General features: G+C 44.6%; 106 protein-coding genes, 2 pseudogenes and 2 riboswitches (2 of these 110 cut by a window edge). Of the genes and pseudogenes, 21 read left to right on the top strand and 87 right to left on the bottom strand.

What is annotated here, in order from left to right; all coding sequences use genetic code 11:
* The 13 genes from MHH49_RS20205 to mscL form a co-directional block, all read right to left on the bottom strand.
* On the bottom strand, nt 1-296 hold the 5' portion of the coding sequence (locus tag MHH49_RS20205) for an N-acetylmuramoyl-L-alanine amidase (RefSeq protein WP_036676164.1). Its footprint begins 49 nt before the window's first position; the window shows 296 of its 345 coding nt (coding positions 1-296); the start codon lies at nt 294-296; its stop codon lies off the left edge, out of view.
* A 60-nt stretch (nt 297-356) separates the two neighbouring features.
* Nucleotides 357-890 (bottom strand): spore maturation protein, encoded by a 534-nt coding sequence (locus MHH49_RS20200; protein ID WP_036676158.1) that lies wholly within the window; start codon nt 888-890, stop codon nt 357-359.
* Between the two features lie 7 nt (nt 891-897).
* A complete protein-coding gene (locus tag MHH49_RS20195; RefSeq protein ID WP_036676157.1) occupies nt 898-1,563 on the bottom strand; it encodes a nucleoside recognition domain-containing protein in 666 nt (221 codons plus the stop codon).
* 36 nt (nt 1,564-1,599) lie between these two features.
* Nucleotides 1,600-2,799, bottom strand: a complete 1,200-nt coding sequence (locus tag MHH49_RS20190; protein ID WP_178420405.1) for a D-alanyl-D-alanine carboxypeptidase family protein — start codon at nt 2,797-2,799, stop codon at nt 1,600-1,602.
* 250 nt (nt 2,800-3,049) lie between these two features.
* Complete coding sequence (ytfJ, locus tag MHH49_RS20185) at nt 3,050-3,538, bottom strand: GerW family sporulation protein (RefSeq protein WP_036676154.1); 489 nt, start codon at nt 3,536-3,538, stop codon at nt 3,050-3,052.
* A gap of 89 nt (nt 3,539-3,627) precedes the next feature.
* A complete protein-coding gene (locus MHH49_RS20180; protein WP_076101497.1) occupies nt 3,628-4,335 on the bottom strand; it encodes a DUF2953 domain-containing protein in 708 nt (235 codons plus the stop codon).
* A gap of 181 nt (nt 4,336-4,516) precedes the next feature.
* Entirely contained in the window at nt 4,517-5,119 is a 603-nt protein-coding gene (gene scpB / locus MHH49_RS20175) for an SMC-Scp complex subunit ScpB (protein WP_036676149.1), read from the bottom strand.
* A complete protein-coding gene (locus MHH49_RS20170; RefSeq protein ID WP_036676147.1) occupies nt 5,088-5,879 on the bottom strand; it encodes a segregation and condensation protein A in 792 nt (263 codons plus the stop codon). Before MHH49_RS20170 ends, scpB begins: the two co-directional genes overlap by 32 nt.
* A 136-nt stretch (nt 5,880-6,015) precedes the next feature.
* Nucleotides 6,016-6,483, bottom strand: coding sequence for a 6,7-dimethyl-8-ribityllumazine synthase (ribH, locus tag MHH49_RS20165; RefSeq protein ID WP_036676377.1), 468 nt, complete (start codon nt 6,481-6,483; stop codon nt 6,016-6,018).
* 36 nt (nt 6,484-6,519) lie between these two features.
* Nucleotides 6,520-7,773 carry a bifunctional 3,4-dihydroxy-2-butanone-4-phosphate synthase/GTP cyclohydrolase II gene (locus MHH49_RS20160; RefSeq protein WP_051490904.1) on the bottom strand — a complete coding sequence of 418 codons (1,254 nt, stop codon included), beginning with the start codon at nt 7,771-7,773 and terminating at the stop codon, nt 6,520-6,522.
* A 62-nt stretch (nt 7,774-7,835) separates the two neighbouring features.
* Nucleotides 7,836-8,504 (bottom strand): riboflavin synthase, encoded by a 669-nt coding sequence (locus tag MHH49_RS20155; RefSeq protein ID WP_076104433.1) that lies wholly within the window; start codon nt 8,502-8,504, stop codon nt 7,836-7,838.
* Nucleotides 8,505-8,559: 55 nt separating this feature from the next.
* On the bottom strand, nt 8,560-9,660 hold the full coding sequence (gene ribD, locus MHH49_RS20150; RefSeq protein WP_326047940.1) for a bifunctional diaminohydroxyphosphoribosylaminopyrimidine deaminase/5-amino-6-(5-phosphoribosylamino)uracil reductase RibD: 1,101 nt from the start codon (nt 9,658-9,660) through the stop codon (nt 8,560-8,562).
* Nucleotides 9,661-9,878: 218 nt separating this feature from the next.
* Nucleotides 9,879-10,052, bottom strand: a riboswitch (FMN riboswitch).
* 188 nt (nt 10,053-10,240) lie between these two features.
* On the bottom strand, nt 10,241-10,636 hold the full coding sequence (gene mscL / locus MHH49_RS20145) for a large-conductance mechanosensitive channel protein MscL (protein ID WP_036676141.1): 396 nt from the start codon (nt 10,634-10,636) through the stop codon (nt 10,241-10,243).
* 458 nt (nt 10,637-11,094) lie between these two features.
* Between mscL and MHH49_RS20140 the strand changes: the two genes are divergently transcribed.
* The 3 genes and pseudogenes from MHH49_RS20140 to MHH49_RS31245 all read left to right on the top strand — a co-directional run.
* The gene (locus tag MHH49_RS20140) at nt 11,095-11,805 is read left to right on the top strand and encodes a response regulator transcription factor (protein WP_076223038.1); all 711 of its coding nucleotides are present in this window, start codon (nt 11,095-11,097) and stop codon (nt 11,803-11,805) included.
* Nucleotides 11,802-12,905, top strand: a complete 1,104-nt coding sequence (locus tag MHH49_RS20135; protein WP_076274152.1) for a sensor histidine kinase — start codon at nt 11,802-11,804, stop codon at nt 12,903-12,905. The genes MHH49_RS20140 and MHH49_RS20135 overlap by 4 nt, the downstream gene beginning before the upstream one ends.
* Nucleotides 12,906-13,137: 232 nt before the next feature.
* Nucleotides 13,138-13,332 (top strand): annotated as a pseudogene (locus MHH49_RS31245) (stalk domain-containing protein); the annotation flags it as partial.
* A 16-nt stretch (nt 13,333-13,348) separates the two neighbouring features.
* On the opposite strand, the gene MHH49_RS20130 reads toward MHH49_RS31245, so the two are convergent.
* Nucleotides 13,349-16,816 carry a collagen binding domain-containing protein gene (locus MHH49_RS20130; RefSeq protein ID WP_076274153.1) on the bottom strand — a complete coding sequence of 1,156 codons (3,468 nt, stop codon included), beginning with the start codon at nt 16,814-16,816 and terminating at the stop codon, nt 13,349-13,351.
* Between the two features lie 243 nt (nt 16,817-17,059).
* Here MHH49_RS20130 and MHH49_RS20125 point away from each other — a divergent pair, with 243 nt between their 5' ends.
* Nucleotides 17,060-17,815, top strand: a complete 756-nt coding sequence (locus tag MHH49_RS20125) for a YwaF family protein (protein WP_036676136.1) — start codon at nt 17,060-17,062, stop codon at nt 17,813-17,815.
* Between the two features lie 55 nt (nt 17,816-17,870).
* Here MHH49_RS20125 and MHH49_RS20120 read toward each other — a convergent pair whose 3' ends face one another.
* The 12 genes from MHH49_RS20120 to MHH49_RS20065 form a co-directional block, all read right to left on the bottom strand.
* On the bottom strand, nt 17,871-18,302 hold the full coding sequence (locus MHH49_RS20120) for a peptidylprolyl isomerase (protein WP_076274154.1): 432 nt from the start codon (nt 18,300-18,302) through the stop codon (nt 17,871-17,873).
* Nucleotides 18,303-18,447: 145 nt separating this feature from the next.
* Nucleotides 18,448-19,782: a diaminopimelate decarboxylase gene (gene lysA, locus MHH49_RS20115; protein ID WP_036676133.1), complete on the bottom strand. Its 1,335-nt coding sequence runs from the start codon at nt 19,780-19,782 to the stop codon at nt 18,448-18,450.
* A gap of 126 nt (nt 19,783-19,908) precedes the next feature.
* Nucleotides 19,909-21,609: a spore germination protein gene (locus MHH49_RS20110; protein ID WP_036676370.1), complete on the bottom strand. Its 1,701-nt coding sequence runs from the start codon at nt 21,607-21,609 to the stop codon at nt 19,909-19,911.
* A 495-nt stretch (nt 21,610-22,104) separates the two neighbouring features.
* Nucleotides 22,105-22,530, bottom strand: a complete 426-nt coding sequence (locus MHH49_RS20105; protein ID WP_036676132.1) for a stage V sporulation protein AB — start codon at nt 22,528-22,530, stop codon at nt 22,105-22,107.
* A gap of 2 nt (nt 22,531-22,532) precedes the next feature.
* A complete protein-coding gene (locus tag MHH49_RS20100) occupies nt 22,533-23,189 on the bottom strand; it encodes a stage V sporulation protein AA (protein ID WP_036676129.1) in 657 nt (218 codons plus the stop codon).
* Between the two features lie 318 nt (nt 23,190-23,507).
* A complete protein-coding gene (locus tag MHH49_RS20095; protein ID WP_036676128.1) occupies nt 23,508-24,386 on the bottom strand; it encodes a carbohydrate ABC transporter permease in 879 nt (292 codons plus the stop codon).
* A 27-nt stretch (nt 24,387-24,413) separates the two neighbouring features.
* Nucleotides 24,414-25,304 carry an ABC transporter permease gene (locus tag MHH49_RS20090; protein ID WP_036676126.1) on the bottom strand — a complete coding sequence of 297 codons (891 nt, stop codon included), beginning with the start codon at nt 25,302-25,304 and terminating at the stop codon, nt 24,414-24,416.
* 234 nt (nt 25,305-25,538) lie between these two features.
* Entirely contained in the window at nt 25,539-27,257 is a 1,719-nt protein-coding gene (locus MHH49_RS20085) for an extracellular solute-binding protein (RefSeq protein WP_036676124.1), read from the bottom strand.
* A gap of 107 nt (nt 27,258-27,364) precedes the next feature.
* Complete coding sequence (locus MHH49_RS20080) at nt 27,365-29,005, bottom strand: response regulator (RefSeq protein WP_076179714.1); 1,641 nt, start codon at nt 29,003-29,005, stop codon at nt 27,365-27,367.
* Nucleotides 29,006-29,023: 18 nt separating this feature from the next.
* Nucleotides 29,024-30,769, bottom strand: coding sequence for a sensor histidine kinase (locus tag MHH49_RS20075; protein ID WP_036676119.1), 1,746 nt, complete (start codon nt 30,767-30,769; stop codon nt 29,024-29,026).
* A gap of 139 nt (nt 30,770-30,908) precedes the next feature.
* Nucleotides 30,909-34,361: a glycosyl hydrolase 53 family protein gene (locus tag MHH49_RS20070; RefSeq protein ID WP_341138452.1), complete on the bottom strand. Its 3,453-nt coding sequence runs from the start codon at nt 34,359-34,361 to the stop codon at nt 30,909-30,911.
* A 244-nt stretch (nt 34,362-34,605) separates the two neighbouring features.
* The gene (locus MHH49_RS20065) at nt 34,606-35,562 is read right to left on the bottom strand and encodes a DMT family transporter (protein WP_076101508.1); all 957 of its coding nucleotides are present in this window, start codon (nt 35,560-35,562) and stop codon (nt 34,606-34,608) included.
* Between the two features lie 126 nt (nt 35,563-35,688).
* Nucleotides 35,689-35,837, bottom strand: a riboswitch (FMN riboswitch).
* A gap of 209 nt (nt 35,838-36,046) precedes the next feature.
* Between MHH49_RS20065 and MHH49_RS20060 the strand changes: the two genes are divergently transcribed.
* A complete protein-coding gene (locus MHH49_RS20060; RefSeq protein ID WP_076101509.1) occupies nt 36,047-37,219 on the top strand; it encodes a PstS family phosphate ABC transporter substrate-binding protein in 1,173 nt (390 codons plus the stop codon).
* A 207-nt stretch (nt 37,220-37,426) separates the two neighbouring features.
* A complete protein-coding gene (locus tag MHH49_RS20055) occupies nt 37,427-38,929 on the top strand; it encodes an N-acetylmuramoyl-L-alanine amidase family protein (RefSeq protein WP_076101550.1) in 1,503 nt (500 codons plus the stop codon).
* Between the two features lie 48 nt (nt 38,930-38,977).
* Here the strand turns inward: MHH49_RS20055 and MHH49_RS20050 are convergent, their stop codons facing one another.
* From MHH49_RS20050 to MHH49_RS20035, 4 genes are all read right to left on the bottom strand, one after another.
* Nucleotides 38,978-39,382 (bottom strand): VOC family protein, encoded by a 405-nt coding sequence (locus MHH49_RS20050; protein WP_038572459.1) that lies wholly within the window; start codon nt 39,380-39,382, stop codon nt 38,978-38,980.
* A gap of 23 nt (nt 39,383-39,405) precedes the next feature.
* Complete coding sequence (locus MHH49_RS20045; RefSeq protein WP_076101511.1) at nt 39,406-40,878, bottom strand: carboxylesterase/lipase family protein; 1,473 nt, start codon at nt 40,876-40,878, stop codon at nt 39,406-39,408.
* Between the two features lie 19 nt (nt 40,879-40,897).
* On the bottom strand, nt 40,898-42,052 hold the full coding sequence (locus tag MHH49_RS20040; RefSeq protein WP_341138451.1) for an AI-2E family transporter: 1,155 nt from the start codon (nt 42,050-42,052) through the stop codon (nt 40,898-40,900).
* A gap of 243 nt (nt 42,053-42,295) precedes the next feature.
* A complete protein-coding gene (locus MHH49_RS20035; protein ID WP_036676102.1) occupies nt 42,296-42,655 on the bottom strand; it encodes a (2Fe-2S) ferredoxin domain-containing protein in 360 nt (119 codons plus the stop codon).
* Between the two features lie 149 nt (nt 42,656-42,804).
* Here MHH49_RS20035 and MHH49_RS20030 point away from each other — a divergent pair, with 149 nt between their 5' ends.
* From MHH49_RS20030 to MHH49_RS20020, 3 genes are all read left to right on the top strand, one after another.
* On the top strand, nt 42,805-44,391 hold the full coding sequence (locus tag MHH49_RS20030) for an AraC family transcriptional regulator (protein WP_051490902.1): 1,587 nt from the start codon (nt 42,805-42,807) through the stop codon (nt 44,389-44,391).
* A gap of 160 nt (nt 44,392-44,551) precedes the next feature.
* Complete coding sequence (locus MHH49_RS20025) at nt 44,552-45,511, top strand: ABC transporter substrate-binding protein (RefSeq protein ID WP_051490916.1); 960 nt, start codon at nt 44,552-44,554, stop codon at nt 45,509-45,511.
* A 143-nt stretch (nt 45,512-45,654) separates the two neighbouring features.
* A complete protein-coding gene (locus tag MHH49_RS20020) occupies nt 45,655-45,885 on the top strand; it encodes a hypothetical protein (RefSeq protein ID WP_036676096.1) in 231 nt (76 codons plus the stop codon).
* A gap of 6 nt (nt 45,886-45,891) precedes the next feature.
* Here the strand turns inward: MHH49_RS20020 and MHH49_RS20015 are convergent, their stop codons facing one another.
* From MHH49_RS20015 to MHH49_RS19975, 9 genes are all read right to left on the bottom strand, one after another.
* Nucleotides 45,892-46,989: a GerAB/ArcD/ProY family transporter gene (locus MHH49_RS20015; RefSeq protein WP_036676094.1), complete on the bottom strand. Its 1,098-nt coding sequence runs from the start codon at nt 46,987-46,989 to the stop codon at nt 45,892-45,894.
* 36 nt (nt 46,990-47,025) lie between these two features.
* Nucleotides 47,026-48,231: a Ger(x)C family spore germination protein gene (locus tag MHH49_RS20010; RefSeq protein WP_038572463.1), complete on the bottom strand. Its 1,206-nt coding sequence runs from the start codon at nt 48,229-48,231 to the stop codon at nt 47,026-47,028.
* Entirely contained in the window at nt 48,228-49,742 is a 1,515-nt protein-coding gene (locus tag MHH49_RS20005; protein ID WP_341138450.1) for a spore germination protein, read from the bottom strand. The genes MHH49_RS20010 and MHH49_RS20005 overlap by 4 nt, the downstream gene beginning before the upstream one ends.
* A 156-nt stretch (nt 49,743-49,898) precedes the next feature.
* The gene (locus MHH49_RS20000) at nt 49,899-50,924 is read right to left on the bottom strand and encodes an iron-hydroxamate ABC transporter substrate-binding protein (RefSeq protein WP_235219375.1); all 1,026 of its coding nucleotides are present in this window, start codon (nt 50,922-50,924) and stop codon (nt 49,899-49,901) included.
* A 132-nt stretch (nt 50,925-51,056) separates the two neighbouring features.
* The gene (locus tag MHH49_RS19995) at nt 51,057-52,682 is read right to left on the bottom strand and encodes a helix-turn-helix domain-containing protein (RefSeq protein WP_076101514.1); all 1,626 of its coding nucleotides are present in this window, start codon (nt 52,680-52,682) and stop codon (nt 51,057-51,059) included.
* A 144-nt stretch (nt 52,683-52,826) separates the two neighbouring features.
* On the bottom strand, nt 52,827-53,867 hold the full coding sequence (locus MHH49_RS19990; protein WP_036676089.1) for an NAD(P)/FAD-dependent oxidoreductase: 1,041 nt from the start codon (nt 53,865-53,867) through the stop codon (nt 52,827-52,829).
* 42 nt (nt 53,868-53,909) lie between these two features.
* On the bottom strand, nt 53,910-55,625 hold the full coding sequence (locus MHH49_RS19985; RefSeq protein ID WP_076101516.1) for an ABC transporter ATP-binding protein: 1,716 nt from the start codon (nt 55,623-55,625) through the stop codon (nt 53,910-53,912).
* Nucleotides 55,626-55,667: 42 nt separating this feature from the next.
* A complete protein-coding gene (locus MHH49_RS19980; protein WP_370510596.1) occupies nt 55,668-56,642 on the bottom strand; it encodes a FecCD family ABC transporter permease in 975 nt (324 codons plus the stop codon).
* Between the two features lie 62 nt (nt 56,643-56,704).
* On the bottom strand, nt 56,705-57,763 hold the full coding sequence (locus tag MHH49_RS19975; protein ID WP_036676077.1) for a FecCD family ABC transporter permease: 1,059 nt from the start codon (nt 57,761-57,763) through the stop codon (nt 56,705-56,707).
* A gap of 213 nt (nt 57,764-57,976) precedes the next feature.
* Here MHH49_RS19975 and MHH49_RS19970 point away from each other — a divergent pair, with 213 nt between their 5' ends.
* Nucleotides 57,977-58,984 carry an ABC transporter substrate-binding protein gene (locus MHH49_RS19970; RefSeq protein ID WP_036676075.1) on the top strand — a complete coding sequence of 336 codons (1,008 nt, stop codon included), beginning with the start codon at nt 57,977-57,979 and terminating at the stop codon, nt 58,982-58,984.
* An 88-nt stretch (nt 58,985-59,072) separates the two neighbouring features.
* Here the strand turns inward: MHH49_RS19970 and MHH49_RS19965 are convergent, their stop codons facing one another.
* The 13 genes from MHH49_RS19965 to MHH49_RS19905 all read right to left on the bottom strand — a co-directional run bounded on the left by MHH49_RS19965 (nt 59,073) and on the right by MHH49_RS19905 (nt 74,557).
* Nucleotides 59,073-59,294 (bottom strand): hypothetical protein, encoded by a 222-nt coding sequence (locus tag MHH49_RS19965; protein ID WP_042190339.1) that lies wholly within the window; start codon nt 59,292-59,294, stop codon nt 59,073-59,075.
* Between the two features lie 46 nt (nt 59,295-59,340).
* Complete coding sequence (locus tag MHH49_RS19960; RefSeq protein WP_076101518.1) at nt 59,341-61,317, bottom strand: FtsX-like permease family protein; 1,977 nt, start codon at nt 61,315-61,317, stop codon at nt 59,341-59,343.
* Nucleotides 61,307-62,074 (bottom strand): ABC transporter ATP-binding protein, encoded by a 768-nt coding sequence (locus MHH49_RS19955; protein ID WP_076101520.1) that lies wholly within the window; start codon nt 62,072-62,074, stop codon nt 61,307-61,309. The genes MHH49_RS19960 and MHH49_RS19955 overlap by 11 nt, the downstream gene beginning before the upstream one ends.
* 134 nt (nt 62,075-62,208) lie before the next feature.
* The gene (locus MHH49_RS19950; protein WP_076101522.1) at nt 62,209-63,624 is read right to left on the bottom strand and encodes an MFS transporter; all 1,416 of its coding nucleotides are present in this window, start codon (nt 63,622-63,624) and stop codon (nt 62,209-62,211) included.
* Between the two features lie 199 nt (nt 63,625-63,823).
* Nucleotides 63,824-64,828: an AraC family transcriptional regulator gene (locus tag MHH49_RS19945; protein WP_076101523.1), complete on the bottom strand. Its 1,005-nt coding sequence runs from the start codon at nt 64,826-64,828 to the stop codon at nt 63,824-63,826.
* A 165-nt stretch (nt 64,829-64,993) separates the two neighbouring features.
* Complete coding sequence (cheB, locus tag MHH49_RS19940; RefSeq protein ID WP_076101525.1) at nt 64,994-66,097, bottom strand: chemotaxis-specific protein-glutamate methyltransferase CheB; 1,104 nt, start codon at nt 66,095-66,097, stop codon at nt 64,994-64,996.
* A 41-nt stretch (nt 66,098-66,138) separates the two neighbouring features.
* Nucleotides 66,139-67,737 carry a methyl-accepting chemotaxis protein gene (locus MHH49_RS19935; protein ID WP_076101527.1) on the bottom strand — a complete coding sequence of 533 codons (1,599 nt, stop codon included), beginning with the start codon at nt 67,735-67,737 and terminating at the stop codon, nt 66,139-66,141.
* Nucleotides 67,738-67,945: 208 nt separating this feature from the next.
* On the bottom strand, nt 67,946-68,608 hold the full coding sequence (locus MHH49_RS19930; RefSeq protein ID WP_036676060.1) for a response regulator transcription factor: 663 nt from the start codon (nt 68,606-68,608) through the stop codon (nt 67,946-67,948).
* Nucleotides 68,609-68,645: 37 nt separating this feature from the next.
* The gene (locus tag MHH49_RS19925) at nt 68,646-71,576 is read right to left on the bottom strand and encodes a sensor histidine kinase (protein WP_339809705.1); all 2,931 of its coding nucleotides are present in this window, start codon (nt 71,574-71,576) and stop codon (nt 68,646-68,648) included.
* A 96-nt stretch (nt 71,577-71,672) separates the two neighbouring features.
* Nucleotides 71,673-72,428 carry an RNA polymerase sporulation sigma factor SigF gene (gene sigF, locus MHH49_RS19920; RefSeq protein ID WP_036676059.1) on the bottom strand — a complete coding sequence of 252 codons (756 nt, stop codon included), beginning with the start codon at nt 72,426-72,428 and terminating at the stop codon, nt 71,673-71,675.
* An 11-nt stretch (nt 72,429-72,439) separates the two neighbouring features.
* A complete protein-coding gene (gene spoIIAB / locus MHH49_RS19915; protein WP_036676058.1) occupies nt 72,440-72,895 on the bottom strand; it encodes an anti-sigma F factor in 456 nt (151 codons plus the stop codon).
* Nucleotides 72,892-73,245, bottom strand: coding sequence for an anti-sigma F factor antagonist (gene spoIIAA / locus MHH49_RS19910; protein WP_036676057.1), 354 nt, complete (start codon nt 73,243-73,245; stop codon nt 72,892-72,894). The genes spoIIAB and spoIIAA overlap by 4 nt, the downstream gene beginning before the upstream one ends.
* A gap of 175 nt (nt 73,246-73,420) precedes the next feature.
* Nucleotides 73,421-74,557 carry a D-alanyl-D-alanine carboxypeptidase family protein gene (locus MHH49_RS19905; RefSeq protein WP_235219379.1) on the bottom strand — a complete coding sequence of 379 codons (1,137 nt, stop codon included), beginning with the start codon at nt 74,555-74,557 and terminating at the stop codon, nt 73,421-73,423.
* Nucleotides 74,558-74,921: 364 nt separating this feature from the next.
* Between MHH49_RS19905 and MHH49_RS19900 the strand changes: the two genes are divergently transcribed.
* Nucleotides 74,922-75,935 (top strand): serine hydrolase domain-containing protein, encoded by a 1,014-nt coding sequence (locus MHH49_RS19900; protein WP_339809702.1) that lies wholly within the window; start codon nt 74,922-74,924, stop codon nt 75,933-75,935.
* A gap of 110 nt (nt 75,936-76,045) precedes the next feature.
* Here the strand turns inward: MHH49_RS19900 and MHH49_RS19895 are convergent, their stop codons facing one another.
* The 9 genes from MHH49_RS19895 to MHH49_RS19855 form a co-directional block, all read right to left on the bottom strand.
* Complete coding sequence (locus tag MHH49_RS19895; protein ID WP_036676056.1) at nt 76,046-77,377, bottom strand: pyrimidine-nucleoside phosphorylase; 1,332 nt, start codon at nt 77,375-77,377, stop codon at nt 76,046-76,048.
* A gap of 161 nt (nt 77,378-77,538) precedes the next feature.
* Nucleotides 77,539-78,357 carry a purine-nucleoside phosphorylase gene (locus tag MHH49_RS19890; RefSeq protein WP_036676055.1) on the bottom strand — a complete coding sequence of 273 codons (819 nt, stop codon included), beginning with the start codon at nt 78,355-78,357 and terminating at the stop codon, nt 77,539-77,541.
* Between the two features lie 49 nt (nt 78,358-78,406).
* Nucleotides 78,407-79,585 (bottom strand): phosphopentomutase, encoded by a 1,179-nt coding sequence (gene deoB, locus MHH49_RS19885; protein WP_036676054.1) that lies wholly within the window; start codon nt 79,583-79,585, stop codon nt 78,407-78,409.
* 242 nt (nt 79,586-79,827) lie between these two features.
* Nucleotides 79,828-80,721: a site-specific tyrosine recombinase XerD gene (gene xerD, locus MHH49_RS19880; RefSeq protein WP_036676053.1), complete on the bottom strand. Its 894-nt coding sequence runs from the start codon at nt 80,719-80,721 to the stop codon at nt 79,828-79,830.
* Nucleotides 80,722-80,880: 159 nt separating this feature from the next.
* Nucleotides 80,881-81,114, bottom strand: a complete 234-nt coding sequence (locus MHH49_RS19875) for a DUF4227 family protein (RefSeq protein WP_036676052.1) — start codon at nt 81,112-81,114, stop codon at nt 80,881-80,883.
* Between the two features lie 162 nt (nt 81,115-81,276).
* Nucleotides 81,277-81,741, bottom strand: a complete 465-nt coding sequence (fur, locus tag MHH49_RS19870; RefSeq protein WP_036676051.1) for a ferric iron uptake transcriptional regulator — start codon at nt 81,739-81,741, stop codon at nt 81,277-81,279.
* A gap of 90 nt (nt 81,742-81,831) precedes the next feature.
* Entirely contained in the window at nt 81,832-82,482 is a 651-nt protein-coding gene (gene spoIIM / locus MHH49_RS19865; protein WP_036676050.1) for a stage II sporulation protein M, read from the bottom strand.
* Between the two features lie 82 nt (nt 82,483-82,564).
* Nucleotides 82,565-83,764 (bottom strand): endonuclease Q family protein, encoded by a 1,200-nt coding sequence (locus MHH49_RS19860; RefSeq protein WP_339809698.1) that lies wholly within the window; start codon nt 83,762-83,764, stop codon nt 82,565-82,567.
* Nucleotides 83,755-84,327 carry an NUDIX hydrolase gene (locus tag MHH49_RS19855; protein WP_036676048.1) on the bottom strand — a complete coding sequence of 191 codons (573 nt, stop codon included), beginning with the start codon at nt 84,325-84,327 and terminating at the stop codon, nt 83,755-83,757. The genes MHH49_RS19860 and MHH49_RS19855 overlap by 10 nt, the downstream gene beginning before the upstream one ends.
* A gap of 77 nt (nt 84,328-84,404) precedes the next feature.
* On the opposite strand from MHH49_RS19855, the gene MHH49_RS19850 reads away from it, so the two are divergent.
* Complete coding sequence (locus tag MHH49_RS19850; protein ID WP_155288161.1) at nt 84,405-84,578, top strand: hypothetical protein; 174 nt, start codon at nt 84,405-84,407, stop codon at nt 84,576-84,578.
* 1,049 nt (nt 84,579-85,627) lie between these two features.
* Here the strand turns inward: MHH49_RS19850 and MHH49_RS19845 are convergent.
* On the bottom strand, nt 85,628-86,755 hold the full coding sequence (locus tag MHH49_RS19845) for a tripeptidase T (protein ID WP_036676047.1): 1,128 nt from the start codon (nt 86,753-86,755) through the stop codon (nt 85,628-85,630).
* A gap of 94 nt (nt 86,756-86,849) precedes the next feature.
* Between MHH49_RS19845 and prli42 the strand changes: the two genes are divergently transcribed.
* Nucleotides 86,850-86,951 carry a stressosome-associated protein Prli42 gene (gene prli42 / locus MHH49_RS19840; RefSeq protein WP_094872112.1) on the top strand — a complete coding sequence of 34 codons (102 nt, stop codon included), beginning with the start codon at nt 86,850-86,852 and terminating at the stop codon, nt 86,949-86,951.
* 70 nt (nt 86,952-87,021) lie between these two features.
* Here prli42 and lipB read toward each other — a convergent pair whose 3' ends face one another.
* The 5 genes from lipB to lpdA form a co-directional block, all read right to left on the bottom strand.
* Nucleotides 87,022-87,741: a lipoyl(octanoyl) transferase LipB gene (gene lipB, locus MHH49_RS19835; RefSeq protein ID WP_036676046.1), complete on the bottom strand. Its 720-nt coding sequence runs from the start codon at nt 87,739-87,741 to the stop codon at nt 87,022-87,024.
* A gap of 54 nt (nt 87,742-87,795) precedes the next feature.
* A complete protein-coding gene (locus tag MHH49_RS19830) occupies nt 87,796-89,166 on the bottom strand; it encodes a dihydrolipoamide acetyltransferase family protein (RefSeq protein WP_076104402.1) in 1,371 nt (456 codons plus the stop codon).
* Nucleotides 89,167-89,310: 144 nt separating this feature from the next.
* Complete coding sequence (locus MHH49_RS19825) at nt 89,311-90,297, bottom strand: alpha-ketoacid dehydrogenase subunit beta (RefSeq protein WP_036676034.1); 987 nt, start codon at nt 90,295-90,297, stop codon at nt 89,311-89,313.
* A 3-nt stretch (nt 90,298-90,300) separates the two neighbouring features.
* A complete protein-coding gene (locus tag MHH49_RS19820) occupies nt 90,301-91,332 on the bottom strand; it encodes a thiamine pyrophosphate-dependent dehydrogenase E1 component subunit alpha (RefSeq protein ID WP_036676031.1) in 1,032 nt (343 codons plus the stop codon).
* Between the two features lie 141 nt (nt 91,333-91,473).
* Nucleotides 91,474-92,895, bottom strand: coding sequence for a dihydrolipoyl dehydrogenase (gene lpdA / locus MHH49_RS19815; protein WP_038572484.1), 1,422 nt, complete (start codon nt 92,893-92,895; stop codon nt 91,474-91,476).
* A 167-nt stretch (nt 92,896-93,062) separates the two neighbouring features.
* On the opposite strand from lpdA, the gene MHH49_RS19810 reads away from it, so the two are divergent.
* Nucleotides 93,063-93,368, top strand: coding sequence for a DUF2627 domain-containing protein (locus MHH49_RS19810; RefSeq protein ID WP_036676028.1), 306 nt, complete (start codon nt 93,063-93,065; stop codon nt 93,366-93,368).
* Nucleotides 93,369-93,610: 242 nt separating this feature from the next.
* On the opposite strand, the gene MHH49_RS19805 is transcribed toward MHH49_RS19810, so the two are convergent.
* Genes MHH49_RS19805 through MHH49_RS19795 form a run of 3 tightly spaced genes read right to left on the bottom strand, consistent with a single transcriptional unit; the run spans nt 93,611 to nt 97,432 of the window.
* Nucleotides 93,611-95,470 carry an ABC transporter ATP-binding protein gene (locus tag MHH49_RS19805; RefSeq protein ID WP_339809693.1) on the bottom strand — a complete coding sequence of 620 codons (1,860 nt, stop codon included), beginning with the start codon at nt 95,468-95,470 and terminating at the stop codon, nt 93,611-93,613.
* Nucleotides 95,451-97,184, bottom strand: a complete 1,734-nt coding sequence (locus tag MHH49_RS19800; RefSeq protein ID WP_339809691.1) for an ABC transporter ATP-binding protein — start codon at nt 97,182-97,184, stop codon at nt 95,451-95,453. Before MHH49_RS19800 ends, MHH49_RS19805 begins: the two co-directional genes overlap by 20 nt.
* Nucleotides 97,185-97,201: 17 nt before the next feature.
* Nucleotides 97,202-97,432: a hypothetical protein gene (locus tag MHH49_RS19795; protein WP_036676022.1), complete on the bottom strand. Its 231-nt coding sequence runs from the start codon at nt 97,430-97,432 to the stop codon at nt 97,202-97,204.
* Between the two features lie 136 nt (nt 97,433-97,568).
* Between MHH49_RS19795 and MHH49_RS19790 the strand changes: the two genes are divergently transcribed.
* The gene (locus MHH49_RS19790) at nt 97,569-98,138 is read left to right on the top strand and encodes a thymidine kinase (RefSeq protein WP_036676019.1); all 570 of its coding nucleotides are present in this window, start codon (nt 97,569-97,571) and stop codon (nt 98,136-98,138) included.
* A 64-nt stretch (nt 98,139-98,202) separates the two neighbouring features.
* On the opposite strand, the gene MHH49_RS19785 is transcribed toward MHH49_RS19790, so the two are convergent.
* A complete protein-coding gene (locus tag MHH49_RS19785; protein ID WP_076213649.1) occupies nt 98,203-98,721 on the bottom strand; it encodes a DinB family protein in 519 nt (172 codons plus the stop codon).
* A gap of 137 nt (nt 98,722-98,858) precedes the next feature.
* Between MHH49_RS19785 and MHH49_RS19780 the strand changes: the two genes are divergently transcribed.
* Genes MHH49_RS19780 through MHH49_RS19770 form a run of 4 tightly spaced genes read left to right on the top strand, consistent with a single transcriptional unit; the run spans nt 98,859 to nt 100,505 of the window.
* Nucleotides 98,859-99,524 (top strand): hypothetical protein, encoded by a 666-nt coding sequence (locus MHH49_RS19780; RefSeq protein ID WP_139332061.1) that lies wholly within the window; start codon nt 98,859-98,861, stop codon nt 99,522-99,524.
* Entirely contained in the window at nt 99,448-100,032 is a 585-nt protein-coding gene (locus MHH49_RS31240; RefSeq protein WP_081382626.1) for an accessory gene regulator ArgB-like protein, read from the top strand. The genes MHH49_RS19780 and MHH49_RS31240 overlap by 77 nt, the downstream gene beginning before the upstream one ends.
* Nucleotides 100,029-100,148 (top strand): cyclic lactone autoinducer peptide, encoded by a 120-nt coding sequence (locus MHH49_RS19775; RefSeq protein WP_139329854.1) that lies wholly within the window; start codon nt 100,029-100,031, stop codon nt 100,146-100,148. Before MHH49_RS31240 ends, MHH49_RS19775 begins: the two co-directional genes overlap by 4 nt.
* Nucleotides 100,149-100,169: 21 nt before the next feature.
* Nucleotides 100,170-100,505: a LytTR family DNA-binding domain-containing protein gene (locus MHH49_RS19770; RefSeq protein ID WP_036676016.1), complete on the top strand. Its 336-nt coding sequence runs from the start codon at nt 100,170-100,172 to the stop codon at nt 100,503-100,505.
* 574 nt (nt 100,506-101,079) lie between these two features.
* Here MHH49_RS19770 and MHH49_RS19765 read toward each other — a convergent pair.
* The 5 genes from MHH49_RS19765 to MHH49_RS19745 form a co-directional block, all read right to left on the bottom strand.
* A complete protein-coding gene (locus tag MHH49_RS19765) occupies nt 101,080-101,388 on the bottom strand; it encodes a hypothetical protein (RefSeq protein ID WP_036676014.1) in 309 nt (102 codons plus the stop codon).
* Nucleotides 101,389-101,510: 122 nt separating this feature from the next.
* Complete coding sequence (locus MHH49_RS19760) at nt 101,511-102,170, bottom strand: helix-turn-helix domain-containing protein (protein ID WP_036676012.1); 660 nt, start codon at nt 102,168-102,170, stop codon at nt 101,511-101,513.
* Nucleotides 102,171-103,088: 918 nt separating this feature from the next.
* Nucleotides 103,089-103,247, bottom strand: coding sequence for an S-layer homology domain-containing protein (locus tag MHH49_RS19755; protein ID WP_256715461.1), 159 nt, complete (start codon nt 103,245-103,247; stop codon nt 103,089-103,091).
* Between the two features lie 57 nt (nt 103,248-103,304).
* A complete protein-coding gene (locus MHH49_RS19750; RefSeq protein WP_038572498.1) occupies nt 103,305-103,718 on the bottom strand; it encodes a hypothetical protein in 414 nt (137 codons plus the stop codon).
* 117 nt (nt 103,719-103,835) lie between these two features.
* Entirely contained in the window at nt 103,836-104,753 is a 918-nt protein-coding gene (locus MHH49_RS19745; protein WP_341138449.1) for a LysR family transcriptional regulator, read from the bottom strand.
* 164 nt (nt 104,754-104,917) lie between these two features.
* On the opposite strand from MHH49_RS19745, the gene MHH49_RS19740 reads away from it, so the two are divergent.
* Nucleotides 104,918-105,667: an SDR family NAD(P)-dependent oxidoreductase gene (locus MHH49_RS19740; protein ID WP_036676006.1), complete on the top strand. Its 750-nt coding sequence runs from the start codon at nt 104,918-104,920 to the stop codon at nt 105,665-105,667.
* 78 nt (nt 105,668-105,745) lie between these two features.
* Here the strand turns inward: MHH49_RS19740 and MHH49_RS19735 are convergent, their stop codons facing one another.
* The 4 genes and pseudogenes from MHH49_RS19735 to mobB all read right to left on the bottom strand — a co-directional run bounded on the left by MHH49_RS19735 (nt 105,746) and on the right by mobB (nt 107,901).
* Nucleotides 105,746-106,036: a MazG nucleotide pyrophosphohydrolase domain-containing protein gene (locus MHH49_RS19735; protein WP_036676004.1), complete on the bottom strand. Its 291-nt coding sequence runs from the start codon at nt 106,034-106,036 to the stop codon at nt 105,746-105,748.
* A gap of 154 nt (nt 106,037-106,190) precedes the next feature.
* Nucleotides 106,191-106,676, bottom strand: coding sequence for a molybdenum cofactor biosynthesis protein MoaE (locus MHH49_RS19730; protein ID WP_036676344.1), 486 nt, complete (start codon nt 106,674-106,676; stop codon nt 106,191-106,193).
* A 249-nt stretch (nt 106,677-106,925) separates the two neighbouring features.
* Nucleotides 106,926-107,246: pseudogene (gene mobA / locus MHH49_RS19725) on the bottom strand (molybdenum cofactor guanylyltransferase); the annotation flags it as partial.
* Nucleotides 107,230-107,901 (bottom strand): molybdopterin-guanine dinucleotide biosynthesis protein B, encoded by a 672-nt coding sequence (mobB, locus tag MHH49_RS19720; protein ID WP_339813580.1) that lies wholly within the window; start codon nt 107,899-107,901, stop codon nt 107,230-107,232. The gene mobB and the pseudogene mobA, both read right to left, overlap by 17 nt.
* A 134-nt stretch (nt 107,902-108,035) precedes the next feature.
* Here mobB and MHH49_RS19715 point away from each other — a divergent pair, with 134 nt between their 5' ends.
* Nucleotides 108,036-108,749 carry a YwiC-like family protein gene (locus MHH49_RS19715; RefSeq protein WP_169744792.1) on the top strand — a complete coding sequence of 238 codons (714 nt, stop codon included), beginning with the start codon at nt 108,036-108,038 and terminating at the stop codon, nt 108,747-108,749.
* Nucleotides 108,750-108,940: 191 nt separating this feature from the next.
* Here the strand turns inward: MHH49_RS19715 and moaA are convergent, their stop codons facing one another.
* The 7 genes from moaA to MHH49_RS19680 form a co-directional block, all read right to left on the bottom strand.
* Entirely contained in the window at nt 108,941-109,957 is a 1,017-nt protein-coding gene (gene moaA, locus MHH49_RS19710) for a GTP 3',8-cyclase MoaA (protein ID WP_339809683.1), read from the bottom strand.
* A 25-nt stretch (nt 109,958-109,982) separates the two neighbouring features.
* Nucleotides 109,983-111,233, bottom strand: a complete 1,251-nt coding sequence (locus MHH49_RS19705; RefSeq protein WP_076141338.1) for a molybdopterin molybdotransferase MoeA — start codon at nt 111,231-111,233, stop codon at nt 109,983-109,985.
* 42 nt (nt 111,234-111,275) lie between these two features.
* A complete protein-coding gene (locus tag MHH49_RS19700) occupies nt 111,276-112,766 on the bottom strand; it encodes a nitrate/nitrite transporter (protein WP_036675998.1) in 1,491 nt (496 codons plus the stop codon).
* A 261-nt stretch (nt 112,767-113,027) separates the two neighbouring features.
* Nucleotides 113,028-113,555, bottom strand: coding sequence for a hemerythrin domain-containing protein (locus MHH49_RS19695; RefSeq protein ID WP_339809680.1), 528 nt, complete (start codon nt 113,553-113,555; stop codon nt 113,028-113,030).
* Nucleotides 113,556-113,578: 23 nt separating this feature from the next.
* Nucleotides 113,579-114,226 carry a response regulator transcription factor gene (locus tag MHH49_RS19690; protein ID WP_038572504.1) on the bottom strand — a complete coding sequence of 216 codons (648 nt, stop codon included), beginning with the start codon at nt 114,224-114,226 and terminating at the stop codon, nt 113,579-113,581.
* Between the two features lie 7 nt (nt 114,227-114,233).
* Nucleotides 114,234-115,298 carry a sensor histidine kinase gene (locus tag MHH49_RS19685; RefSeq protein ID WP_036675994.1) on the bottom strand — a complete coding sequence of 355 codons (1,065 nt, stop codon included), beginning with the start codon at nt 115,296-115,298 and terminating at the stop codon, nt 114,234-114,236.
* A protein-coding gene (locus tag MHH49_RS19680) for a GAF domain-containing protein (protein ID WP_036675992.1) crosses the window boundary here: on the bottom strand, nt 115,298-115,343 show its end. It continues 413 nt past the right edge of the window; only the last 46 of its 459 coding nucleotides appear in the window; the start codon falls outside the window, past its right edge; the stop codon is at nt 115,298-115,300. The genes MHH49_RS19685 and MHH49_RS19680 overlap by 1 nt, the downstream gene beginning before the upstream one ends.

The following is a 115,343-nucleotide window of genomic DNA, read 5'->3' as shown; positions in this document are numbered from 1 at the left end:
AATGCTCCTGGGCAGGAATTATTGTGGGGTTCGATGATTAAAGGGGAGATTTGGTAGCGTTCTACTAATTCTAAAACGAGTTTAGCCGTTGCAAAAAGCTGCTCCTTCCTTCCGGATATTGGAGGATCGCCCACTTCCTTTCCAAAATCACCTTCCAAACAAATATGAATATACTCTGGATCTGTCAGTAGCGGTGCTGCATAAATTGCGCCATCCACTCCTACCCAGAAGTCAAAACCTTTACCGTTAATGGATGTACAGCTAGAATGATGCAGAATAAAACCTTTATAGTTCATTGCGGAATGCCCCCCTCCACATTGCTGCAATAGCATATGTTCAGGGGGGCAATGGGGTGACTATCCAAATAATAGCAGACACACAGCGATCGCAGCGACAAAGCCGACAACATCGGAGAACAGGCCAACCTTAAGCGCATAACGGCCATTCCGTACGCCTACAGCTCCAAAGTAAACGGTCAAAACATACAGCGTTGTATCTGTGCTCCCCTGTATGGTGGAAGCAATCATACCAATTAAAGAATCCGGGCCATGCACACGGATCAGATCCGTAGTGTAGGCAAGCGACCCTGTCCCCGTAAGCGGCCGCAGAAGACCAAGCGGCAATACTTCGGCAGGAACACCAAGCCCACGCAGGGCAGGGGAAATGAAACCCATGAAAAAGTCCAGCGCACCAGAAGCGCGAAAAACACTGATCGCAACCAGCATCCCCACAAGATGGGGAATAATCGCAATGGCCGTGCCAAACCCATCTTTCGCGCCTTCAACAAAGGATTCGTAGACTGGCACTTTGCGCGTAAAAGCATAGAGCGGGATGAACGTGATCATGACCGGAATCGCCCATGCCGATATGAGACTGATGAACTGGTACAAATCACGTTCACCCTTTCAATGAGGAATTAGGGAGTGTTGTCTTCGTCAAAGGAGGAACCCCAGACTTTGCTGAAGGGGGCTTCGGCGGTTTGCGCAGTAAAGTCAGCCTTCGGAAAAACCGGTCTGCCGCAATCGCTGCAAGTGTCGCCACGGCCGTTGCTGCAAGTGTTGTACCTACTATGCCTGCGGGATCGGCTGAACCATAGTTTAACCGGATGGCAATCAGTGTGGCTGGGATAAGCGTAATGCTTGCTGTGTTAAGTGCTAGAAGAGTACACATGGCTGGTGTGGCGGTCTCTTTATCAGGGTTAAGCTTTTGCAGCTCCTGCATCGCCTTGATGCCCATTGGCGTTGCGGCATTGCCTAGTCCCAGCAGATTAGCACTCATATTGGAGAGAATATATCCAATGGCAGGATGCCCTTTCGGCACATCAGGGAATAAAAAAGCTACGACAGGGCCAAGCACCTTGGCAATCTTTTTAAGCAAACCTGCATCTTCTGCTATCTTCATGATTCCAAGCCAGAACACAAGCACACTGATTAAGCCAAAACTAACCGTTACCCCACTCTTGGCTCCGTCGAATACGGCGGCTGTAAACTCATCCATTCTGCCGTTAACGGCGGCGAACAGAAAACCGATGATGATCATTCCTAGCCAAATCCCGTTAATCATGGATACGCCTCCTTCTTCATTCATCAGCCCATTTTCTTATTTCGAACTCGCTCCCATTTCAAATAGAGCTTTCAGCGCACTGCCCAGCGCCTGGAACCAATTGTTTGCCGGATAAGACTGGGCTAGTGTGGGACTATACTTTTTCATATAAGCAGATTGCTCAGGAGGCAGATTCTCAGGAGTATACACCGGCACGCGGCCTATTTCTTTTCCGCCCAGCTCCAGCACAAGCGCCCCTTGCAATCCAAAATTTGCTCGCGTAGCTTCGGCTGAGACCGTTTCCTTCTGATTCAAAACAAGTTTCGTGATCACTCTATTTTGTTCACCTTGTCCAAGTGGATAAGCAAAGGTTTTGGAGGTTACAAAGTTATAGCCCGTCACGGCATCACCACGTTCGATCAGTGTTTTGAGCGGATAGTGATTAAACCCGAAGTTTAGCAGGGAAGCATGATCATTCCAGTCATCGCCGTCATTTATAGTAACTGCAACAAGCTGCTGGCCGTTTCTGGTGGCAGAGCTGACAAGGCAGCGCAGTGCTTTTTTGGTATAACCTGTCTTTACACCGTCCGCTCCCTCGTATAAATACAGCATCTTATTTTTGTTTCTCCATTTGTAATCCCATTTCTCATTTGGATTGTCTGCAGTTTTCTCCTGCGTCTTCACAATTTCTTTAAATACAGGATTATGAAGAGCATAAGCGGTCAGAACAGCCAAGTCGTTGGCACTTGAATAATGCCCTTCAGCGTCAAGACCATGGGGATTAGCAAAATGAGTATGGGTTAGCCCTAGCTCCTCAGCCTTAGCGTTCATCAGGTATACAAAACCTTCTTCAGAACCACCGATATGCTCAGCGATCGCCGTTGCTGCATCATTCCCTGAGCGCAGCATCAGGCCATACAGCATATTTTCCAGCGTCATCTCTTCCCCCTGCTGCAAGTAAATAGAAGAGCCTTCTTTCGCATAGGCATTTTTTCCTACTTTGACTTTAGAGGCTAAATCACCATTCTCAATGGCGACGAGGGCGGTCATAATTTTGGTCAAGCTGGCAATAAGCATAGGCTCATCCCCACGGCTGCTGTACAAAATACGCCCGGATTCCACATCAATCAGTGCCGCTGCTCTTGCATGTGTAGAGATAGAGCTGTTCTCGGCCTGAATTGAAGATAGCGGCGCCAGAAGCAGCAGCGAAAGGCACAATATTAAGGCGAATGGCCATTTACGGGTTATTGTCTTCATGTTCATCCTCCGGCTTCTTATCGGATCTTAAGTAAAAGTGTTTATGTTGTACAAGTGTATGCGGACCAGCCTTAGGGTATGTCCACTCCTTGGGATGTTCCACACAAAATATCCCCACAATGTGAGGCCTTGCTTCGATATTTTTTCAGGTAATTTGCGGGGACCAAAATATACTTTCTGATACGTCAAAAAAGGGACACCGCCTGATGTATGGCGATATCCCCGAGGCTATTTGTAGAATTATGTGTACCTAATGAGTTGAAGATTGAGATGTACTTGGATCGGTTTTAACAGGTGCTGCTGCTGGTGTGGCAGGTGTTGGCGGCGTTTGAGCTGCAGCATTGCTGGTTTGGAACATGGTTTGAATTTTGTCGATGAGCCCTGGTGTTGCGTCGATGATTTTTTCGAATAGGTGAGTTTGATTGTCCAGAGGGACAATATTCACTCCATCCTTACCTACCACTAAAAAAGCGATCGGTCGAATGGAGACGCCTCCCCCGCTACCTCCACCAAATGGAAGCATTTTGACTCCACCTTGGGAGCTTGAACCACTTATAGAATCTTCTACTCGATAATCACTACCACCAGCAGCAAATCCAAAGGCAACTTTACTGATAGGCAGGATGATGCTGCCGTCAGGAGTTTGTACTGGATCTCCGACAATGGTATTCACATCTACCATGCCCTTGATATTTTCCATCGCTGTTTGCATTAGGCCTTGAATAGGATGGTCGCTCATATTGTTTCCTCCTTTAATTGAGTACGATTTCTCTTTCTTCTACAGCGTATATCATCCCCACTTCCGCCCATTTGTATGTAACTTTCATTTTAAACTTTCCCATGTGGCTCCTGACGCATCTGTTTCAGCAGATTTCTCCAATGGCCGATCCCACCTTTTTCACGCAAGACACGCCGAGATAGCCGCATTAAGGCATACAAAGTATAGCCGACTGAGATTTTCCCCTTACAGACAAACTCCATTGCAAAACAAAGCTCATCTTCAAAAACAGGCTTAACAAAAATTCGAGGGTGCTGCTGCAATTTCACCCACTGCGAAATAAAACCAACAATACTCCACTTCAGGCCCCAAACCGCTCCCGATGCGGTCGCAGTATCTGCTGCATCACCAAGAGAGAAATCGGTGGACCAATCGAGCTTTGATATTTTCACATGAGCTACAGTCTCTTTTAACCATTCCTTCAACCCGCGTGTAGATTTTACAGCTTGGTTAACATTGTCGCGCCAGTGCATTACTCTTTCTTTATCGAATATCTCTTCTTTTACGGTATCTACACCTGTCGTCGCAGTCCCTGTCTCTTTAAACTTTCCCCACACACCCTGCTCCAATCCCTTAAAAACCAATTGGGGAAGTTCATAGTGAAGCTTTATCAGACCAAAAAGAGAGGTAATATCTAATTCGAGCAGGTCATTTTTTCCATGTTTATAACACCGTATGCGGAAATCGATAGATGAAGACAGGACCAGGATCAGTGCCAGCACAAGCAAAACGAGGGGAATTGCAAGCCATAACGTCACGTATTTACCTCCAAGAAACCTTAATAATGGGAACCTTTGGTTTAGTATGGCAATTTAAGCTGGAAAAAATTCGGGGTTTGCATAAAAAATATGAGCTTAAATAAAAATAGGGACTATCCCAAACCACATAAATGGTTTAAGGGCAGTCCCTTCAATACAATTATTAGCGTTCTCGTACGAACTAAGGCAGCTCGACATCCTCAAACGTCATTTGAGTATCCAGCTTATTGAACAATAGCTGCGTCTCTTCTTCCAAATTATCCGTGGACTCAAAGTTCGTTGGTTCCGGCAGATCCTTTAGACTGGCAAGACCAAAGCTCTCCAAGAAGGATTTAGTCGTCCCGTACAGAATTGGCCGGCCTACCGCTTCCGCACGACCAACCTCATGAATCAAATCCTTGTTATTCAGCGTATGAATTGCGCGTTCCGACTTCACACCCCGGATTTCTTCAATCTCCACCCGCGTAATCGGTTGGCGATAAGCCACGATTGCGAGAGTCTCTAAGGCAGCCTGAGACAAGGTTGATCTGGATGGTGAATAGGCCAGACGCTCAAAATAGTGGGCATGATCAGGCAATGTAGCCAGCCGATAGTTCCCGGCAATTTGCACTACCTGTAAGCCCCGCTCCTGTGCTACATAATCTTCTTTCAGTTCCTCTAATGCTCCGGCCGCAAGCTCTGGGCGCTGTTCCGTAATTTCAGCCACTTGGCGTACAGAGATTCCTTCATCCCCTGATAGAAACAGCAGGCCCTCAATAATCGATTTCAGCGTTTTGTAATCCATTGAAGTGTTCTCCTCCTCTCCACTCCATTACGATGTCATCAAACAATTTCTCTTGGTAGCAAAAAATCGCCTTCATTTTCATCAGTTCCAGAATCGCAAGAAAAGTAACTACGATTTCGTGCCGTGCCATTTCATCGTGAAGCAGTGCGGAGAAATGCAGCTTACCGCCTGTTCCTCTGCGCTGCAGCGCATCTGATACATCACGTATACGATCTTTTACCGATATTTCATCCCGGGTGATCCGCTGGTAAGAAGACCTTCTGGCAGCCTTACTTAGCGCTTTACGAAAAGCGGCTATTAAGTCTGAGGTATGTAGTCCTTTTAGCGTTTGATCAATCTCTTCTGGCACGAATGGACCCAAATCCTCAGGCTCCTTCGTAAAAATCAAGCTCCGCTCGCTCTCCATATCCATTAGATGTACAGCAATACTCTTGAACTTACGATACTCAATCAGTCGCTGAACAAGTTCAGCTCGTGGATCAAATTCATCCTCTTCGTAATATTCAAAATCATCGATCTCAATGACCGGTGGTTTGGGCAGCAATAGCTTGCTCTTTATAGATAAAAGGGTAGCGGCCATCACGAGAAATTCACTCGTAATATCCAATTCAAGCTCCTGCATGCTACGCAGGTATTCCATATACTGTTCGGTGATCTCGGCGACCGGAATGTCCTGGATGTCGATTTCCGCCTTATCAATTAAATGCAAGAGCAGATCCAGCGGACCTTCAAACGTCTCCAGCTTGTACAATACAGTCACGAAGCATCCTCCCGCCAAAAAAAGTAAAGTGCAGCGCCCGTCTGGACGCTACACAAGTAGAAAGGGCTCTTATAATCCATGCTTTCTTCTTATACTATAAATAAGCACGAATTCGACTGATTCGTCAATAGCTGACTTACTTAAACAGTTTGTTAAGATTCGCCATTTCAATCGCAGCAGTCGCAGCATCCCAGCCTTTATTGCCTGCTTTAGTTCCTGATCGCTCGATGGCCTGTTCAATATTTTCAGTAGTAACTACGCCAAAAATGGTTGGCACGCCGGTCTTAAGATTGATAGCGGCTACTCCTTTGGCAACTTCATTACATACATAATCATAGTGTGTAGTGGAACCACGGATAACCGTTCCTAAGGTAATTACAGCGTCGTATTTGCCGCTTTCAGCCATTTTTTGCGCGATCAATGGAATTTCAAATACCCCTGGAACCCAAGCAACATCCACTTCATCATCACCGACACCATGGCGTTTAAAGGCATCGAGTGCACCTGACAAAAGCTTGCTGGTAATAAATTCATTAAAACGTCCTACAACAACTCCGTATTTTAACCCCTCAGAAACTAAGTGTCCTTCTAAATATTTCGGCATATCCATCATCTACCCTTCGTTTTTTATAATGTATGGTTAAGCTTTCGAATCCTCATTTTGTTCAATATCGTCAAAAGACAGCATATGTCCAAGCTTCGCTTGCTTCGTGTGGAGATAGTTGGTGTTGTCCTTGTTCTCCGGCATTTGTATCGGCACGCGCTCAACGACTTCCAATCCATAACCCTCCAGCCCTTTGATCTTACGCGGGTTGTTCGTGAGCAGACGGATTTGGCGCACACCCAGATCCTTCAGAATTTGTGCTCCAATTCCATAATCACGCAGATCTGCTGGAAAACCAAGCTTTAGATTCGCATCTACAGTGTCAAGACCTTCCTCTTGCAGCTTGTAAGCCCGAAGCTTATTGATAAGGCCAATGCCTCTGCCTTCTTGGCGCATATAGAGCAACACGCCCCTGCCGGCAGTTTCGATCTGCCGCAGTGCAGCTTCAAATTGCGGGCCGCAATCGCAACGATGGGAGTGGAATACATCACCCGTCAGGCATTCGGAATGAACACGTACAAGTACTGGCTCATCGCCGGAAATATCTCCTTTTACCAAAGCTACATGCTCTTTATCATCCACTTCATTTGTATAAGCTATGGTCTGAAAATCCCCAAAGTCGGTAGGAAGTCGTACAGACACTTCTCGCGTGACGAGTTGTTCTTTTTCATTTCGATAATGAATAAGATCCTTGATGCTGATCAGCTTAAGATCATGCTTGCGGGCAATTTCGATTAGATCAGGTAAGCGGGCCATTGAGCCATCTTCCTTGATAATCTCGCAAATGACACTGGCTGGATAAGCGCCACACATCCGCGCTAGATCAACAGCAGCCTCCGTATGTCCGGAGCGGCGCAGAACGCCACCTTTTTTCGCAATCAGCGGGAACATATGCCCCGGTCTGCGGAAATCAGCAGGTTTCGCTTTTGGATCGATCATGGCCTTAACGGTCAAAGATCTTTCCCCCGCAGAGATCCCAGTGGTTGTATCAATATGGTCAACAGATACGGTAAAAGCCGTACCGTGATTATCGGTATTGTGGGTTACCATGGCTTGCAGTTCAAGTTCTGCCGCACGCTCCTGGGTAATAGGCATACAAACCAATCCACGTCCCTCAGTAATCATAAAATTGATGACCTCTGGTGTCGCCCGTTCAGCAAGGGCTATAAAATCCCCTTCATTCTCACGATCTTCATCATCCACTACAATGATGACTTTACCGCGCATTAAGTCATAAATCGCATCTTCAATCGGATCCAAGACACTTTCCTTTTTCGATTGCTCGCTCATGATCCTATCCTCCTAAAAGCTTTACGAAAGATTATTCCCTTCTTCGTAAGCAAACTCTTTATTTAGACAAACCCGTTCGCCGCCAAGAAATCATGACTAATCCCGGAGCTGCTCTCGCCTTCTTCATCTTGGGCGGCTGAGCCATAATGCAACAGATGATCTACATATTTGCCAAGTACATCACACTCGATATTCACACTATCCCCGGCCCGTTTGTGCGTCAGTACTGTTTCCCCTAACGTATGCGGAATAATGGACACTGCCAGCGATGAGGCCGTAGTCTTCACTACAGTTAAACTAATGCCGTCGATCGTGATCGATCCCTTAGGGATAATATATTTAAATAGTGATTTACGATCCGGTGCAATCTCGAATACGACAGCATTTTGATCACGTTTTACACTCTTAATAATGCCAGTGCCATCAACATGTCCTTGAACAATATGTCCTCCAAAACGCCCGCCAGCTGCCATCGCTCGTTCCAGATTCATCCGGCTGCCGGGCTTCAGTTCCTTCAGGTTGCTATTCCGGTAGGTCTGTGGCATTACATCCACTGTAAAGGAATGATCGCCCAAAGTTGTCGCCGTAAGGCAAACCCCATTGACGGACACACTGTCACCGATTTTTAGATCATCCATGATGACCGAAGCGGCAATATTCAGCACCATCATTTCCCCACCGGCGGAGACACTGCGCAAAACACCAACCTCTTCAATTAATCCGGTGAACATGATATCCCTCCTAAAAAGCATTACTTCCTCAAATTCACTTCTTGCATAGCTTTTGTTAGCGTACCGGAGTACCGCTGATACATACATTATCTCCTAGCACTTTTACTTCCAATCCTTCAAGTGAGATCGCATCCTTCATCAGCTCTACACCCGGGAATACGAAAGTCCCTTTCGCTTCTGCACCACCACCGACAATTTTTGGAGCGAAGAAGAGAATCACACGATCCACTAGCCCGCTTTCCAGCATCGCACCGTTCAGCGTTCCCCCGCCTTCAAGCAAAATAGAGCCAATTTCCATTTCGCCAAGGGATATCATGGCCGCCTTCAGATCCACTCTTGGACCTGCTCCGCACACAACGATTTGAACATCTGCTTTCAGCAGTGCAGCCTTCTTAGCAGGATCTGCAGCATCGGTTGTTACAATAAGAGTAGGCGCTAGGCCATCACATACAACTGCCGAATCCAGAGGAATACGTAGCCCGGAATCAATGATGATCCGCGTCGGGTTAATGCCAGGCACTTCTGTTCTTGTTGTCAGAGAGGGATTATCAGCAATCACTGTATTCACACCGACCATGATGCCCTGATGCCGATGCCGCAGCGTATGTACGATCTCCCGCGCTTCCCCATTCGAAATCCATTTACTGTCACCAGATTTGGTAGCCAGATTGCCATCAAGCGTGCTAGCACTCTTCAGCGTAACAAAAGGTTGTTTTGTCAAAATATATTTGATAAAACGCTCATTCAATCGAAACGCGCGATCACGCAGCAAACCAACTTCGACCTCAATCCCTTGGTCACGCAGCATTTGGATTCCTCTTCCTGCCACCTGAGGGTTCGGGTCTTCACAAGCAACTACAACCCTAGCTACCCCTTCATCGATCAGCCTTTGGCTGCAAGGTGGAGTTTTTCCATAATGGCTGCACGGTTCTAGTGTGACATATGCCGTACTGCCCTGTGCCTGCCCAGCTGCCATATTCAAAGCGTGCACCTCGGCATGCCCCGTACCGCGCTGCAAATGAGTTCCGAGTCCAATCATTGCTCCATTCTTCACCACAACGCAACCAACAACAGGGTTAATTCCCGTTTGCCCTTGGGCACGTTCGGCCATGTCCAGTGCTAGCGACATATAAAACTCATCATTCATGTTGTCCATCTCTTCCTCCTATCCACTGCTGTCTATTCTTAAGCTAAAAAAACAGAAAAACCCATCTCATTCTCCAGGAGGAGTTCAAGATGGGTTATGCGAGAGTTAATCGGCAGTCCAAATAAAAGTGTGCTTAAATAGCCGTCAATCGACGGGTATTGTGAAATATCGCACATAATTATATGAAAACACTGCGATCCGCCAGTCCATTGCAGACAAGCGGTCAACCTCTCCTTCTTCCATCCAGACTATACTGTCGGTCCCGGAATTTCACCAGGTCCACCGTTCGCGTCAACAACGCGAGCCGGGTAGCGGACTGAGCACTGTAGATGAACTTAATAAGTTACTTCTACAACAGCATCACCGCCGGTAGGGAATTACACCCTGCCCTGAAGGATTGATCCTTTATTTAATTGAGGTTCAAGTTTTCCTTACTAACAAAATTATCACTTACACCAGCGAAATGCAAGTGCGTTTATTATATTTACTTAAAATTTGTAACTAGATTATAGATTGTACTGAGTTTATAAAAGGAAACCAAGAAGCGCCAGGACAAGGACTCCTGGCGCTTCTTGGTTATATTTCATGATTACAAACCACGTTCTTGTTGTTTCAAAAGATCACGAATTTCCGTAAGCAGCACGATATCCTCTGCAGGTGCTGGAGTCTCCACCACTTCAACTTTAACGGCTTCTTTGCGCTGAAATTTATTGGCCAGCTTGATAACCAAAAAAATGGAAAATGAAATAATAAAGAAATCCACAACCGATTGTAAAAATAGTCCATAAGGTATTTTCAGGTCCGTACTGACTTCAAGCACCCGATCCTTCAAATCTATCCCACCAGTAAGCAAACCTGCAATTGGCATAATAATGTCATTTACTAATGAAGTTACAATCTTTCCGAATGCAGCTCCAATAATGACCGCAACCGCTAAATCAAGAACATTTCCTTTCAAGGCAAAAGCTTTAAATTCCTTCCACATATTCCAAATTACCCCCAACATATTTAATTTGAAATTATTATAGCATAGTAGCTTCCTAATTCTTAAGACTTGTTAAGAAACTATTAAGTTTCCCTTTACTTTTATCTGCCAGCGTTGTTAAGAAGTCTCCTGTTAAATAGGGTTTAAGCACTACAAGAAAGGAAGATTTCTATCATGACAACTCTTAAAAAAGATTCCAGAACTGCATGTTAGGGGCATGGCTGGGAATGTATTATCACAGATCAAAACATGGATTGAGGCACAGCGATCAGAGCAAGCTAAAAGAAAAAACAAACTGGCATAATGCTGTGGGCGATTTGGTCTTTTATTCCACTAATTTATGAGCTGCAATACAGTTCCTTTGCCTTCACCGGTCTTCAAATGAGGCTTCCAAACAAGAAAATGTTGTATACTTCTTATAGCAAGATTGCTTTACAAGCAAGAAAGGACGTTGAGAAATGCACAACGCAACGCTGCTATTGGTGGACGACGAAGCCGAGATTATTAAACTAATGCAGATCTATCTGGAGAACGAGGGCTATCGGCTGTTAACTGCCAGAGACGGGCTGGAAGCACTCGAAATTATCAATAGAGAGACTATAGACCTCATGGTTCTTGATATCATGATGCCTAATATGGACGGCATTGAGGCTTGTATTAAAATTCGTGAAACGCAAAAATTTCCGATCATCATGTTATCTGCTAAAGGGCAGGAACTTGATAAAATCAACGGACTTAGCGTAGGTGCAGATGATTATGTTACGAAACCTTTTAGTCCGCTGGAGTTAGTTGCCCGTGTTAAATCCCAGCTGCGCAGAACTCGAAATTACATGGCAGATCTAAACGCCAAACAGGATGAAATCATCATTGATGGCTTGGTTATTAATTCGGTTACGCATGAAGTTAGTGTGGATGATCAGCCAGTTAAACTTACCCCGCGAGAATTTGCGATTCTAGAGCTGCTCGCCCGTAATAGAGGACAAGTCCTAAGCATGGAGCAGATCTACGCCAAAGTATGGAAAGAACAATTCCTGGAAAGCACCAATACACTCATGGTGCATATTCGTAAAATCAGAGAAAAAATAGAAGAAGATCCGCGTAAACCACAATACTTAAAAACGGTATGGGGCGTTGGCTACAAACTGGAAAAAGGAGGTCCTTCTAGTTGAACTTTAAACGATTCGATACCCTATCCTGGAAAATAGTTGGCTTCAGCTTAACAAGCCTAGCACTCACCGCTTTAATCTTAATGGGCAGCTATTATGGCACTTCACTATTGCTGTGGTTAAATCCTTCGCGCTCCTTTTGGGGAGTCAGACTCATTCTCTGGGTGATCAATACCATTGGATCGACGCCAGTTGTAATTCTTATAGGGATTCCTTTATTTATTTTTTTCATCCTAAAACTGTCCAGAAATACAACTAAGAATCTTCATAACATTACGAGCGGAGTTCAGGCCATTGCGGATGGCAATTTGTCTTTCAAGGTGCCGGTATCAGGTACGGATGAACTCGGAAAGCTCGCTGAAAATATGAACACAATGGCTGGCAAGCTAAAATCTGCTATAGAGGAAGAACGAGCCGCTGCAAAAGCCAAAAATGACCTAATCACAGGTGTGTCCCATGACCTCCGAACCCCACTAACCTCTGTTCTCGGATTCCTTGAATATGTGGAGAAGGATCGTTATAAAAACGAGGTTGAGCTGCGTTATTATGTGAATATTGCCTATGAGAAATCTCTGACTCTTAAAAAGCTAATCGACGATTTATTTGAATACACACGCGTCAGCAGCAGCGGATTACCGCTAAATATTGAGCCTGTAGATCTCGGCAAGCTGCTCGAACAGCTGATTGAGGAATTTGCACCCGTACTGGAACAAGCAGATATGATCTACCGCATTCATACGGATACAGCTCCTCTGATCATCAACGGAGATGCGGATGAGCTGGTGCGATTGTATGAGAACCTATTTACCAATGCCGTAAGATACGGAAAGGAAGGAAAAATTCTAGACATTTCTGTTGTTAGAAAAGACGATAGAATAGTTGCTGTATGTACGAATTATGGTACTCCTATCCCTGCATCCGACCTCCCCCACTTATTTAAACGCTTTTATCGTGTCGATAAATCCCGCTCCCGAGAGACAGGCGGAAGTGGCTTAGGGCTCGCCATAGCCAAGAGTATTGCAGAGCTTCACGGCGGAACCATTACAGCCAAAAGCACACGCAAACAAACTGAATTTGAAACCTCTTTCCCTGTGAGCGAATGATGCTTGCAGGGATTTTTTGTACAATCTCATCCATTAAGAAAATGATAAGATTTCATAACATAAAGCCTTAAGATCTCTGACTTATAGTGATTTCATACCAACTCTGCTATAAGTGAGGAATTCCTCTAATATTATTATCCATCTTATTTAACTATGCTAGGGGCCATTTCATTCATACCGCGACAGCTAAGCATCGCCGACCACTACTGATCTTTAGCTTAAGCACGCCGAGAACACCGTTACTATGACTGTGGGCAGTGTCAAAGCACTCGTGAACGGGAAAGCTCTCACCATTGATGCTGCGCCGCTACTGCCAGGAGGAAAAGTTTTAGTCCCGGTACACTTAAGAATCAGCCATAAATTTTTCAAAAAAAGCACAAAAGCACCCGGCATTTATCATGCTGGGTGCTTTTGCATAAAAGCTTAAATCACACTAATCTCAATCACTCCGTCTTACCCCTACGTCTAAATACTCGGTTCAAAACAAAGCCTATCGTTATCAACCCAATTCCCGACAGATACAGTGGCATTGGACTATTCTCACCTGTCTTCGGCAGCTGAGGAGCAACCGAAGTGCTATTGTTCACCGTACCCTTTGGTACTTCTTCATCATCGATATCAACTTCTCCTAAAGGAATTTCATCTTCGGTTATCTCTTGCTCAGGAATTCCCTCATCGGTTGATGTCGCGGATCCTAGATCGGCGGCAATTTCAGGACCAGCAGGAACAGCTGGATCATTAATAATTACCCCTGGTACGGGCGAACTTGTAGACGTGGGTACCACCGAACCTCCAGATGTGCTGCTTGTAGGGATTGGTGTAGGTGCAGCAGTCGCTTCTGGTGATGGAGAAACCGTCGGTTCTGGCGTTGTTGATGGTGCAGGTGTTACGGTTGGCTCTGGTGTTGTTGTTGGAGCATCGGTTGGTTCTGGTGTTGCCGTAGGCGTTGGCTCCACTGCTTTTTGATTCGTAATCACCAGTTGAATCGCTGACGAGGAACGAATCTCCACTGGATGCTCGGATGTATCGAGCACGTAACCATTTGGAGCTGCTGTCTCCACCAATACATAGCTACCCAGCCATATTTTATTGAATGTAGCTGTACCCTCTGCATCTGTAGTTAGACTGTTAATCAGTACACGTTCCGTGCCATTTAGTCGATACAATGCAAAAGTCGCATCACCAAGCGCCTTTAAGTTATCTTCAGCATCTAGCTTCTTAATATTGAGGGTGCCTCTAACCCCGCTGCCTGTGCCAGAACCGCTGGAGACCCCGACAATAATTTCTTTGGAGGTCTCTTTACTTATTTCGCTGCCGTTAAAACCACTGAAATGTACAGTATTTATTACTTTGTCTCCAGTGTTAGCCACAATCAGGGATTGATATTCGAGAATGTAAGCCCTGCTGATTTCCTTGGCAAAGCTTAACTCAAAGGATTGTTTTCCATCGGCATCCGTTGTAATAACTACGCTATAATCAATACCCTGAATCAATTCAGGGCCGCTTTTCGTGATATCTCCGTTCACAGCTACAGCCGTAGGATATAGATGGAATGAATTCTGCAGCAAAATTTGATTAGCACTGGGAGTATCTTTGATTAAAGCATCCTTTACAGTAGACTGCCCCCGGTTAATTTGCAGGCTCCAGTCGATTTTATCCCCGTTTTGTGTGCCGTCCTTCAGCACATAATCCTCTCCAAAAGGAATTTTTACGGAGGCGGTCAAATCTTTGGAAACCACTTTTGTTCCATCATAGAGATTAGCTTTATTATCAATAGTAGTGCCTATTATTTGCCCTTCAAGACTTGTGTTAAATTCAATGTAGAAAGCGGAGTTAATCCTATCTGTAAAAATGACCTTTAATTCATTATCGCTATTTAAGCTATAGGTATATTTATTACGATTCACTTCTCCACCCTTGGTAGGATCACCATTCTTTGCAATATTCATAGTGTAAACTTTAAGTGAACCAGGAACCAAGGTCTGGCCTGATTTTAAAATATCTGCAAGCGCCGGAGCTTCGAGGGTTTTGCCGTTATAATTGGCGCCTATCGTCCAAGTAATTTCTTTAGTTGAAGCATCGTAGGCTCCCCCTTTAAATCCATTGTTTTTCGCTTCAGGTCTAGGAATGAATAACCCTTCTGCTTCTATCGTGCGTAAGGCTTCAGTAGAGTCCATCCAGTCTAAGCGAACTTTGTTGTTGAAATTTTCAGTTTTAGCCCAAATCCAATCCTTGTTAAATTCTGTAGAATAGCTAATCGTGTAAAGACCAGATATCGGTGAATTAAACACTACCTTGAAGCCTTTATTAGGCTCGACAGGTGAGTTGTATACTAGATTATAGTTATTCGGATTTAAAACATTTCCATTCAGATTTCTAATCACCAGTGATTCCGGAATAAACTTTAGGCCGCCTAATGGGAAGGATTCGGTAACTGCAACATGGCTCATCGGGTAATTGTCACTATTCAATGTGACCTTCCAGCCCAATGTTTTATTCTGATAATCTACGGTTGATAAAGTCTTATAAAGAATGGAAGACCGGATTAATCGGGTAGCCTGATTACTATACGTACTATCGGAGACTGTATTAGTTATGGTGACATCCTCAAACACGCGCTTTATCGCTTTTGTCTTATATTCGATTCGATATGGTGAAGTAACATCGTGTACAAATTGCAATACAAACCCAGCCTTATGAACGTCTGAGGTGGAAACAACCGTGTAGTCAACATCCTTTGTCAAAACCTTGCCTAACGTTGCACCACCGGAAGAATCCAGCTGCACAGCATATACTTTTAATGAATCGGCTACCAGCTCTTGAGAATCATCGAACAAATCTGTTAACACAGCGTTTCCTTGCGGGATGTTCTTTTCACTGTAGTTATATTCAATTGCCCAGGAAATGATCTGCTTGCCCCCATCATAGCTTGTGGAATACTTTTTCAAGCTTCCTCCACGTTCTACATTCACTGTGGCAGAGGAGCTGGCAGGCTCTTGCCCATCTCCTGAAAAAGTTGCAGTATTGGTGAAGCTTAGCTGATGGTCATTAGTAATCCCTGTGGAATATACAATACGGTAAGCCTCTTTAATCACAGGCTCCGTAAAACGGACAATCAGTGCCCCTCCGGAGAGCTCTGCAGAGTATTTGCTTGTGTCGAGCAACGCTCCTTCCGTTACTGAACCATCCAATTGAATGCTCAGTTGATACACGCTCACAGTGACTGGAGTATTTAATGATAAGCCTGAAGGGATGGGGTCCGTCACAATGGCATTCCCCACGGCTTCCAAAGACTTATTGACATCAACAGTCCATAATATTTGGTTCGCATTGAAGCCTTCGGGAATACCTCTCTTCTCTATGATCGATCCAACACTTGGCTTAAAATTCACTGTCACTGTCTGAACGCCACCGCTCACGGGAAATAAAATATTCTGAATAGTACTGCCCGAGATTTTCTGTTTATCGAATTTAGTATTTAACCGCAGCGTTCCCTGCACGTCATCATGCATTTCTATGTAGTCATTAAAAGTCATTATCACTTCATGTGAATTTTGCCTGACTTCAAAGCTCCCTACATCTCCATCCTCAGAGACTAAGGGTCCGTTAAAATCATTAAATAGCTGGAACTGTTCCGGTAGCTGAAAAGTAAAAGTGTCGCCCTGCTTGTAATTATGATTTTTAGGAAGAGACCAATTATAATCCAAGGTAACATTAGCATCTTGTTCGTATACGCTATTCGTGACTGTGATTCCATCCGGCCCGTAAACAGCCATCGAAACACTGGTGATGATATTTCTTTCGTCATCAATCGCAGCCGCTTTTACTTGCGGAGCAAATCCGATGCCATAGGCATATTGTGCCACAAGCATCAAAATAATGACCATTACACTTATTTTTTTCTTAAACATGTTCTTTTTGCCTCCATTTTCTTGTTCTAATTGTTTTCCACCCCTGTTTGTTCAAAAGCTTCATATGTAATTCCGCACCCAGCGCCCCATCTTATGTTAATATAATGAAAAGTCTTCCTTATGTGGTGGAGTTGACAGAACATATACATATATACCCAATTTATGGATATCTAGAATCAATATTATTAAAATTCTCAAACTTTATTTTTGATGGATGTTTTCACGTTCAAAGGAGGTTTGTCTATGCAGCTTTCATCTTTTTTTGATCGCCAGCACGCGGAGGATTTCATCATGTTCTCATCTTCGCATTGGGTTGCGCTGTCTATCATTACGTTAAGTTGTCTACTGCTCTATGGCTTACGGTTTGAAATTCGTGCAGATTCAAGACTTCGGCAAAGTGTGCGTTTGCTGCTAATCATTCTACTTGTAGTCTCAGAAGCCGGGCTGCAAATGTGGTACATCTCTCAGAACATCTGGCGCTCCAGCTCCTCATTACCGTTCGAGCTCTGTGGAATCACTCTACTGCTGTCTATTATCATGTTAATTTCACGCAGTCGAACCCTTTATTCCTTTCTCTACTTTGCCGGGATCGGCGGAGCATTTATTGCTTTGCTTACCCCTAACCTAGTTTATCCGTTCCCTCATTTCCGCTTTCTCCTGTTTTTTATAGCTCATGGTTCTATTATTCTGGCGTCTCTTTATATGACCTGGATTGAGGGCTACAAGCCGACTTGGAGATCGTTACTCATCACCATGCTTGGCCTCAATATTGTGGCTGCCTGCATCTGGACTGCTAATTACTTCCTAGGCTCAAACTACATGTTCCTATCCCAGAAGCCTAGCACCTATTCCGTATTGGATTATTTTGGACCTTATCCTTATTACCTGCTTGTTGAAGAGCTGTTTGCCTTCACTGTGTTTCTTGCCATGTATTTGATATTCTTCTGGCTGCCAGAACGGCGCAATTCGCGGCGTACACAGGTTAGGCGGATTCTTTAACAACACAAAAAAGCCAGCCCCGATATTCGGAGACTGGCTTTTTAACTATTAAATCTTAAGCTTCGATGATTTCTACCGAAGTCATTTTGTCGCGTCCTTTGAAAGCATCAACAAGATCCATGCCTTCTACTACTTTACCAAACACAGTGTGTACTCCATCCAAGTGTGGTTGTGGAGCGTAGCAGATGTAGAACTGGCTTCCGCCTGTGTTCTTACCCGCATGTGCCATAGCAAGTGTTCCGCGTTCGTGTTTGTTTGGGTTAATTTCGCAGTTGATTGTGTATCCTGGACCGCCAGATCCAGTTCCGTTAGGGCATCCGCCTTGAGCAACGAAACCAGGGATAACACGGTGGAATGTTAATCCGTTGTAGAAACCTTCTTTTGTCAGCTTTTCAAAGTTGGCTACAGTGTTAGGTGCATCTTGATCGAACAAGTCCAGCAGCACTACGCCACCATTTTCTAGAGTGATTTTCGCTTGCTTTGCCATATGTAAATGACCCCTTTCAAAATTAACAAATTTAGAATACCTCAATTATATTACTATGAAACCACGCACAAAGCAAAGCAAGCAGGAGACTTTCCTGCTTGCTCTATATGCTGCTCAACCTTACCCACCTTACAGCAGCAGGCTTTTACTTAGCAACAACTGTCTGTTTGGCGATACGCTCTGGTACAATATCGTTGGCAATAAGATCCGTATAGCTTTCACGACGCACTACAAGATCGCTTTGTCCGTTCTGTACGAATACTAAAGCCGGACGGCGAAGACGGTTATAGTTGCTGGCCATGGAGTAATTATACGCACCTGTGCAGGCTACAGCCAACAAATCGCCGCTTTCAGCCTTTGGCAGCTCTACATCCCAGATCAACATATCTCCGCTCTCGCAGCATTTACCAGCGATGGAAACAGTCTCAGTTGCGTCTTCGTTAGCACGGTTAGCAAGCAATGCCTCGTATTTAGACTGATACAAAGCAGGGCGTGGATTGTCGGTCATTCCACCATCAACAGCAACGTACTTACGCACGCCAGGAATGTCCTTGTTAGATCCTACAGTGTACAATGTAGTACCTGCATCTCCAACAATACTACGGCCCGGCTCCACCCAAATTTCCGGCAAAGCACTATAAATTCCCGCAAAATGAGTCTTCACTGCATCCGTAATCGCTGCAACATATTCAGAAACATGTAGTGGGGTATCTCCCTCAACATAACGAATGCCGAAACCTCCGCCAAGATTGACTACACGGAAGTCCACTTCCAAGCCTTCTTTAACACTGCGGGCAAAAGTTGCCACACGCTCAACAGCCAGCTGGAAACCATCGGTTTCAAAGATCTGCGAACCAATATGGGAATGCACACCAAGCAGCGTGATATTCTTTTTGCTGACTGCTGCTTTCACTGCTTCATAGGCCGATCCATTACCGATATCAAAACCGAATTTGGAATCCGTCTGGCCAGTTGCGGTATATTCATGAGTATGCGCTTCTACACCTGGTGTCACCCGCAATAAGATGTTCACATTAACTTCTTTACGTGCGGCAATGGACTGCAAAAGGTTAAGCTCTACCAGATTATCGACTACAAAGCAGCCGATTTTGGCATCAATCGCCATTTCGATCTCTTCAGATGTCTTATTGTTGCCATGAAAATGAATACGTTCTGCCGGGAAGCCAGCTTGCAAAGCTGTATATAGTTCGCCGTCAGATACAACATCCAGTGACAAACCTTCTTCATCAGCCAAACGAACCATTGCCATTACTGAAAACGCCTTGCTTGCGTAAGCTACTTGGAAACCAAGGCCGGAGGCTTTAAAAGCATCCATATATTCCCGGCAACGTTGTCTAACCAATTGCTCGTCCAATATATATAGCGGGGTTCCATATTCCGCTTTCAATTCAGTTACATCACATCCGCCGATCTCCAAATGCCCAGCATCGTTAATGCGGCTAGTACCGTGTAGAAACATTCTTTAGTCCTCCAATTTCTGTGGAATATCAAGGTTCCACCCTGTCTTAGTGTATTCAGTATAACAGACAGTGGGAACTCCATTGAATGGACTAATTTGCAGTAGTTTTGTATTTTCCTACGATTGTTACTCATTCTCTTGAGATGGCGGCATTCTGGTATTGTCTCTGGTTTTGTTAAAAGACGGTCTTTCCTTCGAACTTAGGACCGGTTTACGCAATAGAATTTCACTCATTGCCTTTGCATTAAAGGGTATAAACGGCCACATATATGAGGAGTTATAGGACCGATGAGTGGTTAAGAAGATAGTCAGCAACGTCGTGCCAATCATAAAGCCTGGTACCTGGAACGCCGCTACGGCAATTAATAACACAAGCCTGACTATACGATTCGCCAGACCCAGCTCATAACTCGGAGTCGCGAACATACCGATTGAGGCTACCGCCATATATAGTACTACTTCGTTTACAAACAGACCGCTCTGCACCGCTATATCACCAATCAATATGGCTGCAATCAAACCCATCGCTGAGCCTAAAGGTGTTGGGGTATGCACGGCGGCCATCCGCAGTAAATCAACCCCAAGCTCTACAATCAGAAACTGAGCGAGAATAGGAATTCTCGCTGTCTTTTGCGGCCCGATAAAATCCAGCATAGCAGGCTTTAACTCAGGATGGATAACAAGCAGCATCCATAACGGGAGCAGGAACATGGAGGCGAAGATGCCGATGAAACGGACCCACCGCAGATATGTCCCCATAAAAGGAGTCTGACGATTCTCCTCCGCATGCTGGCAAAGATCAAAAAAGGTGGTCGGAAGAACAATTACAATGGGTGAGGTATCCACGAATAATATGACCCGTCCCTCCAATAAATTGGAGGCAACAACGTCAGGGCGTTCAGAATAACGCACCATAGGATAAGGGTTCCACCCTCCGCCGATAATCGCTTCCTCCAATTGCTTATCCGCCAGTGGAATACCATCGATATCGATGCTGTTGATTTTATCGATGACAGACGTAACCTGTGTTTTATCAACGATATCATCGATGTAAGCCACACAGACATCTGTCCGTGTCCGCCGTCCCACTTGAAACATTTCAAGCTTCAGCCCCGGATCACGTATCCGTCTTCTTACAAGTGAAATATTACTAAGCAGGGTTTCTGTAAAACCATCACGCGCACCACGTACCACCCGATCAATCGAGGGTTCATCCGGACTTCGCATTGGGTAAGATCGAGTATCCATTAGGATAACTTTGTTCTCACCCTCAATAAATAGTGCGCTCATTCCTTTTAATACTTTATCGAAACATTCACTTAATACACTACCCTCTTCAACTTGAATATGAGGGATGTATTCGTTCATAAAGCTACCTAACACACCTGCGGACAAATTTTCTGAAGAAAGGTAGGTTAGTCGTTTCAGAATTTCATCCGTTACATCTTCGTTGGTGAATCCGCTTAAACAGAGTAAAGCTGTCTTATGTCCCCCAAAGGACATTTCTCTAAACGTCACATCAAAACTTGATCCCAGTCCCATCACTTCGGTCAGCGTGTTTTTTGTTTCTTGTAGAGAACCTGGGATATGATCATTGCCTTGCCAATAAATAACGGATTCCTTTAATGAGTTAGAATGCTCACTATCGCGTTTGTCTTGCAGCTTATTTTTCCCTTTGTTCTGAGTCTGCTGCTTCGCCTGCTTCTTCGAAGGCTTCGGTTGAGCTTGAGAACCCTCCCCGGTTCCGGTACCGTTATCTATGCCTCCTGCTGCCTGAGCATTCTGATCCTGTGCCTCATCATCTGATTCCGAATCCTCTGAATCCATACCAAATAACCTGGCAAAAAAACCTTTACTCGGCTCATTGGGCTCCTGATTGCCGAGCTCATCCGATGCTTCTGCATCTTGTTGCCCTGTTCCCTGCTCCGCAGTGGCATCTGCTGCATCCTGCTGCCCTGTTCCCTGCTCCGCAGTGGCTTCCGCATCCTGCTGCCCTGTTCCCTGCTCCGCAGTTGCATCTGCTGCATCCTGCTGCCCTGTTCCCTGCTCCGCAGTTGCATCTGCGTCTTGCAGCTCAGTGCCTAATTCGGCTGACGCCTCTGCATCCTCCTGGTCTTGGCTAGTTTCAGTTGTTGTAGAATTTTCCGCTGAATCTTCACTTTCCCCGATAGCTGAAGCTCCTACAGGTTCTGTGTGATCTGCAACTAGATCCGCTGCAGTTGTCTTCATTGCTGCAGCAGCTGCAGCATTATCTTCCAGATGATCATCTTCCGGTGCAGAATCACCGCTGTGAATAAACTTGCTCATTTCCTAACCCCCTGTTTACTGTCGGTATACAAACCAGTCGAACAAAGAACCCGCGACCTTCCCACTCACCATCGCCATTAACAAACCGAATAGATAATGTGTCATATTCAAGCGTTTAGCGAGTATCGGCAGCACATTTAATACTTCGGTCAATGCTGCAGCGAGCATCCCGACAAAAATCCCATCAAATAGTCCTACACCAAGTTCAACTAGAGGACCTGAGGTAATCTTCCAATTCCAAAAATCACTAACAGTACCTACTAAAGATCCACCTACCATCGCGCCTTCGTACCAATGAACTTTATCGTAAGAAGAGGTTAATTGCGCCAGACGCGGCACCATATCGAGCACAACAAATAGAGCGATCACTCCGCCGCCTACAGCAATACCACCCGCAATGCCCAGCAGCAAATTTAGTCCCAGTGCTATGGGTGCCGTCATCTTCAGTCCTCCGTATTCTCAGATTGGTTTTCACTTCGGCGCCTCATCTTGCTGTATTCCTCATTGATGACATATTGGTCGATGTTCTTCTGATACAGATACATTTCCACTTCCAGCGGAGTAGGCTCCTCGTTCCACTTCTTTTTAAATAAATGGTTGAAAAAAATGACCATCCCAAACCCGATGCCCAGAGAATAAGCAATCTGAAATATATAGGGATGCTCATCCCGATGACCCGTTAGCATCTCCACAATTCGAATTTGTACCTCCAGCATATTTACATCAGCATGAAAGTTCATAATTGTCAGAGCAGACCCAAAGAAAAGCAGCAGCCACACTAAAACAAACATCGCCACCGAAGGTTTCCGTCTCTCCACCTGACTCTCAATCTGCACAATCGTCCTCCCTTCACCGATCGGTTCAATGTCCGCATTCGGTATAAGTTCATATATCCGGGGGATAACCATCAACAGATCAATCAAAATCAGATTGCCGTCACTTTGCTCCGGCTTCATTAAGAGAATTGTCTCCAACGACTCTTTCAGCTCAGGCTCCGCTATCAAAAAAGCAATATCACCCAATGTGACACCTTTACCCTTGGGAACCATCACCCGATTTTTAAGCTGTATATAGATGGTGGGAGCAGAATGTTGTTTCATCCGCATTCCTCCTAAAGGTTATGGTGAAGCTCAGGTCCAAGATAACGGTAGTATGGGAGTAAAGCCTTATTTTTACTCTTGCTGCTCTGAATCAATTTCCTGAAATACTGAAATGTTGCTTGTTTATAGGTATCAGGAAAGGCCAATCCTTCTTCTGGAAATTAAAAAGAAGACAGCTCAAGGTAATTAACCTTAAGCTGTCTTCTTGTTTCTGCCAATTCATCAGTTAGATCGCAAGTAATCCAACATACCGTGCCTGTTCAATTTCATCCAGAAACGAGATATCCATTCCATTGATAAATGTGGTTGTCATCATTGCTACTCCTTTACAGAACCAAGTGTCATCCCTTTAACAAAATATTTTTGCAGGAAAGGATATACGATCAAAATTGGAGCGGCTCCGATAAATATTTGCGCGGCTCTCACCGTCGTCTGCGAGATCAGCTCCATTTCCTTTGGATTGATGCTCATGGAGCTCATATCCCGTTGAATGATAACCGTCTGCAGGAATGTCGCCAGTGGAAATTGCTTGGAATTATTCAAATACAATAGTCCATCGAACCAGGAGTTCCAATGGAATACCATGCTGAACAAGGCAATCGTAGCTATCGACGGCAGAGAAATCGGCAAGTAAATACTGAACAACGTACGGAAATGTCCGGCTCCGTCTATTAGCGAGGCCTCCTCCAGATCTTTTGGAATACCACGGAAGAAGTTCAGCATCAGAATCACCAAGAACGTATTTACCGCACCTGGCAGAACAAGTACCCAGAAGGAATCCATCAAACCAATCTTTTGAATCACAATGTAAAATGGAATCAATCCACCGTTGAACACCATACTGAAAACGAACAACCAAGAGTAGACATTACGGCCCTTGAAGGCTGAGTTTTCTTTGGACAACGGATAGGCTGCCAGAAAAGTAATTAAAAGTGTAAGTCCAGTCCCGAGTATGGTTCTTTGAACAGATACCCAGATGGAGTGTAGAAAGATTGGATTGTTTATTGTCTTTTTATAAGCTTCCAGAGAGAACTGCTTTGGCCATAACCCTACCAAATTGGCATCCGCTGCCGACTTCGCGCTAAAGGATACAGCCAGCACGTGAATCAAAGGTACAATACACATCAGTGCGAGCAGGATTAGAAAGCAAGTATTAAACACGTTGAATATACGATAACCTCTTGTTTTGTAATACATAAGTTGTCTCCCTCTTCCTTTGGTAGATTAGAAAATGCGATATCCTGCCCACTTCTTAGCCAAACTGTACGAGACGAGAATTAGGATCATACTAATGGCCGACTTAAACAGTCCGATTGCCGTACCAAAGCCCATCTCACCATTCAGAATAGCCGTGCGGTACACGAAGGTATCAATAATATCGCCTTTCTGATAGACCAGTGGATTGTAGAGGTTAAAAATCTGGTCAAACCCTGCGTTCAATACATTTCCGAGAGCCAAGGTACCTACCACCACAACCATTGGCAATAGAGATGGCATTGTGATAAAACGTGTCTGCTTCCAGCGGTTAGCGCCGTCTATTTCAGCAGCTTCATATAATGAAGGATTAATTCCTGCTAGAGCAGCTAAGAAAACGATCGTATTATAACCAAATTCCTTCCACACATCTGTGAGAATAACTGTGAACCGGAACCAGTTGTTGTCGCCTAAGAAAAAGATGGGTTTGAAGCCCATGCTGCCTAAGATCTGATTGACAAAACCATCTGTAGCAAGCAAATCCAGCAAGATCCCGCCGAGAATAACCCAAGATAAAAAGTGAGGCAAGTATACCAGTGTCTGAATAGTACGCTGTATGTATACCTTGCGAATCTCATTTAACAAAATGGCGAATACAAACGGTACAGCCAGATTGAAAATCATTTTTAGAACAGCAATAATCAATGTATTCCAAATGACCTGCATACTGTCATTACGTTCAAACAGATAACGGAAATTGTCTAATCCAACCCATGCCGAGCCTGAAATTTTCAGCCATGGCTTATAATCCTGAAATGCCATCACAATCCCGCCCATTGGAATAAAGCTGAAGATGATCAGGAATATCATCGCCGGCAATAACATCAAGTGAAAAGGCCATGTTTTTTTTAGTGTTCTCATCCTTGGTCCCCCATATCGTGTCAAGTTCTTCTGTAACCATACTCAAATTATAGCAACGCCCGAATTCCTCAAATAGCGAGCAAAACCAATATATATGGTACAAAAGCAATCTCTTTATCACATTGAAAAAAGAGGACTCCAAACGCAAACAGGGACCCTCCCTAAAGCCTAATGCTACGGCTGAAGAGATGGTCCCGTTTACTGCTTTTTACCTAGTCAAACTTAATCCAAACCTTATTTTACGCTGTCATACCATTCGTTAACTTCTTTAGTGATTTGATCGCCACCACCTGATTTCCAGGTCGCTACAAAGGAATCAAATGCATCCAGCGGTTTGTTGCCATAGATGATTTCATTAAACGTTTGGTTCTCAATTTTATTCAAATAGTCCATTTTCGATTTCATAGTTTCGGTCGTAGGACCTGTGAACATATTCTTAAAAGATTTATCCTCTTGCGCCAGCAGAACTTTTGCAGCCGCAGGGGTGTCTTTACCATAATTCACAGCTACGTCCTTCTCCAGACGGGTTGTTGGCTCTGCGCCATCTGCCAGGTTAAGGAGTGCTTTCATTTGGGCATCCGGGATCCGGGCACCGTCACGAACCAGCATATAACGAACGCTATTCACATAACCGCCAGCAATTTTATCATTTTCGATCATCTTACCGTTCGCATCTAGCTCATAGTCGTATCCTGCAAAAAGGCCGTTATCCAGTTCACTGCCTGGCGTTGGATTAGCAAAGTTATCGAACAGGTAGTTTTGATAAGTAAAGAAGGCTTCAGGATTTTTCATTTTCGTGCTGATCAAAGTTACACCGTTAGTGAATTGTGTACCATGACGCATAACCTTTCCATCTGGACCCGCTGGAATTTCAATTGGAGCCCATACTGCATCTGGAGAGTTCTTCACGGTATCCTGAAGCGGCCAGCCGCTCATCCAGTAAGGACCCGGGAGAATACCTGCTGTACCCGCAACTGCTGGTTCGGCAGTTTTGTTCTCATCCCAAAGAGCCGCTTCCTGAGGAATATAACCTTTATCCAACCATTCCTTCAGTTTTTCGAGCCCTTGCTTCATGCCAGCATTTACAGAGCCGTATTCTAATTTACCATCAGCATCTAGATTCCATTGCTGTGGCAAGGTTCCGTAAGCACCAAAGATCCAAGAAGGGTCGCCCATCCAAGTGTTCATCGTTGTTTTAAAGCCGATACTAAGTGGAGTTACCTTGTCTGGTGCCAAGCCATCAGGGTTCTGATTCTTGAACGCATCCATCACTTTTTCCAGCTCATCGATCGTCTTCGGTGCTTGCATATTCAGCTTATCCAGCCAATCTTGGCGGATCCACAGAATGTAATCATGGTTATATGCATAATCGAGAACAGGCAGACCCATTCTTTTTCCATCACGGCTGTATTGGTTCCAAACGTTAGGATCCTGTGCCATCGCTTCTTTCCATGTATCTGAAGCATATTTATCAAACAAAGTTCCTACATCAGCATACATGCCGGAATCGATCAAATCCTGTGCAATCGTGTTGTCGGCTGTACCGATGGTTACGACATCAGGCATGTCCTGACCTGAAGACATGGATAAACGCAGCTTCGTACCAAATGCGCCGTTCGTATCTGTGATGGACCAAAGGGACTTAATGTTGATGCCGAATTTTTCTTTAGCCCATTTTGTAGCCACGTTATTCTCAATGCTTTCACCGTTTTTGAATTTAAGTTCAGGGTCCACGCCCCATGCGGTTGTAAATGTCACCTCAGGATCGTATTTATCCTTGTAGGCGTTTTCAGAATTGGAAGCTGTATTTGCAGTCGCTTCACCAGCTGTTTTATCTCCAGCAGTGTCTTTACTATTAGCAGCGTTATTGCCTGAACAGCCCGCAAGGCTACCCGCCAAAAGCATGCTCATACACAGGAGCGGCAGCCATCTTTTTCTCTTCATCGCGCTCATTTTGTTCCCCCTTGGATTCCATAAGTGTTGGTTACAATTTAATTATAGGGAACGATTCTAAGCCCGAATACGTCATTTAAACAAGGTTTCTGCACCTTTCTCAACCTCTATCCGTCCCGGAATTCATTTGGTGTCATATGGTAGTGTTTTTTGAACATCTTACTGAAATATTGCGGATTTTGATATCCAAGCTCAGAGGTGATTTCATAGATTTTTTTATTCGTATTTTTAAGCAGATAAAGTGCCCGTTCCATCCGCATCCGAATAATATAGTCCCCAAGCCCTTCCCCAGTCTCAGCCTTATAAATCTTGGACAAGTAGACAGGATGCAAATATACATGATCGGCAATGGTTTTGACGGACAGCTCATGACCCGAATGGTTTCCTACCAGCTCATGGACCTGCTTGATAATATAACTTTTCGTATTCTGATCGCTTTCGGATAGCTCCTTCTGAAGCTTATCGAGCATATCAAACGCCCATTCTTTAAGCTTATCAAAAGAAACAATAATACTCTGCGTCAACAACGGATCTAAAGCGTATTGATCAATCTTGGAGATGAACTGGCCACTCTTATGCGCTATATACATAAATGCATTCGTTATCGATAGAAAGACCTCGTACAGATGTTCACTAGAAAACCGTGCATTCTCCATATCCCGGAACACGTCAGCAATTTTTTGCCTTGCTGTATCCCATTGTTTGGATTCCAACAGATGAATGAGTGTAGGTGGACGATAAAGACATTCGAGCGATTTGATGCTCATCGTCTCCTGATGCTGGCGATCATCCAAAAACAGCACGGAACTGGATTCATCATGTGCTGCCAAATACATCGAGCTAAGACCGCTTCGATAGGCAGCCGTCATCCCCTCTGGAAAGGTGAACCACTCCGTTACAATCAGTGAAATCTCACCCTTGAGGTAATTGCTTACACTAATTTGGAAATTCGCGATCACCGCTTTTAGGACTTGCTGCCTTGCAGCTTCATAGTTAGCAATTTGCTCCAATCCCTGCTGAACTGCCGGCTTTAATTCAACAAGCAGAATCAAGCAATCATGCGGCGCTTTGCAGAACCAGACATGGAACTGCTCCTTAAAAAGCTCCTCGGCAATGTTACCGATCGCATATTCCATTAGAGAAACCGAATGGTGATCCATGGCGGCATAATGTTTACCAAGCTGAATCAGCAGCATCGCTGCTTCAGCGTCCGGCTGGAAGGAGATTTCATATTCCTTCAGCTTAATGGCCAGCGTCCGCTCGGACAGCACCCTGCCGAGAAGCAATTCGTGCATCAGATTAGCCCGCAAAACACTGTAATCGGCTTTGCGATTATACAGCAGCAAATGATATCTATCATGGGCTTCCCATTCATCTTTCAAAGATTCAATCGCACCGGATACGCTTTTGATAAACTCGTCATCACTTACCGGCTTCAAAATATAATCAAATGCCTGCAGTTGAATAGCTTTTTTCGCATATTGAAAATCGGAATAACCCGTCAATAAAATGGACCGAATATTTGGCCATTTCTCGCCTACGGCTTCTATTAATTGCAGGCCAGTCATTCCTGGCATTGAAATATCAGTAACCATAATATCTATAGCCTGCTGTTCCATAATTTGCAGAGCTTCAGCACCCGATGCCGCTTGATGCACCTGCTTCACCCCGATTTCAGCCCATGGAATAGTACGAGCTAAACTTTCCGTAACATAGGGCTCATCATCAACTAACAACAGCTCTATCATTCTTTCCCCTCCTAGATGTCATTCCATTTCATTGTCTGTGTTGGGCAGCAACCACTGCAGTGTCACCTGTAATCCTCCAAGCGGAGAAGGCGAGATGCGCAAGCCAGACGTCTCCCCAAAACGCAGCCGCATTCTCTGATGCACATTCCATAAACCGCAGCCCATTTCTTCATCCATCGCCCTGCTTAGTTTATTTTCCAATTCTATAATTCCCTCTGGCGTCATGCCCTGACCATCGTCCTCAACCGTAAGCGTCATTTCTCTGCCTACACATGAACCCGTAATCCGCACCAGTCCCTCTTTGGCGATGGGCTCAATTCCATGTATAACCGCATTCTCCACCAGAGGCTGCAGTACGAGCGGCGGAAGCTCTCTTTTGCGCATTTGCGGTGGGATATTGATCTCATAACGAAGTCTGCTCATCCTCATCTTCTGGATCTCCAGATAATGATTCACAAATTCCACCTCTTCAGACAGCGCAACCAAATCACGTTCCTGACGAGTGGTGTATCTGTAATATCGGGACAAATTATGCGACATCCCAACGACTGCCCCCATATTATCGAGCTTCGCCATACTTGTAATAAAGGAGAAGCAATTATAGAAAAAATGTGGATTTATCTGTGATTGAAGCTGCTTTAAGCGGGCTTCGCGAACATGGATTTTCTCCATCAGCACATTCTCGATCAGCATCTGAATCTGTTCTACCATACTGTTAAACCGGCCGGACAGGAAGCTGAATTCATTCTTCCCTTTAATCTCCACTCGCGCAGAATAATCCCCTTGCTTCAACCGTTGAAAGCCTCCAACCAATAACCTTATAGGCACCTGCACTTGAACATATAACAGATAGGCTACGAGACAGCTCATTAACAACAAAGCACTGATCGCAAAATAAAATAAACGATTAGAGGTCAGGATTGGATGTAGGATTTCAGTCAGCGGCATATAGTCGATCAAATACCAGCCCATTTTGTCCGAATAGACGATATTTACACTGTAGGATTCACCTTCTATTTTGACCGTGCGGTTCTCACTAGGCTTCAGCTGGGTCTCTTCCAGCCTGTCTACCAATTCTTTAGCTAACACCTTGTCGGCACTGCGGTTAAAAATAAGTCCTGTTCCCTGCTTATAATAAAAAGGGTCTCTTCTGCCATCACTTTTGAATTTATCCAGCATATCTTCTATGTTCCGGCTGTCGAACTCTACCTTCATAACCGTTTTGACTTTTTCCGGAGCGAATTCTGACATAAAAGGTGTAAAAGAAAACCACGAGAATACGAAGCGGTCACCCTCCTGCCCTTCAATCTTCTCCACATGCCAGCCCGACTTCACTTCCCGCTTCAGATCCTCATCTTCGTATAACTTCGCATCATTTTCAGATACCATACGATGAATGGACGGGGAGTATAAATACAGCTTACTCTTCCAATTGGAGGAGCTTTCTTGAATGCTGATTTTGGTCTGAATCCGTTTGATCAGGTTTATCGTATCCAGATTCAAACGCCCTTTTTCCAGATAAGTGTCCTTAAGGCTGAGGATATCAGGATCATGGATCAGCAGAATCGGCCACGAGGACAATAACTCCATATTACTTTCTACCTGATTCAGAAAAAAACTAAGCTGATTATTATTCGAAGTATTTAACTCCGTACGCAGCACATCCGTGGTCGTTTTATTGGAATAGAAGTAAAGGATGGTTATCGGGATCAGCATAATGACCATGATACACACGATTTTGGTAAATAAATTATATCTATACACGTTCTTTCACTCTCCGGCTCAAATGTCATAGCCCCTATTGTACAAACAATCCCTACTTGCGAAAAGATAAATATCTAAAAAATGTGGTAAAGACAGGCCCTAACTGCCTTTTCGAGCACAGTTATTGCCTGTCTGCCTATTATTGCTGCAAAAGATTGAGTATGATATAAGCCGCTTCAGCGCGTGTTGTATAGGCTTGCGGACGGAAATTGCCATCTTCGAATCCATTGATAATCCCAGCCTGCGCAAGCGCTGTGATCCCTTCACTGGCATACAACGAGATCAGGTCTTTATCTTTAAAAGAAATAACGTTCACATCCGTCTGACCGTTCACTTTCTCCGCCAACTTAAGCGCACGATACGAAATAGCTGCCATTTCTTCACGGGACAATTTATCATTCGGGCCAAAAGTGCCATCCGCATGTCCTTGTACAACACCCAATTTCCCAGCAGTAATCACAACAGAGCTATACCACGCATCAAGGTTCACATCTTTAAAACTGCCTGTTCCTCTTTCTGCTTTTAGCTCCAGCGCGGACAGCAGCATGCTGACAAATTCAGCGCGTGTAACCTCCCCTTGCGGATTAAAGATCCCGTTTCCTATTCCTTGCACGATCCCTTTAGCCGTCAAGGATTCAATCGCTAACGTGGCCCAATCTGCTGCTTTTAAATCTGTGTACCCCACCTCTGCGTACCCCGCAGCATAAATGCTGAAATGACTTGGATTAAACACAATCTGTTCCGCGGTTGGGTTGTACCGCACAGCTTTGATAACTTCAAGTTTTCCATCAGCAAGTATCGAATAAACAGCAATCCGCTGGCTCTGCTCCCCGAGCTTCAGCTTGTAGTGGAAGGCTACCGATATTGCTCCTTTTTTGAAAACATCGATAGAAGTCCCGTCTACTGACACATGGATGTTATAGGCCGGGTAGTCTTTTGCTCCAGTTACCAATGGTGAAGGCAAGGTTGGCGTAGCTACCTGAACCAGTGAGAGCGTTAGTTCCTTAGCTCCCGTCTTTATAATTCCTGCACTAGCTTCCGTAGAAACCGTAACAGATGCCGCACCATATACAATTACTATTTGGGGATGTTTGCCCTGCTCTAGTATAGAACTCAACGGAAGATGAACGACTGCTCCCTTAAGCTCTCCCGTCGATGGCAGAACAGAAATAATCAGTTTTTCATCCGCCGGAAGCGTCGACAGCGCCTTATTGATATCCTCTATACCTAGCGTGATATCAGCTATGCCGGAAATTCCTGCTTGTGCCTTCACCTGAAGTTGTCCTGCCGCTGTATGTTCGACCACTGCTTTATTTGCTGAATTTACAACGCTTGAATCTCTGACCGTGATGACAGGATCAGGATTAACTCCCGTTCCGGGTTCTTCACCAGTGCCAGGATTCCCTTCCGTTCCGGGTTCCTCACCAGTGCCGGGATTATTTCCTCCCGTTCCGGGTTCCTCGCCAGTGCCAGGATTTCCTCCCGTTCCGGGTTCCCCACCAGTGCCGGGATTTCCTCCCGTTCCCGGTTCCTCTTCGCCCCCCTCACCGGCCACCGGGGTTTTGAAGACATTTAATGAAGAGAGTGCATTCCCTGCAAAATCGAACATTGCCTGATTCTCCCAAGCATTTCCTTCGCCTACCTTCCAGCCTACACCTTGCACTGGAATCCAAGCTGGTTCCCAATAGAACAAGCCTGTTCCTTTACCATCGGGTACTTTGGACAATACATTCATTACTGTTTTGACCTCAGCCATTTGACCTGCAACCGTAGCTGGGAAGCCACTGCCGTCTAGCTGATCCTGACGAGCGATGTTATTCTCAAAGTTGTCGCCGTCCTGCAACGTGTAAGGATATGCGGTTTCCGTCACAATCACTTCTTTACCATATCGTTTAGAGATATCGTCCAAGTTAAACTGCAGGCTATCCATCGTTCCGCTCCAATACGGATAAAAGGACGCGCCGATCACGTCATAATCAAGATTCCGCTTCGTTAATTCGTCAAAGAACCAACGAAACATATCATTTTTGCCACCTTCAGCAAGATGGATCATAATTTTGATATCCTGATCTGCACTCTGGCTGTCTCTAACTCCCTTCACTCCACTCTCTAGAAGCGGAACAACCTTCTCAAAAGCATTCTCTTGATCATAGGATTTGCCGTCAGGCCATAACAAGCCCCCATTAATCTCATTTCCGATTTGGACCATATCGGGTGAAGCTCCCTTTTCCTTTAGCTCATCCATAACATCTTTGGTATAGTCATATACCGCTTGCTTCAATTCATCATAGGAGTAATCCGCCCATGCTCCCGGCTTGTTTTGCTTTCCGGGGTCAGCCCAGAAATCAGAATAATGGAAATCAAGCAACAGCTTAAACCCTTTGGCTTTGACGCGCTGCGCCATTTCCACAACATGCTCACGGTCATTATAGCCGCCAGCTTCCTGAGGATCATTCCATAAACGTAGCCGAATGTAATTTACACCCCGGCTTTTAAGAATATCCAGCAAATCCTTTTCTACTCCATTGTCGTAATACTTTCCACCGGCATCCTCAATCGCTTCCAGTGTGGAAATGTCCGCACCTTTTATGAACCCGGATTGCAGCACAAGCGGAGTAACCTGAATATCAGCTGTGGGTTGTAGGTCTGTCCCTGCAACTTTCCCCATTACGCTGTAAGTTCCTTCAACCGCGTACTCCGCCTCAGTAAGGTCATCCCAGGTTACAGGCAGCTGTTTGCTTGACCCATCTTCGTATATAGCCGTTACCACTGATGGCAATAAAGCAGGCACATCCGTAATTGTGCTGACATTTATGCTCTCAAATCCGACAATAGGCGTGCTGCTGTCACCTACTACTGTTACCTTCGCCACTGCCTTCTGCACAGTACCTGAGATAGAACCGCTTACTGTAAAGGTTCCGGGACGGGAATACTCTGCTGGCAGGATCACATCCCAAGTAACCTGAGCATCCTCCGTGTCAGAATTGCTATATACCACAGTTACAACACTTGGAAGCTCAGGGGCTTGCCCAATTTCCGTGTCCAACCGTACTGGCAGTACAGTTTGTATTTCACCCTGTGCCGGCTCATGCGGCGGGCCGGCTGCGGGAACACCCCAGACCTTCAGATCATTAATGGCTGCCCATTTTCCGCCGTTGATGCCGGTCAGGTTGACCCTTACATAAGAAACATTCCGCAGCTTGAAAGCATTGTACTGAGTTTGCTCTACACTGCTACTCTGACTTTTGTCCACAACTGTTGTCCATACCTTATGATCACGTGATACTTCAATCGTATATTGATTAATGTAACTCCATGCATTCCAGATGACGGTTGCACCTGACAAATCATATACACCTTGCAAATCTACTTCCAGCCAATGAGGAAAGCTCCCGTCATTCGCCGTCCAATGTGTGTTCCATTCATCCGCATCCACTGCGTTACCCGCTTCATACCCTGCAAGCTCACTATCTGATATTGCAGGCTTACCTAGGGCAATATTCTCATCTCCTGCCGCTTGAGCAGACGGCCCAAACGTAAAAGGGGAAATAAGAAAGGTCAGAATCATAAATAATACAAATGATTTCTTCAATGTCTGTTTCCTCCTAAATAATTTAATAATGGATTATGTACTCAGTGGCACAGTCATTTTGTGCACCCCCTAATTGTAAACGCTTTATTAATTCTGCTATATGTTACATTAGAAACATTTCAGCAGTTTTTGCAGTCGATTTGATCTAAGCAAGGAGTAAAATCACATACAAAAAAAGATGATCCGAAAGCCATAAGGCTTCGAATCATCTTTATATAGGTAGAACCATTCCACTTCAATTTGCTCAGAGCGTTTGTGGTTTGGACTGTTGATTAGATAAAAAGAATAAAGCGACCCAGATCAAGGCAAATCCGAGAATCTGCGGGATAGTGACCAGCTGTTGGAACACGATCCAGTTGATGATTACTCCCGTCATAGGAAAGCTGAGTTCAGCTAATGTGGCGAAGGAAGCTTTGGTCGTGCTAAGCCCTTTGTAATACAACAACATACTAAGAAGTCCTGGCAGCAAAGCTTGCAGCAATAGATTAATCGCAATGGCTGCCGATGCACCAAACCCGCCATGAATCTGCCACGGTGCACCTTCTAGCGTAGTGATAACGAACAGTAAAGGAAGCGCAAGGATAAACCGCAGCGAAGTCACTGTCTCATATTTCATAGAACCGAGCAGATAACGTCCCATGACTGTCGATCCCCCCCACAGTGCAGCTGCTCCCAAGGCCATCAGACTGCTAACCCCAATAAAGTTATTCACATGTCCGAAAGGGATACTCCAGCCAAAGGTCAGCAGATAGGTTCCTACCAGCGCCAACACAATGAGTGGTCCGAAATTTTTAGGCAAACGTTCTTTAAGAATTAAAGCAGCTAGACCGATCGCGAATATTGGCTGAAGCTTTTGCAGTAACAGCACCGCATTCAAATCCCCACTGGAAAGTGCCATCGTAAATAGGATCGTCGCCCCGGCAGAACCTCCCCATGAAACAATCAATAAAGCACCAATCTGGCGAAATCCAATTCCTTTAAGCTCCGCCCGGTGACGCCAAAGAACAGGTGAAGCAGCCAAGAAAAGCACCACATGCTCCAGAAGAACAATTTGCGATGAGGTCAAAGATTTTAACAGGATGATACGAAAGAGCGGATCAACGCCCCATAATGCTGCACCAATCACAACGAGCCAAAATCCACTGCGTAGCGCTGATGTACTGCCAACCTTAGTTGATGATGAAGCTGTAACATTACTCATAATTTCATTCTCCTTGTCGATACAAACCCTCGATAAGAGACCAAAAACCCCCGAATTACCAAAAAGGTAAACTCGGGGGCATTATCAATAAAGACGTACAAGGATAGACTCCTAGCGTCTTTATCTTATGATCCTCTCCCATCCGGACTTTACCGTCGGCTCTGGATTTACACCAGATCAGTCACTTCTCTGCAAGCAGAACAAGTGAGTCGCGGGCTCAGTTCACTTTGAACATTACCGCCGGTCGGGAATTTCACCCTACCCCGAGAATCTTGTATTCCGTTGTTTTTTTCACAATCTCAGAATAAACCTCTTCTTGCCATTCGTCCAGTACTTTATGAAAATGTACACATTACTTTCATGTTTCGCAGCATTTTATTACATGTTTGTTCGTAATTGTTCTACTGCTTCATCCAAAAAACTTCTGTATAATGAAAATATGTTGATTTTTCCATAGTTTAGTAATCATGTCGAGGAGGTTGTTATGAAAGAAGCATTCTGGACGAAGTTATTGTTCTCCATCTTTGCCGTTGGAGGAATAGCTTTTTTAGGATTCATAGGTGCTATAATTACTGCGCTTTACGGAGGACTGCTGTTTTATACCCCACTTGTGGCAATCTTAGCGATCGTATTAGCCATCTATGTTGTACTTATCATATTTAATGTGTTGTCACGAAAAACAAGCAATATTGTATTGTTATCTATCCTCGGACTTAGTCTGCTCGCGACCGCAGGATATGAGATCAAGCAAGCGTACGTCAACAGAATTGCCATGGTCGATGATCGGGAGGTTAATCTGCTACAATATGAACCCTTTGCTGAGAAGACCAAAGCAGTGAATCTGGATGAACCTTCTTCCTATCATATCGCTAGCAATCTTCCAAGATTGGACGGCGCAACCGCACTTTATCCACTGTATTCAGCTTTCGTTCAAACTACTTATCCTGAGGGTTATTATAATCCGTATGATTTTCAAACAAGTCAAGTAATTTGCAGCAGCACACCTGAAGCTTACAAGAGATTAATTGAAGGAGAAACCGATATTATATTTGTAGCGGCTCCGTCAATCGCACAACAAAAAGAAGCTAAGCGCAAAGGTGTCGAACTGAAGCTTACGCCGATCGGCCGCGAGGCCTTCGTATTTTTTGTAAACAAACGAAACGACGTAACCGGACTTTCCACCGCTCAACTTAAAGATATTTACGCAGGCAAGATCACAAATTGGAAAGATTTAGGCGGAGCTAATAACCGAATCCGTGCTTTTCAACGGCCTGAAGATAGTGGAAGCCAGACGATGTTGCAAAAGTTTATGAAGGACACTCCACTCATGAAGCCGCCTCAAGAAGACGTAGCGGATATTATGAGCGGTATCATTCAACAAACCTCCAGCTATCGAAACTATAAAAATGCACTGGGCTACAGCTTCTTATTTTACGCCTCAGAAATGAATCGGAACGGGGAAATAGCCCTGCTGGCCATCGATGGTATCCAACCAGACAAGGAAAGTATTCGTAGTGGACAGTACCCATTGGCAACAGAATTTTATGCAGTGACCGCGGGAAGCGACAACCCTAATATTCAACCCTTTCTGGATTGGATTCAATCTTCTCAGGGTCAGAAATTGGTAGAGAAAACAGGTTATACATCGTTAAAATAACATATCTCTAGCGAATGAGAGCTATCCCAAATGTTTGGGAAGGCTCTTTTTCTATTTTTATACCGAAAATTTTCCTTTTTATCGCTTGTAGAGCGCAACTTTTGGAAACTATTGTCGTTTATACTTTATACGAGCCTTAAACGGCATCAAAGGAAGAAAAAGTAAGAATTGCTAGAGACCAATAAACGGGGATGGTAGGGATTGCAGATGAAAAAGTTTGGTTTTTTGGCGTTACTGCTGCTTTTGTTGGTGCTGGTTCATCCAGGAACTGGTTATGCCGGCTCTACGGAAACACACATCAACCTAGACGGCAACGATCTTAAGATTTCCAAAGAAGCACAGGTACAAATTGTAAATGGCAGTGTAATGGTTCCTCTTCGCGTTGTTGCGGAACAGCTTGGTTATACCGTGAAATGGGATAATGTGGCCAAGACAGCGATCATTGAGCAAAAGGGAACTACTTTAAAACTGATCGTGGATAATACGATGGCAGAAGCTTCAGGGAAACAAGTCAAACTGGACAACCCTCCGTTTCTCAGTGGCAGCACAACCCTTGTTCCTTTAAGATTTGTTGGGGAACAGACAGGAACTACTGTCGGTTGGGACAATGTAACCAAAACCGTATATTTAACCTCTCCAGTGCCTGAGGTTGGGGGAAGCGATCCGGAAGTTACGGTTCCAGAACCCACTCCAACAGCACCTTCGGAGAACGGATCAACCGGGAATACAGCAACTGAAGGGAATAGCTCAGTGGCTGCAGTCACCAATCTTAGCTTCATCAATAACCAGCTGGTTATTGCAGTGAACGGCAGTATAAAACCTACCGTGTTCACTATGACAGACAAAGACCGAATTGTCGTGGATTTACCGAATACTGGCTTTGGAACCGACTTCCATCAGAATCTTTCCGTAGGAAAGAACCAAAGCGGACAGTTAACGGTTACCGACTATCCTAATGTCTCTGCCGTTCGCTATTCATTGTTCAGCAGTTCCCCATCGACCATTCGGATCGTCATTGATCTAAACAGCGCTAATAGCTACAGTCTGATAAATGCTAATGATGGACTTATTATTGTGGATCTTAATGGGACTAGCGTTACGCTTCCTGAAACCACCTTACCAGAAGTACCGGTTATAACTCCTCCACCTTCTACCGGCAACACAGACAAGAAGATAATCGTCATTGATGCAGGACATGGAGGGAAAGATCCAGGGAGTTCAAGTGTTAACAAGCTTAAAGAGAAAGATTTCACCTTGCCGACAGCACTGAAAATTGCAGAATTACTAAAGAAAGAACCAAATATCGAGGTTATACTCACGCGCAGTGGCGATACATACCCAACTCTACAGGACAGATCTAACCTCGCCAACAATGTAAAAGCCGATCTATTTATCTCTGTTCATGCCAATAGTATTCCGGCGGGCAGTAAAAGTAATCCTAGTGGCACAGAGACCTATTACACACGTAATGATAGCTTATTATTCGCTCAAACCGTTCACAAATACCTCGCAGTTGCTACAGGACTGCAGGACCGAGGGGTTCGTCAAGCTAACTATCATGTAACAAGAGAAACCAAAATGCCTGCAATATTATTAGAATGTGGTTACTTAAGCAATACCAAGGATGAAGCATTACTCTTTACCCCGGACATCCAGAATAAAATAGCCGAAGCAGTAGTTTTAGGAATCAAAGAATATTTAGGTCGTTAAAAAAATGGGTGTCCCATTAGCCATGCAGGCTGATAGGACACCCATCTTTTATTCGGTAGTTGTGTTCCAAACACTCATTCGTTCCCGCAGATTCGAGGTATGCAGCTCTAGCTGTATACCATCCGGATCTAGAAAATTGACCGTCCAGCCTATTCCCCGTTTGATTGGCCCTCTAATTATGGGCACATTCTGGGTTTGCAATACTTGGACGGCTTCCTCAAAATGTTCCTCTGCAATACTAAAAGCGATATGGTCTACCCCAACTACTTTATCTGCAATCGCCATATAATCAGGCTTTTCAAGAAGACATATCCAGGCACTTCCCCATTCCAGATAAGCATCAGTTTTACCTCTATGAACTAGCTGAAGGCCCAGAACTCCTGTGTAGAAATTCAGGGAATTCGCTAAATTACTGACATTTACGGTCACATGGTTAAAGCCTTCTACCTGCATCTTTATTCAGCCTCTCAATCTTCTTAAGCCAGCATAGTGACAATTCTTTTGCGTTTCTCTGCCTCAGGATCATAAGCTACATGCGTATCTTCATCAAAGATCAAGGTAGCCCGTTCCTCCAGATTGTATTTCGGCCATAACCTCTCTGCTGTAGCCGGATTTCCTTGATGAGCGAAAGCAATCCAAGCATCATGCATAACTTCAGCCAACTTCTGCATCGTTGGATTAATTTCTGCCCTAAGATGGGTTAGATGAGATAGATTATTAAAGGCATAGACGATTTCTGCACTATGCACAGCTTTATTTAACAATGGATGACCTGGGATCGTGCCGTCAAAACGGTACATCCAGACAGGTGCATATTTCAGTTGGTTCTCTGCCAGGGACACCGAGGTTCCCCAGAAGTAAAGATCCGTTAGAATTTCGGCTTGTCCCTCCCATGAGGATGAATAATGGTTCGCAATCTCCTTCAGACTCCCAGTACCCATCATCTGCTCCAGCGCCTTGAGTGAATCGTCAAAGTCTGCCTCAGGCGATTCTTCTCTGAAGAACAAGTTGCCCTCATCACGATTGGTTCCGATCAATAGCGGAATACCCTGTGCCGATCCTTCTGCCACAGCCTGTGCAGGTTCTACAGGAAGTGTATCCCCATCAATGATAGGCTGAAATAACATGCCAATTGAGCCACCCGTTAACTTTTTAGTCATTCTTGCGGCTGCATCGATAATTTGTTCAGAAGAAAATGTTTGCAGAAGACTGGCATCTCCATCTGGAGCAATCCCTAATTCAGCTAGTAGTGCAGCTGCAATGTACTTCCCCTGCTCGGAAGGCAGCGTCTGAGCAGCCCCGCTTTGCATAATCGCACCAGCGAACAACCCCTTCGCTGCTGGCATGGCCAAAAGGGCTGCGATACTCATACTCCCTGCTGACTCCCCGAATACAGTTACCCGCTGCGGGTCCCCACCAAAAGCAGCAATATTCAGCTTTACCCATTCCAGTGCGGCGATTTGATCCAATAAACCTTGATTAGAAGCAAGCCCATGGCCAAATGGAGACAAATTCATGAATCCAAATGGACCCAGCCGATAGTTAATGGTCACTAAAATTACTTTACCGCGTTCAGCGAAGCTTGTGCCGTCAAACTGCGGCTGACTTCCAGCCCCGGTCACAAACGTCCCCCCGTGAATCCAGAACATAACAGGCAGGGGCTCATCATGAACTGCTGGCGCCCAAATATTTAAATACAGACAATCCTCGGAATGAAGCGGCGTCTTGCCACCGAACCGAGTACCTCTCGTATCCGCTGGCTGATGACTAACTGGACCAAATTCAGAAGCATCTCTAACCCCATCCCAGGCTTCTGGTGGCTGTGGTGCACGAAACCGAAGTTCTCCAACAGGTGGAGCTGCAAAAGGGATCCCGCGCCAAATGTTCACGTCCCCCTCCTGTATTCCTTGAAGCTTACCATAAGAGGTTACTGCTATTGGTGCTCCCATTACATTTCACCCTTCCACATTATTCCTTATTCTCTTCAATCTGTTTATATAAGCCGGATCGAAACCGGAACCATTCAAAAAGATGTGTAAATACCACCTTAAGTACCGCATAACCCGGAACTGCAAGGATAATCCCCAGAATTCCAAACATTTTACCTGCGAATATAATTACAAAAATAATGGTTATCGGATGAATCTTCAACGTCTTGCCCATGATCTGTGGTGAGATAAATTTCCCTTCAATCAGCTGAACAGCTGTCCACACGATAATCATCTTCAACAACATAAATGGAGAAGTGACCATCGCCACAATTAGGGCAGGTGTAATCGCGATTGCCGGGCCCAGATAAGGAACAACTGCTGTACAAGCAGCAGCAATAGCCAGAACGAGAGAGTATTCCAAACCAATGATTAAATAGCCAATATAGAGCAGCAGACCAATACAGCAGCTGACAATAATTTGCCCGCGTATGTAAGAGGATACCTGACTGTTCATCTCCGACATGACCATACGAGTCTGCGGCTGCAGAGAAGTAGGTACAAACTTCAGAATATAATCCGGCAATTTTTTTCCATCGCGAAGCAAGTAGAACAAAATAAATGGCGTCGTTACAACCGCCAAGACAATCTCTGTAAGGGCTCCTACAAAGCTGCCAACACCCGTCAAGGCATTATTCAGAAAAGAACTGCCCCACGCCGTAATCTTAGATGTTATCTCACTAAGGTTCGTTCCGATACTATCTTGAACTTGCCCAAAGAACTCCGTTCCGGTCAGATCCATAAACCGTTCTTGAATTAATTCACTATACCTTGGAAAATTGTCGATCAAACCTGATAGCTGAGTCCGTATAATTGGAATGACCATAAACAAAACCAGCGTGATGAGACCAGCAATCAACAAATATAGGATGATTATTGCATATACACGTTTTATTCGGGATCTTTTCTCCATCCGATCTACCAACGGATTCAGCAAATAATAAGCTATACCTGCCAGTAATAATGGTGCGGCCACGGTGTGCAGCAATACTGATATCGGCTTAAAAATAAACGGTATTTTGGAGAATACCAGAATATTAATTCCAACCAGCAGTATAATGAGCAGCACTACTACAAATTTATTATTCAGAAAAAATTTTTTGAACTTCTCTGGCCACACCTGCAGCCTCTCCATCGTACCCTCTCCCCTATAAACCATCATATATACTGTGTTATTTCATTCACTTTTTAATAGCATAGTCAACGTTAGCCCTGCAAGTCAAATTTGATGTCCTTAATTAAGCACACAGTCCTATTACGAGTCTGGTCATGATCCGATTCAATCATAATCCTCCCCTGTTTATAAATAAATAACCCTGCACGAGATATTCCTCTGTACAGGGTTAGAACCGCAACTAAAAGGTACTTACAAGCCTTGCTATTTTTTCTTTTTCCCTTTAGCGCCCTTTTCATTTGAAGCAATCAATTGTCCATCATAGGTGTATAACAAGTGATCTTCAAGCTTCTCCCCCTGCAAATGTTTCCGCACTAATGATTTCGCCAGCTTAGGTGTAATCTCTTTGTACCACACACCTTCGGGATAAGCGATCACCACACAAGCATCTGAACATCTTCCATTACAACGGGTCACAGTCGTATGTATAAGACTTTGTGCGCCCTGCTTCTCAATCTCGTCTTCTATCGCTTCAGCTACCTCTTCACCTTTGTGTTTCTTGCAGCTGCTACCGTTACATATTAATAAGTGACTTACAGTTCCTTGTAAATTCCAGGTCGTCATGGATGACTTCAACCCCTTCTTATCAGCTAACCCTATTCCGTTCGTGGATTATTTTAAACACTATCATAAGCATCATTATAGTCAATAGTAAGAAAGACTGTTATACTATAAATGAGAATGATTATCAATGAAAAGAAGGGGATTACTACATGCAGATCCAATCCGACGGGATGCCTTATCCATCCCATCCTTTTTATATGCCCCTTCGGGTCATCAGCTTATCGGGAATAACCAACTACTCAGCCTCAAACATTTCTTCTACTAATTCCAGCCTTATGATGATCTGGGATGGGAAAGGTTTTCTTGAAATAGACGGTAAGATACACAAGGTCATGGCCGGAAGCTTAATAGCCCTTAGTAGTTCTTCTTTATTGAAGATGGAACCTGAATTACAGTTAAAGGGGATATGGATTGAGTATTCCTGTATACCCCAGAGTAAAAATGAGGACATTTTTATAAATGACAACTCCCCTGTCCACCATGCCTCCACTCGTTTGATAGCCTTGGCAGGTGAGCTTTACAGTGCCTGGATAGACGCTGATAAACAAAAGCCGTTTAGGGTCCAGCAGCTATTCACCCAGTTCATCGTGGAGCTTCATGGTGAACTGACATCCCATAAAGAAAGATCAAGCAGTTGGATGGAACGGGTGACTGAGTATATAGAAGCTCATTACAATGAAGATATCACGCGGGATCAAATGGCTGCTTTAGCTGAAGTGAGCCCCGAGCACTTTTCGCGAACCTTTCGCAAATCAATAGGTCTATCCTTCAGTGCTTATATTACACTACTAAGAATCCGTAAAGCCCAGCAACGAATCCTCACCAGTTCTCCCAATCTGACAACATTGGCACATGAGGTTGGTTACGAAGAGGGAACTTATTTAAGCCGAAAATTCAAGCAGCTTGTTGGCGTTTCACCTACAGCCTACCAGAATAAGAATAAACGGGTCGTTGCCCTGAACTATAATCACACCGCTAGCCTGCGAGTACTGGAAATCATGCCTCAACTCGGGGTTTATTCCGAATGGCAACATAGCTTGGAACAAGTTCCCGCTTCCAAACAGCTTCAAATGAGCGAAGGTAAATTTTCATTACTCTATGACTCAGTAGCTGCGGTAAAACCAGATGTCATTATCGGCTACAGTCTACCCGACAATAAGATTCTGACTCCTGTTGCTCCGGTTATCGAGCTGCCCTTTATGCAAATGAGTTGGCGAGAGCAATTTGCTCTGATTGCCGAGGTTGTGAATCGACGACAGCGTGCTGAACAGTGGCTAAGTCATTATGACAGACTTTGTCTTACCGCCAACGGGTTATTAAACCATGCTATAGGAATGGAGAGAGGTACGGCTATCGTGTGGGAGGTTAGCTCCCGATCCGCCTACTGTTTCAGTAGCAGCTTCGGCAGAGGTTGCCAAATTCTATACGGTGATCTTGGCTTCAAGCCCCCCTCCGTAATTATTGAAAAAGGGATCACAGATTCCGGGTACTTAGAGGCATCTATTGAGGATATCGTATCGTTTCCTGCTGACCATATTATTATCACTAGCATCCCTTCATCATCTGAGGGAAGACAACGTTTTACTCGCCTACTACATTCTAAAGCTTGGAAGCAATTAGATGCAGTCCGAAACGGACGGGTATATATTCTGAACCAGGCTGATATGTTCTACGGATTTGACCCACTGTCCTCACAGGCACAGCTTCAAGAATTGCTACGGGTAATGACATCATAAATTTGCATAAGCTGAGATCATATCCGTCCATAGTAAATACCCGGTGAAGCTTGTAAAGTTCTTATTGAGAATGATAATCAATATACATAGGGGGAACAACAAATTGCATAATCCAGGAAAAAATAGCTCCAAACAAACCCATTGGCTTCTTTTTCCCTTCATGCTGGCATTAATTCTAGTCATATCAGCTTGCGGGAATTCCAATAATTCTGTGGGGAATACAGGCAGTAACACCAGCAACACATCATCGGCAACTGCAGTACCTACCGAAACTAGTCAACCAACAGAAACTACGGAAACAGCTGCTCTTAAAAAGGTCACTACTATAAATGGTGATATTGAAATCCCTGTTCAACCTAAAAGGATTGTCGCTGAGGAATATCTGGGCAGTCTGATTGCGCTAGATACCATTCCTGTTGGTGCTCCCGGATTAACACTGGAGAATATGTATTTTAAGGAGGCACTTACTGGAGTTGCAGACACTGGAACTTACGGCAAAATGTCACCTGAAAAAATCATCGCACTTAATCCTGATTTGATTATTTCTGGACAAGCTGAAAGCTATGAAGCACTAAGCAAAATTGCTCCAACCATCGTTGTGCCATATGGTGATCTGAAAGATGCTCATGCCGAATTAACCTATTTCGGAGAACTCCTTGGTAAGGAAGAGGCAGCCAAAAGCTGGCTTGCAGATTACGACAAACGGATAGCTGAAGCTAAAGCCAAAGTAGACAAAGTAATCCCTGCAGATGCAACATTTTCCATCATGGAAGACGGCGGAAAATCCATTTGGGCCTATGGCGATAACTTTGGCCGAGGCGGACAGCCTGTCTATCAGGCGCTGGGTCGTAAGCCCCCTACAGCTGTGGCCGCAGAAATTATGGAGAAGCAATGGGCGGAAATCTCTACAGAGGCACTCGCTAAATACGCAGGAGATTATATTATCTTAACTTCCAATAACCGTACAGAAGCTGATTACAAAGCTGATCCAATCTGGAGTAGCCTACCCGCTGTAAAAAAAGGCCATCTCTATGTATGGAAAGAAGAACGGTCCTGGTACTATGATCCAATTGCCGTGTTATCCCAGACCGAAGAACTGGCTGCTTGGCTTACACAATAAAATGCGCTTAAATTAGAATCCCCTACTGCTTCCAACAACGTTGGAGCAATAGGGGATTTGTTATTTTCTTTTGACTACAAACACACTCAAGAGGTAATAATACATTTAGCCTAAGGTTAATCTAGCAAATGGAGTTGATCAATATGAAATTACTATTACTATATTTCATGCTTGCTTTTATGGGGTTGCTGATGGCAGTAATCATCGACCTTTTATCAGGAGAAAACCTCACCGCTTCAATGCGGACGATCTATGACTCCTTTGCAGCTACAAGCATACAGGAATCAATAACTATGCTCGTTTTTATCTCCTTACCTTTTGTTATTACAATTACATCCTCTATCCGAAATAGAAGCAATAAATCCATCAAATAAAATATACTAACCTAAACTCCCTAATTTTCTGCGGATGTAATGAACGATGCACAAGAGAATAGGTACAGCGGCACAGAAATACGGCAAAATATATTTCAGAAATATCCTTCCTTCGTCCATATGTATCGGATAATTCGCTGAACTAATAAAAGCCCCGAACAAAACAACAATACCAACGGGAACGGCGAGCTTTCTGCTGTCTTGCACCTTGAATAGATCCGCGGTGACTACCATTGCAGCGTAGCAATATACTGACATTTTAAAAAAGACTCCAATGATTAAGGTTAAGAGCACAAGCGCGTCCAAACGTTGAATGAAATTGGCCAGGTTTACTAACGTTATCGTAGTGAACATCGGAAAATTGGCTCTACTGTAGATTTCTGTTCCTAGAACGGATATTTCGATGGCATGGGTAAAACTGAGTAATAATCCGCATAAAGTAATTGCGATGATTCCGGTTCTTTTTGCTACCTTGGTTTTTTTGATATGAGGTAAAATCGTAGTGAAACATACCATCTCCCCGAACGGAAATAGCCATATATTTAGATAGGCTGATTTCAATGCATTCTTCCAATCCGAGGCCTGTAACGGAAACAAGTTATCTAGTTTTACTAGTCCGGCGGCAATAACCAAAAAGCAACTGGTCAAGCCCAATAATATTATAATCAGCATATAAATCTCAGCCGCCCGCGCAAACACCTCAATCCCCTTATTTAAGATGTAAATTACCGCAACAACCATCATTGCATAAATGATGAACACGGGTGTTCTGTCGTAAGAAGCAGCTATTAACAACTCACCTGATTCATGCAGATTTCGAGAGCCATTGAAGAGAAGGATTGGAATGTATGTTAAGCTTAACGGCCAGCCTAATACATTGCCCAGTATCTTTCTTGTATACCCGCTAATAATCATGCCCGGATATTGCCGGTATAAATAAACATAAATCAAATACAAAAGAAGTCCACCGGGCAAAGCTAACAGAATAGCAATCCAGACAGCATGGCCACTTTCAAGTCCAATCGGTACCACAAGGGCCGTTCCCAATTCAAACAAAAAAATCAAAGCAAATAATTGACTCGCGCTGATGGTTTCTTTTTTCATAAAGTGGCCTTCTCCCACCTTTCTCACTGAACACTTTCATTTTTCCTTTAACAATTTCGGCTCTAATCTCATTCCAACACTGCGAATATAGGCCTCTACAGAAACATCCACTTCCGCTTCCGCGAACACTGACTCCCAATCGTCCTTAACAGTCTCCCATGCTTTTGGATTTGTGCGCTTCAGTTCATTCCCGAAATTGAAAATATCGCATTTCATAGTTTGAGCAGCCTGTAAGGCTTGGGTTATTTCCTGTTTAGTTTTAAGAGCCACTTGTTGTTCCAACTGAACGATTACCTCTCTATCACTTAGCTCAATATAACTCTGTGCCTCACTAAGCGTCCCCTCTTCCACAACATTTACATGAATGACGGGTACTTTATTGCGGAGTTCAATCTTAATTTTTGTTTTTGAATAATTAATGTTAACGGCTATCGAATCTTTAACCTCATTTGAATCTACATTAATACTGGTTTCATTAATCTCGTTCTGTACCCATAGTGCCCCCCGAGCAAGAGGGCCATCCAGCCACCCCTGAAAAACCCCTTTTTTCAATACGCTAAGCCCGCTCATTGTGACAAGTGCTTTTACTTTAGTTTGCTCCATCCCGGATTTTTTAGTTCCTTCTTCAGCGTCTCCAAGAATTCTGGCTCCGGATATCACCACTGACCCTTCTCCACTGAGACCATTAATTAGCTCAAAAACATTGATATCCCGGCTTTCTCCATATATTCTAGCGGTATTTTTACTCTTTTTAATAATCCCAATTGCAGGCAGGCTTTCTACGGGAAGCAATAGTTTCAGAATAGAGGATGCTTCCGTATCTCTGGCTACAATAACATTCGTGTTGAGCCGCAGCTCATGGGACCTTTCAAAGATGTCAAAAATCCCATCAATACCGCTCTTCACTGTAGATTCGCCTAAAACTAATAGCTGCGTGTGTGCAAAAAACATCTGTCTTGCCGCCTTTTTTGAAGTCTTGCGAAAAGCGCCAAAGATCGTACGGTCCGTAGAAGAATAAATAGTGACCGTGGGTTGTCCGGTGCTAGCTCCTGCACTTGTGGCTGTTGAGGATGGATTCACAATCTGAAAAGTAACATGATATTCCTCTTTATTCGGCACCTTATCCACACCTATACCAGTCACAATGCCTAAATTGTTTAATTCCCGACTGTTCCAGCAGCTTGTCAGCAACATTAAGCAGCATATACAAATAAATGAACGCATCATCCATCCGACCTTCATTTGCCACTCCCCGGCTTCCCATCATTCACCTTAAGTCGAGTATTATTTTTTTGGCTAACAAGACGCGGCCGAGTTTTCATATATTTCAAGGGCACACGCAAGATCGAGTCCTTCTGATTCTCAGCGATAAAAGGACCAAATGGAGACATATACGGAAAACCCAACGATTTCAAGCTACACATATGAGCAACCAAAATAAAAGTAAAGATCGTTATTCCATAAAGCCCCATAAAGGCTGCGATAAACATAATGATGAAACGCAAGATACGTATGGAAAGAGCCATATTAAAAGCGGGAGTAGCAAAGCTGGATATTCCTGTAAGTGAAACTACAATAACCATTGCAGGAGAGACAATACCGGCTTGTACGGCTGCCTGTCCTAACACTAAGCCCCCAATGATCGACACAGTTTGGCCTATAGGGGATGGCATACGAATTCCTGCTTCACGTATAATCTCAAAGGTAAATTCCATCAGCATAGCCTCAATAAAAGCCGGAAATGGAACCCCCTCCCTTTGTGAAGCAAAATTAATAAGTAAGGCCGTTGGGATCATTTCTTGATGAAAGTTTAGAATTGCAATAAATAACGCTGGGCCAAATAACGAAATAACAAGGCAAATAAATCTCAATAATCGGATCAAAGTCGTGATATCATAACGCTGGTAATAATCTTCTACGGCATGTAAAAACATAAAAAAGGTTGTAGGTGCAATCAGCACAAACGGGGTCCCGTCCACAAATATAGCAACTCGACCTTCTAAAAGATTTCCTGCAACACTGTCAGGACGTTCCGTATTATATAATGTTGGGAATGGAGAAAAGGGAGTATCTTCTAAAAATTGCTCAATGTATCCAGATTCCAGAATCCCGTCTATATCAATGCTTTGCAGCTTAGTTCTGAGCTCCTTTAAGGTATTATCATTGACGATTCCATGAATATACATAATAGATACATTCGTTTGCGTGACGTCACCTATCTTCATCGACTCCACCCAGAGATTAGGGCTTTTTATTTTCCTGCGCACCAGAGAGATATTCGTCCCAATAGATTCTGTGAAGCCTTCCTTGGAGCCACGAATGGCTACTTGAGTTGTAGCGTCCGATACCGCTCTAACCTCACCGCCGCTTGTATTCCCTCTGATAGCTGCCCTTATCCCGTTGACCCAAAGAAGGGTATCCCCAGAGAATAAAGCCTCAAAAAGCACATCCCAATCTTCAAGTGTCTGTTCTTCTCCGATCCCTCTCGCCACTTCTTTCATATACAAAAAGATATCTTCAGCGGATGTTACCACCGGGTTTTCTTCACTTAGCTTATCGAACGACATCGCATGCTCCACAAACTCGTTGACCATTAATTTTTCTATTAATCCCTCAATATATACAGCAGCTACCTCAACCTGTGTGGTAGTGGATTTAATTCTACGAATAACAATATCAGGGCTATGGCCAAGCCTTTCTTGAAGCTCTTTAAGATTATCGTCCAAAATAGTAGAGTTAAAGGGGTCCATCATTAACACCTCCTGCTCATACTATTTGTTCTACACCGCTTTTTTATGCAACAAATGGAATCTATAACCTCCCTTAACTTGGAATATAAATACGCAAAAGGGATGTCCTTGAGCTACTATAGCTCAGCGAACATCCCCTTTTACTCTTTTGAAATTAACTTATTGAAGAGACTTCAGCAACGTAACTATCTCATCCAGCTGCTTGTCCAGCGCATAAGCATCGGATAGATAATAAGTTTTTAGATCGTAGGTGAATACATGACCCGACTTGACAGCAGGTAGGTTCTGCCAGAAGACACTGTCCAGAATGTCCAGCTTATCCTGCTCCACACCACGGCTGAAGCCTTGGAAGATATAATCAGCTTCACCTAAGTACTCGGGCAACGCTTCAAGTGAGAGGGAAGCCCAGCCTTCTTTAAAGGCTGCCTCTTGGACAAGATCAGGTGCATGCAGCCCCAATCCGTTATATATAATCTCTCCACCGCGCCCATATGACGAACCGTATAAATACAGCTCTTTACCGGCAATTTCAAAGATCGCCACCTTTTTGTCAGCTGCGATCAGATCAGCCAATTCCGCTTTTTTCGCTTCCAGCTTCTGATTGAAATCCGCCACCCACTTTACAGCCTGCTGCTCCTTGTTCAAGATTTTCCCGATCTCGATCAATCGTTCCTTATAGTCGTATTTGCCCCAAGGAATAAAGACAGTCGGAGCAATCTTAGAGATCTGCTCATAGGTATCTTCCTGATAAGTGATAATCAAGTCCGGTTCGAGGCTCGTTATTTTCTCCAGGGACACCGTCATGTCATCGCCTACTACTTCTACACCTGTCAGCGCCTCTTTGAAATATGGATGGTTCAAGATGTCATTCCCGGCAACGGCAATGGGCGTCACGCCAAGCGTCAGAAGATCACCAATAAAGTCTTGTACCGGAATCACAACTCTTTGTGGATTGCGTGGGATCTGCACCGGGCCTTTGTCGCTTTCGTACGTCCAATACTCTGCATCAGCAGCCGGCTCCGTGCTGGCAACTACAGAATCATTAGTGCTTTTAGCCACTTCAGCCGACGTGCTAGCTGGAGCATTCCCCTGATTAGCAGCTTGTCCGCATGCGCTCAACAGCAGCACCAGCGTAAGCATAACAGCTATCATGCTTATTTTTCCTAACGATATAATTCTGTACAATGTAAATCCCCCTTGAGACTTTATATTATTATGATATTGATAATCAATATCATTAAGATCTTTGTTTAATATACCGTCTCCGCGGGAAAACATATATACACGCTAATACATCAATTTAGCTATGGACGATTGTCAGCTTAATTTATGGCCGGTTAACAAATCTGTCTGTATTTCCAGCTGGCGTTCGAGCGCAAGCCCTTCGCTGCCCCAAAATTCCTCAAGCTTCAGGTAATATATGCATTCATTCCTGAATGCTGGAAGATTGCGCCAAACCGCGCTTTTACTAATGCGTTTACGTGTTCTCGACATCCAGTCCTCTTGTCCTGATACAACCACAAACATATGGTCAGCCGCGTATATTGGCAATTCCGACAGTGAGATGCATAAATGATCATTCCGCTCCAGAACATCTGACCTTACCTTGTCCGGTGGAGTTACCCCCAGCATTGGATACAGATTGTACACCCCTCGGGCTGTATAATTCCAGATATAAATACTGTTATCTTGCCTAATCTCATACACCGCTACCGTTTCACCAGATTCAATTAATGAGGACAAACGCTGCTTGGCCAAATCTATTTTCAAATGATAGTGCCTTATCCATGCCTCTGCCCGCTCCTCTTCTCCCAGCAGTCTGCCGAATAAACGAATCTGTTCCAGGCGGTCCATTTTATCACACTCCACAGTAACTAGTGGACCCAACTTTTCCATGCATTTAAGCTGACGAGGGCTCAGATAGGTCGGTGCAATAACTAGATCGGCTTCTAGCCCAGACCAGTCCGCTTCCGCCGGACATCCCTGCAACTCAAATGATCGCACACCCGCCAGTTCCGGCAGCAAAAGCAATGAGTAGTTCATCACATCTTCTTCAACCGCGACAGGCTTCACTCCCAGCGCAAGTAAATCCCCTAAAAATTGTAACGCTACTATCCGCTTCGGTTTGGGACGTAAACGGAATTCTGTTGGGGTCATCCCGGTGACTTGCTTGAATTTGCGGCTCAGATATAGTCCATCTGTATAGCCAACTTTTTGCGAAATTTCCTGTATTGTTGCTTTGCTGGACATCAAGTGTTTTTTCGCTTTATTTACTCTTAAATGAGTTACATATTCGGTGAAGCTCCAACCCGTCTGCTTGCGGAACCATACTGAGAAATAACGAGGATTGAAGCCCATCATTCGAGACATCATCTCCCGCGTAATCTCCTTTTGGAAATTCTGGTGGATATAAGCGAGCATTCTGAAATATGAACTATCCGTAATGTCTGCTTCAGCGTCAGCCTCTACGAGCAGTTGATGTAGCTGATGCAGCAAGGATTGAATTCTATCTGCCTGTACTTCTAAATTATTGGCAGCAACGTCTTCTAATTCGCTGAATAAGCGAGTTATTTTATTCGTCGTACGTATAGGTAAAATCCCATTGACCGGAAAAATTTCACGGCAAAGTCCATAGACCAATTCTTGCTCCGTGCTATTACTTAGCCCATATACCTCATAGGAGATTGCTAGAACAGAGATAACAGTCTCTAATGGAGCATCAATTTGATAAGTCACACCTGTGCTTAGAAAAAGAATTTCACCATTTTTAAGAGCTACTGTCTCTCCTTCTATGGTTATTTGAACGATAGCTTCTATTGGTGTCAGGAAGAGTGGGGACTGGGCAATCTGGGGTTTATTGATGTGACCGCCGCCGCATTGGCGTTTCCCTGCCTCTTTTAACAGATAAATTCTATGAACCGGGTTATTATTTGATAGCTTCATTCCTGCTCCCTTCCAGACTGCTAGACTTAATAACCCATAAAATAGAAAGCAAGCGTATAAGGGTTCTCTCCGCTCGAAATGGATAAGATCTCCTATACGCTTTATATAAAACTTCAGATTTTATGGTTTGAGAAGCCTCTATCCTTAGTGGTCGTCAACGACTCCAAGCGCTTTATTCTTCTCTTTGAACCGTTCATTGTGAGAAGATACGTAAGCGACTTTGGCCGCGGTCGGGTCAATGTACAGCTTTGCGCTATTAAGCGCCAGAGCCGCATCAGTGAAAGCGCCTGCGATCAAACGAACCTTGCTCGCATAATCCACAAAGTCACCTGCTGCGAATATACCCGGAAGATTGGTCTCCAGCTTATCAGTTACATTCGCACACCACTCGCCCATATCAAGGCCCCATTCTTTTAACGGACCAAAATCGCTCTTCAGACCATGATTCACAATGACAGCATCCACTTCAAACTGCTCTGTTTCACCTGTCTCTATATGGCTGATCGTAACCTGATCTATCGTTTCACCATTACTGCTGTGTAATTGGCTTACTGCATATGGCGCACGGACATTGACTGAGGATTCCTTCATCCGCACAATGTTTTTCTCATGTCCGCCAAACTGTTCGCGGCGATGCGCAATCGTCACACTTGCAGCGATGGGCTCCAATTCATTCGCCCAATCTACTGCGGAGTTGCCTCCACCGGAGATTAGCACTCTTTTACCGCGGAACGGCTCCAGCTCTTGAACGGTATAATGAAGATTCGTCACCTCATAACGATCTGCACCTTCAATTTCAAGCTTTGCCATCTGTAGAATTCCGTAACCAATTGCCAAAATGACTGTGCGGGTCCAATGTTGTTCCCCAGTAGAAGAGGTCAAGATGTACGTCCCATCTTCTTGTCTCTCTTGATTCATAATTTGCTGACCCAGCACAATAGTCGGATCGAAGGTTTGAGCCTGCTCCTTGAGCTGACCGATCAGTTGATGGCAAAGAGTTGGGGTTACGCCTCCTACATCCCAGATCATTTTTTCGGGATAAATAAGCATTCTTCCTCCGAGCTCATCCTTCGCTTCAATTAACTTTGTCTTCAAGTCTCTCATTCCACTATAAAAAGCTGTATACATCCCAGCAGGTCCGCCACCAATAATGGTTACATCGTATAATTCCAGTTGTTTATTCATCGTGTCCCTCCAAAATTATATTCTAGTGATCCCTTCAGCTACTTAAGCTCCAAACTGCGCTTCATGCAATCGGCTGTATATTCCGGCAGTCTGCAGCAGTTCCTCATGCTTACCTTGTTCTGCGATGCCGCCTTCCGCAACGACAACAATACGGTCCGCATTTCTGATCGTTGCAAGGCGATGAGCAATAACAAGTGTTGTGCGTCCTTCAGACAACTCGGCGAGGGCCTCTTGTATAGCGGACTCCGTTTCAGTATCCAATGCAGAGGTTGCTTCGTCCAAAATGAGAATCGTCGGATTCTTCAAGAACATCCGGGCGATGGACAACCTCTGCTTCTGGCCGCCAGAAAGCTTGACGCCTCTCTCACCGATCATTGTATCCAGCCCAGCAGGCTGAGATTTGATCAGTTCTTCCAGCTGAGCGCGTCCCGCAGCCTCCCAGATTTCTTCATCGGAAGCTCCCAATCTGCCGTAAACAATGTTCTCACGGATGGTTCCGTCAAACAGGAATACATCTTGTTGTACAATCCCGATATGGGAACGAAGTGATTCTAACGTCATGGAGCGAATATCTATTCCATCAATAGAGATGTTGCCTTCGCTTACATCGTAAAAGCGTGGCAGCAAGCTGCAAAGTGTTGTCTTACCAGCACCGGATGGACCCACAAGTGCAACCGTCTCTCCTGCCGAAATCGATAAGTTCACATTGGTTAGCACCTTTTCTTTATCACTATAAGCAAAAGCTACATCCTGGAAGGTTATATTCCCTGACAGATGAGACACTGGCTTAGCGTCTTTTGCGTCATCAACATCTGGCTCCGTCTCCAGCAGTTCAAGATAACGTTTGAAACCAGCGATCCCTTTAGGATAGGTCTCAATGACCGAGTTAATCTGTTGCAAAGGTCCTAAGAAGACATTAGACAACATCACAAAAGCAATAAATTCACCGTAAGTCATTTGCTTCTGGATTACAAAATAGGTTCCGCACACAAGAACGAATAACGAGACCAGCTTCATGAGCACAAAGCTAAAGGATGAATTCCAAGCCATAATTCGATAGGTCATAAGCTTCGTAATACGGAAGCGTTCGTTATTAACTGCAAAACGGGAAATTTCATGATTCTCATTAGCAAAAGCTTGCACAACACGGATCCCACTTACATTGTTTTCTACGCGTGCGTTATAGTCAGCAATGTCCGCGAACATGATGTGGAACGCTTTGGACATTTTGCGACTGAAGTACATGGATAAATAAATCATCAGCGGGACAATTACAAAGGTTAGAATAGCTAATTTCCAATTGATGCTAAGCATGATACCGAATACACCAAGCAGCGTCATCACTGCTATGAATAAATCTTCAGGACCATGGTGGGCAATCTCACCGATGTCCATCAGATCATTTGTCATCCGCGAGACCAAATGGCCTGTTTTGTTATTATCGAAGAAGTTGAAAGAGAGCTTCTGCACACGATCAAATAGCTTTTTTCTCATATCCGACTCGATATTGATCCCCAGCTTATGCCCCCAATAAGTAACGACAAAATGCATAAAGGCGCTGACGATATATATCCCCAGCAAACCGAGGCAAGAATAGAGAATCCATTTCCAATTCCCACTTGGCAGCATATCATCCACTACCCGGTTAACCGCCAGTGGGAAGACTAGTTCCAGCAGTGCAGCAGCAATAGCACAGGAGAAATCAAGAATAAACAATCCCTTATAGGGTCTATAGTAAGCAAAAAAACGACGCAACATTGTAAAAATTCGCTCCTTCCGGTGATTGACCATCCTCTTTCATCAAGATTTAGTACGGGCTAGCAAATACAAAAAGTATGGCGCTCCAATTACAGCAACAACAATTCCAGTGGGGATCTCAGATGGCTGTAAGATCCAGCGCCCAATGGTATCCGCTATAATGACTAGCAGTGAGCCGAGCAGCGCTGAGGTTGGCAGCATGAGCTGATGTTTGGGTCCAACTAGTCGTCTCGCCAAATGGGGGCCGACAAGGCCGACAAAGCCAATCCCACCACTCACAGCAACACTTGCCGCAGCTAGACCAACCGCAGCCGCAAGAAGCCGGAATTGTTCTTTCGTTACAGCAGCCCCAAGTCCTACAGCTGTCTGTTCACCCAAATTAAGGACGTTCATTACCCTTGCTTTATAGATGACATACGGCACGAGAATTACGATCCACGGTAGTAAAGAAAGTACAAACTTCCAGCTTGTGCCCCAAATACTTCCCGCAAGCCAAGTAGCCACAAACTGATACTTCTCCGGATCCAGCCGAAGAGTCAGCACGATCATCGCTGCACTCATTCCAGCTGCAACCGCTACACCGGTCAGCAACAGTCGCATGGGTTTTATTCCTTCATGCCGTTTATAAGCTAAGACATAGATCAAGGCAGCAGTAATTCCCGCACCAACAAACGCCACCATAGGCAGCAGATACACCGGAGCCGCGGTTGCCGTCGGATAAAAAGATATTAACAGCATAACCATAATTCCTGCACCAGCGTTAATCCCTAAGATGCCGGGGTCGGCCAAAGCATTACGAAAGACGCCCTGCATCACAGCTCCGGATACAGCCAAACCTGCGCCTATCAGAACGGAGATCACAATACGCGGTAGCCGAAATTGAAACAAGATCAACTCTTGCTTATCCGTCCCTTTACCGAATAACGTATTAAGCAGCTCCATAGGTGTCAAACGTATGTATCCTGTATTCATACTAATAATAAAAGCAATAACAATCAGTACAGCTAAAATAATCATTATAACTAAGCCACGTTTATTTTTGGCGGCTTGGAAGGAATCGAATGAAGTTTTCTCTATCATTACAGTTCCCTCCTTTCTTTACGTGCAAGATAAAGGAAGAAAGGTACACCGATCAGTGCAATAATTGCTCCAAGCGGCGTTTCATTAGGGGGATTAATCATCCGTGCTGTTAAATCTGCAAATACTGCAAGCAGACTGCCAAGAATAGCTGAACATGGAATGATCCATCTGTAATCCACACCTACAAAAAAACGGGTCAAATGGGGAATAATTAGTCCAATGAACCCAACGGCTCCTACTACTGCAACTGATGATCCAGCCAGAATCAATACGATTAAAGTCCCTGCCAGCTTAACAAGCCCTGTGCGCTGGCCTAGCCCTTTAGCAACATCGTCACCTAGGCTGAGCATTGTAATCGATCGGGATATTACCATAGCCCCAATTAACGCTGCTCCTATCCAAGGGAACATGACTTTAAGCTGAATCCATTTCGTCCCAGCCACGCCTCCCGCATACCAGAAAGCCAAATCTTGCCCAATGTGAAAATATAAAGCTACCCCTTCACTCAGCGCTGACAGCAGTGCACTAAAAGCAGCACCTGCCAGCACCAGACGAGCAGGAGTCAGCCCTCCCTTGGCCAATGATCCGACCCCATACACAACCCCAGCCCCTACTCCGGCACCAATGAAGGAATATAGGATTAAATACATAAACGATAGATTCGGGAAAAATGCAAAACAAAGCGCCAGCGCAAATCCTGCGCCTGAGTTGATGCCCATCAAACCTGAATCTGCGAGTGGATTTCGGGTCATTCCCTGCATAATGGCACCCGCAACTGCAAAGCTGGCCCCTATCATTGCCCCGCCAAGTACACGGGGTAATCGTAATTCTCTAATAATCTGATGATCCATGATCTCCGGATCAAAGTGAAACACAGCTGCCCACACCACAGAAAGTTTAATATCAGCCGCTCCAAAGGAGACTGAAACAGCGATACCTAGTGCTAATAGTACCAGACCGCCAACCAAGATTAACGTGGCAGCCCAAGGACGTGAACGGAACTCTTGTATGGCTGACCCTTTATTAGGTCTAATCTTGGAAGATATCTGTTGATTCATGAATGCCACCCTATTTCTATGAAATTGATTCTCATTATCACTATGCTATTGTAAATGAGCCTTCCTAGGTTTGGCAATAGATAGATTTAATAGGAGGCATTTATTTTATTGCATTGACAGGAATTCTAGGATTTGATAAAGTTCAAATTGAAAATAATAATGATAATGATTCTCATTATTATTTGTTGGTACACATATATAGGGAGGTTTATCATGCTAAAAAGAAAGACCCTCTTCCCCATCCTGGCACTCATAATGTTATTGTCTGTATTTGTGACAGCTTGCGGGGGAACAAACAATGCTTCATCTAATAAACCAACAGAAACAACAGAAGCAACTACAGCACCGAGCACAGAGCCAACGACTGCTCCTGAGGCTTCAGCTGCTGAAATGCGTAGCTATGAAACCACTAAAGGTACTGTGCAAATACCTGTAAAACCACAGCGGATTATTACAGATTATTATGGTGGGGAGTTGCTCTCCGTAGGAGCAAATGTTGTAGGTGTCGAACCTAGTACCTTTGATAATCCCTTCTTGAAAGACCTGCTCACAAACACACAAGATGTCGGTGCTCCAGTTAACGCCGAGAAAGCTCTGGAACTTACACCTGATCTAATCGTCGTTATGTATGATGATAACTACGATGCTTTATCCAAAATTGCTCCAACCATTCATATTCCATACGGAACTGCTACAAATATCTATGAAACTGTTAAACTGTTCGGTGACATTGTAGGTGTGCCTGACAAAGCTGAACAATTTATTGCTGACTTTGAGAAAAAGGCTGCTGAAGGCCGCGAGAAGCTTAAAGGTGTCGTAAATGAAAATGATACTTTTGGAATCTATGAGCTGACTGATAAAGGTGAGCTATGGACCTTCGGAAATAATGCTGGCCGGGGTGGACAAGCCCTTTATAACGCACTTAAGCTAAAAATGCCTACTAAGAACAGCAATGACAACCAAACGTTGCAGCTGTCCATGGAGCTATTGCCAGAATATGCAGCTGACTACATGTTCCTCACCACTTATGATCCTGACAAAAAAGGAGATAAGCTGAAAGAACTGAAGGAATCTCCAGTTTGGAACGGACTTGATGCTGCGAAGAACGATCATCTATTCTACAATGATTTTGATACCTACTACCGCTATGATCCGATTGCGATTACCGCACAGATTGATCTGTTCGTAGATATGATTCTTGAACGCAACGGTAAGAAATAAACATAGGCACATACAAAAACACCCTACTTTAGGCACTGTCTAAAGTGGGGTGTTTGGCTATACATAATAAGCTTCTGTTAAATTTATATCATCTAGTATATTCATTATACTCATCGGTGTTATTTAATTTTTTGTACATATACTCATCATTTTTAAGCTTATAGAGCTGCCCCATCCCCGCAAATACGAAAAACAGCACCAAAATTAATCCATACGCATAGGTGAATTCACCAATATAAAAGCAAGTGACTATCGCAACAAGGGTCAAGATCATTAATGCGACTGCAATTCTGGAAAAAATCTTTTTCAAATGGAATCCCCCCACGTTTTGTGCACCAATATTATCATATTTGGGATTAAATTGAAATCTCATTTTGTTCTATTAAGGGAATATCGAGTAGCTTAATATGTACCAGCATATTGTGAGTGTATATTTTAGTGTATATACGATAAAAGAGGACTTGAAATAAAAGATACGCTCCGCCTACTAACAAACAAAACCACATCGGCTCCAGAGCTGTAGACATTTCAACCCTGGAAGAACCAACAACATAAAAAGAAGACAATGCAATACCTAATGCATAAGGGAGAAAAAACAGCACTTTTAAAGGGCCGCCTATAATACGAGCCACGTCCTTAGTAGTAATTCCAATCTTGTTCAGCTTCCTGAATTTGATCCGCTCACGCTCTAAATCGGTCTGAATACTGAAATGCAGCACTATCCCGGAGGCGCCGAAAAATATTAAACCAACAAATGAAATTACGAAGATTCCAAATCGGCCAGACTCCTGTAACTGTAGATAGTCACTTATTCTAGACTTCGTAGAGAATACGAGGGCCTCTTGCCGCTCATTGCCATACCAGGACTCTGTATTGTCTTTGTTATATTTGGCTAAAGCGGCATTTAACTTAGCATCTATATCCGCAGTTTTTTTCCAATCCTTAAAATTCAGGAGCTGAAGGATACCGATCGCTTTTTTATTTTCCGCTTTCAGCGCCATATAATCCTCTTCGTTTACAATGATATGAAGACCATTCATTAAATTCGGCACAGGGTTAAATACCATGTTAAATAGGATACCTTGTGAATACAGCGTATGCTTCCCGGAAGCAAGCGTCAGGTCAAAGGTGGGCATTTCCGGTCTTTGATTCTTCCACTCTTCTCCTTGTGCAACTGTGGCCAGATTTAGAAAGTGATCTTTCTCCACATGATAATCAGAGCCGATTAATGCGTTTATATTCTGGTCCAGAAATATTTTAAAATTAAACAAGTCGATATACTCCAGCTTTTGGTGTGAAAGCAGCGGCGTAGCGCCATGATCCGTGATCTCACTTAGTATTTTTGGTGAGATGCTATTTTTTCCGAATACTTCTGAATAGGCAATATCATATGGATTGTTTGCAACCGGAATTTCCTCAGCATTCCAGGTCAAATAAAAAATAATCCCGCTTAGAGAAATCGTGATGAAGACGAGAAAGGTGATGAGAGAAAGCACTACTTTGGAGCGACCAAGGGTATAGATCAAATTGGAACTAAACAGCAGGTGCTTGTGATATGCTCTGCTTGATCGCGATATAAAAAGTTTCATCCAGTCCCCAAGTCCTGACAGCAGCAAATAAACGCCCAACATACTAATTCCCAGATTTATTAACATCATGCGAGCATCGGAAGGGTTGTAATGAGTGAGCATATTATAAACGGAGATTCCCAACAGTAAAACTCCGATGACTCCGGTGATTTTCCCATGAATCAGGTTGCGTTCTGCGGTTCTGGATTCTTTTAAAAGACGTAAAATGCTGTATCTCAAAGTGAATAGCAAATTGATTGCAATCACAACTATGTAAATCACCGCGAAGAATTTAATGGTATACAGATAACTATCCAGCGTCAGTATAAAAGCACTGTCCCCAATATTAACTAACAGCGAAACAATGAAGAAAAAAATACCGGAGAAAACCGTCCCTGCACCTAAACCAGTGAGAATCGAGGCTAAAGCGATCATGCTATTCTCGAACAAAATGATTTTGCGGATATTGTGGCTTGTCATTCCAAGTACCATTAATAGCCCAAAGTCGCTTTTTCTGAATTTCAAAAAGGCCATCTGCGCATATACAATAAACAGAACAGCAAACACTCTTATCACCAAAAAAGGAGCATATAAATTACCTGACACCATCCCATTCACTTGATAAGGGTCATTAAAATCAGGATTACTGTACAGCGAATAAAATGTAAAAAAGATCATGACTGTAAAGCTGCTGCATAAGAAAAACAACAAATATCTTCTAAGATTCGCCTTAAATATCTGAAATGCCATTCTCCTAAAGGTCATCTTCTCCCCCTCCAATAAAGGCCAGGTTCTCCAGAATCAGATCAAAAAATGCTCTGCGCTCTTTATTCTCTCTAGCAATCTCTAGTAGAGCCTTCCCATCTTTGATAAAAAGCACGCGATTACAATAGCTGGCCGCAAAAGGATCATGCGTGACCATCACTATCGTTGCTCCTTTTAGAGTGTTGAGCTTGGCGAAGGTTGCCATCACCGTACTCGAGGATTTGGAATCCAAATTCCCCGTCGGCTCGTCCGCAAAAATCACATCTGGATGATTAATAATCGCCCTGCTGATCGCCGCACGCTGCTGTTGCCCCCCTGAAACCATATAAGGATATTTGTCCTTCACCTCATCCAGATCAAATAGCGATAACGTCTCATCTGTCTTGGCATTGATATCTTCTACCTCTTGATCATCCAGCACCATGGGCACCATGATATTTTCCCGTAGGGTCAGACTATCCAGCAGATTGTAATCCTGAAAAACGAATCCCATACGCTGCCGGCGAAAAAGCGCAAGCTCGTTCTTGGACATCTCACTTATACTAGTCTCTGCAATTCTTACAACCCCACTATACTCCGTATCGATTCCGCTTAGTATATTTAAAAGTGTCGTTTTTCCGCTCCCCGAGGGTCCCATAATCGCCACAAACTCGCCACTGTCCACAGTAAGACTAATCCCGTTCAGCGCTCGATACCGATTCGTTTTGCCTTTTCCTTTGTATTCTTTTGAGAGATTCTCTACTTGCAGTATGGACATCCTAACACCTTCTCATTGATAGGTTTGAATTGAGTTACATTAAATGGAATTCAATCACTCGGTATTACTATAAAGCTAAGAAGGGCGTTCGTTTGTTAGATTGCTCACAGCGCAAAAAAAGCAGGATACCTCCTCTATAATTTCCGCTCCCGCAAAAAACAAAGGCAAAGAAAACCAGTAAAAGCAAGTCCTCCGATTGCTGCTAATGAGAAGGAAAACGCCCTTACATAATCCGCTAGATCTGCTTCCAAAAGAGAATGCTTTAGCGAAGCGGAGAATAAAATACCGATTAACGCCACTCCTAACGAATTCGCAAAATACATAAAGGTAGTGATCAAGCCTGAACCCGTGCCCGTGATCTTTGGGGGTACTGAACTAAGCGTGACGTTAACTAGGGGCGTAGTAGCCATTCCGAGACCGAAACCATATATCAATAATATTAGGATATTACGAGGGTCCAGCAGATGCGTAACGTCCACATTTAGCTCTAACATAAGCAGCAGGCTACAGCTACCCATCATCAGCGCTCCTATCTTAAGAACACTCATCCCCCATCTTTTGACCATTCGAGACGAGATTAAGGAAGTCAGAAAAAAGCCTATCCCTATAGGCAAGAAAACCATACTCGTATCTTGAACACTATAGTGCAAACCAAATTGCATATAATAGCTCAAAATAAAAAAGAAAGAGAACATACTTAGATAAAGGACAAGAACGGTTGCCAGACCAGCGCTAAATGTTCGATCTCTGAAAATAGACAGATCGACTAACGGTAACGCCCCCTGCTTTCCCTTTCGATTTTCAACCCAGATAAAAGTAAACAACACGAAAAGAGCTAACATTAGACAGCCAAAAATCCACAACGGCCACCCTTGTTTTTGTCCCTCTGACAACGGATAGATCAGCAGGAACAAACCGATCAGCAGAAGGAAGCTTCCAGTCCAATCAATACTGTGCGCCTGCTCAGCCCGTGTTTCAGGTACAATCGGCATTAACAGCAGGACGAGAAGTCCAAATGGCACATTGAAAAAAAACACCGTCCGCCAACCGAGATCGAACGGATTCCAATTCACAATAGTGCCTCCGAGGATGAATCCGAATGCAAATCCAAAACCAATCATGGCGCCGTAAATGCCGAAAACAAGCCCTTTTTCCTTTGGCAGAAAGCTGACCTGCAGCGTAGATAGAACCTGAGGTTGAATAAACGCCGCAGCCAAACCCTGCACAATCCGAATAATAATCAGAAGTTCCGGATCTGAGGTCAATCCGCCTAACACTGCCATGACCGTAAACCCGCTCACCCCGATCATCAACATCCGTTTTCTGCCGTATATATCCCCAAGCTTTCCACTAATAATCAACGCCACAGCTAATCCTAGCGAAAATCCGGTAACGATAAGCTGTGCTTCCGAAAAGCTTGCGTTCAAGCTATATTGCATAGATGGAAGCGCAACTTGAATCATATAAGTATTTAATGAAATAAGTAATGTTGGCAGTAAAATAACCCCCAGCGCATACCACCGGTGCGAATCTACTTGTTGTTGTTCCATTGTATAACCACCTTTTTATCTGCAATCTATGTAATTATTATCATTTAGAGTGGTCTTTTTCTCTACCTGTTAAGGGAGGTGCACTCCTTGATAAGGGAGCAAACACAAAAAAACCTCAAGCAGACAGAATATAACGTTCGATTCCGAACCCTATGTTCTAACACTTGAAGCTTTAAGCTTTCTGCATTTACAAATCTTCCTACAGCCTGTTTCGTTCCAAACTCTGTTGTTCGATACGTTTTAAGTATTCGCTTGGATTGCAGCCATAATGCTTACGAAAGGTCGTCGTGAAATTGCTGACATTGCTATATCCGACCGAAACAGCTGTTTTCCCTATATTCAAACCTTCAACCTCCATATACCAGAGCGCTTTCTCCATCCTTTTTATACGTACTAGCTCGAAGATCGTCATGCCAAATAATTCGCGGAAGCCTTTTTTTAGCTTGAATTCGTTGATACCTACCCGCTTAGCCAACTCACGTATAGATAACGGTTGTTCGAAATGGATTTGCACCAATTCATGTACCCGCTTCAGATTGGTAATATCATCGTGCCGCAGCGTCATACTATCGCTAATAGAACCGTAACCATCAGACTCACCAAACAAAGCAATAAATTCAAGGGCTTTGCTCTCCATATATAAACGTCTCAATGTTCCATGATAGGTACAGTGGATTATTTCGGAGACACATTTTCGGATTGCCGCAGTATCTGGATAACGATCAATATTGCCACGATGATGTCTAAGCCAGGTTTCCATCTGCTGCTTCTCCGATAAATCTCCGGCGTAATTCAGCAGTTCACTAGGAGCAAACCGTATTTCCAGCAATTGATTGGGGACACCTGCTTTTTTCTCTTCATACACCTGAACATCCTCTAGAAAAAGGACATTGCCCATTTGTTTATCCGTGTAACTTTCCTTGCCGTTCCATTCGCAATAGATTTCTCCGCTTAGATTATAGCTTAGTTCAAACAACGGACAAGCTTCTTGAATGTGGAGCTTCATATCCTGTTCGTAAGTTATGTCCGTATACATAATCTCCATACCTGGACGAATCCGTGTACGGGTGACACTTCCCTTGCCAATATGTGAAGGGATAGTAAGCCGTTGTTCCCATTGGTTATGCTCAACATGCCCCTCTATCCGTTCTGTAAATTGATCAAAAAGATCATGAATTTCCATATTCAATATATTTAAAGTCATCGCAAACCTCTCCTTCTTCGCTCCTTGTATACGATGAGTTACATAATCTCTGCTCTAGCTCCGTAAATGATAATTGTTATCACTTGAAAGTGTCAACCTGAAATACAAAAAAGCATTGGCGGATTTTATCCTGCCAACGCTTTTTCAGAAGTAAAATAAGACCGTTCAAACTGATGGAAATGTGTCCCTTCGGTATCTCAGCTCCCCCGTAACCTCCATAATCTTCGAGGCTAACAAATGCGAGGGCAGCTCGTAATCCACACAACCCAGCTTCGCCGCTGCTTCAGGCATTTCACTTTCAATAGAAGTTTCTTGCGATTCTACAAGCGTTGATTGGGCACCAGCATGTTTGGCAGCTAGCATCCCTTTAGCGCCATCATTTCCCATTCCGGTCATTAGGATTAAATGCTGCTGTAGACCAGTTAATGCAGATATAGACTCAAACAAGACATCGACCGAAGGACAGTGCCCATTCACTGCAGGCTTTTTCATAAGTTTTATTCTGAGATCTTGCCCCTCCCGAATGATGGTCATATGAGAATTACCTGGAGCGATATAGACGGTTCCCCCGAGCACCGATTGCTTGTCCTTGGCTTCCACCACCCGTACACTTGAGAACCGATTCAGTCGTTCCGCCAATGCTTTTGTGTACTTAGGCGGCATATGTTGCACAATTAGCAGGGGATACGGGAAGCTCGCTGGAAGTGAGGTAATTAAGATTTCTAATGCCTTCGGCCCTCCTACTCCACATCCAATTCCCACGATCTGCTCAATGACTTCTGTACATCCACTCTTATCGTTTTTTTGTTTCTCTTGTCGAGCTTTCACTTTGGAGATGTTTATATTGTTAAGAATAAGAGTTCTTAAAGGAATTTCAGCGGCTTTCTTAATTTTGAATAATAACTCATCTTTTATGCTGTATAGACCAGGTCCATAAGATTGAGCTGGCTTGGAGATGAAATCCACTGCACCATTTTGTAGAGCAGTAATGGTTGCAGTTATACCTTCCTTTGTAGCTGAGCTCAGGATAAGTATAGGTGTTGGCCGCTGTGACATTATGCTTGTGAGTGCTACCAAACCGTTCAATTCCGGCATTTCTATATCTATAGCCACGACATCGGGCCTGAGTTTTTGAACCATGCTGATCGCTTCGGATGCATTTCGAGCTACTCCAATGACCTCGAGGGTTGAATCCTCCGAAATTAGGTTCGAGATCTGTTTACGCATGGTTACTGAAGCAGCTACAACGAGCACCTTTATTTTTTGCACTACTTCTCCTCTCCTATCAATGATAATACCCCTGACACTGTTTATTTAACTTTAAAAATAGATACCAGACTATTTAACTCTTCTGCTAGCTGAGCCAAACCATTGGCCGTCGTTGCCGTTTCACTGCTGCTTGCCGCCATTTCTTCAGTTGCCGCGGATATGCTCTCAATTGAGAACATCACCTCAGACGATTGTGCAGCCTGTTCTTCACTGGCAGCCGCAATTTCTGTTACTTTATGAGCGGTATCGTTCACCATCGTAAGGATATGTTCAAAGGCTTCTCCATTTTTTTGTGAAAAAGCTACTCCTTCTACTACGGCATTTACACTATGCTGCGTATTCTTCTGCATTTCTTTGATAATGCCCGTGATTTGTTTCGTAGCCCCACTGCTCCGCTCAGCTAACTTTCTTACTTCATTCGCAACAACGGCAAAACCTCGACCTTGTTCACCTGCGCGGGCCGCTTCTATCGCTGCGTTCAGGGCTAGCAGATTTGTCTGTTGGGCAATATCTTCAATCACCGCAATAATCTCACCAATCTTATCAGAATCTTCCGCAAGTCTAGACATTTGAGTATCCAGTACTGTCATTCCTTGTACGGAGTTCTTAACCACGATCCCTCCATCTTGAGCGATACGCATCGTTTGATCTGACAGCTCAGATGCCTGTTCAGCACTCTGGGCTACTGAATTAATCGCCGCAGATAATTCTCGGAACAACTCATTCATCGTTTGTGCTGCACTAGCTTGACTCATACTTCCACTAGCTACTTCCTCTGTACTTGCTGAGATTTGCTGTGCAGCAGCTGAGACACTTTCCGCAGAAGAAGAAATGCCGCTCACAGTTCGTCTTAGGTTCAGAACCATTTCATTAACAGAATAAGCTAGCATTCCAATCTCGTCCTTAGATTCCAGATTCGACGTTTCGCTTAAATCACCATTAGCCACTTTACCTAGCAGGCGCATTACTTGATTTAGAGGCCGTGCTATGATCTGCGATATTAGAAGACCCAGACCAATACTGATGAGCAGCGCAACAATAGTAACGCTAAACGTAATCAAACGAGAGGACTGATAAAGGTCATTGGCATTAACAATCGAACCTTGAGCCTGCTTCATATTGATGTCTATTAAATTTTGCAGAAAGTCAGTCAGCTCTGTTGTAGCTGTTTGCAAATCACTTACAAGCAAAAAATTTGTATATTTCTCATTACTAATATTTGTATTATTTAATTCAATAGCCTCATCCAGGCTTGTGATATACCGTTTCCAGATCTCAGGATAATCCTTCATTATGGCTAATTCTTCAGCTCTCAACGCAGTCTTGCTATATTTACCCATGATCTCTTCAATACTTTGAACGTTTTTATGTATTTTATCTTCGTATTCTTTCTTTTCTGCCACTGTTTTAGCCATCGTGTTTATATCACGGATATTGATTCTATTTGTTAAAAATAGTTCATTCGCTTCTCCCAGATAAGCTATAGGTGTTAAGCGGTTTTCATACATGTCCACGATAGAGCGGTCCATCTTACTCAAATTCGTAATTCCATAGAATCCTACAAAGCACAATATTGCGGATACTAACAGAAATGCGGAGATTAACTTCACTGCTGTTCTTAAATTATAAAACCACTTCATTTTCCTCAGCCCCTCATTGGCGTTAGTCATTTTTTAGTAATTCTTAGGAACTATTTCATCATATACGGTAAGCAGATTAAGGTAACCGAAAAAAAATAGCGCGACCACGCAAAAATATTGCGTCATCCCGCAAAAAAAGCGCAGACCAAAAAATCCCGCCTCACAGAACCGTGAACGGGATTTTGATCTATTTGTTTGTTACGAATTTTCATAGTGAATTGTTGAAATCGGACTCCTTCAATATGCCCAGTCGTTTAGCTTTTATTGCCGCTTCAATTCTTGATTTCACATTTAGCTTCTGGAACAGACTCGTTAAACTGTATTCCAGCGATCGTTGACTCATAAGTACAATCTCTGCTATTTCCTTGTTGCTTTTTCCTTTTGCAATCTCTGTCAGCATTTCATGCTCTTTTTTGCTTATCTTCGGGTTTGCTTGGTCAACATTAATCTCCATTCCTTTAGATGATACTTTTCTTAACTGTTTAACTAGGGTATGAGGCAAAATGACATCTCCCCTTAAAGCACAACGCACTGCTGCAACCAACTGCTCTCTATTGGTCGTTTTTGAAATAAACCCAAACAGACCCGATTCGATCATCAAGTTAAATTTGTTAGTAATTTCGTATCCGGTATAGATTAAGATAATCGCGTCTGCGTTTATTTTTAAGACTTCCTTCGCCAAATCAATCCCATTCCCATCAGCGATATGAAGATCAAACAACATCACGTCAAACGTATGGCTACCCACCATGTTAAGCGCCTCATGGGCTGAATTGGCTAGGGTAACCTTCATATCTCCCTCTTGTTCCAGTATCATCTTAGTCCCTTCCATGACAGAGGGATGGTCGTCCACTAACAAAATTTGAATCATGCCTAATACACCCCTATCCCCTTATTATGCCCCATGATTAATCTGCAGGTATGGATATAAAGACAGCTAATCCCTTATTCTCTGGCGAAAGAAATCGTATGGTCCCATCCATACTGCGAACCCTTTCTTTCATCCCATAAATCCCCATACTCTTAATAGAATCCTCTCCTAAAAGGCTCATTCCAATTCCGTTATCTTCATAATCCAAAAGCACCTGTTGCCCTTCACTAGCTAAGGAGATACGTACTTCTGTGGCACAGGAATGTTTAGCTGCATTAGCCAAAAGTTCCTGCACAATACGGTACAGACCTATTAGAATCTCGTCTTTTAACTTATGCCTGAAAGCGTTTGACTCAAAATATATCTGATAGTCGTTCCGCAACTGAGCAAATTCAAACAATGTCTCAAGTGAGGAAGCAAGCCCCTCATTGATTAATGCTGGTGGCCTAAGCTCATTGCAGATAATCCGCAGTTCATAGATAACATCAAGTAAACCTTCTGTGATCTGTTCTAACTGCTCCTTTAGTTCCCCCGTAACGGATTTATCACTTAAAAAATTATCAAGCTTACGATACCAGATGATCTGTTCTTGAAGTGCTGAATCATGTAAATCTTGAGCAAGCCGTTTGCGTTCATTCTCGGATAAATTAAACATAAAGCGTAGTAACCATGTCGGAGCTTGCTCGGAAGCCGCTAACTCAAGGTCCTTAGTTAGATCTTCTATGAGCAAAAAATTATCAAATAACACACTAACATAACGGGTAATCGTCTTCAGCCACACTCGAACAGAACTTATTTCTAATAAAATAGACTTCTCATTAATGGATAGAATATAGCTTTTTCTTCGGAACTCTCCGATCTTAAGTGAATAGCCCTGCTCGGTCTCAATAATCTCGCATATTTTATCATGGTTATCTTCAACTTCAACCATACAAATATTGGTAACCCGCAAGACCTCTCTAACTTCTTTTAGTAATCGTTGTTCCATGTGACTGATCTTCATCGCACCAAACAAATCTTGCGAGAATTGATCAAGACTCATCTGTAAGTTGAAATACCTTTCCTCGCTGTTCCGAATGATCTGCTCTGTAAGCTGTCTTTCCACCTCAATTTTTTTCCGATCACTGATATCCCTAAAGATAGAGATACATGCAACCTTACCCTTATATAGAATTGAGCTAGCTGTTACTTCTACATCGATAATAGATCCATCTGACCGCACGACCTTTTGTTCAATAGGAGCTAATATCCGATTGGGTCCATAATAGATTTCACGCATCCGATCTCTAGCCAGCGTTATATAGTCTGGGTGGGCCCAATTAAAAATAGAGGTGCCAATCAATTGATCCTCACTGCAAACTCCAAACAATCCTAAACAGGAAAAATTCACATAAAGGAATTTATATTCACTATGGAGTACTACCGCTTCAGGTGACATATCAATAAGCAGCCGATTGAGTTCCTCGCTTTCTCTAAGTTCACTCTCCATCTGGACCCTTTTTGTAATGTCTCTCGCTACAATCACAATACTAACTACTTCTCCATCCTCACCAAGAACAGGTGTACCCAAGCATTCCAGATCTATAATGTGACCTTTGATGTGAATAAACCGATTGTAAAACATCTTACATACTTTTGTCCGAAAAATATCCAAGATCTGTTCCCGCAACACTTCTTGTTCATCAGGATGAATATACTCCAAAATGGTTGTGTTCTTTATTGAACCAACAGGAAGACCAATAATTTTCTCACAAGAGGACGAAGCAATAATGAAGTTCCCTTGCTGATCCAGAACCCCAATCATATCCTCCATATTCTCTGTAATAAGCCTGTACTCCGCCTCCCGCTGAGCCAGCCGCTTTTCCACCTCCACAGATGCAGTGATATCTCTTGCGATAACAAAGGTACCCACAATTTGATTGTTTTCATGTACAGGGATGTTTTTCATCGACCAATGGTTAACTAATCCATTCTCGCGGACAGAAGTAACCGTGTAATGCTGCAGAACTCCGCCAACCGTTTTCTCAAAATAATCAGACATCATATACGAATTCTCTGCACCAAATAAATTCACAATGGATAAGTTTTCTCCGAATCTATTAAAAGCTTCTCCAGTAATTTGATCTGCCGCTGGATTGATAGCTACAATGCTGCCCTGCAGATCCAATTCACACACGATATCTGGGTTATGGTCAAACAGGGATTTGTAGCGCTGCTCGCTTTTTAATAGAACCTCTTGCATCTGCTTTTTTTCCGTATGGTCGATTAAGATCCCATTGAGCCGTACCACTGCCCCTGTCTCATCCATACTGGGAATGATCCTGACTTGGACCCATCGGAGTTCACCGCTGGCATGGATGATCCGATATTCACTAAGATTGCTTATTCCTTGCCCCACTGTAGTTATAATCTTCTGAATTAAAGGCCGCTCTTCTTTAGGAGCAATTCTTAGCCAAAAGTCATCTTCCTTCGCCTGTTCTGGTGAATATCCCGTGATATTGAAAATGGCATCCGATATGAATAACATTTTCCGTGATACGTAATCGTAAGACCAAATCGCCACATCGATCGTAGCAAACATCTGCTGATACAGAGAAAAGCTACTCTCTAACTGGGCTTGAGCATTTTTTTGTTCCGTGATATCTATGATTACGCCATCTATTCTACAAACCTTATGCTCTTGATTAAAAACGGGCGTGCCTATACTTTGAACCCACTTCAGCGCTTTTGCAGGTAACTGCATACGATACTCAAGATTACATAGGTGACCAGAGTATAATTTATCTATATACGCATCAAACCGTTCAAGATCCTCACTGTACACATATTCACGTAAAAAATTGGGGTTATGCGGTAAAGCATGATCTGAACAGTCCACCCAATTCTCCAAAACATTCGACATTGTCAGCAAATTTGCTTCCATGTCAATAGACCATGAGGTCATATCCTTGTCGCCAAGTGAATGCATATTGAGATTCCCTCCACATAAAAAGCCCCCCCTTTTCGGGGCGGCTTTTTCTTCCTATTCGCTATTTCGCAAGCGTCTTTACATTTTAGCCATTATCTACTGAGCAATCTGCTCGCGGATATTCTGCAATATTTTCTTCTCCAGCCGGGATACCTGCACTTGAGAAATCCCAAGGCGACTAGCAACCTCTGACTGCGTTTGGTCACGGTAATATCGAAGATAAACAATCAGCCGTTCACGCTCGCTGAGACCTCCGATAGCCTCATTCAGTGCCAGCTTATCAAACCAGCGTTCCTGTGATTCGTCAGCGATTTGATCAATCAGAGTGATCGGGTCACCATCATTCTCGAACACAGTCTCATGAATCGAGGTCGGTGGCTTGTTAGCTTCCTGAGCAAATACCACTTCTTCAGGCGTAACTCCCAGTGCCTCAGCAACTTCACCGATGGTAGGCAGACGGTCCAGCGTCTTAGACATTTCATCCTTCATCTTGCGGACCTTATTAGCCATCTCCTTAAGAGAACGGCTAACTTTCAAGGTTCCATCGTCGCGAAGGAAACGCTGAATCTCGCCAATGATCATCGGCACGGCATAAGTGGAGAATTTGACCTCATAGCTGAGGTCGAACTTATCAACGGACTTCAAGAGCCCGATGCAACCGATCTGGAACAAATCGTCAGGTTCATACCCGCGGTTCATAAACCGCTGCACTACCGACCAGACCAACCGGATATTGCAGCTAACTAGTGTGTCCCGGGCAAGATTATCTCCGGCCTGACTGAGCGCGATAAGACGTTTGACCTCCGCATCGTCCAAATAGGTCGGCGGAGCTTTTTTTGACTCTGCATCCATGGCTCCAACCCCTAATTGTATAAAGCTTTTTTCGAAACGATGGTTTTCTTCATTGAGATCGAAGTGCCGTGTCCCGGTTCACTAGTGACTTCAAATTCATCCATGAAATTCTCCATAATGGTAAAGCCCATGCCCGACCGCTCCAGCTCTGGCTTTGAGGTATATAGCGGCTGTTGTGCCAGCTCCAAATCCTCAATGCCCCGTCCCTGATCCTCAATGGTTAAATGTACCGTTTCGTTGTCCAGCGAAGCTGAAATAGTCACAATACCTTCCGGATCACTATCATACCCATGAATAATACAATTGGTGACCGCCTCCGACACGACTGTCTTCAGATCATTCAGCTCGTCCATTGTAGGATCAAGCCTAGAAACGAACGCCGCTACAACTACACGCGCGAATGATTCGTTCTCCGAGAGTGCAGCGAACTGCACGTTCATGAAGTTACCAGCCTTACCATTTGTCATAACGCAACCTCCAAATCCGAGAGTGCAGTGCTCTCGTCGTCATATAGGGGCATGATCTTGAACAGGCCTGACATTTCCAGAAGTCGCTTCACAGGTGCCGTTGCATCACACACCACCATTTTGCCGCCTTTACTATGGATCAGTTTATACCTTCCCAGAATTACGCCGAGACCCGAACTGTCCATAAACTGCAGATGCTTAAGACTAAGGATCAAATGCGATACCTGACCCCGCATAATCGCTTCATCCATATCCATTCTTACAAAATCGGCGGCATGATGATCGAGTTCCCCAGATAAACGGACAATCAGCACACCCCTGTGATGCTCCATTTCCACATTAGAATTCATGCTTGCCACTCTCCTCTTCGTTGCTTTGAAAACTTGGCCTTAAGAGACAGTACCCATTCTCTTCAAGGACAAGGTTTCTACGTGGCAAATCAGGAATCCTGCCTCACGACAAAACTAGAAGAAAACCCCTATGAATCTACAAAGCACATGGGCGCAATCTACAAAAAAGCTCTTTTTAATCCATGCCGAACATCGAGCCTGTTGTACGTTTAAAGAGCTTCCACCAGCCTGCTTTTGCCACAGCTTCCCCTGCTTTAAGTTCATACTCTTTAATCACTTGGGTTCCTTGGTAGACAACCAGCTTGCCTATGGACTGGCCTTCAGCCACTGGTGCCTTCACGCTTTCTGGAAGTACTAGTTCGTGACGAATGCCTTCTTGCGTCACACCTTTTTTCAAAAGAACACTATACGTCTCTTTCGCCGTAATCGGCAGCTCGGACTTCACACCCTTCTCAATCTTAAGGGTACCAATAGCGTCCCCTTCTTTGTGAATAGTGTGGATCTTATATTGCGAAAAGAGATAGTCAAACATGCCCGACACTTCACTGTTACGTGTCTTCGTGTTCGGCTCACCCAGCACAACAGCAACAGCACGCAGACCGTCTCTTGCAGCCGTAGCGGATAAGCAGAATTTTGCTTCAGCGGTATATCCTGTTTTCAGTCCATCAGCACCTGTATAGAAACGTACAAGCTTGTTCGTGTTTACCAACCAGAATGGTTTGGTGGAATCCTTACGCAGATAATCCTGATAGGAACCGGTATATTTGATAATTCTATCATGCTTTAAAAGCTCCCGGCTAATTACCGCAATATCGTAGGCTGAGGAATAGTGATTAGCAGCTGGAAGACCGTTGCAATTGGCAAAGTGGGTATCTTTCAGACCCAGCTCTTCCGCTCTTTTATTCATCAGATCGACAAAAGCGCTCTCCGAACCCGCTATTTTCTCTGCCATCGCCACAGATGCATCATTACCGGAGGCCATAGCGATGCCTTTGAGCATCTCATCCACCGACATTTCTTCACCAGGCTCCAGGAAAATTTGCGATCCGCCCATCGATGCGGCATATTCACTCGTGCGCACCTTATCCGTCAGTTGCAGTCTTCCTTCATCCAGTGCTTCCACCGTAAGCAGCATCGTCATAATCTTCGTAATACTTGCGGGAGGCAGCTTATCATGGCTGTTCTTTTCATAAATAATAGTGCCGGTGCCTGCATCCATCAAAATCGCAGAACGCGCACCAGGCGCAAGATCTACAGCGGCAGCATTACTGCCAGAATCCTTGCTTTTTTCCTCAGCATAAGCACCTGACATCGGTCCTAGAACCGACACAACGATACAGAGCACAAGCACAGCAAAACGCATTTTTCTCACAATGGTTCCCCTCCTGAACGTTAACCTTCATATCACAGGTACTGTGTTCCAGTTTCGTCAGAAAGGGTGGAAATTATTCCATTTCTAAGTAAATAACTATAATAATTTATCCCAAGAAGTAATGTTGTTGTCAATTAAAAAAAGCCCAGCAGTAGTTGCAGAGCATTTTTATTATAGGGGAGATCAAAAATTATTTCAAATTTTAAGTATTTCCAATTTTTTCGTATTCACTTTAAAGGAAAATGGAATATTTTAACGAATGCTATTTAAGAACTTAACTGCTTATAGAGGAGTGAATATACAGATGAACCACCTTGCAGATTGTATTGAAGCAGAAGCTACACAGAACAATTTCTCTGGTGTAGTGCTGGTACAACAACATGATAAAGAAGTCAGCAGCAGCTGTTACGGTTATGCCAATAAGTCGGATAAGCGCGAAAACAATATTCATACCCGGTTCGGCATTGCTTCCGGATGTAAAATATTTACCGCGATTGCTGTCTGCCAGCTGGTCGATCAGGGATTGATTTCTTTTGAAAGTAAACTAATAGATTATCTTAAAAAGGTAGAGTTCCCTCTCTTTAGTCCTGACATCACCATTCATCAGCTACTTACGCATAGCTCTGGTATTCCGGATTATTTTGATGAAACAATTATGGATGATTTCGAGGACCTGTGGAAGGCACGGCCTATGTACACCTTGCGACAGCTTGAGGATTTTGTGGCGATGTTCCGAACCCTTCCCATGATGTGGACCCCGGGCGAACGTTTCCACTACAACAATGCCGGCTATATCGTGCTAGGCCTTCTGGTGGAGGAACTGAGTGAAATGTCTTTTTCCGATTATGTAGAGCATCACATCTTTAAGCCTTGCGGAATGGAGCAATCCGGTTACTTCACGTTAGATGCCTTACCTGCCAACTGTGCACTAGGATACATAGAGGAAGAGAACGGGAACTGGAGAACCAACATCTACTCAATCCCGGTAAAAGGAGGCGCTGACGGTGGAGCTTTCGTCACTGCCCCCGACCTGCAGCTATTCTGGAGCGGGTTAATGAACCATACATTATTGAGTCCAGTACTCACTTCATTATTGCTTACTCCCCATGTACATGTGGATGGCGAAGGCTATTATGGTTATGGTGTATGGATTACCCTCCGCGAAGAAAAAGTGTTCAAATTTCACATTATGGGCTATGATCCCGGTGTTTCCTTCCGGTCGGCTATCTATCCAGCTAGTGGCGAGACTGTGGTCGTATTATGTAATACAAGCAGCGGGGCTTCGCAGATTTTCAATAAGATCAATAACCAGTTATAAATATTGCACCATTGAGCAAAACGCAAAGCAGCGACCTTCCCGTTATGGGAGGATCGCTGCTTTGTTGTCTGTTTACGGCCATAGCCATGACAATATTTATATTACCTTGACTAGTACCGTGTTACCCCATCTTTAGTAACAAGTGCAAATACCAAAGGTTGGGCAGGAACAGGTTCAGAAGTGATACGGTAGGCTTCTAACACCTTACCTTCAGCTTCCTCAACTTTCTTCTCACTGGCATCGTTGATATGCAAGACTGCAAGCGTCTCGCCGATCTCTACAGCATCTCCAACCTTTTTGGAAAGTTGAATCCCCACAGCCAGATCGATTACGGATTCCTTAGTTTCACGTCCAGCTCCAAGCAGCATAGCCGCAACGCCAATTTCCTCGGCCTGAATACCTTCTATGAACCCTTTGGTTTTTGCTTTCACTTCAATGAATCGCTTAGCAGTAGGGAGCTTCTCCGGAGAATCAATTTGCGATACATCTCCACCTTGTGCCTTCACGATTTGTTTGAACTTCTCTAGCGCACTGCCATCTTCAATATGCGTCATAAGAATCGAACGTGCCTCCGCTTCATCCTTGGCTTTGCCGCCAAGAACAAGCATCTGGCTGCCCAGAATAAGACAGACCTCCTGTAGATCCTTTGGACCATGACCCTTCAAGGTCTCGATTCCTTCCTTAATTTCCAACGCATTTCCGATCCCGTAACCAAGCGGCTGGTCCATATCACTGATGATTGCAACGGTATTGCGACCCAGATGCGTTCCAATGTCAACCATCGCCTGAGCGAGTGCTATAGAATCATCCAGCGTCTTCATAAAAGCACCGCTGCCTGTTTTGACATCCAACACGATCGCATCCGCACCTGCTGCAATCTTCTTGCTCATCACAGAGCTTGCAATAAGGGGGATGGATTCAACTGTTGCAGTTACATCCCGAAGGGCATACAGCTTTTTGTCTGCGGGTGTAATGTTGCCCGACTGACCGATCACGGCAGCCCCGATCTCCCCTACTTGGTCAAAGAAACGCTCACGAGCCATCTCGATAGAGAAACCACTGATTGACTCCAGCTTATCGAGCGTGCCTCCAGTGTGCCCAAGTCCACGACCGGACATCTTCGCTACCGGTACTCCAGCAGAAGCTACCAAGGGTGCCAATACTACAGTTGTTTTATCGCCCACTCCACCTGTGGAGTGTTTATCGACTTTAATACCTGCGATTGGGCTAAGATCTACTTGATCGCCGGACATCGCCATTTCCATCGTTAGATCGCCGGTTTCCCGCGCGTTCATGCCTTGAAAATAAACAGCCATTGCCCAAGCAGAGAGCTGATAATCAGGCACTTCACCTTTACTGTAGCCCTGAATTAGAAAGGAAATTTCCTCACGACTCAGCTCTCCGCCATCTCTTTTTTTCTGAATAATATCGACAGCTCTCATATTACACCTGCACTTCACGGACAATTGCGCGAGCAAGTCCAATAAATTTTGGTCTAGTCAAATTAGTTACCTTCATTATCTGTTCAAACGTCAATGGCTCAAGTTCATTCACTTGTGTCATAGATTGGACCTCCCAAAAATTCAAAATGCAGTACCCGAAATTACATTTTCGGAATAAAGCCCAACACTAGCTTCAGGAAACGCTCACGCACACGGTCTGCAGTTTCCATAACCTCTTCATGGTTGAGAGGTTGATCCAGAATTCCCGCAGCCATGTTAGTAATACAGGAGATACCCAATACCTCGATACCTGCATGACGGGCAACAATGGTTTCCGACACAGTAGACATGCCCACAGCGTCAGCCCCTAGATGACGAAGCATTACGATTTCAGCAGGTGTTTCGTAGCAAGGTCCCAGCAGACCTGCATATACGCCTTCTTTGAATTCGAAATTCTGCTGCGCTGCCGTTTCCTTCGCTACCTTGATTAGGCGGCGACTATAAGCGGTTGACATATCCGGGAAGCGCACGCCCAGTGCAGGATCATTAGGTCCTATTAACGGGTTCCGCCCCGTCATATTAAGATGATCCGTAAGGAGCATAAGATCGCCCGGCGTGAAATCTGTGTTCACTCCACCAGCAGCATTAGTTACTAATAGGCTGGCTATACCAAGTTCTTTCATAACCCGAACAGGGAATGCCGTTACCTCCGGTCCATATCCTTCATACATATGAAAGCGGCCCTTCATCATCACGACACGGCGTCCTTCAATCATACCGATCAGCAGTTCTCCCTCATGCCCTTCTACAGTGGACACAGGGAAGTGAGGAATCTCATCATATGGAATGCTGATTCCATCGGTGATCAGGTCTGCCAGCACACCGAGTCCTGAACCAAGGATCAATCCAATTTCCGGAGCCACCGGACATTTGTCTTTTATATAAATGGCTGCTTCTTGAATTTCTTTTTGAGTTAACATGCTATGGATGATCCTCCTTAATGAATGTTGTGGCGCAACCCACATCCTTTTATTGCAGTTTCGCTAAAAAGCTTGTCCCATACTGCGGCGCCTTCGCACCGAAATTATCAGCAATGGTTGCGGCAACATCCGAGAAGGTCTCACGAATACCTAAGCTATCTGGATGCTTAAGGCGTGGGCTGTAAATAAGCAGTGGCACATATTCACGAGTATGATCTGTTCCGCTATGGATTGGATCATTCCCATGATCTGCTGAAATAATCAACAGGTCATCTTCACCAAGCGTGGATAGAATTTCAGGCAGCGCCTGATCGAATACTTCCAGTGCATGACCATATCCTTCCGGATCGCGACGGTGTCCATATAAAGAGTCAAAATCCACCAGATTCGTGAACAGCAAGCCATTGAACGGTTGGCGAAGTTGCTCAATGGTGACTTCGATACCATGTTCATTGCTCTTCGTAGGGTAAGAAGCTGTAACCCCTTCACCTGTGAAAATATCGTTGATCTTTCCTACCGCGATAACATCTTTTCCGATATCAGCCAGCGCGTTCATTACCGTTGGTTCCGGTGGTTTCACGGCATAATCATGGCGATTTGAGGTCCGTACGAACTTTCCTGGTTCGCCAACATATGGACGAGCAATAACACGCCCTACGGAGAATTCTGGAGCCATAGTTAGCTCACGGGCGATTTTACATGCGCTGTATAGCTCTTCCAGTGGAATGATATCTTCATGTGCCGCAAGCTGGAATACACTGTCCGCAGAGGTGTACACAATCCAAGCTCCGGTCTTCATCTGCTCTTCGCCATATTCAACTAGAATTTCCGTACCGGAAGCTGGTTTATTACCGATCACTTTCCGGCCAGTTGCTGCTTCGAATTTTTCAATCAATTCTGCCGGAAATCCATCCGGATACGTATTGAATGGAACCTCGATCTTCAGCCCCATCAGCTCCCAGTGCCCGGTCATCGTATCCTTACCGACAGATACTTCCTGCATCTTGCCATAATATCCTGTTGGTGAAGCTACAGGTTCAAGCGGCGGCAGCGGAGCAATATTAGCTAATCCTAACTGCTGTAGGTTAGGGAGTTTCAATCCGGGAACACGGTTCAAAATATGACCAAGCGTATGTGAACCCGCATCACCAAAATTCGCAGCATCTGGAGCTTCTCCGATACCTACACTATCCAGAACAATAAAACCAATTCGTTTAAATGAGGACATATTGTCTTCACTCCTTTTTTAATATAGATCGTTAGTTCATTCGTTTGCACCAACAAGAAGAAACGGCTGTACCTTCTCCCGGAAGTCAGATGCTTCCGTAGCTAGCGATACAATGTATCGCCTGTCAGGTATCCGTTTCTGCCAAAGGATAACCTGTGGAAAATTACCCATTCCCCAGTCTATCCTATAAGTATGATTCCATCATAACTATCTTACTCACAAAAAGCATCTTTGAAGCATGATCAGCGAGCTCTGGGATGATGGCTCTCATATACTTCCTTCATATTCTTACGGGCGATACCGTTATAAATCTGAGTCGTCGAAATATCAGCATGACCCAGCATTTGTTGTACGGAACGCAAATCCGCTCCACCTTCCAGTAAATGGGCGGCGAAGGAATGCCTAAGCGTATGCGGTGTAATATCCTGCTCAATGTTTGCTTCCCGTGCGTATTTTTTTATGATTTTCCAGAACCCCTGGCGGGTTAATCGCCCACCTAGGCTATTCAGGAACATGGCCGGCTCCTCCTGATGATCACGAAGCAGCTTGTCCCGCATAAGAGAAGTGTAAGCTGCTACACTCTCAGCAGCAATGGTTCCAATGGGAACCACTCGTTCCTTGCCCGAAGTCCCTGTACAGCGCGCAAACTTCATGTCCGTATGCACATCGTCTACGTTAAGAGAAATCAATTCAGAAACCTTTATCCCCGTTGCGTAGAGCAATTCCAGCATTGCCTTATCGCGCATCCCTTGTGCTGTACTCACATCTGGAGCAGCCAGCAGCCGCTCAACCTCCGAAACCGCAAGCACCATAGGCGGCTTCTTATCAGGCTTCATGGTTTCCATGTCCAGTGTTGGATCCTGCTCAATTAAACGTTCCTTCAACAAATAATGAAAAAAGGCCCGCAGGGACACCGCGTTTCTGTTGAGCGTTGCAGTGGCTCTTCCCGCTCCGCGTAAGGAGCCAAGATATAACATCACATGAGATCTTCGGATTTCTTCAGGCTGTTCAGCCCCCCGCTCTTCAGCAAACTCTAGAAACTGCGATACATCCCTACCGTAAGATTCCAGTGTATTCGGGGACAAGCCTTTATCTCCGGACAAATAATGTAAAAAAGGCTGCAAGTGTGACTTCATTATTTCACGCTCCTGTCCTGGCGCAGCTACTCTTAGTGTCTTCCTGCAGCACATTCAGCATGAGGCTTCAGCAGATGTGTACACAACTCTTACTCTGCATAAATCCACCCTAGCTTTCTTCGACATTCTTCTCGCTTGTTCCTGCTTCCTGCGGAGCTTTCATTCTCCGAACCAGTAATAGAAACGTAAGCGCTGCCTTGCATCCAGACCATCATCACCAACCTCGGCGTGATCAAATGCCCGAACAGCGGTGCCTTCAGGAATTCCATAGTTCTCTATCGGACTAAGCCATTCCCCTAGCCAGCTCATAGCATAGTAGAGTAAATAGCTTAGAGCCACAAACATGATCATAAAATACAGCTTGCGCACTGTTTTGGGCACAGAAACAATCATAAGGACGCCTCCTATTACATATAAATGAATTCTGCTCGTCCTTCATTTTATGCTCCAAAAAAGGCTGATATGTATAGCTCTAATAGACTAATCATTTAAAAAGCCCCCTCCGGTATAGGAACCGGGGAGGACTTGTGAAGTTAATTCTTAATATAAGATAACTTAGGATGGATTTCCGTCTGTATTGTTCTTATCAGTACAGCGGTAGCAAATCCCATGGAAATCAAGTCTATGATCAAGCACTGTGAAATTAAACTCTTTCTCCAGTCGCTCTTCCAGCGGACCGAGCCAATCCTCGCGAATCTCATCCATACTGCCGCATTGCACACAAATTAAGTGATGATGATGATGCTTCGCAGTATCTGTTCGCAAATCATACCGGGCTACACCGTCGCCGAAATTGATCTTTTCTACGACATGTAGCTCACTGAGAAGTTCGAGGGTACGATACACAGTCGCAAGACCGATCTCGGGAGCTTTCTCCTTCACGAGCATAAATACGTCTTCCGCGCTAAGATGATCTTCCTCATTCTCCAGCAGCACTCTTAAGGTCGCTTCCCGTTGGGGTGTAAGCTTGTATCCTTGGGATTGTAACTGTTGCTTAATCTTGTCTATCCGTGCTTCCACCTGTCTCCCTCCCCCTTGGATAATTACCGCACCGGTCTTCAAACCACTTCTTCCATTATAGGGGGTGTCGCTTTCAGAAGTCAAACGCTTTTACTGCACAGTCAAGGTCGTCACCGCTTGTACAAGTGAAGGCGTGACCCAACGCATCATGGTTGGTGTAACCCAGGTCTCAAAACATGAAATACCCAGGATCAAAAGCGCCATCACAAATGACAATATAGTGTACATGGTAAAAGGACGAGTCACTGGCGTCCGGCGTTGTCCCATCACCCGGCTGCGGATCATCTGCAAGGAAAAAGCTATCGCAGCTGCACTGCTAACCAGCAGCACAGGGATCAGCACCAGATTATGTGGAGCCACAGAAACTAACGCGAACAACATCCCATGCCAAGAATATTGACTGACCAAACAGCCAACCGTAAAACCGATCAGTACCCCTTTTAAAAAATCAAGAATCAAAATTCCCGGCAGCCCAATGACCGACAACCCAAGAATCCAGATCAGTCCGATCCATTTCAGATTCAAGGCTGCTATACTCCAGTACGAATCAGGTGCGGCTGGCAGACCTTGCTGATCAACCGTAACAAAGAAATTCCCCAGATAATCCCCCAGCTCCTGCTGCTGATCCATCGTAAGCGCACTAACGATAAGAGCTCCAAATACAACACCTACCAGAAATAATACGCCGACAAAAATATACAGAGGCGTCTGTTCCTTCATCATCAGCCGTAAATTACGCATTTGGGACGTTCCCCTTTCCGGTTACATGTTACACCATATGAGAAAACGTCCCGCGATATGACTTGTCCTTTAGGTAATGACTCTACTTTCTGGGCTGTACCACTTTACCGTACGTCCCGCCACCGCCTGCTGATAGCTCCAAAATGCCAGAGCGGGCCTGGACGATCATCGACGCCAGATCCGCACCTACAACGCTGGCAATTTCCGCTTCACCACAACCATGTAAAATGTTCATCTCAGTTCCAAATGCTTGCAGTAACGCGTTCATCTTCGCCTTCCCTAACCCCGGGATAAATTCAAGCGGAACCTGATAATGATAGGGTGGACGGTCAGCAGGCACTATCGGCGTCTTGCGGTCAGCAATATCTAGGATCCGGTCGAAGACACCTCTAACCAGCTTAAGACTGCCGCAATATTGGCAACGATCCGCGTTGACATAAGCCTCATCAATAATACTGCCGCAGCCCCCGCAATAGCTCCGGTGGTATTTGCCAAGCCGTGGATTAAGTCCGAAATTTGCACTTACCTTCCGTCCATCTTTACGTTCCAGTGCAAGCCGCAGTTCAGCGAACGAAGGCTGTGCCAGCTCCATCACATTATACTCACGCCCTAGCTTACCCAGTGAATGCGCATCTGAGTTGGTTAGAAACGTGTAATTATCAAGTTCAGAAAGATATCCAGCCATTTCGGAATCCGCACTCAGCCCGAGTTCAACCGCAGCTATGCGGTCCAGATCAAAGATGTCCGCCATACGCTCTGCAGCACAGCCGTACAAGCCCTTGTGAGGCGTGAAAATATGTGCAGGAATAAGAATGCCTCCCCGCCCGTAAATCTCATCCTGAAGCTCCCTAGCCGGAGCATACAGGCGCTGGGAACTTAGATTCACATTCCGCATATAGCGGCTCATCCACGCACTAAAGTCGGTCATGCGTTCCACGTCCGGCATGTAAGCGAGCACATGGCACTCTTTTCGCCCAGGCTCGCGGATTTCAATCTCTGTCCCCAGAATGATCGTAGTCCCTCGGTAAGCAATCCCTCCACCTTCAGCTAACGTCATCTCTCCAGATTCCAAAGAGCGCTGAATATCCCGCAGTACGCCAGGTGAATGACTGTCTATAATACCGATCATTTCTAGTCCCTTGCGCTCTGCAGCTTCTTTGGCAATGCCCGCAAAGGTAAGCTCGCGGCTGCCGCTAATTTTGACAGCCTGACCTTCCGACGTTCGTCCAATATGAACATGCAAATCGCAATAGAAACTCTTCAGTCCAGTTGTTAATTCCATTGGCCTGTCAGCGTGTATAGATGCCAAGCGTATACTGCCATCATCGTTTTTGCATCCGCGATGCGCCCGTCAGCCATATATTGATACGCTTCCTCCAAGGTAAGCTCCGAAACCTCTAGGAATTCGTCCTCGTCCAGTGACATATCCCCTGGTTGAGCATTAGTAGTCACATACAAATGAATAATCTCATCGGCGAAGCCGGGAGAAGTATAGAAGGATTTAAGCAATTTCAGATCTCCACTGTGAAATCCAGTCTCTTCCTGAAGTTCACGACCAGCCGCAACTAATGGATCTTCACCTTTATCCAGCTTCCCAGCCGGAATTTCTACCTCAGTGCGTTGCATGGGCTGACGGTATTGCTCTACAACAAGCATTTTGTTGTTGTTTAAAGCAAGCACCGCTACGGCGCCAGGATGCTTCACAACTTCACGTGTCGCAGTATTTCCATCAGGCAGTCTCACTGTGTCCACCTGCAAAGATATAATCTTCCCATCAAAAACAGGCTGTGTAGACAATGTCACTTCATCAAGCTCGGGTTTGCTGTGCAAATGTTGTTCTCCCATAAAGTTTCTGGTCTCCTTTTTCTCTATTGTGCATACGGTGTATTATAGCAAACTTAAAGGGAAAGAAGGAATTTCAGATGAACGAAATCTTCAGCCGTACAAGCTCATCCGCAGTTATGATGGTAGGTAAGCCGGAGGAAATAAAGGCCATCTTGGCTGGATGGATCCAGCAGTATGGGCGCGATATGCCCCTGGCATACATTCTTTCCCTGCACGATCAATCTACAATCCTTCCGTCCAAGGCAGGATGAATTCATCCTCTCCTTTGGGACTTAGCCATACATGTTCACACAACTATAGGGGTGTCTCAAAAGCCATGAAATGGCTGCTGGGGCACCCCAGTCTTTTTGCGTTGCCCCCGATTATGGGGGATTGTGCTTAGGATGCTGGTAATGGGCACAGGTTGTTTGATTAAGCGACTATGCGCTTACGATGCTGATATCAGACACAACTTGTTGATCGCTCACGATGCTGATATCTAGCACAAGTTGTTTGATTAGGTCGCTATTGCGCCTACCTTTGTACGCTGTCGGACTCAGCTGCACTTAAACACACCTTTTCCCCACTTATGCTATGCTATCGGACCCCAGTGACGCTATCGGCACGAAAAACACACTATATGCTCCTCTTCCTAAGGAATAGCTGCGCTGGTGTCCGAAACTCTGCTCAAATGGCGATAAATTTGCTTTTAGCGTCATCTGAGTCCTTTAGCCTCAAGAGAGGGGGCGGACTTGACGCTATCTGTTGTGTCTCGGTGCTATCGAATGTGACTCGTTGCTGTGTGATGTGTCTCGGCACTATGTGATGTGACTCGCGCTGTCGGATGTGTCTCGCACTATCGGATGTGACTCGTGCTATCGGACTCAGTTGACCTTAAACACACCTTTCTCGTACTTTTGCGATGCTATCGGACCCCAGTGCAGCTATCAGCACAAAAAACACACTATATACTCCTCTTTATAAGGATTAGCTGCGCTGGTGTCCGAAACTCTGCTCAAATGGCGATAATATTGCTTATAGCGTCATCTGGGTCCTTTAGCCTCAAGAGAGGGGGCGGACTTGGCACTATCGCTCTCTGTACATCGATATGCCTATGGACCCCAGTGTAGTTACTGGCATGAAGACTTCATCGGAGCATTCCGAAAATTTCTACTTCGAGACTCGCCAAAAGCGGCGTTAGAGGTCGCATGACTTTTTTTGGATTTACCTTGATATTGCTACACTATACTCCCCATAAAAAAATGCAGAGCAGCAATCCTCCGTTACGGTAGGATCGCTGCTCTGCTGTTTTATAAGGCGATTAGCCCTTTGCGCTCTCTTTTACAATATTCACAACGAGTTCAGCCACTTTAACGATATCTTCGGCTTTAATCCGTTCCTTGGTAGTATGGATATGTTCATAACCCACTGCAAGGTTAACAGTCGGAACATCTAGACCGTTGAATACATTAGCGTCACTACCTCCGCCAGAGTGGAACAGACGTGGAGTAAGCCCCATAGAAGTAATGGCCCGCTGTGCAAGCTGCACTACTGCATCATGCTCATTAAAGCTAAAAGCAGGGTAGATGATTTCACTGCGGAATTCGCATTCTGCGCCGTATTCCCGCACAGTTGTCTCGAGCGCTTCGCGCATCGAAGCGATTTGATCGCCAACCTTCTCCTGCACAATACTGCGTGCTTCTGCATCCAACTGAACGTGATCACACACTACATTCGTTGGGCCGCCGCCAGCGAACTTTCCAATATTCGCTGTGGTTTCATTATCAATACGACCCAGCTTCATGGCTGCAATCGCTTTGCTAGCGACTTGAATTGCGCTGATGCCGTCCTCAGGGTTCACGCCAGCATGAGCCGATTTCCCAAAGATTTGCATCGTGATTTTAGCCTGTGTCGGTGCTGCCACCGCAATCGCTCCAACTTCACCATTGGAATCAAGTGCAAAGCCGAAGTCAGCATCCAAGTTACTTGGATCCATCGAACGTGCGCCCAGCAATCCAGATTCTTCACCCGCTGTAATCACGAATTGAATCTGGCCATGCGGAAGCTTTTGCTCTTGGATAACACGAATGGCTTCGAACAACGCAGCAAGCCCTGCTTTGTCATCAGCTCCAAGAATTGTAGTGCCATCACTTGTAATCCATCCATCTGAACCAAGTGTAGGCTTGATATTTTGTCCGGGAACAACCGTATCCATATGGCAAGTGAACAGAAGCTTTGGAGCAGCTCCTCCATTCTCAGCTGGCCAGGTAATGAATAGATTGCCTGCTCCATGTCCGGTTCTTTCTTGGGAATCGTCTTCGAGCACTTCTAAACCCAGTGCGTTAAACTTACTCTTAAGGACATCGGCGATCTGCCGTTCATTTCTTGTTTCACTATCAACTTGGACAAGTTCCATAAACTCCTGAATCAATCGGTCTTGTGAAATCACTGGACTTCCCTCTCTTTCGTGAATACGGTACAATGGTTGTACGGCATTACCATCTTCATGTTAATAACTTAAACTAAATCTAAAGGAGTTACCCATGCAACGTAATAAATGGTTCAAGATCTTCATCTACGTCATGTTGTTTGCCATGATTGCCTCTACGCTATTTATGGTTATCGAGCCGTTCCTTGCAGGTTAAACATTGCTCAGGAAGCATTAATAATAGCGGCTAGGAACACCTTGCCGCTATTTGGCCTGCACGTTTGTTCTTAATCAGCCTTTGCCATATCACAGAAAGTATCCATCAGCTCTTCATATGGAAAATGTTTCAAGAAATATGGGACCAGCTCTCTAGCCACCTCTTGAAGCTCAAATCGACGACCTGCACATTCCTCTAGAGAAGTTATTCCAAAATCGGTGATCCCGCATGGAATAATCCCTTGAAACCCGCGCGCCGCAATCCCCTCAGAAATGTTAAAAGCAAAACCATGACTGGTAATAAAACCTCTTCGAAATTTACTCTTATTAAACTTCACACCAATAGCACAGATCTTCTCATCGCCAACCCATACTCCGGTATACTCCGGTTTACGATCTCCGACAATTCCGTAGGATGCCAAATAATCAATAATAACAGCCTCCAGACTGCGCAAGTACCCATGCAAATCCACTTTGCCATCCTCTCCGAGCTTAAGGATCGGATAACCTACAAGCTGACCTGGTCCGTGATATGTAATATCTCCTCCGCGATCGATTTCAAACAGCGCGATTCCTTTTTCTTCGAGCTGCTCTTGATCCAAGAGAAGATGTTCAGGATGATTTTGTGAACCGATAGTATAGGTAGGCGGATGCTGCAAAAGAATAAGTCGCTCCGGCTGCTCGCCAGAATCAATGGCATGCACACTTTCTTTTTGCAGCTCCCAGGCCGTCCCATACTCCATAATGGGGTCATATGAAATCTGCAGCTTACGAAAATCCGTATTTTTCATACCGTCAGGTCCCCTTTTCCAGTCTCCTGCCTGCACAGTTTGGCTAGTTATTCATTAATAGAGCTTAGTGTCCGGTGTATATCCTTCTATATTATCCTTGACGCGTTGCAAGAAACGGCCACAAATGACTCCGTCCAGAATCCGGTGATCCAGGGACAGACAAATATTAGCCATTGAGCGAACAGCAATCATATCATTGATGACCACAGGCTTTTTCACAATCGATTCAAAGGTCAGAATCGCTGCTTGTGGATAGTTAATGATTGGATAAGAAAGAATGGAGCCAAACGAGCCTGTATTATTTACAGTGAAAGTCCCTCCCTGCAAATCTTCCAGACTAAGTTTGCCTTCGCGTGTTTTTTGTGCCAATTCATCAATCTCACGAGCCAACCCAGCGACATTTTTCTGATCAGCCTTCTTAATCACAGGAGTGATAACCGAATCTTCTGTACCTACCGCTAACGAGATATTGATATCACGTTTGACAATAATTTTGTCTACAGCCCAGACAGAGTTCATAATCGGGTAATCCTTAATCGCACTCACAACAGCCTTCATCATGAAAGCCAGATAGGTTAGATTGATGCCTTCCTTGCGCTTGAATTCTTCCTTATGTTTATTGCGCAGCGCTACCAGATTAGTCACGTCCACCTCAATCATCGTCCAAGCATGTGGAATCTCCGAGACACTCTGGCGCATTCTTGTAGCAATTGTGTTTCGGATTGGTGTTACATCAATCAGATATTCCGAACTGCTTCCTCGTCCACCCTCAACCTCTATCGTTGGAATACGCGGAGATTCGCTCAAATGTAGCCCGGAATGGCGAAGAGGCTCTTCCGCTTTCTTCACTTCGGTTTGAACAAACTGTGGAGCTGGTGGTTGTGATACAGACGGGGCAGGCTGACTAGCAGGAGTTGAAGCTGCGGATGTAGCTCCACCTTTTTCTAAGAAGGTTAGCACATCTTTACGGGTAATTCTGCCACCCATACCTGTACCAGTAACCAACGATAGATCAATGTTATGCTCAGCAGCCAGTGTCTGTACTGCAGGAGAATAACGAGCACGCATCGAATCGCCAGCATTTGCAGTGGACTTCTGCCCTGCAACATCATTAGAAGCATTCGATGCAATTGTCGTCTGATTCGTACTTGGAGCAGCAGCAGAGGCAGCCACAGGAACTGCAATACGGCAAATCACTTCGCCGACATTAACAACCTGACCTTCTTCCGCCAAAAGCTCACCCATAACTCCATCTACAGTCGAAGGCAATTCCGCATTTACTTTATCAGTAATAAGCTCACATAGTGGTTCATATTGCTCTACCGGTTCACCCGGTTTCTTCAGCCATTTGCCGATCGTCGCCGATACCAGCGATTCTGCCAGCTGCGGCATGATCACGTCAGTCAACTTTTGGTTGTCAGACATCTTTTCACTCCTTAAAAGTTTTACGAAGCAATGACTCTTAGAAAGACTACGCAGTAAAACTTGCTTCGTAAGCATATTCTTAAAGTTTACGAAGCTTCGTAAGCATCACTTGAGTTTTAGGAAGCTTCGCATCTACTTAACAAATTAATATTGTGCTAGCCGGAGCATTTCCGCCTTCACTTTTTCTTTACTTAGCATGAAAAACTTCTCCATTGGCGGGCTGATTGGCATCGCCGGAACATCGGGACCACAGAGACGGAAGATCGGTGCATCCAGCTCGAACAGACAATGCTCAGCGATAATGGCCGCCACTTCGCCGCCAATTCCGCCTGTTTTATTATCTTCATGCACAATCAATACCTTACCGGTCTGACGGGCAGCAGCAATAATCGCATCACGATCCAGCGGTTGCAAGGTACGCAGATCAAGAATATGTGCTGTAATTCCTTCCTCGCGTTCCAATTCTTCCGCAGCCTGCATAGCAAAATGCAGCGGAAGACTGTAGCCAATCACCGTAATATCCGTTCCCTCACGCAACAGATTAGCTTCGCCAATTGGAACGGTGTAATCCCCTTCCGGCACTTCTTCCTTGATCAGCTTGTAACACTTTTTGTTCTCAAAGAAAAGAACCGGATCAGGATCACGTACGGCTGCCTTCAACAAACCTTTAGCATCATAAGCGGAGTAAGGCGCTACAATCTTCAATCCAGGTGTACCAAAGAAAATCGATTCTGGACACTGTGAATGATACAAACCGCCGAACACCCCGCCGCCAATAGGGGCACGAATGACAACCGGGCAACTCCAATCGTTATTTGAACGATAACGGATTTTAGCCGCTTCACTAATGATTTGATTCGTCGCTGGAAGCATAAAGTCGGAGTATTGCATTTCAGCAATTGGTTTCATTCCGTACATAGCTGCTCCGATGGCTACACCAGCAATCGCTGATTCAGCGAGGGGTGTATCCATAACCCGCTCTTCGCCAAACTGTTCCTGTAGACCTTTAGTTGTGGTAAATACGCCGCCTTTGAGACCAACGTCCTCACCAAGCACGAACACGGAATCATCGCGCTCCATTTCTTCCTTCATCGCGAGCCTGATGGCATCGATATATTCCATTATAGCCATGGTTTATGCCCCTCCTTTGAGGTCGGAATCACTGTATACATGCAGCAGTGTGTCTTCCGGTTTCGGGAACGGAGCATTATCGGCATACTCGATAGCCGCTTTAAGCTCAAGATTGCATTCAGCAGCAAGATCTTGTTCTTGCTCGTCACTCCACAATCCCAGACCGATCAAGTAATTACGGAATCCTGCTACGCCGTCCTTCTTCCAGTTCTCATCAACCTCTTCTTTGGTCCGGTAAGCCAGATCATTATCTGAGGTGGAGTGTGGAGACAAACGGTACATCATCGCTTCAATCAGCGTAGGACCTTCACCCGCGAGGGCTCTTTCCCGCGCTTCCTTAACGACACGATAAACCTCAAGCGGATCGTTTCCGTCTACACGCACACCAGGAAATCCATAACCCAGCGCACGGTCGCTAACCTTGCCGCCTAACTGTTTATGAACAGGAACAGAGATTGCGTACTGATTGTTCTGGCACATGATAATAACCGGCAGCTTATTCACTCCGGCAAAGTTACAAGCTTCATGAAAATCCCCCTGATTGCTGGAACCTTCACCGAAGGTTACAAAGGAGACGAATTTCTTCTTCTGCATTTTGGCCGCCAGAGCAAAGCCAACCGCATGAGGGACCTGCGTGGTTACAGGGCTTGACCCTGTCACAATACGCAGACGTTTACTGCCAAAGTGACCCGGCATTTGCCGCCCACCACTGTTTGGATCTTCTGCCTTAGCGAATACGGACAACATAAGTTCGCGGGTAGTCATACCCACTGAGAGCACGAAAGCATAATCGCGGTAATACGGTAAAAAATAATCATTTTGCCGGTCCAGCGCGAACGCCGCCGCCACCTGACCCGCCTCCTGGCCTATGCCGGAGACATGAAAGTTGATCTTGCCAGCGCGCTGAAGCAGCAGACTGCGCTCATCGTATTTACGAGCGAGCGACATATATCTGTACATATCGATGACCTGGCCGTCACTAAGTCCAAGCTGCTTATGTCTGTTAATCGTTTCTACAGTACCTTGGGATTCCATAAAGAGATACCTCCTTATTCATAAAGCCTGAAGTCTTACAGGAATTAAGACCAATTGTGCCCTGATCTTAAAACCTGGTACTAAGACTTGACTTGAGTATATTATAATCCCTTTCTACCCAAAAAGAAAAGCTAAGAAAAACTAAAATCCAATAGATCTTCCATCCACAGCTAACATTGCTTCTCCGATAATCTCCGAAAGGGTAGGGTGAGCATGTATAGCTTCACCAATCTCCCAAGGTGTTGCATCCAGAAGCTGTGCCAAGGCCGCTTCTCCAATTAGATCCGTCACATGAGGACCAATCATCTGCACACCAAGAATATCTCCACTGCTACGATCGGCAACAACTTTGACAAATCCGTCCTTCTGGCCATATACAATTGCCTTGCCAATGGCCGAAAATGGGAACTTGCCAATCACTACATCATGTCCAAGCTCTTTAGCTTCCTTCACGGTGTAGCCCACACTTGCTACCTCAGGCCGAGTATAGACACAACGTGGTACTAAATGTGTATGGTAAGGATGTAGCTTCTCACCAGATAGATGGTTAACCGCCATAATCCCTTCATGACTGGCTGCATGAGCCAATTGAAGCCCGCCGATGCAGTCACCAATCGCATAAATATGCGGTTCTGCCGTCTGCATACTAGCGTTTACAGCAATAATCCCTTTGTCAAAGCGAATATCTGTGTTTTCAAGACCAATATTCTCGATGTTGGCCACTCTGCCTACGGATACAAGCAATTTTTCTGCGGATAGGCTTTGACTTTGCTCTCCCTTACGGGCTTCGATCGAAATTCCATCCTCCGTTACCTGGCAGGTTGCAGCATCCACTGTAGTTTCAGTCAGTACCTTAACACCACGCTTTTTCAACAACCGTTGCAGTTCCTTAGCTATCTCTTCATCCTCTTGAGGCAGTAACTGACCTGCCGCTTCAACCACAGTCACCTGCACTCCAAAATCAGCCAGCATTGAAGCCCATTCGACACCAATTACACCGCCGCCCACAATAATGATAGAAGATGGCAGCTCTTCGAGCGTGAGCGCTTCATCACTGCTAAGAATCACTTTCCCGTCTGGTTCGAGACCAGGCAATACTCGTGGGCGTGAGCCCGTAGCGATAATAAGATGGCTGGAAACTACTGTTTCCATCTCCCCATCTTCCAGTTCCACAGCTACAGCACCGCTGCGCGGAGAAAAAATAGAAGGACCCGTTACGCGCCCTTTACCTTTGACAACTTGTATTTTATTTTTGCGCATCAAATATTGTACGCCTTGATGAAGTTGCTCAACTACAGCTTCTTTGCGTTTCTGTACCTTTGGGAATACCAGCTGTACACCGCTTGTCTCAATGCCATAGCTCTCACTCTCATTGATTTCAGCATATACCTCTGCACTACGGAGCAGTGATTTACTAGGAATGCAGCCCCGATGCAGACAGGTTCCTCCCAGTTTGTCCATTTCGATGACGACAACGGACTTTCCAAGCTGTGCAGCGCGAATAGCCGCCACATACCCTCCAGTACCTCCGCCAAGTATGGCCACGTCACATGAAATTGTCATGATATGTATCCTCCAGTCATTACACGTAAGTTCATTTTACTTAGTATATTGTACTCTCTTTTTGCTCTATTACAAAACTTATAAACGTCATATGCAAATGGACTTTTTCTTGCTAAAGCGTTATCATATGGGTGAATCTAAAGGGCTAAGAGGGGTAGGAGACACTTATGAAACTGTTAATTTCACGCTTCATTGCCATCCTTATTCTTGTGTTTCCGGGCTTAATAGCAATGAAGGGCTTCCTTATGATGAAGGATGATATTTTTGATTACATATCCATGCATGGTGATGATACCGTTGTGCCCCACTTTGCTTGGCTGCATTTCGGTGGTGGATTGCTGCTCTTCGCAGCTGGCATGACTTTCCTTGGTGGCTGGATTCTGGCTAGGGACCGTAAGAAGAATTACGTAGGTCCAAGGTTCAAGGAGAAGCAAAAGGTGAAACAAGCCGGAACGCAGGAAACGATCTCTTAAGATGCTATGTTAAACTTAGAATCAGCTTTTTCATCTCATCATTTGTTCATCTGATCATATGAATCTCGAATCGCACACAATCAAGCCTTATTACCCTGCTGATTGTAATTTGTACAATAGATTTCCCCACATTCAAACCCTCCCAGCTCACCCGATCTGGTGCTCGTTATCTATCACAAATAACATAAAGGCGAGAACTTCATGGACGCAATCTGCGCTCCCTGAAAATTCTCGCCTTTTTCTTAAATACCCGCCTTATCAAGCGCCTCTTTCCGCCGCCCCTGTACCAACTCACTGTACAGTCCGCTTTGCTTCAGCAGCTCTTCATGAGAGCCTTGCTGCAATAATCTGCCGCCCTGAAGCACAAGAATTCGATCAGCCGCACGAATCGTGCCAAGTCTATGAGCGATGACGAAGCTCGTTCGCCCTTTCATCAGCGCCTGCAGCCCTTCCTGAATCTTGATCTCGGTCACTGTATCAATACTGCTGGTTGCTTCATCAAGCACAAGCATAGAGGGGTTAGCAAGAATCGCTCTCGCAATGGAGAGCAGCTGCTTCTGCCCTTGGCTTATACCGCTGCCATCCGCCGAGAGCATCCGTTCATAACCTTCGGGCATTCGCATAATAAAAGAATGGGCATTGGCCAGTTTAGCCGCCTCTTCAACCTCTTCATCGGACGCATCCAGCCTCCCGTACCGGATGTTATCGCGGATACTCCCTTTGAACAAAAAGGAATCCTGCAATACAAAGGCCATATGACTTCTCAAGCTTTCCCGCCGAATCGAAGTGATATCTAAGCCATCCAGCGTGATTTTCCCCTGATTAGGATCATAAAAACGGGATAACAGCCCTATTAGCGTTGTTTTGCCTGCACCGGTAGGTCCAACTAAAGCGATCATCTCACCAGGCTTCGCTTCAAAGCTGATATCCTGCAGCGTGTTAGAACCTCCATCATAAGAAAAAGCTACATTTTCAAACTTCACCGCACCCTGTACAGTTTCAAGTGATATGGCTGCACCTTCATCTTTAGCCTCGGTCTCTTCGTCCAGCACTTCAAACACCCGTTCTGCCCCTGCCACCGCTGAAAGCAAGGTATTCCACTGATTCGCTAAATCATTAAGCGGACGAGTAAACTGGCGGGTATATTCAACGAATACGATGATCACACCCACTGTAATCGACCCACGGATCGCAAGCAGACCACCAATTCCTGCAACAATGGCGAAGCTGAGATTATTAAGACCATTCATAAGCTTGGGGATGAAACCAGAAATGGACTGCGCCCAGTAACCTGACAGCATAATTCGCTTGTTGCGTTCATGAAAACCGGAGATGACCCGTTCCTCTTGTGAAAAAGCCTTGATAATCCGTTGTCCGGATAAGGTCTCCTCAATATAACCGTTAAGCTCCCCTACATTGCGCTGACGTTCTTTAAATAGTGGACCTGTACGGCGTGTAATCCAGCGCATGCCTAACAACATCAAAGGCACGACGAGGAATGTGAGCAGCGTCAACAAGGGACTAAGCCACAGCATAACCCCTACGGTTCCCAGCAAGGTTAAGACACTTGAAAATATCTGAATAGCCGAGCTATTCAACGTAGAGCTGACGTTCTCGATATCATTGGTAAGACGGCTCATAATTTCTCCCTGCTGTCTCCGATTAAAAAAGGAAATGGGCAGACGGTGTAAATGGGAGAATAGCTCCGTACGCATCCGTAATACAGTTTCTTGAGCAATTTCGATCATCCATATGTTTTGCAGCCAAGAAGTCAGAGAATAAAAAATGTACACACAAGCAAGGCTTGTCAGAAAAACAACCCATGAGCGCCCGCCGGTACCTTCCAGATAATTATCCACCGCTCTGCCAATCATGTATGGCCCCATCAGCGCTAGCGCTGAGCTGAAGACAACCATGATCAGTACAAGAATAAGCTTGGCTTTACGCTCAGCTAGATAACTCCAGATCCGGATCAGCGTCCCTGACCAATCCTTCGCCTTTGCTTTGGGTTTGCCGCCAGATGCTGTCCCTAGACTTCGTCCCACGCCAAGTTCAAAGTTCGGTTTAGGATGACGAAAAGGTTCAATTAATGCTTTGAACATGCTGCTTCGCCTCCTCTACCTGTGATTCATAAATCTTGCGGTACAGCTCGGAGCTTGCCATAAGCTCCTTATGCGAGCCTTTGCCAATTAATCGTCCCTCATCCAGCAACAGGATCAAATCGGCTGATGCCGTTGAACTGATTTTCTGAGTAATCAAAAAGGTTGTACAGGAGATATCCTTTAGCGCCTCCAGCAAAAGCCCTTCCGTAACCGCATCAAGTGCACTGGTGCTGTCATCAAGGATCAACATAGCCGGTTTCCTAACAAGTGCGCGGGCAATCGTTAACCGCTGCTTTTGTCCGCCGGAGAGATTAACCCCTCGTTGACCAAGCATCGTGTCATAGCCATCCGGCAACCCTTTTACCGTCTCGTGAATTTGTGCAGCCGCCGCTGCTTGTTGGATTTGTTCCAGTGTGGCGTGTTCATTGCCCCATGCAATATTATTGCGGATTGATCCGCTGAAAAGCTGCAATTCCTGAGGCACATAACCTATCGATCTCCGCAGTCTGAAAATATCAATATCAGCACTTTTTTCACCGTCAATCCAAATGGTGCCGTCAGTCTCTTCATACAAGCGCGGAATCAGACTCACGAGTGAGGATTTTCCAGATCCGGTCGCCCCCATAATCGCTACTCGCTCACCAGCAGCTACTTCAAAATGAATGTCCTCCAGGACAGAGATATCACTATTAGGATACTTAAAGCAAACGCCTTCAAATTTAACGTGGCCCTGAATCGGTTCGCCTTGCAAAGTCCCGCCTTCATGAACTCCAGCTCCCGCTTCCATAACTTCTGAAACACGCTGAGAGGAGGCCCGAGCGCGGGAAAACGTTACAACAAGACCAGATATCGCTGATAGTGCTCCAATCGTTCGCAAGGAGTAATTAATAACAGCAACAGTCTGACCCAAAGTAGCATCCCCATTGGAAATGGCTATCCGTCCAAACCATAAAATCGCCAAAATCGCCGCATTCACAATAAGCATAACAAAAGGCATCGTCGTCTCAGTCAAACGCAAGGCAGACACCGTTGATCTCATCAAATTCCCGCTAAATACCGTGAAACGTTCAATCTCATACCCCATACGCACAAATACGCGGATCAAGCGAATACCCGTAAGATTCTCCTGAATCACGCCATTAACTCCGTCTAAACGCTGCTGGACCGTACGAAATAACAAGGAAGCTTTTCTCATAATCCAGTAGAGGAAAAAAATCAACAAAGGTAACGCCACCGTCAGCAGTAATCCCAGCTTCACATGAACAACTAACGCCATAATCACACTGCCTACCACAACAAGTGGCACCCGTGTCATAAAGCGCAAGCTCATAAAAATAGTATCCTGCAGCTGTGATACATCACCAGTCAGACGGGTAATCAGTGACGAGGTAGCAAAACGATTGAATACTTCATACGTAAAAGACTGTACCTTTTCGTACAATTTGTCCCTAAGATCGAACGCAAAGCTCTGACTTGCATGGGCAGCAAAAAAAGAACTGAGTACCCCGGCTGTAAACGCAACTACCGCGCTGCCGATCAATATACTGCCCCACAGCCATACTACAGAGGTATCTTTTTCTCGGATCCCCAAGTCAATGATTTTGGAAATGATCAAAGGCTGTGATAATTCTACCGTCAATTCAATGAGCATCATTACAAGGGCAGCTATTGCAGCTACCTTATATTTTTTGAGATAAGAGAAAATCAAAGCCATTCGCATACCCTCTTTTTCTATTCGTACAGTGCATCCCTTAACCGAGTTGACATCGTGGAAGCCTGTCCAGTTTTCAGAATTGCTCGACGCAGTGCTTTATTACTCCGATTCAATTCCACCAAATCCGCCATCATTTCTTCCAGCAAGCTTTCAGTGTCACTGGATAAATCTCCATTCTGCTGCAAAAGAGCTAACCGTTCCTTATATTCGTCTAATCTTTCAGTCACACTTATTACTTCCTTTCCCATCTCTTATTACCTCTTATCATACCACATCCAATCAATCGCAATGTTTTCACTGGATACATCCGATCCGAATATGATACTCTAATATGGTCGCATTTTTAAGTTATAATCAATGGTTTTTACGAAAGGATAGATGGAAGTGGCACAATTGTTTTTCAAATACGGAGCAATGAACAGTGGTAAATCTATTGAGATACTCAAGGTTGCACATAATTATGAAGAGCAGGGGAAATCGGTGCTTATTTTCACTCCATCCATAGACGACCGGGACGAGGTTGGTTTTATTTCTTCTCGTATTGGGCTTCGGAAACAAGCGATCCCCATCGATGAGAACACAGATATTTATAATATCGTCAGCAGTAACCAACCTAAACCACACTGTGTACTTATTGATGAATGTCAATTTCTAAGCAAGGAATGTATTCTCCAGCTAGTGCGTATCGTTGATGAGCTGGGCATTCCGGTAATGGCCTTCGGACTTAAAAATGATTTTCAGAATCAGTTATTTGAAGGCAGCAAATATATGCTGATCTACGCTGATAAAATCGAGGAAATGAAGACGATCTGCTGGTTCTGCGAGCGCAAAGCTACTATGGCTCTAAGAGTAGAAAACGGCAAGCCCGTATATAGCGGCAAGCAAATCCAGATTGGTGGCAATGAAGCTTACTATCCGGTATGCCGTAAATGTCACAAGAATCCACCGCTATAGCCGTGTATAAAAAGCATCCCAAAGCCATAAAGGCTGATGGAATGCTTTTTTGATTAAGAAGATATTACCCTAAATATCTTTCTTTAAGAATATTCAAATGATGATGGTCATGTCCAATCATAATGCAGGCCTGAGCTCTCGCAGAAAGAGTAGTCTCGTTAACCGTTCCCTTCCGGATCCATGCTTCCTCCGGCAGAGTTTCCATTAGGAGTAATGTCGATTCTCGAACAAGCTTGTAATGGGCCAGCAATACTTTTAAAGTGTGCGCTTCGAAATTGGCGGTAAGTACGTAGTCTTTCTCTTCAAAACCCGGCAGTGGAGTCGTATCCCCTCTGGCGATGCACAATAAACGGTAGGACATGATTCTTCCGGTATCAGCCAGATGTCCGACCATTTCCTTGATACTCCATTTCTCCGGAGCGTAACGATAGTCCCCTTGTTCTTCCGTTAGATTCGAAATAAAAGTGCAAATCTCATCCGTCTGCTCTCTAAAAATAGTAATGATGTCTCCTTCAGCTGGCACTAAATCGACATATTTTGATAATTCTTCGAGATACTCACTGCTTTCTGGACGTCGACCCATGTCTAAACCCCTCTCATTTTGAATTTTTTTGAAAAAATAGGAGGAAAATTATACTGTAGTTGTTGTATTTTAGCTCATTTTATACGATACTTGCAATAATAGGGTTGGTTAAACTAGAAGTCATCGGGAGTGTCGGCATGCTAGATTTTATTCTTTTTATGATATTTTCAATACTAGAGACTTATGCAATGTTTTTTCTGGCTTTCAAAATCTTCAAAATTGATCTATATCATAAAGAGATGGTGTTTGCTAGTTTTATTATGGGCTTTTCTTCTTATACAATTAGGATCAACTATGGGATGTTTCCATTAGATATTTTCTCACAATATGCACTAATGTTTTGTTTTATGTGGATGTTATTCCGGATTCATCCCTTCTACGCTTCTATATTAACCGGGATGACCTATCAAGCATACTTGGTGATTCAGACCAGTCTTATGTATCTATTAAACTCTGTAATCATCATGCCTCTAAATATCTTGAACCCGATTACCAAAAACATGATCACAATGCAGGTTTTATCAGCATTAACCGCGATTCTCATTGGTATGTATGTAGGTCATAAACGTATTGGATATGACTTTGTACCTGATAAACCCGATGTAAAAATTAAACCAACGACTAATGAAAAAATATTATTCGCTCTTAATCTTCCTACAATAATTGTCGTTACTTCACTCAACTACTTTTTTGAATCTCGTTTCTTTTTCATAATCCCATTTCTCTATGGAATACTATTATGGGGATATCTATATTTCTCATACAAAAAGGACAGAAATAATTATGAATCATTTATCTCTTAAAATTGTTGAGTTCATTAAGAAAAGTAATCCAGAGCAAACGCATTCTATTGAAATCATGCATTATGCCCTTAGCATTATTCTGAATACTTTATTAATTATTATGACTTCATTATGCATTGGCGGGCTCACTGGACAGCTAAAAGAAACATTCTTAGCCTTATTCAGTTTCATACTCCTAAGAATGTCATCTGGTGGTGTGCATTTAAAATCCGCAAGGTCCTGCAATATTGTATCTATCTTTATCTGTTCACTTATCCCTCATATTACCTATCTAATACATAACCATTTGATTTGGATTAATCTTTTTTCTTTACTTGTAATGATCTTATGTGCTCCGAATCCTGATGCTAATGCTCAAATCCCCAAAGAATGGTATTTGGGTTTAAAGATCATTTCCATAATTCTGGTTTCTTTGAATTTTTGGATCCATTCGTCTGTCATTGGATTGGCATTTTTAGTTCAATCCTTTACAGTTATAATCCCATTACAAAGGAGGTCAATCAGATGAAAAAAACCTTAGCTCGTTATGCTTCTAACCTACTGGGTACTTCTGCTCAAGTTTTCACAAAAATTCTAAAACCAGCAGCTTACAGCCCTGAAATTCCAAAAGAACTGCGCAAGTAATTAAACAAGGATGGGGAAAAGATGCGTGTCTTACAGAAAGACGGTTCCTCTAGTGATATTCTAGAGGAAGATATATTGTATTTCTCGAATTATAAAAATACAATATTCGTCCATACGAAAGAAGGCGAATTTATTCTCCCCACCACGCTTTCCGATCTTTCCGTAGCGTATGAGGGTAAGGGATTCGAACGCCTTGACCGCAGCAATGTCGTCAATATCAACAACATAGAAGGCTATGATCCCGGGCGGAAGATTGTATGCTTTAATCAAGGTACGCAGTTCACTACTGTTTCGGAATCCAATGAACCGCGCCTTAAGAAGTATCTTGCTTCACAAAAGAAAAAACCGTCAGAATAAAATTCAGTTTTTTAATAATCCCGGCATGTTCACGCATGCCGGGATTATTTTATTAAAAATTGAAACTTTTTAGCAATTTCCTCAAAATCGCACATTATGCCATAATAATCCTCAAATGTAAAGATAAATTCGTAGGATGAATGACAGGAGACGGATCCTATTCCAAATGATACCATATAGATAAACCTATAATAAAAACAATTAATGATGGAGGATCATAATGAATTACTATTTTCATCCCTCTCCACGGCCCTCATCTCTGGAATCTATATCTGACGAGGATTTACTAAGAATCTATGAGCTAGCGGTTGATGCCCATGCGTTACCGGATTTCATTGAAATTATTAAAGATATCATGAGAGGTAGAAATCTCATAGATTCTGAAAGTATATAACATCCCCTTCCCCATTAAATTCACACTGCGCATGGTACACATTATTCTCCAGCTTCAACCAACAATAAGCTCCTTAGGTCGCCTTAAGTTAAGTACATAAACATAAAAAAGGTAGAGCCTCCGCGGCCCTACCTTTTTTATATGCACATATGATGGTTAATCTCAGATAAAAATAATGCTCTATTCTGTAATTTCTGTTTTGAAAACATTCTCCAATTTGCCGCCGAGTCTTTTCTTCAAAGGAACTTTAATATCTCTGCCCAATTCTTTAAAGAAAGTTTCAACATCACATTTCACATTTTTTGCAGTTGCGATTACCGCACCATCACCAACAATGTTTTGATTCGCTTCAAGAGGAACATCAACTTCGATGTCATACTTTTTGGATAATGTCTTGATGTAACGTGCGAAGATCTCCAGCAATTCCTCGTTATTAAAATTCTCTATAGCGACTTTGCCCTTGCTGGTAAACTTCATGTTAATTTTCATTATTAATATCCCCTTTTCTGTCAAACCATTTTTAGTTGTTAGTTTATGGATCAAGATGAATAGATGGCTGCAAGAAAGGGCAACATTCATTCATTTTTGAGATCATTAGCAAAAGGCATACATTATTTATAAGCACCCTTTATTTGTTGTACTTTAAACTGAGTAAATTCTTTAAGTGCTTGTATGACCTGATCCTGTTCCTCTTCCTTCAGTTCATAAACGCACTCCCGTAGCCACTCGCCAAATAGAAAGGCTTGACGCCCTTTACGGGGGCTCTTTCTTAAGGAGTCGAGGTTACCCTCAAACTTATCGTTCAGGACATCGGTCAGATTGTATTTCTCAATCTTCTCTATTACCATTCCTGCCCCATATTCCGTTTCGTAAACTATAACTTCATTCGAATCAAAGGAAACGTACGATGTTTCTTTCCCTTCCTTCGCTCTGAATTCCTTAAGCTTGTTAAAGGCTGTCTCGTAGATGTAATCTTGAGACTGTTTGAGCTGTGGCAGCTCATATCCTTGCTTCAAGGTCTTGATATATTCAATATCTGGCATATAATCTGCCAAATGGTACATCCGATTCTTCAGATCCGTTCCAAGCGCTTCAATGATCTTGTCCAGATTGTCTTTAAGCGGAATGCTCTCTCCACGTTCGATTTTGCTGAGCTGTGAGTAACTTATACCGCTCTTTTCTTCCAGTCCTCTTAAGGTTAACCCTCTCGTCTTTCTGATGTGCCGAATGAAATTACCCAGCTCATCGGGATAGTTCTCAAAATCATTCATGGGAGTCACCTCCCTACTATCATAACACAACATAACAATTTGTGTTGGCTAATAACAATTATTCCTTGTTTTTACTTGCCTCTGAAGAGTAATTCCCAGTATTCCACGCCCAATATAACCCTATATTTACAAAATACCGGAAAAAGACTCGGCGCTCGTCTGTAAGGATTTGGAATATGCTCGATACTCGCCTCAGTTTTACTATACGCTTAAACCCCATCTGTATTCTGCATCTTATCTTCCGTTTACTGACTCAGTTTACTTACTTTACTCATCTAGCTCACCTTCTCAACTTGCTCACTTTACTCACTTGACTTACCTAGCTCACTTGGCTCACATAGCTCACCTTACTCACCTTATTAACTCAATTCTACTTCATCGGACCGAGGAGACCTTATTAAGCTGATTTCTGCCATTCTGCTCAGCTATCGGACTCAAATGCAGCTATTCATTAAAATATATTACGATTCCGTGCAAAAGTATGACAATAAGAGCTATGGAGTCCGAAAAATTGGAAAAATAGACCAAAAAGTTAAAATAGCGGCAATACAGTCCGTTACGATCCCAAACCATCGAGGCTATCTGTTAAAACAAACTTTCTTGATAAAAGTAGCTCGTCCGAGCCAAACTTACCAAGTGTGCATCGCTGTTGGCGCACTTTAGCTTTAGCGTACCTCAGTGAGCGTACTTTAGCTTTAGCACACCTCAGCGAGCGTGCCTCAGCTTTATCGTACCTTAGCGAGCGTGCCTTAGTTCTCTGTTCTCCATATACACTTACCTTTTGTGTCTCACCCTTATTTTTACTTTTACTCCGCTTCCCCCTCAGTGTATTCATGCGTGCGTATCCTGCGTATATCCCACTAATCCAATTATCAAAAAAACAGCCAGTCCCCATAAACCTGAGACTGGCCATAATCATTACTCCATAACACTCAGCAGGTTGAGGATCATCTGTGCACTTTCAGCACGTGTTCCGTTTTGGTCCGGTGCAAATTGCCCTTCAGCACGTCCTTGCATCAAACCAAGTCTGTACACTTCACTGATTGCCTCTTGAGCCCACTGTGGAGCAAGACCAATATCATTGAATGCCGAAATGTTACGGCTAGCTACAGATACACTACTCTTGGTGTAAGCTTAAAGTCCATTGGGAACACCCGTAGCAAAACCGGGGATTTCATAGAAATCACCGTTGATCCCTGCGATCACTCGGTTTCCAGGCGAATCCGCATACATGGCCATTTCGGTAACGCCCTTCATACCGTATACCTTTCCATCCTTCGTACCTGCCCGCAGCTCCAAATTTCCTTGTTGCGGGTTGAACTCCACTGCATGTATCTTTTGTAAACCACGTTCATTCTGGAGATCTATCCAGGTATACATCGCCCCGGGTGCAAGCTCTGTTTGGCGAACATCAATAACGGTTCCGTAATCTGTTGCTGGTAAATATAAATCAGAAATGGAAGCGCGAACAATTGCACCCGGTTGTAACAACGAAATCAACAAAACAAAGATAATAACAACATTAATTTGCCTAAGATACCATCTCACTGTGTTGACATCCTCCCCACTTGGCTGTCCTAATATCGATCTGAGCTTGGACAACATCATAGGGTTAATATTAACTAGGAAGCGTAAAGGTTAGATAAAATTTACCAAGGCATACTGTTAACTTCGTCTAATCATTTCATCAAATTCATGCTTTAGCCTGTTGATAAATCTCCGGGCGGTCTGGGAGGTCTGTTTTGAAGCAGAGACAATAGCTCCTGAATATTTCGCACGGGTATCTGGTGATCGTAACTCGATGGTTTTCATGAAGCCTGGAGAACCCTCTGATATTTTTAGAAACGAATAATCCAGACCAATTGTGATGGCCAGTCCTTCTGCAACTGCATTCTCAATCGCCCGTGTGTTGTTACTTACAAAAAGCAAATTGATCGGCCCATAGCCAGATAAATATCGCTCTACATAGTCCTTAATGTAAGAATCATCGTATAAAACCAACGTCTGCCCCACTAACTGAGCAGGTGTAAGGATGGAATTCAGGGCAAGCGGTGAGTGTGGATGTACACCAACTACAATCTTTCCTTCCACTAACCGTTCAAACTTAACCCCTTTATATTTGTCAGGCATTCCTTCCGGCGAGACCATAAGTCCAATGTCCATTTCATCCTGAAGTACATTATCCAGAATTTCTTTAGGTCCCTTTTCAAAAATCTCTATTTTCACTTTTGGAAAATCTGCCTTAAAGCTAGAGATTACCTTCACCATCAAATGCATGGGTCCAGGTATCGTAGCAATTTTCAAATGACCACTTAACGTATCGCTGTAAATCTGTGCTTCTTCTTTTAATTCATTTACTTTCATCAGGACTTCATTTGCTTTGCTAATAATGGCATTTCCTTCTGCTGTGGGAACCGCCTTTTGCCCGCGCGAACGGATGAACAAAGTAACTCCCAGCTCAGCCTCCAGCATGGTAATGGACTGGCTCATTGCGGATAGAGTGATATGACGATTCTGAGCTGCTTTGGTTAAAGAACCAATCTTTGCGACTTCTACGATATTCTCGCACTGCTCCAAATTCATTTGAATCACCCCTTAAGTTAATCTTTACTTAATAACTATTAAATTTACTTAAATTTTAATTAATTTAGACAAGTGCTACAATGTAAATAAGTTAGTAAGTAACCATTTTTACTATATCAACTTTCATTTCTAGTATAACTATATTGCTCGAGGAGGAAACTCAAATGACAGACAAAAGAGTAGCCGTAATAACAGGTGGAGCCAGTGGAATCGGGAAACAAACCGCCATTAAATTTGCAAGTAAAGGTGATCAAGTTGTCGTTGCCGATTTCAATCAACAATTAGGTGAAGAAACGGTAGCACAAATTATTAAAGATGGTGGCGAAGCTATTTTCGTCAAAACTGACGTCTCAAAATACGAAGAAGTTGAAGCACTCGTTCAGAAAACTGTAGATACTTATGGAAGAATTGACGTAATGTTCAACAATGCCGGCATCGGCCGCGTCACTCCTGTACTAGACCAAGACCTTAAGGATTATCATAGTGTCATTAATGTCAATCAGCATGGCGTAGCCCATGGGATTATCGCTGCTGGTAAAAAAATGCGTGAGCTCGGCATTAAAGGTGTGATCATCAATACAGCTTCTGTATTTGGATTCCTAGCTTCCCCAGGTACATTCGCATATCACGCTTCCAAAGGTGCGGTCATTATGATGACTAAATCCGCAGCACTAGAACTTTCCGTCCATGGTATCCGCGTGCTTGCCGTTGCTCCAGGCGCTGTAGATACGCCAATTATCCAAGGATATAAAGATCAAGGAATGGTCGACCAAATGAAGAGTAAAGTAATGGGTAACAAATTAACATTGCCTGAACAAGTTGCAGACACTGTATACTTGCTCTCCTTACCAGAAGCTAGTGCAATTAACGGTAGTGTTGTAATGGCTGATGAAGGTTATGCTTCATTTAAATAAAATTTCGGGTGAAAAAAATCCAAGGCTTCCCACAGGGGAGGTCCTTGGATTTTTTTTATAGTATTCAATAGGTACACCTTACTCCCAAGTCCTCTGTTCATTAATCTCCAGCTTACGTTTAAAAGCCTGCTCCAGATCAATGCCAAGTTTATTGGCCAGATCAAAAATATTCCACACCACATCGTACATCTCGTATCCCAAGTTTTCTTTCCGCTCTGCATCTGGATGAAAAGATACGGACAAAACTTCTTTGGACAACTCCCCAACCTCAGTCATTAAGTACAGCATTCTCTGCTCAATGGTGCTGGTATCAAACCCTTTGATTTCACTGAACTCCTTAACATACTGTTGAAACTCTGCTGCATTCATTTCCTTACGCCTCGCTTTTTGGGTAAAAATCCCTATGTTCTATTGCTGCCTTAGGTTTAGATGGCTTGAATTGATTTATATTATACTACAAGGCAATTCGAGCAGTACTCATTTATGTTCTTTGCTTCCTCCCCTGCTTCATTAATAGCCGCCTCTACTTCTTATCTTCTGCAGGAACATCCGGAAATAATGGCCGCCCTTCCGGATAGGTTAATTGATTCAGCTGATCGCCAACCCATGCTTCGCCGTCTTCGCCCATTTCTTTTTTCCAAATAGGCACGATTTCTTTAATCCGGTCAATCACATATTCATTCGCTTCGTAAGCGGCCTTACGGTGCGGCGAGGATACAGCGATCACAACGGCGATATCAGTGATTTCAAGTTTTCCTATCCTATGGGTTACAGCAACCATAGTATTTGGCCAACGCTCATTCACTTCCTGCCCGATTCGTTCCAATTGCGCTACAGCCATGAGCGGATAAGCTTCATATTCAAGATATAATGTCCGCTTACCCTGCGTGAACTCCCGTACAGTGCCTAGGAATAAGGTAATCGCTCCCGCTTCTCTACGCAGGACTTTATCAGATACCTCCGCTGGTGTGATCGGTCCGTCTGTAATTTCAAATAATGAACTGCCCATGTGATCACTCCCTTTCGATAGATGCAGCAAATCCTTATATTGCTCAGGTGTATCTACATCTGCAGTGAAATCCTCATATATACCAGCACCAGCAAGGTCGCCCTTATCTACCCCTAACCAATGCATCGAATCTAATAATCCTGATAGCCGGTACTGTCGTGTTTCCAGTCTATCAATGATACTTGGCAAAATCAGGTGCGGCCGATATACCCCATGGAGCATCTGATGCTTACCGTTAATGATGGGAAGAACAGCATCATAGTCGCCTTCCTTGAACCGGGTGAGCATCCACGAAGCTGCAGGGGCTGAAATATTAGGACTATCGCATCCGACAACCCAAGCATAATCCGTTTCCACCCTGACAAAAGCGGCATGAAACCCGCTTAAGGGTCCATGCCCTTCATAGATGTCCGGTAGAAAAATGATACCGGATGGAAGACAATCCTCATACAGGGATGCATCATTCGTAACAATAATGATCTTGGAGCAAAGGGTACGCATCTCCTTCACCTGTCTAACAATAAAATGCTCCCCGTGATAGGTCAGGAGCGCTTTATTCCGACCCTTCATCCGGGAATTCTGTCCCCCTGCCAGTATTATTCCAGTCAGCACAATGTGCACCTCCTGTAAGGGAATCTCCTTCTCTTATGTCAGGGATTCCCATACTAGATTGAAGCAGCGACAAAGCCAGGTTGAGGACCTCCTGATCTATAAGAGCTTGATCCCTTAAAAGTAGTACAGGGGTAGTATTCTTGCTTACCACAGACGTTACACTTTTCATATTAGCGTCCTCCTCCCAGCTTAACCACATATAAATATTCGTTGCTTGACTTCGCAGATTTATCATTTCATTTACATTGCGGATCAAGGCGATTTTGGGATAATCTGCAGATTTGAACCCTTCAGCAATCAGCAGATCAACCTTACCATACATAGACTGTACGATTTCTTCTAATGAAGTCTCGGACTTCCGCATTATTCTTGTAGCCTCAGACGATGTCAGTACGGTTTCAATCGCACCGTGCAGCAGATGCCTGCTGCTGTCTGTACCCGGATCATCTAATTGAAAATGGTGAGCATCGTGTTTAGCAGACCCGACGCGTATACCTTGAGAAGATAGAGCGCGAATTAAACGGCAGGCAAGTGTTGTTTTTCCGCTATTCTTGTACCCGACAATTTGTAATACAGGAACCGGACCCTGTACTGTTGCATGATGAGATTCCATACTCACGATGTTTACTCCTTTTCTTAAAATGATTAGTGCTTCAAATCACCCGGGTCCCCTCAAGGAAAAACGTATAGTTAAAGAGTATGGCATCCTCGCATGCCATGATATTTCAGGGTAGGAGGATGTTTACTATGAAGAAGTATATCCCTAACCAGCACGGCGCCTGGGCGATGCTCGTCCTTCCCTTTCTGTTCGGGGTAGCCGCATCCCAGGGGCAACCGATACATATTCCGCTGTTTGCTTGCTGGCTTCTGATCTATTTGTTCAGTTTTCCTTTACTGCAGGGGGTGAAGACAGGAAGATTTAAACGCTATGCCCAGCCCTTGAAGGTATATGGAATTCTGCTACTCCCTTTGATCGTCTATCTGGTAGTAGCCGAACCTAAGTTGTTATGGTTTGTTCTACCGCTCGTGCCTTTGTTCGCTGTAAATCTCTATTATGCAAAAACTAAAAATGAACGTGCCCTGCTCAATGACATCTCGGCCATTTTGGCATTTTGCCTGATCATTTATCCGGTCTTCTACGTCGGTCAGGGAGAAAGCTGGCGGACAGCGACCGAGTTGTTCCTGCTGGCTGTCCTGTACTTTGTCGGAACCGCTTTGTATGTCAAAACCATCATCCGTGAACGAAATAATATTAGCTTCTATTACGGATCTGTTCTATATCACCTGCTGGTTGCAGCAGCCGGGCTGTTCCTGTTTCCATCTCTGCTTGTTCCGCTGCTCATCCTGCTTGTGCGGGCAGCTGTCCTGCCAAAGACGGGCATCACAGTAAAACGTACCGGAATCATCGAAATTGGCTTCTCCTTTATGTTATATGTGTCTGTGCTCGTGTTGTACTTCTAGTATACAGTTGTAAAAAACCAGAAAGCTCATCTGCCGGTAATCCGGGTAGAGGAGCTTCCTTGTTGTTGCGTTAGTCTATTCTGCGATCATTTCCGGATTGCTCGATCCTGGAGGTACAATAAGGATACATTGCTCAGCCAAAAATGATCTGCCATCCGGCTCGATCAACAGCTGAACTTGCATTCTGCTCTTTAACCTCCAATATAGGACATGCCGATCTTTGTTCTGTTCTTCACGGTTTGTTCTGTCCGCTCATCGGAGTAACGGTCTGTCCGCTGCTCCCATACATCCCTAATGGCTAGCAGCAGGCTTTGGTCACTCGCCCCGCTGCGGAGCATTTCCCTGAGATCAAAACCGTCTGATGCGAACAGGCAAGTGTATAATTTGCCGTCGGAAGACAGCCGGGCACGTGTACAGGAAGAGCAGAACGATTCAGATACGGAAGTAATAAAACCGACCTCGGTACAGCTACCCTTGTACCGGTACCTTTTGGCTACCTCGCCAAAATAATTATGGTCCTGTGCTTCCATTTCAAATGAGCCTTGGAGGCGCTCCAGTATTTCCCGTTTGGTTACAACCTTCTCATAGCTCCAGCCGTTATCGTTGCCGGCATCCATAAACTCGATGAACCGCAAAGTTATATTCTTATCCTTGAAATAGGCAGCCATCGGTACAATCTCCGATTCGTTCACACCTCTTTGTACCACCATGTTTACTTTGACCTCAAACCCGGCTTCTACGGCATGATCAATATGATGCAGAATTAATCCAGACGTAAAGCCCCGTCCGTTCATTTTTCCAAACCGCTTATGCTCCAAAGCATCCAAGCTGACGTTCAGTCTGCGGAGTCCCGCAGCATACAGTGGCGCTGCCTGCGCACCGAGCAGTACCCCATTCGTCGTCAGTCCCATATCTTTTACACCGCCGATAGCGCGGATTCCCGCAACAAGCTCAGGCAGATTACGCCGCATAAGCGGCTCGCCACCGGTCAACCGGATTTTGCTTACTCCAAGGGATACGAACAGCTTCGTCAGCCGGCAGATTTCCTCAAAGGTTAACAGCTCGCTTGTGGGGAGGAATGCATAATCATCACCGAACACTTCCTTCGGCATGCAGTAGGAACAGCGGAAATTGCACCGGTCTGTTACCGAAATCCGCAAATCATGGATAGGCCGTCGCAATTGATCCTGTAGTGGATGTGCATTCATGACTCTTATCTCCCTTCCGGTAGGCTTACAGTACCCATTTATCCGTACCTTCTTCAACACCCAGAAGCAGTACATCAACAAGATCACCTGCGGCGTAACCTCTTGTCCCGCCCGGCAGCACAATCAGCGAATTCCCGCGTGCGATGGAAGATACGGCATTAGATTTATTGAAACCGGCAGGACGCACCGAGGTGCGGTCATGAACGGCCCGGATAAACCGGGTGAACGGATTGGCCTTTGGGTAATCTTCTGCCAGTACCGCCGTCGTGCGCGGCAGATAAATTTTATCCGCTCCCATCATTTTGAGCAGGGCGGGTCTAACAAACAGCTCGAAGCCTGTGAAGCAGGCAGAAGGATTGCCGGACAGTCCGAACAAGTACGTATCCCCGGCAACCGCAACTGTGGTCACGCTGCCCGGACGCATCGCCACCTTGTTGAACAGCACATCAGCCCCGAGACGGTTATATATTTCCGGCAGGTAGTCATAATCACCGACGGACACACCTCCCGTTGTGATCAGGCAGTCTGTTTCTGTCATTGCCTTCCGCACCGTCAGCAGGCATGCTTCCAGTTGGTCTGCGGCTGTATCATACATCCGGTAAGGAATACCCATCCGGGCGAGCTGGGCTGCGATCATCGGTCCGTTACTGTTGCGGATTTTGCCGGGTGCAAGCTGTGCTGTCACCTCCAGCAGTTCGGTTCCCGTAGACAATATCCCTACTACCGGCCGCTTACCGACCTGAACATACCCATAACCGAATGTAGCCAGCAGCGCTACAATCCCGGGATGAATGAAGCTGCCGGCCGGAACGATCATTTCTCCTGACCGCATATCTTCACCCTTCAGGGACAGATTCTCCTGTGGCGCAAAAGCTTTACGGATTGTAAACGTATGACCTGCTGCTGTGGCCTGTTCAAACATAACTACAGCATCCGCTCCTGACGGCAGCGCCGCTCCCGTCATCAGACGGACAGCTTCGCATGGCCCAATTGCAATCTGAGATACTGCCCCTGCGCCGATATGATCTACTACAGTAAAGCTGATCCTGTTATTACCGGAAGCACCGGCAGAATCTGCCGAAGAAATTGCATATCCGTCATAGGGTGATCGGGTAAAATGCGGAACATCATGGGTTGCCGTCAGCGGCTCCGCCAGGATCCGTCCATAGCTTTCAGCAAGTGGAATCCTTTCTGTACCTATGCAACATGCTCTTTCAGTTACCCGGAATACAGCTTCGGCAACGGTAACCGGAGTTCTGGTCTTTTCCACCTTCATCTGCTCCTAACTTAGTGCCGTACTAAAAAACGGTTCATCCGGTTATTTCTCCGTAATATCGCTGAATGTGCCTACATACCGGACATCTTCGCCGGTCTCATCCTTTACAGCGCTGATATTCAGCCACTGCAAATACTCTTCCCCGCCCTTGCGCTTGTTCCAGATTTCACCCTGCCACATCCCCTTCTCCCTGACTTCGCTCCACATTAAGCGGTAGAACTCCTTGGATTGGCGGCCTGACTTCAGAATGCTGGGCTGTCTGCCAAGAACTTCGTCTTCCGTATAGCCGGTGAGCTTCGTGAACGCCGGATTGACGGTCTTGATCAGACCGGAGACATCCGTAACCAGAATCCCCTGTCCGGTAGAATTGAACACTTCAGAGGTAAGCGCAAGCCGGTCCTGAAAATAGATCCACACTACCAGCACCAGACTGGCCAGCGCTACCTGAGAGAGCAGCATGAACCCGATGGAATATTGCCCTGTAGCCGAATAAATCACCGACAGCATAATGGGAGGGAAAAAACCGCCCAGACCGCCCATCATCGATACGATCCCGTTGGCGACACCCGCCTGCTTATTGAAGTACAGTGGGACTAATTTGAATATGACTCCGTTACCGATTCCCGCACTGAACGCAATAGCAAGGCAACCTACTGTATATAAGCCCATGTCAGGCATAAATGCCAGGATGATTGCTGCAACCGTATAAATACTGAATGTGCCGGTAAGCAGAAACAAAGGCTGGAACTTGTCGGCAAGCCAGCCGCCTATCGGCCGGAAGAAGGTCGCAACGGCAATGAAGCCGGCTGTGCGCATCCCGGCATCCACTTTTTCCAGACCGAAGTTCGAAACTAGAAAGTTCGGCAGATAAATAGTGAAGGCAACGAAGGAGCCAAAAGTAATGAAATAGAACAAGGAGAAAAGCCAGAGCTTTTCATTTTTGGACACGCCCTTGATCTGTTCAATAATCGGCGTTTTGAGTTTAGGCTCATGACGATCCCCAAAGAAGAAATTTAATGCGATAAATACCAGTAACAGGATCAGATACATTTTAACCGCGGGTGCCCAGCCAATCTGTGCTGCCACAATCGGAGCCGAGAAGGTAGTGACAGCTGTTCCGATATTCCCGATCCCGTAGATTCCGTTGACCAGACCATGCTTATCTTTGGGGAAATACTTCGGCAAAGAGGTTACACCTACCGAAAAAACGGCTCCGCCGATTCCCAGGAACAAACCTCCGATAATTAAATGAGTGACCGAGGATGCTTCACTGATGAAATATACCGGAAACAAAAGCAGGATAAAGCTGAACATAAAAATAATGCGTGCTCCCAGAATGTTTGCATAATAGCCTAAAGGAATCCTGAGAATAGAGCCGAGCACCACCGGAATAGCCGTGACCATCGCTAGCCGCCCCGGAGGAATGCTGATATCCTCGGAAATAAAGGGCATCAGGGAAGAGATGATCACCCACACCATGAATCCAGTAATCAAGTTTAATGTTTGTAGCGGCAATTGCATTTTTTTAATCATTCGACTCACCTTTTCGCCGTTTATTCTCTTGATTATTCATACCAATACTTCCTGTACTCATTGTATCCGCCGATCCCCCGGCTCAGATATAGGGGAGTCCCCTTTCCCTGACAGGGGAAACCCTAAAAATAAAATAACCCCACATAGTGGGGCCTTGCTCCAGAACTTATTCACTCCTATCACAAATGAAACATAATACCTTATCTACTCTCTTAATAAGACCCAAAAAAGCCGCCCCAAGTAGGAGCAGCCTGTTCATTATCACGTAATGAGCGTATTCAATTGCTGGCTTAACCATTCTTTGTCTTTCGCACTCAGCTGATGCTCGGCCATCGGGTAAATGACAGTCTCTTCTTTGACAAAGTGTACCGTCAGAACCTCAAAAGCCTCCCCTGCATCCTTAACAGCTGCGCGGATATCCTCAAGCGGCAGCATATCTATATTGCCCTCTGTGTAATGCAGGAAATGCCCTATATATCCGTCAATCTCGCGGTGCTCCTCCTGGATGCCGACCAGTGGTCCTTGTTCAAAGCCGATATAACTGCCAAGCAGCGGGAAAAAAAACGTTTCTTCCTTCACAGTATGCTTCTTCAACGGACCAGTAAACTCCAGAATCGCCTTACGCAGCTTATGCAGCTGTGTCCTAGATTCTTCCAGAACGGGCTGATCGTGTTCAAACCAGAGTACAAGTGCATGCCATTCTTCCATCAGAAATGATAAATAGCGGTGTTCATTCTCAAGAATACGCATGGCGGGCATCGTAAACTTGAGCCCTGTATTTTCCGGCATCCTGCTAACCCTCCATTTGCAAATCAGAAATCCAGCATTTTTTTCCTTAAAGCATACTCGACCAGCTCCGGTCTGCTTTTAAGGTTTAACTTCTCCATAATTTTCGCTTTGTGGGCTTCCACCGTTTTTACCGAAATAAACAGCTTCTCTGCGATTTCCTTGTTCCCGTATCCCTTGGCGATAAGCGGCAGGATCTCCAGTTCACGTTTGGACAACAGCTCAAACAGATCCTCTGTACCGCCGGATTTGTCCTGCTTAATAAATTCACGGACCAGTGAGGTCGCCATCTTAGGATGGATATAAGTGCCGCCTTCATAAATGGTCCGGATGGCCAGCAAAAGCTCCTCGTCCGGAGCGCTTTTGAGAACATAACCGGAGGCCCCGTTCTTCAATACATGAAAAAGATATTCATCATCGTCATGCATCGTCAGAATTAGGATTTTGGTATCGGGATAATCCTCTTTAATCTTCCCGGTTGCAACCAGCCCACTTTCGCCCGGAGGCATGCTTAAATCCATAATCAGAATATCCGGCCGGAATTTGGCAACCATTATATAAGCTTCCCTCCCGTCTGCCGCCGCTCCGATCACTTCTATGTCATCCTGAAAATTGAGAATCATGGAGAATCCGCTCCGTACGATCGCATGGTCGTCTGCAATGACGATCTTCATCAGAAGCTCATTCCTTTCCTCGGGATAATCCTACTGGCACCTGTAAAATAATGGTTGTGCCCCTACCTATCCCTGAATCTACGGTGAAGGTGCCACCCACCAGCTCCGCCCGTTCCTGCATGCCAAAAAGACCAAGTCCGGTTCCATTGGGTTCGTCTCCCTGAATGAAGCCTGTTCCCTCATCCTTAATCAGAAGCCGCAGCACGCCGTCATTTTCTGTAAGAGATACTTTGACGCTGTCTACCTGGGCATACTTCAGGGCGTTCAACACAGCTTCCTGGCATACACGGTACATGACGGTTTCAATCTCACTCTCATACCGTTTCTCCAAAAGCCGGGACTCATATTCAATTATAAGTCCGTAGCTTTGTTCCATCCGCTTGAAGTGTGACCGGAATGCAGCCTCCAGCCCGAAATCATCAAGTGCAGCCGGCCTGAGCTCCACGGAAAGGTTGCGGATATCATTCAGAAGTCTTGTCATGGATACTTCGGTCTGCTTCACCTTCTTCAGCAGCTGTTCATCAGCTGTCATATATTTGAGCACACGCAGATCAATCACGGCACTCATCAGCTCTTGGGCAACGCTGTCATGCAGTTCACGGGATATCCGCTTGCGTTCATTCTCCTGCGCCTCAATGATATGCTTCATCATCTTGTTCTGGTAGAACTTCTCTTGTGTCGTGAACTGTCTGCTCAGATCCCTGAGCATAAACACTCTGATACCATTCTCGTCATCTATCGTGTGAAAGGTGGCGGCATAAGGGACAATCCCTTTATCTTTCGTCTCCAGATAGACTTGATAAGAGGTAAATTCCTCTGAGTCCGGTGTATGAAAGTAACAATTAAGGCATGTGCGGAGCTCCGTCTCACTAGTGTATCCCCGGCAGGTCCCGCATAGTGCCTCAGGATTTCCCTGATACAACTGCTTCAGGATATCCTGGTCAACGATGTTCTCGGCAGCCGGATTCATCGCCAGGGCTTTCCCTTGCCGGTCAAAAAAGAACATCGCCTCCGAGCTGTTCTCGAACAGCTTCGTCATGAGCAGGCTCCGCAGATCCATTCCGGGTGTCATCAACTGAGCAACAATTCCTTCCCGTTCAAGTCTCCAATCCCCTTA

The organism is Paenibacillus sp. FSL F4-0122, assembly GCF_038002845.1.
GTDB lineage: Bacteria > Bacillota > Bacilli > Paenibacillales > Paenibacillaceae > Paenibacillus_AQ > Paenibacillus_AQ odorifer.
The sequence above is the reverse complement of the archived record's forward strand: the minus strand, read 5'-3'. Positions and strand labels throughout refer to the sequence as shown.

What these genes read in the sequence shown, in the direction of transcription:
- MHH49_RS20195 (WP_036676157.1), bottom strand. Translation starts at nt 1,563, where the DNA reads ATGATTAACGGGATTTGGCTAGGAATGATCATCATCGGTTTTCTGTTC.
- MHH49_RS20190 (WP_178420405.1), bottom strand. Translation starts at nt 2,799, where the DNA reads ATGAAGACAATAACCCGTAAATGGCCATTCGCCTTAATATTGTGCCTT.
- ytfJ (WP_036676154.1), bottom strand. Translation starts at nt 3,538, where the DNA reads ATGAGCGACCATCCTATTCAAGGCCTAATGCAAACAGCGATGGAAAAT.
- scpB (WP_036676149.1), bottom strand. Translation starts at nt 5,119, where the DNA reads ATGGATTACAAAACGCTGAAATCGATTATTGAGGGCCTGCTGTTTCTA.
- ribH (WP_036676377.1), bottom strand. Translation starts at nt 6,483, where the DNA reads ATGCCGAAATATTTAGAAGGACACTTAGTTTCTGAGGGGTTAAAATAC.
- MHH49_RS20160 (WP_051490904.1), bottom strand. Translation starts at nt 7,773, where the DNA reads ATGAGCGAGCAATCGAAAAAGGAAAGTGTCTTGGATCCGATTGAAGAT.
- MHH49_RS20155 (WP_076104433.1), bottom strand. Translation starts at nt 8,504, where the DNA reads ATGTTCACCGGATTAATTGAAGAGGTTGGTGTTTTGCGCAGTGTCTCC.
- ribD (WP_326047940.1), bottom strand. Translation starts at nt 9,660, where the DNA reads ATGGACAACATGAATGATGAGTTTTATATGTCGCTAGCACTGGACATG.
- mscL (WP_036676141.1), bottom strand. Translation starts at nt 10,636, where the DNA reads ATGTGGAAGGAATTTAAAGCTTTTGCCTTGAAAGGAAATGTTCTTGAT.
- MHH49_RS20140 (WP_076223038.1), top strand. Translation starts at nt 11,095, where the DNA reads ATGCACAACGCAACGCTGCTATTGGTGGACGACGAAGCCGAGATTATT.
- MHH49_RS20130 (WP_076274153.1), bottom strand. Translation starts at nt 16,816, where the DNA reads ATGTTTAAGAAAAAAATAAGTGTAATGGTCATTATTTTGATGCTTGTG.
- MHH49_RS20125 (WP_036676136.1), top strand. Translation starts at nt 17,060, where the DNA reads ATGCAGCTTTCATCTTTTTTTGATCGCCAGCACGCGGAGGATTTCATC.
- MHH49_RS20120 (WP_076274154.1), bottom strand. Translation starts at nt 18,302, where the DNA reads ATGGCAAAGCAAGCGAAAATCACTCTAGAAAATGGTGGCGTAGTGCTG.
- lysA (WP_036676133.1), bottom strand. Translation starts at nt 19,782, where the DNA reads ATGTTTCTACACGGTACTAGCCGCATTAACGATGCTGGGCATTTGGAG.
- MHH49_RS20110 (WP_036676370.1), bottom strand. Translation starts at nt 21,609, where the DNA reads ATGGATTCAGAGGATTCGGAATCAGATGATGAGGCACAGGATCAGAAT.
- MHH49_RS20105 (WP_036676132.1), bottom strand. Translation starts at nt 22,530, where the DNA reads ATGACGGCACCCATAGCACTGGGACTAAATTTGCTGCTGGGCATTGCG.
- MHH49_RS20100 (WP_036676129.1), bottom strand. Translation starts at nt 23,189, where the DNA reads ATGAAACAACATTCTGCTCCCACCATCTATATACAGCTTAAAAATCGG.
- MHH49_RS20095 (WP_036676128.1), bottom strand. Translation starts at nt 24,386, where the DNA reads ATGTATTACAAAACAAGAGGTTATCGTATATTCAACGTGTTTAATACT.
- MHH49_RS20090 (WP_036676126.1), bottom strand. Translation starts at nt 25,304, where the DNA reads ATGAGAACACTAAAAAAAACATGGCCTTTTCACTTGATGTTATTGCCG.
- MHH49_RS20085 (WP_036676124.1), bottom strand. Translation starts at nt 27,257, where the DNA reads ATGAGCGCGATGAAGAGAAAAAGATGGCTGCCGCTCCTGTGTATGAGC.
- MHH49_RS20080 (WP_076179714.1), bottom strand. Translation starts at nt 29,005, where the DNA reads ATGATAGAGCTGTTGTTAGTTGATGATGAGCCCTATGTTACGGAAAGT.
- MHH49_RS20065 (WP_076101508.1), bottom strand. Translation starts at nt 35,562, where the DNA reads ATGAGTAATGTTACAGCTTCATCATCAACTAAGGTTGGCAGTACATCA.
- MHH49_RS20060 (WP_076101509.1), top strand. Translation starts at nt 36,047, where the DNA reads ATGAAAGAAGCATTCTGGACGAAGTTATTGTTCTCCATCTTTGCCGTT.
- MHH49_RS20055 (WP_076101550.1), top strand. Translation starts at nt 37,427, where the DNA reads ATGAAAAAGTTTGGTTTTTTGGCGTTACTGCTGCTTTTGTTGGTGCTG.
- MHH49_RS20050 (WP_038572459.1), bottom strand. Translation starts at nt 39,382, where the DNA reads ATGCAGGTAGAAGGCTTTAACCATGTGACCGTAAATGTCAGTAATTTA.
- MHH49_RS20045 (WP_076101511.1), bottom strand. Translation starts at nt 40,878, where the DNA reads ATGGGAGCACCAATAGCAGTAACCTCTTATGGTAAGCTTCAAGGAATA.
- MHH49_RS20040 (WP_341138451.1), bottom strand. Translation starts at nt 42,052, where the DNA reads ATGGAGAGGCTGCAGGTGTGGCCAGAGAAGTTCAAAAAATTTTTTCTG.
- MHH49_RS20035 (WP_036676102.1), bottom strand. Translation starts at nt 42,655, where the DNA reads ATGACGACCTGGAATTTACAAGGAACTGTAAGTCACTTATTAATATGT.
- MHH49_RS20030 (WP_051490902.1), top strand. Translation starts at nt 42,805, where the DNA reads ATGCAGATCCAATCCGACGGGATGCCTTATCCATCCCATCCTTTTTAT.
- MHH49_RS20025 (WP_051490916.1), top strand. Translation starts at nt 44,552, where the DNA reads ATGCTGGCATTAATTCTAGTCATATCAGCTTGCGGGAATTCCAATAAT.
- MHH49_RS20020 (WP_036676096.1), top strand. Translation starts at nt 45,655, where the DNA reads ATGAAATTACTATTACTATATTTCATGCTTGCTTTTATGGGGTTGCTG.
- MHH49_RS20015 (WP_036676094.1), bottom strand. Translation starts at nt 46,989, where the DNA reads ATGAAAAAAGAAACCATCAGCGCGAGTCAATTATTTGCTTTGATTTTT.
- MHH49_RS20010 (WP_038572463.1), bottom strand. Translation starts at nt 48,231, where the DNA reads ATGAAGGTCGGATGGATGATGCGTTCATTTATTTGTATATGCTGCTTA.
- MHH49_RS20005 (WP_341138450.1), bottom strand. Translation starts at nt 49,742, where the DNA reads ATGATGGACCCCTTTAACTCTACTATTTTGGACGATAATCTTAAAGAG.
- MHH49_RS19995 (WP_076101514.1), bottom strand. Translation starts at nt 52,682, where the DNA reads ATGAAGCTATCAAATAATAACCCGGTTCATAGAATTTATCTGTTAAAA.
- MHH49_RS19990 (WP_036676089.1), bottom strand. Translation starts at nt 53,867, where the DNA reads ATGAATAAACAACTGGAATTATACGATGTAACCATTATTGGTGGCGGA.
- MHH49_RS19985 (WP_076101516.1), bottom strand. Translation starts at nt 55,625, where the DNA reads ATGTTGCGTCGTTTTTTTGCTTACTATAGACCCTATAAGGGATTGTTT.
- MHH49_RS19980 (WP_370510596.1), bottom strand. Translation starts at nt 56,642, where the DNA reads ATGATTATTTTAGCTGTACTGATTGTTATTGCTTTTATTATTAGTATG.
- MHH49_RS19975 (WP_036676077.1), bottom strand. Translation starts at nt 57,763, where the DNA reads ATGAATCAACAGATATCTTCCAAGATTAGACCTAATAAAGGGTCAGCC.
- MHH49_RS19970 (WP_036676075.1), top strand. Translation starts at nt 57,977, where the DNA reads ATGCTAAAAAGAAAGACCCTCTTCCCCATCCTGGCACTCATAATGTTA.
- MHH49_RS19960 (WP_076101518.1), bottom strand. Translation starts at nt 61,317, where the DNA reads ATGACCTTTAGGAGAATGGCATTTCAGATATTTAAGGCGAATCTTAGA.
- MHH49_RS19955 (WP_076101520.1), bottom strand. Translation starts at nt 62,074, where the DNA reads ATGTCCATACTGCAAGTAGAGAATCTCTCAAAAGAATACAAAGGAAAA.
- MHH49_RS19950 (WP_076101522.1), bottom strand. Translation starts at nt 63,624, where the DNA reads ATGGAACAACAACAAGTAGATTCGCACCGGTGGTATGCGCTGGGGGTT.
- MHH49_RS19945 (WP_076101523.1), bottom strand. Translation starts at nt 64,828, where the DNA reads ATGACTTTAAATATATTGAATATGGAAATTCATGATCTTTTTGATCAA.
- MHH49_RS19935 (WP_076101527.1), bottom strand. Translation starts at nt 67,737, where the DNA reads ATGAAGTGGTTTTATAATTTAAGAACAGCAGTGAAGTTAATCTCCGCA.
- MHH49_RS19930 (WP_036676060.1), bottom strand. Translation starts at nt 68,608, where the DNA reads ATGATTCAAATTTTGTTAGTGGACGACCATCCCTCTGTCATGGAAGGG.
- MHH49_RS19925 (WP_339809705.1), bottom strand. Translation starts at nt 71,576, where the DNA reads ATGCATTCACTTGGCGACAAGGATATGACCTCATGGTCTATTGACATG.
- sigF (WP_036676059.1), bottom strand. Translation starts at nt 72,428, where the DNA reads ATGGATGCAGAGTCAAAAAAAGCTCCGCCGACCTATTTGGACGATGCG.
- spoIIAB (WP_036676058.1), bottom strand. Translation starts at nt 72,895, where the DNA reads ATGACAAATGGTAAGGCTGGTAACTTCATGAACGTGCAGTTCGCTGCA.
- spoIIAA (WP_036676057.1), bottom strand. Translation starts at nt 73,245, where the DNA reads ATGAATTCTAATGTGGAAATGGAGCATCACAGGGGTGTGCTGATTGTC.
- MHH49_RS19905 (WP_235219379.1), bottom strand. Translation starts at nt 74,557, where the DNA reads ATGTCAGGTGCTTATGCTGAGGAAAAAAGCAAGGATTCTGGCAGTAAT.
- MHH49_RS19900 (WP_339809702.1), top strand. Translation starts at nt 74,922, where the DNA reads ATGAACCACCTTGCAGATTGTATTGAAGCAGAAGCTACACAGAACAAT.
- MHH49_RS19895 (WP_036676056.1), bottom strand. Translation starts at nt 77,377, where the DNA reads ATGAGAGCTGTCGATATTATTCAGAAAAAAAGAGATGGCGGAGAGCTG.
- MHH49_RS19890 (WP_036676055.1), bottom strand. Translation starts at nt 78,357, where the DNA reads ATGTTAACTCAAAAAGAAATTCAAGAAGCAGCCATTTATATAAAAGAC.
- deoB (WP_036676054.1), bottom strand. Translation starts at nt 79,585, where the DNA reads ATGTCCTCATTTAAACGAATTGGTTTTATTGTTCTGGATAGTGTAGGT.
- xerD (WP_036676053.1), bottom strand. Translation starts at nt 80,721, where the DNA reads ATGAAGTCACACTTGCAGCCTTTTTTACATTATTTGTCCGGAGATAAA.
- MHH49_RS19875 (WP_036676052.1), bottom strand. Translation starts at nt 81,114, where the DNA reads ATGATTGTTTCTGTGCCCAAAACAGTGCGCAAGCTGTATTTTATGATC.
- spoIIM (WP_036676050.1), bottom strand. Translation starts at nt 82,482, where the DNA reads ATGCGTAATTTACGGCTGATGATGAAGGAACAGACGCCTCTGTATATT.
- MHH49_RS19860 (WP_339809698.1), bottom strand. Translation starts at nt 83,764, where the DNA reads ATGGAATTAACAACTGGACTGAAGAGTTTCTATTGCGATTTGCATGTT.
- MHH49_RS19855 (WP_036676048.1), bottom strand. Translation starts at nt 84,327, where the DNA reads ATGGGAGAACAACATTTGCACAGCAAACCCGAGCTTGATGAAGTGACA.
- MHH49_RS19850 (WP_155288161.1), top strand. Translation starts at nt 84,405, where the DNA reads ATGAACGAAATCTTCAGCCGTACAAGCTCATCCGCAGTTATGATGGTA.
- prli42 (WP_094872112.1), top strand. Translation starts at nt 86,850, where the DNA reads ATGCAACGTAATAAATGGTTCAAGATCTTCATCTACGTCATGTTGTTT.
- lipB (WP_036676046.1), bottom strand. Translation starts at nt 87,741, where the DNA reads ATGAAAAATACGGATTTTCGTAAGCTGCAGATTTCATATGACCCCATT.
- MHH49_RS19830 (WP_076104402.1), bottom strand. Translation starts at nt 89,166, where the DNA reads ATGTCTGACAACCAAAAGTTGACTGACGTGATCATGCCGCAGCTGGCA.
- MHH49_RS19825 (WP_036676034.1), bottom strand. Translation starts at nt 90,297, where the DNA reads ATGGCTATAATGGAATATATCGATGCCATCAGGCTCGCGATGAAGGAA.
- MHH49_RS19820 (WP_036676031.1), bottom strand. Translation starts at nt 91,332, where the DNA reads ATGGAATCCCAAGGTACTGTAGAAACGATTAACAGACATAAGCAGCTT.
- lpdA (WP_038572484.1), bottom strand. Translation starts at nt 92,895, where the DNA reads ATGACAATTTCATGTGACGTGGCCATACTTGGCGGAGGTACTGGAGGG.
- MHH49_RS19810 (WP_036676028.1), top strand. Translation starts at nt 93,063, where the DNA reads ATGAAACTGTTAATTTCACGCTTCATTGCCATCCTTATTCTTGTGTTT.
- MHH49_RS19805 (WP_339809693.1), bottom strand. Translation starts at nt 95,470, where the DNA reads ATGTTCAAAGCATTAATTGAACCTTTTCGTCATCCTAAACCGAACTTT.
- MHH49_RS19800 (WP_339809691.1), bottom strand. Translation starts at nt 97,184, where the DNA reads ATGGCTTTGATTTTCTCTTATCTCAAAAAATATAAGGTAGCTGCAATA.
- MHH49_RS19795 (WP_036676022.1), bottom strand. Translation starts at nt 97,432, where the DNA reads ATGGGAAAGGAAGTAATAAGTGTGACTGAAAGATTAGACGAATATAAG.
- MHH49_RS19785 (WP_076213649.1), bottom strand. Translation starts at nt 98,721, where the DNA reads ATGGGTCGACGTCCAGAAAGCAGTGAGTATCTCGAAGAATTATCAAAA.
- MHH49_RS19780 (WP_139332061.1), top strand. Translation starts at nt 98,859, where the DNA reads ATGCTAGATTTTATTCTTTTTATGATATTTTCAATACTAGAGACTTAT.
- MHH49_RS31240 (WP_081382626.1), top strand. Translation starts at nt 99,448, where the DNA reads ATGGAATACTATTATGGGGATATCTATATTTCTCATACAAAAAGGACA.
- MHH49_RS19775 (WP_139329854.1), top strand. Translation starts at nt 100,029, where the DNA reads ATGAAAAAAACCTTAGCTCGTTATGCTTCTAACCTACTGGGTACTTCT.
- MHH49_RS19770 (WP_036676016.1), top strand. Translation starts at nt 100,170, where the DNA reads ATGCGTGTCTTACAGAAAGACGGTTCCTCTAGTGATATTCTAGAGGAA.
- MHH49_RS19765 (WP_036676014.1), bottom strand. Translation starts at nt 101,388, where the DNA reads ATGAAAATTAACATGAAGTTTACCAGCAAGGGCAAAGTCGCTATAGAG.
- MHH49_RS19760 (WP_036676012.1), bottom strand. Translation starts at nt 102,170, where the DNA reads ATGAATGATTTTGAGAACTATCCCGATGAGCTGGGTAATTTCATTCGG.
- MHH49_RS19745 (WP_341138449.1), bottom strand. Translation starts at nt 104,753, where the DNA reads ATGAATTTGGAGCAGTGCGAGAATATCGTAGAAGTCGCAAAGATTGGT.
- MHH49_RS19740 (WP_036676006.1), top strand. Translation starts at nt 104,918, where the DNA reads ATGACAGACAAAAGAGTAGCCGTAATAACAGGTGGAGCCAGTGGAATC.
- MHH49_RS19735 (WP_036676004.1), bottom strand. Translation starts at nt 106,036, where the DNA reads ATGAATGCAGCAGAGTTTCAACAGTATGTTAAGGAGTTCAGTGAAATC.
- MHH49_RS19730 (WP_036676344.1), bottom strand. Translation starts at nt 106,676, where the DNA reads ATGGGCAGTTCATTATTTGAAATTACAGACGGACCGATCACACCAGCG.
- mobB (WP_339813580.1), bottom strand. Translation starts at nt 107,901, where the DNA reads ATGGAATCTCATCATGCAACAGTACAGGGTCCGGTTCCTGTATTACAA.
- MHH49_RS19715 (WP_169744792.1), top strand. Translation starts at nt 108,036, where the DNA reads ATGAAGAAGTATATCCCTAACCAGCACGGCGCCTGGGCGATGCTCGTC.
- moaA (WP_339809683.1), bottom strand. Translation starts at nt 109,957, where the DNA reads ATGAATGCACATCCACTACAGGATCAATTGCGACGGCCTATCCATGAT.
- MHH49_RS19705 (WP_076141338.1), bottom strand. Translation starts at nt 111,233, where the DNA reads ATGAAGGTGGAAAAGACCAGAACTCCGGTTACCGTTGCCGAAGCTGTA.
- MHH49_RS19700 (WP_036675998.1), bottom strand. Translation starts at nt 112,766, where the DNA reads ATGATTAAAAAAATGCAATTGCCGCTACAAACATTAAACTTGATTACT.
- MHH49_RS19695 (WP_339809680.1), bottom strand. Translation starts at nt 113,555, where the DNA reads ATGCCGGAAAATACAGGGCTCAAGTTTACGATGCCCGCCATGCGTATT.
- MHH49_RS19690 (WP_038572504.1), bottom strand. Translation starts at nt 114,226, where the DNA reads ATGAAGATCGTCATTGCAGACGACCATGCGATCGTACGGAGCGGATTC.
- MHH49_RS19685 (WP_036675994.1), bottom strand. Translation starts at nt 115,298, where the DNA reads ATGACACCCGGAATGGATCTGCGGAGCCTGCTCATGACGAAGCTGTTC.